This window comes from Micromonospora sp. BS32, from assembly GCF_059089345.1.
On sequence record NZ_JBSSHR010000011.1, the window covers coordinates 112,767 to 219,857 of the forward strand.

82 protein-coding genes, 1 tRNA gene and 2 pseudogenes (1 of these 85 cut by a window edge) are annotated in these 107,091 nt (G+C 68.8%); 42 read left to right on the forward strand and 43 right to left on the reverse strand.

Going from position 1 to position 107,091, the window contains the following annotated elements; all coding sequences use genetic code 11:
• The 6 genes from AC5RWQ_RS18145 to AC5RWQ_RS18170 all read right to left on the reverse strand — a co-directional run.
• On the reverse strand, nt 1–56 hold the 5' portion of the coding sequence (locus AC5RWQ_RS18145) for a hypothetical protein (RefSeq protein ID WP_494283880.1). The gene continues 496 nt to the left of window position 1, outside the view; only the first 56 of its 552 coding nucleotides appear in the window; it begins with the start codon at nt 54–56; its stop codon lies beyond the left edge, outside the window.
• Nucleotides 57–898: 842 nt separating this feature from the next.
• On the reverse strand, nt 899–3,277 hold the full coding sequence (locus AC5RWQ_RS18150; RefSeq protein WP_494283881.1) for a transglutaminase TgpA family protein: 2,379 nt from the start codon (nt 3,275–3,277) through the stop codon (nt 899–901).
• Nucleotides 3,253–4,401: a DUF58 domain-containing protein gene (locus AC5RWQ_RS18155; RefSeq protein WP_494283882.1), complete on the reverse strand. Its 1,149-nt coding sequence runs from the start codon at nt 4,399–4,401 to the stop codon at nt 3,253–3,255. The genes AC5RWQ_RS18150 and AC5RWQ_RS18155 overlap by 25 nt, the downstream gene beginning before the upstream one ends.
• An 11-nt stretch (nt 4,402–4,412) precedes the next feature.
• Nucleotides 4,413–5,411: an AAA family ATPase gene (locus AC5RWQ_RS18160; protein WP_494283883.1), complete on the reverse strand. Its 999-nt coding sequence runs from the start codon at nt 5,409–5,411 to the stop codon at nt 4,413–4,415.
• Between the two features lie 30 nt (nt 5,412–5,441).
• Nucleotides 5,442–8,078 (reverse strand): fibronectin type III domain-containing protein, encoded by a 2,637-nt coding sequence (locus AC5RWQ_RS18165; RefSeq protein WP_494283884.1) that lies wholly within the window; start codon nt 8,076–8,078, stop codon nt 5,442–5,444.
• Between the two features lie 153 nt (nt 8,079–8,231).
• Nucleotides 8,232–10,568: a fibronectin type III domain-containing protein gene (locus AC5RWQ_RS18170; RefSeq protein WP_494283885.1), complete on the reverse strand. Its 2,337-nt coding sequence runs from the start codon at nt 10,566–10,568 to the stop codon at nt 8,232–8,234.
• A gap of 229 nt (nt 10,569–10,797) precedes the next feature.
• Between AC5RWQ_RS18170 and AC5RWQ_RS18175 the strand changes: the two genes are divergently transcribed.
• Nucleotides 10,798–10,881, forward strand: a tRNA-Leu gene (locus tag AC5RWQ_RS18175).
• Here the strand turns inward: AC5RWQ_RS18175 and AC5RWQ_RS18180 are convergent.
• Together AC5RWQ_RS18180 and AC5RWQ_RS18185 are read right to left on the reverse strand one after the other, a co-directional pair.
• Nucleotides 10,863–12,545: a recombinase family protein gene (locus AC5RWQ_RS18180; RefSeq protein ID WP_494283886.1), complete on the reverse strand. Its 1,683-nt coding sequence runs from the start codon at nt 12,543–12,545 to the stop codon at nt 10,863–10,865. The two genes, AC5RWQ_RS18175 and AC5RWQ_RS18180, sit on opposite strands and share 19 nt — an antisense overlap.
• A complete protein-coding gene (locus tag AC5RWQ_RS18185) occupies nt 12,542–12,814 on the reverse strand; it encodes a hypothetical protein (protein WP_494283887.1) in 273 nt (90 codons plus the stop codon). The genes AC5RWQ_RS18180 and AC5RWQ_RS18185 overlap by 4 nt, the downstream gene beginning before the upstream one ends.
• A gap of 618 nt (nt 12,815–13,432) precedes the next feature.
• Between AC5RWQ_RS18185 and AC5RWQ_RS18190 the strand changes: the two genes are divergently transcribed.
• A complete protein-coding gene (locus AC5RWQ_RS18190) occupies nt 13,433–14,761 on the forward strand; it encodes a low temperature requirement protein A (protein WP_494283888.1) in 1,329 nt (442 codons plus the stop codon).
• Between the two features lie 379 nt (nt 14,762–15,140).
• Here AC5RWQ_RS18190 and AC5RWQ_RS18195 read toward each other — a convergent pair whose 3' ends face one another.
• The 5 genes and pseudogenes from AC5RWQ_RS18195 to AC5RWQ_RS18215 form a co-directional block, all read right to left on the reverse strand.
• Entirely contained in the window at nt 15,141–16,373 is a 1,233-nt protein-coding gene (locus tag AC5RWQ_RS18195) for a phosphotransferase (protein WP_494283889.1), read from the reverse strand.
• A 736-nt stretch (nt 16,374–17,109) separates the two neighbouring features.
• Nucleotides 17,110–17,331 (reverse strand): hypothetical protein, encoded by a 222-nt coding sequence (locus AC5RWQ_RS18200; protein ID WP_494283890.1) that lies wholly within the window; start codon nt 17,329–17,331, stop codon nt 17,110–17,112.
• Between the two features lie 322 nt (nt 17,332–17,653).
• Nucleotides 17,654–18,075, reverse strand: a pseudogene (locus AC5RWQ_RS18205) (transposase family protein); the annotation flags it as partial.
• A gap of 2 nt (nt 18,076–18,077) precedes the next feature.
• Nucleotides 18,078–18,893, reverse strand: a complete 816-nt coding sequence (locus tag AC5RWQ_RS18210; RefSeq protein WP_494283891.1) for an AbiTii domain-containing protein — start codon at nt 18,891–18,893, stop codon at nt 18,078–18,080.
• A gap of 58 nt (nt 18,894–18,951) precedes the next feature.
• On the reverse strand, nt 18,952–19,752 hold the full coding sequence (locus AC5RWQ_RS18215) for an AbiTii domain-containing protein (protein WP_494283892.1): 801 nt from the start codon (nt 19,750–19,752) through the stop codon (nt 18,952–18,954).
• Between the two features lie 288 nt (nt 19,753–20,040).
• Here AC5RWQ_RS18215 and AC5RWQ_RS18220 point away from each other — a divergent pair, with 288 nt between their 5' ends.
• The 4 genes from AC5RWQ_RS18220 (at nt 20,041) to AC5RWQ_RS18235 (ending at nt 25,428) form a co-directional block, all read left to right on the forward strand.
• Nucleotides 20,041–20,604, forward strand: a complete 564-nt coding sequence (locus AC5RWQ_RS18220) for a hypothetical protein (RefSeq protein WP_494283893.1) — start codon at nt 20,041–20,043, stop codon at nt 20,602–20,604.
• A gap of 78 nt (nt 20,605–20,682) precedes the next feature.
• Entirely contained in the window at nt 20,683–23,112 is a 2,430-nt protein-coding gene (locus tag AC5RWQ_RS18225; protein WP_494283894.1) for an McrB family protein, read from the forward strand.
• Nucleotides 23,090–24,304 carry an McrC family protein gene (locus tag AC5RWQ_RS18230; RefSeq protein ID WP_494283895.1) on the forward strand — a complete coding sequence of 405 codons (1,215 nt, stop codon included), beginning with the start codon at nt 23,090–23,092 and terminating at the stop codon, nt 24,302–24,304. The genes AC5RWQ_RS18225 and AC5RWQ_RS18230 overlap by 23 nt, the downstream gene beginning before the upstream one ends.
• A 131-nt stretch (nt 24,305–24,435) precedes the next feature.
• Nucleotides 24,436–25,428 (forward strand): DUF6615 family protein, encoded by a 993-nt coding sequence (locus AC5RWQ_RS18235; protein ID WP_494283896.1) that lies wholly within the window; start codon nt 24,436–24,438, stop codon nt 25,426–25,428.
• 147 nt (nt 25,429–25,575) lie between these two features.
• On the opposite strand, the gene AC5RWQ_RS18240 is transcribed toward AC5RWQ_RS18235, so the two are convergent.
• Nucleotides 25,576–26,154, reverse strand: a complete 579-nt coding sequence (locus AC5RWQ_RS18240) for a flavoprotein (protein WP_494283897.1) — start codon at nt 26,152–26,154, stop codon at nt 25,576–25,578.
• Nucleotides 26,151–27,497: a hypothetical protein gene (locus tag AC5RWQ_RS18245; RefSeq protein WP_494283898.1), complete on the reverse strand. Its 1,347-nt coding sequence runs from the start codon at nt 27,495–27,497 to the stop codon at nt 26,151–26,153. The genes AC5RWQ_RS18240 and AC5RWQ_RS18245 overlap by 4 nt, the downstream gene beginning before the upstream one ends.
• A gap of 597 nt (nt 27,498–28,094) precedes the next feature.
• Here AC5RWQ_RS18245 and AC5RWQ_RS18250 point away from each other — a divergent pair.
• From AC5RWQ_RS18250 to AC5RWQ_RS18280, 7 genes are all read left to right on the forward strand, one after another.
• Nucleotides 28,095–28,304 (forward strand): hypothetical protein, encoded by a 210-nt coding sequence (locus AC5RWQ_RS18250; protein WP_494283899.1) that lies wholly within the window; start codon nt 28,095–28,097, stop codon nt 28,302–28,304.
• 210 nt (nt 28,305–28,514) lie between these two features.
• Complete coding sequence (locus tag AC5RWQ_RS18255; protein ID WP_494283963.1) at nt 28,515–29,657, forward strand: CgeB family protein; 1,143 nt, start codon at nt 28,515–28,517, stop codon at nt 29,655–29,657.
• On the forward strand, nt 29,557–30,579 hold the full coding sequence (locus tag AC5RWQ_RS18260; protein ID WP_494283900.1) for a thymidylate synthase: 1,023 nt from the start codon (nt 29,557–29,559) through the stop codon (nt 30,577–30,579). Before AC5RWQ_RS18255 ends, AC5RWQ_RS18260 begins: the two co-directional genes overlap by 101 nt.
• On the forward strand, nt 30,576–31,100 hold the full coding sequence (locus tag AC5RWQ_RS18265; RefSeq protein WP_494283901.1) for a nucleoside-diphosphate kinase: 525 nt from the start codon (nt 30,576–30,578) through the stop codon (nt 31,098–31,100). The genes AC5RWQ_RS18260 and AC5RWQ_RS18265 overlap by 4 nt, the downstream gene beginning before the upstream one ends.
• A complete protein-coding gene (locus AC5RWQ_RS18270) occupies nt 31,097–32,344 on the forward strand; it encodes a hypothetical protein (RefSeq protein ID WP_494283902.1) in 1,248 nt (415 codons plus the stop codon). The genes AC5RWQ_RS18265 and AC5RWQ_RS18270 overlap by 4 nt, the downstream gene beginning before the upstream one ends.
• A 20-nt stretch (nt 32,345–32,364) precedes the next feature.
• Nucleotides 32,365–33,018: a 3'-5' exonuclease gene (locus AC5RWQ_RS18275; protein WP_494283903.1), complete on the forward strand. Its 654-nt coding sequence runs from the start codon at nt 32,365–32,367 to the stop codon at nt 33,016–33,018.
• 696 nt (nt 33,019–33,714) lie between these two features.
• Nucleotides 33,715–34,605: an IS5 family transposase gene (locus AC5RWQ_RS18280; RefSeq protein WP_494283904.1), complete on the forward strand. Its 891-nt coding sequence runs from the start codon at nt 33,715–33,717 to the stop codon at nt 34,603–34,605.
• A 310-nt stretch (nt 34,606–34,915) separates the two neighbouring features.
• Here the strand turns inward: AC5RWQ_RS18280 and AC5RWQ_RS18285 are convergent, their stop codons facing one another.
• From AC5RWQ_RS18285 to AC5RWQ_RS18305, 5 genes are all read right to left on the reverse strand, one after another.
• A complete protein-coding gene (locus AC5RWQ_RS18285; protein WP_494283905.1) occupies nt 34,916–35,662 on the reverse strand; it encodes a hypothetical protein in 747 nt (248 codons plus the stop codon).
• A gap of 20 nt (nt 35,663–35,682) precedes the next feature.
• Entirely contained in the window at nt 35,683–36,579 is an 897-nt protein-coding gene (locus AC5RWQ_RS18290; protein ID WP_494283906.1) for an MBL fold metallo-hydrolase, read from the reverse strand.
• Between the two features lie 182 nt (nt 36,580–36,761).
• Nucleotides 36,762–39,341: a pPIWI_RE module domain-containing protein gene (locus AC5RWQ_RS18295; RefSeq protein ID WP_494283907.1), complete on the reverse strand. Its 2,580-nt coding sequence runs from the start codon at nt 39,339–39,341 to the stop codon at nt 36,762–36,764.
• Complete coding sequence (locus tag AC5RWQ_RS18300) at nt 39,342–42,686, reverse strand: pPIWI_RE_Z domain-containing protein (protein WP_494283908.1); 3,345 nt, start codon at nt 42,684–42,686, stop codon at nt 39,342–39,344.
• Nucleotides 42,683–43,795 carry a pPIWI_RE_Y domain-containing protein gene (locus AC5RWQ_RS18305; protein ID WP_494283909.1) on the reverse strand — a complete coding sequence of 371 codons (1,113 nt, stop codon included), beginning with the start codon at nt 43,793–43,795 and terminating at the stop codon, nt 42,683–42,685. The genes AC5RWQ_RS18300 and AC5RWQ_RS18305 overlap by 4 nt, the downstream gene beginning before the upstream one ends.
• Before the next feature lie 225 nt (nt 43,796–44,020).
• Between AC5RWQ_RS18305 and AC5RWQ_RS18310 the strand changes: the two genes are divergently transcribed.
• From AC5RWQ_RS18310 to AC5RWQ_RS18335, 6 genes are all read left to right on the forward strand, one after another.
• Nucleotides 44,021–45,910 carry a hypothetical protein gene (locus AC5RWQ_RS18310; protein WP_494283910.1) on the forward strand — a complete coding sequence of 630 codons (1,890 nt, stop codon included), beginning with the start codon at nt 44,021–44,023 and terminating at the stop codon, nt 45,908–45,910.
• A gap of 43 nt (nt 45,911–45,953) precedes the next feature.
• On the forward strand, nt 45,954–47,537 hold the full coding sequence (locus AC5RWQ_RS18315) for a class I SAM-dependent DNA methyltransferase (RefSeq protein ID WP_494283964.1): 1,584 nt from the start codon (nt 45,954–45,956) through the stop codon (nt 47,535–47,537).
• Nucleotides 47,530–48,768: a restriction endonuclease subunit S gene (locus AC5RWQ_RS18320; protein WP_494283911.1), complete on the forward strand. Its 1,239-nt coding sequence runs from the start codon at nt 47,530–47,532 to the stop codon at nt 48,766–48,768. The genes AC5RWQ_RS18315 and AC5RWQ_RS18320 overlap by 8 nt, the downstream gene beginning before the upstream one ends.
• The gene (locus AC5RWQ_RS18325; protein WP_494283912.1) at nt 48,769–51,966 is read left to right on the forward strand and encodes a type I restriction endonuclease subunit R; all 3,198 of its coding nucleotides are present in this window, start codon (nt 48,769–48,771) and stop codon (nt 51,964–51,966) included. It abuts the gene before it with no gap.
• Nucleotides 51,967–52,761: 795 nt separating this feature from the next.
• On the forward strand, nt 52,762–54,648 hold the full coding sequence (locus AC5RWQ_RS18330) for a hypothetical protein (protein WP_494283913.1): 1,887 nt from the start codon (nt 52,762–52,764) through the stop codon (nt 54,646–54,648).
• Nucleotides 54,649–55,649: 1,001 nt separating this feature from the next.
• Nucleotides 55,650–56,195, forward strand: a complete 546-nt coding sequence (locus AC5RWQ_RS18335; protein ID WP_494283914.1) for a hypothetical protein — start codon at nt 55,650–55,652, stop codon at nt 56,193–56,195.
• Between the two features lie 147 nt (nt 56,196–56,342).
• Here AC5RWQ_RS18335 and AC5RWQ_RS18340 read toward each other — a convergent pair whose 3' ends face one another.
• Both AC5RWQ_RS18340 and AC5RWQ_RS18345 read right to left on the reverse strand, forming a co-directional pair.
• Nucleotides 56,343–56,891 carry a hypothetical protein gene (locus tag AC5RWQ_RS18340; RefSeq protein WP_494283915.1) on the reverse strand — a complete coding sequence of 183 codons (549 nt, stop codon included), beginning with the start codon at nt 56,889–56,891 and terminating at the stop codon, nt 56,343–56,345.
• A gap of 140 nt (nt 56,892–57,031) precedes the next feature.
• On the reverse strand, nt 57,032–57,607 hold the full coding sequence (locus AC5RWQ_RS18345) for a hypothetical protein (RefSeq protein ID WP_494283916.1): 576 nt from the start codon (nt 57,605–57,607) through the stop codon (nt 57,032–57,034).
• Nucleotides 57,608–58,142: 535 nt separating this feature from the next.
• Here AC5RWQ_RS18345 and AC5RWQ_RS18350 point away from each other — a divergent pair.
• Complete coding sequence (locus AC5RWQ_RS18350; protein ID WP_494283917.1) at nt 58,143–62,120, forward strand: Ig-like domain repeat protein; 3,978 nt, start codon at nt 58,143–58,145, stop codon at nt 62,118–62,120.
• A gap of 242 nt (nt 62,121–62,362) precedes the next feature.
• Here the strand turns inward: AC5RWQ_RS18350 and AC5RWQ_RS18355 are convergent, their stop codons facing one another.
• Nucleotides 62,363–62,668: a CPCC family cysteine-rich protein gene (locus AC5RWQ_RS18355; RefSeq protein ID WP_494283918.1), complete on the reverse strand. Its 306-nt coding sequence runs from the start codon at nt 62,666–62,668 to the stop codon at nt 62,363–62,365.
• A 114-nt stretch (nt 62,669–62,782) separates the two neighbouring features.
• Here AC5RWQ_RS18355 and AC5RWQ_RS18360 point away from each other — a divergent pair, with 114 nt between their 5' ends.
• Nucleotides 62,783–64,384 carry a HEAT repeat domain-containing protein gene (locus tag AC5RWQ_RS18360; protein ID WP_494283919.1) on the forward strand — a complete coding sequence of 534 codons (1,602 nt, stop codon included), beginning with the start codon at nt 62,783–62,785 and terminating at the stop codon, nt 64,382–64,384.
• Between the two features lie 396 nt (nt 64,385–64,780).
• Nucleotides 64,781–65,248 (forward strand): hypothetical protein, encoded by a 468-nt coding sequence (locus AC5RWQ_RS18365; protein WP_494283920.1) that lies wholly within the window; start codon nt 64,781–64,783, stop codon nt 65,246–65,248.
• Between the two features lie 47 nt (nt 65,249–65,295).
• Here AC5RWQ_RS18365 and AC5RWQ_RS18370 read toward each other — a convergent pair whose 3' ends face one another.
• Both AC5RWQ_RS18370 and AC5RWQ_RS18375 read right to left on the reverse strand, forming a co-directional pair.
• A complete protein-coding gene (locus AC5RWQ_RS18370; RefSeq protein ID WP_494283921.1) occupies nt 65,296–65,493 on the reverse strand; it encodes a hypothetical protein in 198 nt (65 codons plus the stop codon).
• 401 nt (nt 65,494–65,894) lie between these two features.
• Entirely contained in the window at nt 65,895–66,866 is a 972-nt protein-coding gene (locus AC5RWQ_RS18375; RefSeq protein ID WP_494283922.1) for an ATP-dependent DNA ligase, read from the reverse strand.
• A 313-nt stretch (nt 66,867–67,179) separates the two neighbouring features.
• On the opposite strand from AC5RWQ_RS18375, the gene AC5RWQ_RS18380 reads away from it, so the two are divergent.
• Nucleotides 67,180–67,797, forward strand: coding sequence for an HNH endonuclease family protein (locus tag AC5RWQ_RS18380; RefSeq protein ID WP_494283965.1), 618 nt, complete (start codon nt 67,180–67,182; stop codon nt 67,795–67,797).
• A gap of 63 nt (nt 67,798–67,860) precedes the next feature.
• Here AC5RWQ_RS18380 and AC5RWQ_RS18385 read toward each other — a convergent pair whose 3' ends face one another.
• The 4 genes from AC5RWQ_RS18385 to AC5RWQ_RS18400 all read right to left on the reverse strand — a co-directional run bounded on the left by AC5RWQ_RS18385 (nt 67,861) and on the right by AC5RWQ_RS18400 (nt 70,061).
• Nucleotides 67,861–68,112 carry a hypothetical protein gene (locus AC5RWQ_RS18385; protein WP_494283923.1) on the reverse strand — a complete coding sequence of 84 codons (252 nt, stop codon included), beginning with the start codon at nt 68,110–68,112 and terminating at the stop codon, nt 67,861–67,863.
• Between the two features lie 120 nt (nt 68,113–68,232).
• Entirely contained in the window at nt 68,233–68,505 is a 273-nt protein-coding gene (locus tag AC5RWQ_RS18390) for a DUF6745 domain-containing protein (protein ID WP_494283924.1), read from the reverse strand.
• A gap of 238 nt (nt 68,506–68,743) precedes the next feature.
• The gene (locus AC5RWQ_RS18395; protein WP_494283904.1) at nt 68,744–69,634 is read right to left on the reverse strand and encodes an IS5 family transposase; all 891 of its coding nucleotides are present in this window, start codon (nt 69,632–69,634) and stop codon (nt 68,744–68,746) included.
• Entirely contained in the window at nt 69,612–70,061 is a 450-nt protein-coding gene (locus AC5RWQ_RS18400; protein ID WP_494283925.1) for a hypothetical protein, read from the reverse strand. The genes AC5RWQ_RS18395 and AC5RWQ_RS18400 overlap by 23 nt, the downstream gene beginning before the upstream one ends.
• Before the next feature lie 248 nt (nt 70,062–70,309).
• On the opposite strand from AC5RWQ_RS18400, the gene AC5RWQ_RS18405 reads away from it, so the two are divergent.
• Complete coding sequence (locus tag AC5RWQ_RS18405) at nt 70,310–70,585, forward strand: bacteriocin immunity protein (RefSeq protein ID WP_494283926.1); 276 nt, start codon at nt 70,310–70,312, stop codon at nt 70,583–70,585.
• Nucleotides 70,586–70,920: 335 nt separating this feature from the next.
• Here the strand turns inward: AC5RWQ_RS18405 and lepB are convergent, their stop codons facing one another.
• Both lepB and AC5RWQ_RS18415 read right to left on the reverse strand, forming a co-directional pair.
• Complete coding sequence (gene lepB / locus AC5RWQ_RS18410) at nt 70,921–71,421, reverse strand: signal peptidase I (protein WP_494283966.1); 501 nt, start codon at nt 71,419–71,421, stop codon at nt 70,921–70,923.
• Nucleotides 71,422–71,607: 186 nt separating this feature from the next.
• Nucleotides 71,608–71,787: pseudogene (locus AC5RWQ_RS18415) on the reverse strand (IS110 family transposase); the annotation flags it as partial.
• Between the two features lie 219 nt (nt 71,788–72,006).
• On the opposite strand from AC5RWQ_RS18415, the gene AC5RWQ_RS18420 reads away from it, so the two are divergent.
• Entirely contained in the window at nt 72,007–74,493 is a 2,487-nt protein-coding gene (locus tag AC5RWQ_RS18420) for a tetratricopeptide repeat protein (RefSeq protein ID WP_494283927.1), read from the forward strand.
• On the opposite strand, the gene AC5RWQ_RS18425 is transcribed toward AC5RWQ_RS18420, so the two are convergent.
• On the reverse strand, nt 74,476–75,084 hold the full coding sequence (locus AC5RWQ_RS18425) for a helix-turn-helix domain-containing protein (protein WP_494283928.1): 609 nt from the start codon (nt 75,082–75,084) through the stop codon (nt 74,476–74,478). The genes AC5RWQ_RS18420 and AC5RWQ_RS18425 overlap by 18 nt on opposite strands.
• 460 nt (nt 75,085–75,544) lie before the next feature.
• Here AC5RWQ_RS18425 and AC5RWQ_RS18430 point away from each other — a divergent pair, with 460 nt between their 5' ends.
• Complete coding sequence (locus AC5RWQ_RS18430) at nt 75,545–75,835, forward strand: hypothetical protein (RefSeq protein ID WP_494283929.1); 291 nt, start codon at nt 75,545–75,547, stop codon at nt 75,833–75,835.
• A gap of 533 nt (nt 75,836–76,368) precedes the next feature.
• Nucleotides 76,369–76,749, forward strand: coding sequence for a hypothetical protein (locus AC5RWQ_RS18435; RefSeq protein WP_494283930.1), 381 nt, complete (start codon nt 76,369–76,371; stop codon nt 76,747–76,749).
• A gap of 321 nt (nt 76,750–77,070) precedes the next feature.
• On the opposite strand, the gene AC5RWQ_RS18440 is transcribed toward AC5RWQ_RS18435, so the two are convergent.
• From AC5RWQ_RS18440 to AC5RWQ_RS18450, 3 genes are all read right to left on the reverse strand, one after another.
• Nucleotides 77,071–77,706 (reverse strand): SMI1/KNR4 family protein, encoded by a 636-nt coding sequence (locus AC5RWQ_RS18440; protein WP_494283931.1) that lies wholly within the window; start codon nt 77,704–77,706, stop codon nt 77,071–77,073.
• A 201-nt stretch (nt 77,707–77,907) separates the two neighbouring features.
• A complete protein-coding gene (locus tag AC5RWQ_RS18445; RefSeq protein ID WP_494283932.1) occupies nt 77,908–78,375 on the reverse strand; it encodes a hypothetical protein in 468 nt (155 codons plus the stop codon).
• A gap of 204 nt (nt 78,376–78,579) precedes the next feature.
• Nucleotides 78,580–78,879, reverse strand: coding sequence for a hypothetical protein (locus tag AC5RWQ_RS18450; RefSeq protein ID WP_494283933.1), 300 nt, complete (start codon nt 78,877–78,879; stop codon nt 78,580–78,582).
• Between the two features lie 467 nt (nt 78,880–79,346).
• Here AC5RWQ_RS18450 and AC5RWQ_RS18455 point away from each other — a divergent pair, with 467 nt between their 5' ends.
• The 4 genes from AC5RWQ_RS18455 (at nt 79,347) to AC5RWQ_RS18470 (ending at nt 87,563) form a co-directional block, all read left to right on the forward strand.
• The gene (locus AC5RWQ_RS18455) at nt 79,347–81,143 is read left to right on the forward strand and encodes an Hsp70 family protein (RefSeq protein ID WP_494283934.1); all 1,797 of its coding nucleotides are present in this window, start codon (nt 79,347–79,349) and stop codon (nt 81,141–81,143) included.
• A 91-nt stretch (nt 81,144–81,234) separates the two neighbouring features.
• Nucleotides 81,235–83,184, forward strand: coding sequence for an AfsR/SARP family transcriptional regulator (locus AC5RWQ_RS18460; RefSeq protein WP_494283935.1), 1,950 nt, complete (start codon nt 81,235–81,237; stop codon nt 83,182–83,184).
• A gap of 207 nt (nt 83,185–83,391) precedes the next feature.
• On the forward strand, nt 83,392–86,448 hold the full coding sequence (locus AC5RWQ_RS18465) for an AfsR/SARP family transcriptional regulator (protein WP_494283936.1): 3,057 nt from the start codon (nt 83,392–83,394) through the stop codon (nt 86,446–86,448).
• Nucleotides 86,445–87,563: a DUF2637 domain-containing protein gene (locus AC5RWQ_RS18470; protein ID WP_494283937.1), complete on the forward strand. Its 1,119-nt coding sequence runs from the start codon at nt 86,445–86,447 to the stop codon at nt 87,561–87,563. Before AC5RWQ_RS18465 ends, AC5RWQ_RS18470 begins: the two co-directional genes overlap by 4 nt.
• A 330-nt stretch (nt 87,564–87,893) precedes the next feature.
• On the opposite strand, the gene AC5RWQ_RS18475 is transcribed toward AC5RWQ_RS18470, so the two are convergent.
• Both AC5RWQ_RS18475 and AC5RWQ_RS18480 read right to left on the reverse strand, forming a co-directional pair.
• Nucleotides 87,894–88,634, reverse strand: a complete 741-nt coding sequence (locus AC5RWQ_RS18475; protein ID WP_494283938.1) for a methyltransferase domain-containing protein — start codon at nt 88,632–88,634, stop codon at nt 87,894–87,896.
• Nucleotides 88,635–89,201 (reverse strand): MarR family winged helix-turn-helix transcriptional regulator, encoded by a 567-nt coding sequence (locus AC5RWQ_RS18480; protein ID WP_494283939.1) that lies wholly within the window; start codon nt 89,199–89,201, stop codon nt 88,635–88,637.
• 20 nt (nt 89,202–89,221) lie between these two features.
• Between AC5RWQ_RS18480 and AC5RWQ_RS18485 the strand changes: the two genes are divergently transcribed.
• The 6 genes from AC5RWQ_RS18485 to AC5RWQ_RS18510 all read left to right on the forward strand — a co-directional run bounded on the left by AC5RWQ_RS18485 (nt 89,222) and on the right by AC5RWQ_RS18510 (nt 96,026).
• Entirely contained in the window at nt 89,222–90,496 is a 1,275-nt protein-coding gene (locus tag AC5RWQ_RS18485; RefSeq protein ID WP_494283940.1) for a glycosyltransferase, read from the forward strand.
• Nucleotides 90,497–90,814: 318 nt separating this feature from the next.
• The gene (locus tag AC5RWQ_RS18490; RefSeq protein ID WP_494283941.1) at nt 90,815–91,432 is read left to right on the forward strand and encodes a DinB family protein; all 618 of its coding nucleotides are present in this window, start codon (nt 90,815–90,817) and stop codon (nt 91,430–91,432) included.
• 196 nt (nt 91,433–91,628) lie between these two features.
• Nucleotides 91,629–92,108, forward strand: a complete 480-nt coding sequence (locus tag AC5RWQ_RS18495) for a GNAT family N-acetyltransferase (protein WP_494283942.1) — start codon at nt 91,629–91,631, stop codon at nt 92,106–92,108.
• Nucleotides 92,109–92,281: 173 nt separating this feature from the next.
• Nucleotides 92,282–92,854, forward strand: a complete 573-nt coding sequence (locus AC5RWQ_RS18500; protein ID WP_494283943.1) for a DinB family protein — start codon at nt 92,282–92,284, stop codon at nt 92,852–92,854.
• 175 nt (nt 92,855–93,029) lie between these two features.
• Entirely contained in the window at nt 93,030–93,416 is a 387-nt protein-coding gene (locus AC5RWQ_RS18505) for a hypothetical protein (RefSeq protein ID WP_494283944.1), read from the forward strand.
• 789 nt (nt 93,417–94,205) lie between these two features.
• Nucleotides 94,206–96,026 carry a hypothetical protein gene (locus AC5RWQ_RS18510; protein ID WP_494283945.1) on the forward strand — a complete coding sequence of 607 codons (1,821 nt, stop codon included), beginning with the start codon at nt 94,206–94,208 and terminating at the stop codon, nt 96,024–96,026.
• 784 nt (nt 96,027–96,810) lie between these two features.
• Here the strand turns inward: AC5RWQ_RS18510 and AC5RWQ_RS18515 are convergent.
• The 5 genes from AC5RWQ_RS18515 to AC5RWQ_RS18535 all read right to left on the reverse strand — a co-directional run bounded on the left by AC5RWQ_RS18515 (nt 96,811) and on the right by AC5RWQ_RS18535 (nt 99,841).
• Nucleotides 96,811–97,176, reverse strand: coding sequence for a hypothetical protein (locus tag AC5RWQ_RS18515; RefSeq protein WP_494283946.1), 366 nt, complete (start codon nt 97,174–97,176; stop codon nt 96,811–96,813).
• Nucleotides 97,177–97,813: 637 nt separating this feature from the next.
• On the reverse strand, nt 97,814–98,062 hold the full coding sequence (locus AC5RWQ_RS18520; RefSeq protein ID WP_494283947.1) for a hypothetical protein: 249 nt from the start codon (nt 98,060–98,062) through the stop codon (nt 97,814–97,816).
• A gap of 99 nt (nt 98,063–98,161) precedes the next feature.
• Nucleotides 98,162–98,761 (reverse strand): site-specific integrase, encoded by a 600-nt coding sequence (locus AC5RWQ_RS18525; RefSeq protein ID WP_494283948.1) that lies wholly within the window; start codon nt 98,759–98,761, stop codon nt 98,162–98,164.
• A gap of 200 nt (nt 98,762–98,961) precedes the next feature.
• The gene (locus AC5RWQ_RS18530; RefSeq protein WP_494283949.1) at nt 98,962–99,534 is read right to left on the reverse strand and encodes a GNAT family N-acetyltransferase; all 573 of its coding nucleotides are present in this window, start codon (nt 99,532–99,534) and stop codon (nt 98,962–98,964) included.
• Between the two features lie 142 nt (nt 99,535–99,676).
• Nucleotides 99,677–99,841, reverse strand: coding sequence for a hypothetical protein (locus AC5RWQ_RS18535; RefSeq protein ID WP_494283950.1), 165 nt, complete (start codon nt 99,839–99,841; stop codon nt 99,677–99,679).
• Between the two features lie 684 nt (nt 99,842–100,525).
• Between AC5RWQ_RS18535 and AC5RWQ_RS18540 the strand changes: the two genes are divergently transcribed.
• The 5 genes from AC5RWQ_RS18540 (at nt 100,526) to AC5RWQ_RS18560 (ending at nt 105,368) form a co-directional block, all read left to right on the forward strand.
• Nucleotides 100,526–101,287: an ABC transporter permease gene (locus AC5RWQ_RS18540; RefSeq protein WP_494283951.1), complete on the forward strand. Its 762-nt coding sequence runs from the start codon at nt 100,526–100,528 to the stop codon at nt 101,285–101,287.
• Nucleotides 101,284–102,525, forward strand: coding sequence for a betaine/proline/choline family ABC transporter ATP-binding protein (locus tag AC5RWQ_RS18545; RefSeq protein WP_494283952.1), 1,242 nt, complete (start codon nt 101,284–101,286; stop codon nt 102,523–102,525). Before AC5RWQ_RS18540 ends, AC5RWQ_RS18545 begins: the two co-directional genes overlap by 4 nt.
• A complete protein-coding gene (locus tag AC5RWQ_RS18550) occupies nt 102,522–103,307 on the forward strand; it encodes an ABC transporter permease (RefSeq protein WP_242624374.1) in 786 nt (261 codons plus the stop codon). Before AC5RWQ_RS18545 ends, AC5RWQ_RS18550 begins: the two co-directional genes overlap by 4 nt.
• Nucleotides 103,308–103,365: 58 nt before the next feature.
• A complete protein-coding gene (locus tag AC5RWQ_RS18555; RefSeq protein WP_494283953.1) occupies nt 103,366–104,343 on the forward strand; it encodes a glycine betaine ABC transporter substrate-binding protein in 978 nt (325 codons plus the stop codon).
• A 314-nt stretch (nt 104,344–104,657) separates the two neighbouring features.
• Nucleotides 104,658–105,368 carry an SAM-dependent methyltransferase gene (locus tag AC5RWQ_RS18560; RefSeq protein ID WP_494283954.1) on the forward strand — a complete coding sequence of 237 codons (711 nt, stop codon included), beginning with the start codon at nt 104,658–104,660 and terminating at the stop codon, nt 105,366–105,368.
• A gap of 165 nt (nt 105,369–105,533) precedes the next feature.
• On the opposite strand, the gene AC5RWQ_RS18565 is transcribed toward AC5RWQ_RS18560, so the two are convergent.
• The gene (locus tag AC5RWQ_RS18565; RefSeq protein ID WP_494283955.1) at nt 105,534–106,910 is read right to left on the reverse strand and encodes a serine hydrolase domain-containing protein; all 1,377 of its coding nucleotides are present in this window, start codon (nt 106,908–106,910) and stop codon (nt 105,534–105,536) included.
• Nucleotides 106,911–107,091: the final 181 nt, after the last annotated feature.

Below are 107,091 nucleotides of genomic sequence, written 5' to 3' on the forward strand. Positions count from 1 at the left end.
GCACTAGGAGCCGACAGCGTGGTCAGCGCGGTGGTCAGCGCCAGGATCGTTGCCATGCCTAACTTGCGAAGCACAAATTCCTCCCATGGAAGTTGCTCGTTCCCCGACTGCATGAACATACATCAATGTCATCGCGGGTACTGCCCCGCTCACCGTGCGTGGTGAATCCGGCGTAGCGTCAAAGTCGGTGGGCCGCTGGGAGCGGGTGGCCTCAGCTCATTCCCCTCGACGCTGCGCGTCCAGGCTGACTAGCGTGGGCGGGTAGTCGATCACTACGGGGCACGATGACCGACGAATCCGCGCCCCTTGGACGGCCGCGAACTGTGGACGGCACGATCGCGGGCTTGCAGGACCAGATTGACCAGCTCACATCCACCCTGGAGTACCACCAACGGTTGTTCGAGCGGCTGCGCGCCAAGGGGTACTGGCAGCGAGTGAGCCCGACGACGAGCGGGCGTCATGACCGCGCCCGAGCAGCCCGGCGACCTGGTCCCGGCTGAGACCGCCGAGCGCGTCGACGCGGCCCGTGACCTGGCGCTGCGGACGGCGTCGCTGCACGCTCAGGTCGCGCCCGGGCCCTGGCGTGACCTCCGCGGAGCGGGACCGGCTGCTGGCCGGGAAGGAGGTCGCGGCCCGCTTCTACCGGGCGCAGCTCGACGGGCCTGACGGTGCGGGGCCACGCCGGTGGCTGGCCGAGCAAGGCGTGCCGACCGACGGCCGGTGGGTGCTCGGGTATGCGCCGGGCCGGCCGACGGAGCTGGTCAACGAGCTGCGTCGGGCCGGCTCCACCGGCACCGAGATCCTGGCCTCGGGGTTGGCCTCGACCGGCCGGGGTGGGCTGCTGGTCGACCGCTTTCAGGGCCGGGTGACGGTCGGGGTGCGCGAGCAGGGGCGGGGGTCAGGGGCCCCAGCGGAGGGGGGCGGGGTGGACCGACCAAAGGAGGCGGCGCCAGGCCGGGCGGCTGGCACGCAGCGCCGCGGCGTAGTCGCGGGCGATCGCCGTCGCGTGATCGGCCTGCCCAGCGTCCACTGTGGCGGGAGCGAAGGCCGCCTGATTGAGCAGCGTCGCCAGTTCGTCTAGGTCTTCGCCCGCCGCGCCGCCCCCGGTCGGGCCGCTTCCGGGCGCGCCGCTGTCGGCTGCGCTGCTTCCGGCCGTGCTCGCGTCGGTGGCGGTGCGGGCCTCGGCGAGCGCGCGGCGGGCCCGGGCGGCGACCTCGGTGGCGGACAGGTCCCGGCCAACCGGACGGCCGGCCAGCCGTAGCGCGTCGGTGACGTGCCGCCAGGCGCCGGCGACCCGCGCGGCCGGGTCGCCCCGCTCCAGGCGGTCCCGGGTCTGCGCCCGGCGCAGCCCGGCCAGCGCCGCCAGCGCCGCCCCGACCACCAGCAGCAGACCGCCGCTCCCGCCGCCGACCAGCACCGCCGTCGGCACGCCACGGTCCCCGCCGGCCGGGCGGGGCGCCGCCACCGCCGGCGGGGTGGCGGTCGGCGCGAGGGTCGGCTCCGGCACCTCCGACGGCGGCGGGTCCTCCGGCGCCGGCCGGAAGTCCTCCTCCACCGGCCGGGGGTCCTGGTCCGGTCGGGGCAGCGGGTCGAACGGCACCCAGCCGACGCCGGAGAAGAGCACCTCCGGCCAGGCGTACGCGTCGGCGGCCCGGACCGGCCCGTCGCCCCGCGACTCGAAGCCCACCACCACCCGGGTGGGCAGCCCGGTCAGCCGGCCCAGCACCGCGAACGCCGCCGCGAACTGCTCGGACGTGCCGCGCTGACCACCACCATCGCGCGGGCCGAAGAGGAAGAAGCTCAGATTCGGGTACGCGTGTCCGCTCGGCGCGTCCGCCACCACCCGGTAGTGCTCGGCGAGGAACTGCTCGATCGCCGCCGCCCGGGCGTACGGCGCGCCGTTCTCCTCGGCCAGCTGGGTGGCGAGCCGGCGTAGCTGCTCCGGTGCCCCGTCGGCGACCTGCAGCACCCGGGCCACCTCGTCCCCGGCCGGTACGTCGGCGGTGGCGATCAGGTTCGCGGCGGGGCGTTCCCGCAGCGAGGTGACCGTGTACCGCAGCCCCGGGGTCAGTCCCTCGGGTCGGATCAGCGTCCCGGTCGCCGGGTCGTACGCCACCCGGGCGCCGCTGACCTCGCGGGGAGTGGCCACCGCCGGGAGCAGCCGCCCGGTCAGGTCGGCCACGGTGATCTCCTGCCGGACGGTGTCCACCGCGCCGCTGCCGGGTGGTGCCGCCGGCAGGATCCGTCCGGCGTTGCGGTAGGTCGCCCCGACCCGCCAGGTCACCCCGTCGTAGTCGCTGAGCACGGCCAGCCGGATCCGGGTCTCCCGCCCGCCCGGGCCGCCGGCGGCCGCCGTCGAGACGTCGAGCAGCTTCTGGTCCGGGTTCAGCGCCCAGCCGGAGATGCGGATCAGCGGGTTCTCGTCCAGCGACTCCACCCGGGGCGGCTGCACGTAGCGGCGCGGGTCGACCGGCCGCTCGTTCACAAGGGCAGCCAGCGCCGGGCCGAGCAGCGCGGCCAGCCCCACCACCACGGCCACGCCCAGCGCGGAGGTCACCATCAGCCGGGCCTGGACGGCCGCCCGGACCGTCGGGGCGAGCCCGGCCGCCGGGTCGGCGCCGCCGGCGGCGACCCGACCGGCGGGGGCCGCGAGGCCCAGCGCCGCCGCGGCGGCGAACGCCACCGACGGCCAGATCGCCGGGTCGGCGTTCGGCCCCACCACGTAGAGGGCACCGGCGTAGAGCAGCGCCGGCGGCAGGAAGCCGAGCAGCACCCGCCCCGCGCGCACCGCCACCTCGGTGCCGGCGAGCCCGGCCAGCCAGGCCGCCACCAGCGGCACCAGCACCGTGTCGGGGGCCGGCTCGACCGGGATCATCGCGGTGAGCAGCCGGGGGATGCCGTTGCGGGCGGCGTCGCCGGCCACCTCGGCGAAGCCGCCCGGCACCGCGCCGTGCGCGGCGGCCAGCCGCAGCGACCACGCCGTCCAGCCGGCCATCGCCAGCACCGACACCGGCGCCACCAGCCAGGAGGGCAGCCGCCGGGCCACCACGCCCACCAGCACCGAGCCGACCGCCGCGCCCAGCATCAGCCGGGTCAGCAGGTCACCGGCGTACACCCGGCCGAGGACCACGCCGGCCAGCCCGATCATCACGACCAGCGCCACCGGCACCGGCACCGCGCGCAGCGCCCGCGCCGTCGCGCCGCCACCCGGCGGCGCGGTTACCGGCGTGACCGCCTCGCGGGGCGCGGTGGTCACCACCGGCGCACCCCGTCCCACTCGGCGGCGAACGCCGCGCCGTCGGCCGCGTCCAGCACCACCAGGCCGGCCGCGTCGGCCGGCGTCGGCCCGTCCGCCCCGAACACCCCCACCACCACCGACGGGTACGGCCCGCGCAGCGCGCCCAGCTGCCCCAGGTCGTCCCGACCCCCCGGCCCGGTCAGGAAGACCAGCGTGTCGCCGAGCCGGTCCTGGCGCAGCCGTGCCGCGGTGGCGCGCAGCGTCGCCCCGTCCGCCCCTGTCAGCTCCACGGCGGTCAACCGGTCCAACGGCGGATCGGCGGCCCGGTCGTCGGCCGGGTCCACCAGCACCAGCACCACGGGCAGGTCCTCCCGGACGGCGGCGGTGACCACCGAGGCCGCCGCCTCGCAGGCGGACTCGAACGACTCGGCCACCCCGTCGACCCGACCCGGGTGGGCGACGGCCCGGTTGTCCAGCAGCACCACGATCCGGGGCAGGCTGGTGTCCACGTTCTCCCGCACCATCAGCTCGCCGACCCGGGCGCTGGTGCGCCAGTGCACCCGGCGCAGCTCGTCGCCGACCACGTACTCGCGCAGCGAGTCGAAGGTGATCGAGCCATGCGGCACGCTGTCCACCCGGCCGTCGAGGCTGCGCCCCGCGCCGGTGGGCACCGCGCGCAGCGGGTGGATCCGTGGGTGCACCCAGACCGGCACGCTGTCCCCGTACGGCCGGGAGAGCTCCACCAGGCCCAGCGGGTCCCGGCGGGTGACCCGCAGCGGACCCACCGGCACCACGCCCCGCCGGTGGGTCGGCACGTCGTACGCGACGGTGGTGTCCCGTCCGGGGCGCAGCCGTAGCACCGGCACCGGCACCGTCGCGGCGCCGCACCGGTCCTCGGCGAGCAGGTTCGCCGCCCGCCACCGGCCGGCGTTGCGCACGCTCACCGACATCCGGGTTGGCTCGCCGCGCGCCACCCGGTCCGGGTCGGCCCGCCGGTCCACCGCCAGCCGGGGTCGCCACGCCGCCGTCGCCACCGCGTGGCCGACGGCGACCGCGGCCGCCCCGCCGAGCAGGGTCAGCTCGGGGTACGCGAAGCGGAAACCCGTGCCGAGCAGCGTCCCGGCGGCGGCGAGCAGCCCGACACCCCGGGCGGTGATCCCCATCGGCGCGGCCGTCAGGAGTGCGCCGGGGCCGGCTGGCCCGACGGCAGCGGCACCGGCACCGACGCGATGGCCTGGCGCAGCACCTCGGCGGCGGTCACCCCGCGCACCTGGGCGTCCGGGGTGAGTAGCAGCCGGTGCGCGAAGACCGGCCCGGCGAGTGTCTTCAGGTCCTCCGGCATGATCCAGCCCCGGCCGTCGATCAGCGCGTACGCGCACGCCGCCCGGGTCAGCGCGATCACCCCGCGCGGGCTCACCCCGACCCGGACCTGTGGGTGGTTGCGGGTGGCGGCGGCCAGCCGGACCGCGTACGTGTAGAGCGGTTCGGCGATGTGCACGCGGCGGGCCATCCGCACCATCTCCCCGACGGTGGCCGTGTCGGTGACGGCGCTGAGCGCCTCGGGGGAGCGGGCCGTGGCGCCGCGCAGCACCTCCACCTCGACCGCCTCGTCGGGGTAGCCGACGGAGAGCTTCACCAGGAACCGGTCCAGCTGCGCCTCCGGCAGGCGGTAGGTGCCGTCCATCTCCACCGGGTTCTGGGTGGCCACCACCAGGAACGGCTGCGGCACCGGGTGCCGGACGCCGTCCACCGTGACGGTGTGTTCCTCCATCACCTCCAGCAGCGCCGACTGGGTCTTCGGCGAGGCCCGGTTGATCTCGTCGGCGATGACGATGTTGGCGAAGACCGGGCCGGGGTGGAACTCGAAGGCCCGGGTGGCCTGGTTGAAGATGGTCACCCCGCTCACGTCGGAGGGGAGCAGGTCCGGGGTGAACTGGATGCGCCGCCACTGCCCCTTGACGGTCGCGGCGATCGCCCGGGCCAGCGTGGTCTTGCCGACTCCCGGGACGTCCTCCAGCAGCACGTGCCCCTGCGCGAAGAGCGCCGTCAACGCCAGCCGGACCACCTCGGGTTTGCCCAGCACGACCGCGTTGACGTTCTCCGCCAGCCGGGCGGCGAGGGCGGCGAAGCCCTGCACCTCCGGCTGGGTGAGCGGTTCCTGGGGGCTGTTCACGGTGGTGCTCCTCGACTGAAGGTGGCGCGCTCAGCAGGTGGGCAGCAGGTTGATGTCGTCGCCGCCCTCGAGGTTGAGCCACGCCCAGGGGATGTAGTTCCGCCCGCTGTAGTCCACCTGCACCCACCACGTGCTCTGCTTCTGGTTGTTGTAGATCCAGGAGTCGACGTTCTCGCCCTGCTTGCGGCAGTACGTCCGCAGCCGGGTGCCGGGCTTGGCCCACCCGACCTGCTTGGCGTTGTCCTGCCGGGTCACTGAGAACACCTCGTTGCCGTTGCGGCCGTCGACCTCGGCGTTGCAGTACGTCCGCTGGTCGCCGTCCGGGCCGTTGTTGCAGGTGGCGATGCCGTACAGCGGGTCGGTGGACTGGGCCCGGGTGGCGGTGCCGCTGCCCGCGGCGTTGGTCGCCGTCACCGTCACCGTGTACGCGGTGCCCGGGGTCAGCCCGGTCACCCGGAGGCTGTCGCAGCCACCGTTGGCGGTCTTCCCGCCGGTGCTGGCCGCGCAGGTCGCCTGGCCGCCGCCGGCGTCCACCGTGACGGCCACCGTCACCGACGTCGCGTCCGCCGACGATCCGGTCACCGTCACCCGGGGCGCGGCGACCGTACGGGCGGTGGCGCTGGCCTCCGGCCCGGGGCCGGCCTCGTTGACCGCCTTGACCTTGACCAGCACATTCTGGCCGTCGCCCAGCTTGTCCACGGTGGCCTGCGTGTCGGTCACCTCAATGATCCGCCCGCCCACGTCGACCAGGTACTTGCTGATCGGGCGGCCGTTCTCCACCGGCGGGGACCACCGCAACGCGACCGTCCCCGGCTGGTCGGCGACGGTGCTGGCCGTCAGGTCGACCGGCTCCCCGGGGGCGGCGAACGGCACCACCGTGTTGCTGACCGGCGACGCCGCCGAGCCGGCGCCCTTGTCGTTGACCGCGATCACGGTGAACGCGTACTGGGTGCCGTACTCCAACTCGCCGGCCGGCACCACCAGCTCCGTCCCGGTCGACTCGCCGGCCGGGGCGTTGGCGCCGGCCGAGGTCGCGGTGACCGCGTACTTGGCGATGGTGTTGCCCTGGCCGTTGGCGGCCGGCCAGCTGACCCGGACGGTGCCGTCGGGCCGGGCCTCGGCGGTGACCGCGGTCGGCGGGTCGGGCACCGCCGCGGTCGGTGTGACCGGGTTGCTGGTGCGCGCCGGGCCGGCGCCCTTGGCGTTCACCGCCCGCACCGAGAAGCGGTACGTCTCGCCGTTGGTCAGGCCGGTGACCTCCACGGCCCGCTGGTTGGCGCCCACCTCGTGGCGCTGGCCGGCGCCCTCCACCACGTACCGGATGATCTCGGCGCCGTTCGCGGCGGCCGGCTTCCAGGTGACCCGGGCCTGCGCGTTGCCGGCGGCGGCGGTGACCTGGCGGGGCGCGCTCGGCTTGCCCACCCGGGGCTTGCGCGGCGGGGGCGGCGGCGGGGGGAGGGCCGGCGGCGGATCGCCGCCGAGCACGTCGTTGGCGTACTTGTTGACCTCGCGCACGTGGTGCCGGTCGTCGACCACCCGGGCGGTGGCGGAGCCCGGCGCGTTGATGAAGAGGTGGTTCTCCCGCACCTCCAGCTCCAGCGGCCCGGTCAGGCCCCGACCCTTGATCGTCTCGACGAGCTGACCGCGGCCGTCGAACGACCAGATGGTGCCGCTCGCCTCGTCGGCGCAGTAGAACCGGCCCGCCCAGGCCACCGCCGGGTCGAGCCGGTCGCCGCTTCCGGGGACCGTGAACCGGACCACCTCGGCGCCGTCGCCGACCACGTGTACCCGCCGCTCGCCGGCGACCGTCACCGGTACGACCGGACCGCTGGTGCGGGCCGGCAGAGCGCCGGCCGCGGTCGTGTCCAGCGGGGTGCGACCGGTCCGGCCGGCGCGCACGGTGACCAGCGAGGCGGAGGTGCGGTCGAGCACCGCCACCCCGTCGTCCAGGGTGGAGACCACCAGCTCGTGGCTCGGTTCCGCCACCGTGTACGTCTCGACCTGCTTCGGGCTCAGCCCACCCCCGGGCGGCGCCGCCGACCCGGGCGTGGCGGGCAGTTCCGCGGCGGTGATCGCGGAGACGGTGCCCTCGCCGGGCACCGCGATCCAGAGCCGGCCCTTGCCGTCGAAGGCGCCGCCGGTGATGCCCGGCGGGTAGCGCACCGGCTCGCCGACCGGCGCCAGCGAACGCGGGTCGAGCTGACGGACCACGCCCTGCACCGCGTCCACCACGAACGCCGCGTCCTCGTGCAGCGCCACGTTGACCCCCAGCCCGGGGGTGGTCCGGGTGGTGGCGGTGATCTGGAGGGTGGCCAGGTCCAGCGAGCTGACCTGGCCGGTGTTGAGGTCCCGCAGGATCAGCAGCCGGTCGGTCTGGGTGACCTGCATCGGGTGCCGCCGGGCGGCCGGCACCTCCATCCGGGTGTCGACCCGGGCGGTGACCCCGTTGACCCGGGCCAGTTCGCTGCGCGCGGCGCTCCACAGCCAGCTGCTGGCGTCGTAGTTGGCGACCGCGTTGTCCGCGGCGCCCAGCCCGAGGACGGTGAGCCCCATGGCGGCCAGCAGGGCGGTCACCGTGCCGATGGTGACCAGCCCGCCCCGCATCCGGCGTGAGCGGCGGGGCGGTGCGCTGGTGTCGGTACTCACGGCGTCGTCGATGCTGGCCACAGCCGGCTGCCTCCCCGTCCGGTCCTCCCAGGTGGCGCGCCGCGTCCGGACGACCCTCCCCTGAGCCGTGGCACATCATATGGGCCGGCCCGGGGTGAGGGAACCCGCACCGTCTCCCTGTGGACACCCAGCGTGTGCGAGGTGGACGGTCGGTCAGCCCGGTGAGGTGGGCCGGGTCCGCACCGTGCAGACCTGACCGGAGGTGGCGAAGCTGTCCGTGGAGTAGACCGCCAGCACCGTGAAGCAGTAGTCCACCTTGGCGTTGAGACCGTTCACCGTGTAGCTGGTCTGTCCAGGATCGACGGTGGCCATCACGCCCAGCGCCTGCCCGGACCGCCCCCCGGCCACCATGAACGGCACCGCCCCGCCGGTCGGGTCCGACCAGCTGATCGTGATCGCGGTGTCGTCGTCGCGCAGCCGCAGGTCGGCGGGCGGGGGGCCGGTCGCCTTCGCCAGGCCTGGGGAAGCCGTCGCCGGTGCCGCCGGCGCGGACGCCGGCTCGTCCCGGTCCAGCGCCACCGCGCCGACCACGCCCGCGACGGCCAGTACCACCACCCCGGCCGCGACGGCCGCGACCGTCCGGCCGCGTCCGCGCGGTGCCGATTCCGTCGGGAACGCCGGCGGCGTCGGGTACGCCGGCTCCGCCAGGGGGTACGCCGCCCGCTCGGCCACCGCCGGCACGTCCACGACCGGGCGCTCCGGCACGTCGTACGCCACCAGGGGCGGGTCGACGGCGGGCGACGCATCCCTGGGCGTGGTCGGATCGGCGGCGGGCACCTCGTCGCGCGGCGACGAGGTCAGCGGCTGGGGCGGGGCGGCGCTGCTCCACGGCGGAGCAGTCAAACCCCACGGCGGGCTGGCGGCCGGCGGGGCGCTGGCGGGCGTCGCGCGGACCGGCTGGACGGGTCGCGTCGGCATGGCGGCGGCCGGCGGGTGGCTGACCGGGTACGCCGCCGTCGGGGGCGGACCGACCGGACGGGCGGGCACGGCCGGGCCACCGGCGGCCGGCGGTCCGGTGATCGGCGGTCCGGTGATCAGCGGGGCGCTGATGGGTGGGGCGCTGATTGGTGGGGCGCTGATGGGTGGGGCGCTGAGCGGTGGGGCGCTGATCGGGTGTGCGGCGGCCGGCGGCGCGCTTACGGGGAATCCGGCGGCGGGTGGCCCGCTGACCGGCAGCCCGCCGCCGGCCGGCCCGGACACCGGCGGCGCACTGACGGGTGGCTCACCGACCCGGGTCACCGGGGACAGCTCGGTGGGCGGGGGACCCACCGGGGACCCACTGACCGGGGCGGTCCGCGGGGGTGTGGCCGCGGCCCGCTCACGCTCCTCCTCGAGCAGCGGCCCGATCTGCTGAACCTGGATGGTCGGGCGGTCCCAGCCGCTGCGTGCCGCCGCTGGCACGCGCCGAGCGGGGCGGGTCGGCTCTACGGCGCGCGTCTGCGGCGGCGCGGGTGGTGCCTGCTCTACGGCCTGCTCGGCCGCCGGTGCCGGGGACGGCGGGACCGGGGGTGGCGGGACCGGGGGTGGCGCCGTGGGCCGCAGGTGGGGCGGGGCCCAGGGCGACGTGGTGGCGGAGCCGCCGGCGTCCGGGCGGGACGAGACCGGCGGAAGCGGGCCGGCCGGGGCCGGCCCCTGAGCCGCGAGCGGGCCCGGCGGCGCCGAGCGGGGCGCGGGTACCTGTGGCGCAGGCGGCAGCGGCGCCTGCCGGGTCGCCTCGGACCACGCGGGAGGGGGCGGAGCCCAGGGGGACGGGGACACCGGAGGCTGCTGCGTCCATCCGGAGACCTGCGGCGGGGCGGCCGGAGGGAGCGGCGTCGGAGCTGGCGGCGCCGGGGGTACGACGGCCTGGGGTGCCGGGGGTGCTGACGTCTGCCGGGGCGGTGTCGGGATGTGCGGTGCGGGTGGTGCCGACATCTGTCGCGGTTGCGGCGGGATGTGCGGTGCCGGTGGGACGGAAGCCTGGCGGGGCGCCTGCGGCGCTGCGGGCACCGACATCGGGCGGGGCGGCGGTAGCTGCGTCGGAGGCCCCGGCGGGGCGGTGGGGCGGAGCGGGGTGGGCTGGCCGTCCGCCCCGAGGAACTGCCGGGCGGCGCGTACCGCGGGGTGGTGCTCGCCGAGCACCGCCGGCCCCACGGTCGCGACGCGGGTGTAGTTGCGGCGGGCCTCGTGGCGGTTGCCCAGTTCCTCAGCGACCGAGGCCAGCTCGAGGGAGACGGCCAGCATCAGCGGGTCGGCGGCGCCCCAGCGGCGCTCGCCCGCGGCGTACGCCTCCTCGAGCACCCGCCGGGCCGCGGCTGGGTCGTCCGCCTCCCGGTGTAGCCGGGCCAGCAGGTGCGCGGTTCCGAGCAGCTCCGGATGGTCCTCGCCGTATGCGGGGCGGGCCGAGGCGATCGTGTCGGCGAGCAGGCGTCGGGCGGCCGTAAGGTCGCCGGCCGCGCGCAGGGCGAGCGCCCGGTGCTGGACGGCGGCGAGGGGAGAGGGCTGCGACACGTGAGCCATGCTGCCGCGAGTCGTGCCCGGACGCTACCCGCCGACTGGCCCGCTTCCGCCGTCTCGGCGACAACGGCGCTGACCTGCGATTATCTGACCCCTCGGGCAGGCGAGTACGGCGATTAGCAAGATCCACCTGGGCCGTGTACAGTAATGCCCCGTGCGGCCCGCCAGGGCGGCTGACCGGTGAGAGAGTCGCCGGAGCCGACAGGGTAGGCTGAACGAGCAGGTCCGGGTGGCGGAATGGCAGACGCGCTAGCTTGAGGTGCTAGTGCCCGTATAGGGCGTGGGGGTTCAAGTCCCCCCTCGGACACAAACCATAACCCCACGGTGCGCGCTGAGATCCACTGCAGCGCGCACCGTTTGCGTTTTCGGCTGGTAGGTAAGCCGGAGGCCGAGTTGCCGGTAGATCTCGGCCTTGTCGGCCGGGTCGGCGTCGCGGAGCACGGTGACGATGTCGCCGAGTGCCTGCACCAAGTTGGCGATGTCTGTCCGGCTCATCCGGCGTGGCTCCGTGGATTGTGTCGCGTGGAGATCGGCTTCGGCTCGTGCCCGTTCGGCCTGCGTCTGGGCTATCCAGTCGGTGACTACCGCCGGGTCCGCTCCGGCGTCGAGGGCCGCCCGGTACCGCCCGAGCTTCGCGTCGCACTCGGCGATGGTGGCGTGAGCTGCGGCAGTGATCGGGGAGGGTTGATCCATCGGCTGGGCGTCGGTCATCGCGGTGATCGTCTGTTCGAGGCGGTCCGGGGTGAACGCGGAGGCGAGCCACGTGTCGAGGGGGTCGGTGAGGGCGTCCTCGCGGAGGTAGACGTTTCGGGGGTGCTCGACCTCGTTGGCGAGGGCGTACTCCTGGGGGAAGCGGCAGCGGTAGTAGGCGTCGCCGTGGTTGTACTGGCCTTGCATGCGGCGCTGACAGGCGGCGCAGTAGATCAGGCCGCGGAAGACGTACGGGTTGCGGGTGCGTCGGTGGCGTTGCTGAGGGGCAAGGCCTTGTCCGCGCCGGATGAGCAGGGCCTGGGCTTGCTCGAAGGTCGCGTCGTCGATGAGCCGTGGGTGGGTGATCTCCTTGGAGACCACCCACTTGTCTCGGGTGTTCCAGCGCATGACGCCGGTGTGGCCCAACGCGACGTCGTCGACGTCGAGGAGGACCTCATCGGTGCGTTGTTTGTTCCACACCTGCCGGCCGGTGTAGCGGGGGTTGGTGAGGATCACGCGGACGGCGCTCTTGGACCAGGCCACACCGCTGCGGTGCGGGTTGCGCGTGCGGTCGTGTGCCGAGGGGCAGGGCACGTGGTTGGCCGTTAGCCCTTCGGCGATGGCGAAGATTCCGTAGCCGGCGAGGAACTCGTCGAAGATTCGGCGGACGATCGGTGCAGTCTGGGCGTCTGGGGTGAGCCCGCGGAGCCATTTGCTGTCGGCTGCCTTTGCCGGGTTGGGGTGAGGGCCGAGATCGCGGAGCGTGTAGCCGTATGGGGGACGACCGCCGAGGTACCTGCCTTCGAGGAGGGTCTGGGCGGCCATGGCGGTGCGGACGCGCAGCTTGATCCGGTTGCGTTCGCCCTTGCTCATGCCGCCGAAGACGGACATGACTAGTTCGTGGGCCTCGTTGTCGGGGTCGATGGGACCGCCGATTTCGGGCACCCAGAGTTCGACGCCGTAGTGAGCGAACAGCGGCACGGTGAGGCCGAACTGGTTTCCGTAGAAGGCCCGGTGGGGCTCGCCGACGACGACAGCGGAGAACCCGCGCCGCGGGTGGCGAAGCGCCGCGAGCAGCTGACTCGCCTGAGGGCGGCGTTGCCACGGCAGGGAGCGGCTCTGGCCGACGTCGAAGTACTCGGTGATGACGCTGCCGCCATGGGGCTGAATGAGCGTGGTCGCCCGGGTGAGCTGCCAGCTCCGGGACGATTCGGGGTCCTGGTTGTCCTCGGTCGACACACGGCCGTAGAAGGCAAAGGGTTTCGGTCGAGAGGTGGTCATCGGAACTCCTGGTTCGAGTCGTCGGTGCGGTGGTCGCTGACCCGTCTGAGCAGCTTCAGTAGGGCGGCAGCCGCACCGGGGTGCAGCTCGGGTGGCTGGCCGGGAGCCGCCACCCTGGTAACCCCGGTCGCTGCACGGCCGTCGACGTTGTCGACCGTCCATGAACGGTTCTCTTCGCTGGGCTGGTCAAGTCGCTCGTCCTGTGCAAGGGACGTTGTGGGATCGGGCTCTTCGCGTTGCTGATGTACGTGATCGGACGGCAGGGTCATGCGCCTCCGTCCGGCGGTTGGCCCGGCCGAGACACGCGCCGGTGAGCGTGCATCGTTTGCGCCTTGGCCTCCGCTACCTCATGTAGGAGGTCGGGTTGGAGGGAGAAGCTAGTACCGGCGCCATGGGCGGTCTGGGTGGTGGTGCGATAGCGCGATGCGTCGGCGACTCGCGTCGTGGCGAATGGGTGGGTCGTCATGGGAGAGGTCCTCCGAGAGTCGGTTGCGTGCCGGTTACTCCGGCGGGCATGAAGAAGCGGCCGGTGCCGTCGGGCACCGGCCGCTCGTTGAGCAGGGTGGGCGTTAAAGCTCTGCGGTTGTCATGTCCCTTGGCAGCCTCGGGATGGGCCGGCGCTGCTTGATGGCGGAGCTTTGCCGCTGCGCGTCCGGGTCAACTAGTACGGCAGCCGCCCTTTGAGATGCTGCTGGTGGAGCGGGGTGGACGCGAGGCGGCTACCGCGCTACCGCGACCCGCCCTCGTTGATGTGACCGAAGGTCGACCGGTACGTCGGCTCCCCGGCCGGGAGCCAAAGTACCGGCGTTTACCGGAGGATCGACGGGGTAGCCGGCGTCCACGAGTTGGACTGGCTGAGGAGCCACGAGTGAGCGGACCTACCCGTCGTGGCTGAACCTGACCGCGCCGGTTCGGGTGGTCGAGGCCCACGACCCGGCATCCGCCCCGTCACCGAGCGGACCCACGTCACTACGGTCGAGCTCTTCTTCGACCTGGTGTTCGTGGTCGCCTTCCTTCAGGTCACCACCCGGATGTCCGACGAGGCCAGCCTGCTCAACGTGCTGCAGGGAATTTTGCTGCTCACCGTGCTCTGGTGGTCCTGGTCGCTGTTCGCCTGGCTGGGCAACCGGGCAAACGCCAACTACGGCCTGTCTCGTCTGGTACTGCTGACCGCGACGCCGATCATGTTCGTGCTCTCGGTCTCCATTCCCGAAGCCTTCACCGACCGGCCCGGCGGGGTGTACATGCCGCTCGTTTTCGTCGCCGGGTTCGTCCTGGTGCGGGCCATCTACCTGGCGCTGCGGATCTACGCTTCGCCCGGGCTGCGCCGCCGGGACCTCGCGGCGCTCACCGTGCCGATGCTCGTCGCCGTCGGGCTGCTGACCGCCGCGGCCGCACTGCCCCTGACCGGCCTCGACACCGGCCGCGTAGGGATCGGGCAGGTGACGCTCTGGGCGGTCGCGGCCGTCGTGGACTACGCCTTCGGGATGGCCCTGCCCATCGGCGACCGGCGGATCTTCTCCGTCCGGCACTGGACGGAACGGCACAACCTCATCGTCATCGTGGCGATCGGCGAGGTGTTGGTGGCGATCGGGCTGGCCGGAGCCCACCTGCCCGGCACGCTGGGGCTGCTCATTGCGTCGGCGCTCGCCGTCGTCGTCGCCGGCTCGCTCGAGTGGATCTACTTCGACCTGTCGGCACTCGCCGGCGAGAGCGCGCTGTACGCGGCGGATCCGGCCCGGCGGGCGGGGCTCGGACGGGACGGGTACAGCTACCTCCACCTTCCGATGATCACGGGAGTCATTCTGCTGGCGCTCGGCCTGAAGCACGTGCCCTCTCTCGTCGGCGACGAGGCGGCGTACCGGCGCGGCGACCCGCTCGACGACCTCGGCCGGTACGGGATGTACGGCGGCGTAGCCCTGTTCCTGCTCGCCCACGCCGCGTTCCAGTGGCGGCTGAGCCCCCGGATCGGCACCATCATCTGGCCACGGCTCACCGCGGCGGCCGTGCTGCTGGCGACGATCCCCGTCAGCACGCGGATCTCCGCTCTACGGGCCTTGATGTGGCTGGCCGTCGTCTGCCTCGTCACGGCGGTGACGGAGTTCATCGTCAGCCGCCCGCAACGGCGGCGGCTGCGGAGCACGCTCCTCGAGGAGGCGGAGGCGGCCCGGCCACCGGCGGACGACGCCGACCAGGCTGGGTCGGCGCCGTTCTGAGCAACATACAGACGATCACGCGGTGGCCGCGCCACGTCTACCAGCCCCACCAGCGGCATCTCAAACGGGGCTGCCGTACTAGTAACGCTCTGGAGAGCACTCTTTTCACACCGAAGAGGTCACTGGTTCGATCCCAGTATCGTCCACCATGAATATCTCCAGGTAGGAAGCCCGTCGCCGGTTCGGCCGGTAACGGGCTTCCGCGCTGTCGCCCCTTAAATTGGGAGCAGATTGGGAGCAGGGCGGTCGGCTCTGGTGTCCGACCGCCGTGGACCGCCCGGCGGCGGTACTGGGTTACCGCTACAGACCGGGCCGGCCGGCTGATCGAGGGCCTCGACGTACCGCTACCGGCACCCGAGTGACGAGAGGGCCGCCCCCGCTATGGCTCACGGCCTGACTGATGGCCGTCGGTCCGGTGGGCCGCCCACTCGCCGGTCCACATCGCGAGGTCGTGTACCCAGCTCTCGGTGCTCTGCCGGGACTTGGCCGACCACTTCGATGCGTTCCTTGACGCGAAGTCGTCCAACACTGTGCGGTCGGTCGCGGTCCATGCGGGAAACTGCGCCAGCCACTCTTCTGCCTGTTCGGCGCTGTGGCCGCTGCCGATCAGCCACTGGACGAGCAACGCGAGTTCGACCCACGGAGCGGCCCTGGTTGCCCACGCCCAATCGACGATCCGTAGGCCGTGCGTGGTCACGATCAAGTTGGCCGGGTTGAGGTCGGAGTGGATGAGTGTCTCGCCGTCCATCGCCGGGTGCGCGAACCCGAGCCGGGTTGCCGGGGTGAACCAGGGCTCGCGCGGCGCGGGAGTCTCCTGAAGTTCCTTCAGCGTGACTGCGAGCAGATCGAGATCCGCACTGCCGGGTGGCAGGTCGGGGTGGGGGCCGGCGAGATGCTCGGTCCCCACCACCAGCCAGCCATCGGACTCGAAGTGCCACAGGACTGCGGGCGCGTGCCGGTCGATGGCCCGGGTTGCCGCCAACTCGTAGCGCAGTGACCGAACGCTCAACTCTCCAGAGGCCGCCTTGACGAAGACCTGTCCGGCTGGCCCGGTGACCGTCGAGGCGATCTCCGCATGGTTGCCACTCGAAGCCGGGGTGGCGTCGAAGGCCCCGCCGGCCCGTTCGGCGATCCCTGTCGTGACACTCTCCGGCAGAGCGGTCCAGTCGCTACGCATTGGTTCTCTTCTTTGCTGCTTGCCGGGCTGAGGCGGGTTCGGCGGACAGCAGGACTCAGCCTCACGACCCCAGAATTCCATGTCGACCTTGTAGCCGGTGTCGTGCAACGCCGCAAGCGTGTAGGTGATGGCGGTGCCGTCCTGCATGGCCTCGGTCAGGATCGGCCGGTGGTGCACGTAGTGGCCCGCGATCTCCTTGCAGGCGGCGGTGTAGGGCTCACGGATCTGAAGGGCGGCGTGCCAGACAGCGTCGACCGGCCGGGTCGGCACGACCCGGTAGGACTCGCCGGCCGGCAGGAGCATCCCGAAGTCGGGCTTGTCCACGCGGTCGGCGTACGCCTTTAGGAACACGAGGAACTGCCCGACCGCACGCTCGGCGTAGGTCTGGGTCACCTCCTGCCTGGCAGCGAAGTAGCGGGCGATCTTGTCGAACACCTCGGCTGAGACGAGGGTACGAGGGTCTGCGGCGATCGTCCTGACCGGCCTGTCTGCGGTGATACTCAAGGCTCCTCCTTCATCCCGTGCGGGTCAGCGAGGAAGGCGCGCGTCATCGCGTCACCTTCCAAGCAAAGCTGCGTCCGTGCATGTCTTGCCGTAGAGCGAACCCGGGGCGGTTCAGATCTCAACGGCTGGTGTCACGGGCGGGTGAGTCGGTGGTCGAGGGCGGTGTGGCGGCGGCCGGCGCTGACGGTGCGGACGGCGGCCGCGAGGGCTCGGCGAGAGCCGCGTAGCTCCGTGCCATCACGTGCGTCCGGCGGGTCAGCTGACCAAGGGCCTGATTCAGCCGCAAAAGGCAGCCCGCAGAGCACAAGGTCGTGCGCTGCGGGCTGGGTAACTCTCGCGTAGCCCGCCGTCCATCTGGTCCCGCTCGGCGGGCGACGCACCTTTCGAATCGCGTGGCAGCGCCGCTCGCCCTTCACGGTCTTTCGATTCAGGCGATGGTCAGCAGTGTGGCAGCGACGGCTGTGGGCGCTGGGGGCTGTTCTCGACCCGGAACGCTTGGATCCAGCGGGGGTTGGCCAGGAGCTGCTGCCCTACTGGCTTGACTCGAAGGTGTCCCGCCGTCTCACGGTGCTCAACGCGCATTCCCAGCACGCCGGGCTCGAGCACGACGGCCGCAGCCACGACTTCGACTTCCATGTGCCCACCTCACCGGTCCGCACCGTCGCGGTCAGTAGTTAGCCAGCTCAACCGACAGCACCCGACGCATCGCGGCGACGACCTGCCGCGGGTCGAACCGTTCACCGGCGAGTCGCTCCGCGCGGGCCACGGCGGTGAAGATACCGTCGGGATCAGCGTCGCGCAGCACCGCTACCAGCCAGCCCTCCAGATCAACCACGTCGCTGGGCAGCTCAAGGGCGGCAGCTGTCGGCACGGGCTGTACCGGCTCCACGGGGAGAGGCTCCCCGGCGGAGGCGTAGCGGCCGGGAGGCAAACAGACCCGGTACGGGTGGACGCAAACCGCGGTTCCGGACGGGGCAACGCGCCAGCCGACATCCTTGCTGTAGGCGAACTCGGGGCCGGGTCGGTCGACAACGTCGAACTGGCCCGGCCCAAGTTCCTGAGCCGGGCACACCGCGCAGGTCTGCTCACACCACTCCTGTCGCGGACCCGTCACATCATCGATGTTACGACAACCGGGAGGTATCCGGGTATGACGGTCTTGTCCCATCCGCGCCTTCAGCTCGTCGACCGGGCACTGCGGGATGCGCAACGCTTGCCAGGCGGTGGTCCCGGGTGGGGATCAGGGTGCCGTCGACGATGGCGATCTGCTCGACTGGGCGCCGGCGGACCGGGGCCAGGGCCAGCAGCGGCCCAAGGTTGTCGATGACGCGGTGCGCGGCGGAGTGCGACACCCCGCACAGCGGATTGATCTGCCGCACGTCAGGTTCGTGCGCCAGTACGCGGCGACCAGCAGAACCCGGTCGGACAGGGTCAGGGCCCACTGCCGGCCCGGCCTGCCGTCGGCGATGGCGTCCCCGCCACGCTCGGCGACCAGACGGACCAGCCGCCGGAACTGGGCGGGCTGCAGGCCGGTGAACGGGAAGATCCACTCCGACCGGGCCGAGTTGATCACCTGCCCCCAGCCATCCTTGATGATCGTCCTCAACAGACAGACACCAGGATTACCAGACATCCTTAGGTGAGGTAAAGCGTGATCACCGCGATGAGGACCGTAAGGACCACGCTGGCGATGGTCCAGTAGGTCTGTCTCTTGGTCCACCGCAACGCCTGGCCGGCGATGCCATTGTCACTTGGGGCGGCAGTGGTGGTTGTGCTGCTGGCGTTGCCGTGCTGGGCCTGGTTGGTGGTGACGTTGATCTGGTGGTGCTCGCCGCCGTTCACGACCACGTTGACGGCCTGGTCCGCCGCCTTCGCTAGCGGCTCATCCGACTCGGGGGCGAGATCGCGGATCTCGTGCAGGATGTAGATCGCCTTCGTCCGCACCCGGTCGAGAAGGCCGCGGAGCCCGGCGACATTGATCTGATACCGGACCTGGGTGTACCGGGCTCCCTGGCGCAGGACGGTCGTCGTCAGGTGCGCTGCCAGCCGGTCGGAGTCGGGGAACGACAGGGCAAGGAACCCTTCGCTGCGCTCGGCCTGTTCGGCGAGCGATGCGACATCCGCGACGCCATCGGTCATGGGGTACCCGCCGGCGAGGATCATGTCCCGGAACGGGTCAGGCAGTTTCGGGGCAGGGATCGGCTGATTGCGCAGGTCGTGGCCAGCCATGCTGGTGATGTCGCCGACGATGCTGACCGGAACGCGACGGTAGTCCGGCACGTCGTCGACGCCTCGGTAGCCCTCCAGCTCCCGGATGGCCCAGTCGCGCAGGACGTCCGAGCGCAGAGCCAGGCCGAGGGCGACGCACTTGCGCAGACAGTCCGGCAGGGGAACATCGGAGAGCAGGTCTCGCTCGATCTCGTCGAGCCGCTGCCGGCTGCCCTGGGCCATCCGGGCATCGTGCCACCCGTGCATCTTTGACGGCGTGTCGGGGCGGGCTCGGCGGCGTTCACCAGAGCCAGAGCTGCCCCACCACGGCCACCGCTGCGGCCAGGAGCAGCGCGCCGAGGCCGAGCCGGCCGAGCAGCCGCCGCCACGGCCCGGCCATGGTCACGGTCGGAGCATCTGGTGCCGCCGTGGTCCCTGCGTCCCCGGTGCCGCTCTGGTTGGTGATTACGTTGATGGTATGTCGCCGGCCGCCGTAGACGATCACGTTGACGGCCTGGTCGGCGACCTCGCCGACGCCAGCGGTGAGCGCGCCGGTTGCCGGCGTGCCGGAGCGCACCTCGGCGAGCACGGACACTGCGGTGGTGCGGATCTCGTCGAGCACGCCACGGAACACGCTGGTTGCCACGCCCCAGTAGATCCGCTCGTAGTAGATGTTCTCGTTGCTCATCATGCGGCCGACGTCCGCGCCCATCGGCAGAGACATCCGGACGGTGTCGTCGCCGCGGCGTTCGGCTTCACGGGCGTTCTCTTCCAGCATGGTCACACCACTGGTGAGGTCCAAGCTGTCCTTGACGTCGTCGCGGATCAGCGCCGGCAGCGCCGTCCACGGGATCGCCATGCCCGAGATGCGGTGCCGGAACGTCTGGGCGTCGCCCAGCAAGATCGGGCTGACGGTGCGGTAGGAGGGAATCTCGTCGCCCTCCCGATAGCCCATCAACTCCTTCATCGCCCAGTCCCGCAGCCGGACCGAACGCAGGTCGCCGCCGAGCGAGACGCACTGACGCAGACAGTCGCGCAGGGGCTTGTTGCCCAGCAGGTCCCGTTCGATCTTCGTCAGTCGGCCCTGCACCGTCTTCGCCACGTGGACATGGTGCCACCTATCGACACCGCAACCCCAGGTGGTGAGCCGACGACGGGCCCGGCCGCCGGATACCTCAGCGCATAGTGCCGATTATGTGAGCCGAGCTGTAGCGGCTGCCGGTCCTGGAAGGTGAGACTCCAGTCCCACTGGCGGCGCCAGGACCAGCGCCTCCTGAGTGGTGACCTCTTCGACGCACCCCAAGAGCCAATCTGAGCGTTGCTTCCCAGGCGAACCGTGTCCGGCTTTCGGGCAGTCGCTCCACACGTCGCCGCCGCGGCTGATGCCCCCATGGCGACCCTGCAGCGTAGCGTCCATGTCGTGCCCCCGGACGAAGAGTGGCTAAGGGTCTCGCTGGGAAGAGCGATCCTCACGGCCTGTGCGGACGATGAGGTGCTGCTGCACCGCGATGCAAGTGAGCGGTCGATGATGTTTCGCGTCGGGCGCTACCTTGCGCCTGAAGTCGAAGAGGGCTGGCCCGGCAGACTGTGGGTCGATCTTGAATACAACCGGTTGGCAGGGGCAGAGAAGATCGCGAAGTCGGTGACCGGGTTGCTCGAGCCCAGCTCGGACAACAAGATGGAACGGGCGGCAGCCAGGAAGCGTTCGGTGCTGCCCGATCTCATCGTCCACGACCGCACTGGAAGGACGAGGGCTCATAACATCCTTGTCGTAGAGGCGAAAAAGCACCCAGCGAGTCAGAAGGCGGTCCATTTTGATCTAGAAAAGCTGCATGCGTACAAGCAGCAGCTGGATTACCAGCACGCCGTCTACGTGGAGCTCAACAAGGACCGACCACGCTGGCAGTGGATAGACATCCACAACGAGATGGTAATCATTCCCTCTCTGGCCTAGACGCCGACCGGTCGGCGCCTGCAAGTTCTGGTTCCATCGCTGCTTGCCACCCGGCCGATCTTCCGATCGGATAGGCCCATGCCAGTGACCCGCGTTCCCTATCCATCGGCTCAGCCCGTCTACTCCGCCGTCGCGCGCTGGCGGGATCGCTGTCTGCTGGACGAGCGTTCGCTGTTCGCTGATCGAGCCGGGTCCAGCTTGGCGGACGCCCGAGTACTGATCCGGGACTTCGTTGAGCAGCCGGATGAAGGCAAGGACGACTTTCTCACAAAGTTGCAGGGGCAGATCGGCGGGTCGCCGGCCACCGCAGTGCAGTTGGCGGCCGAACTGCTCTTCGTGCACCTTCTCATCGCCCGCGCCGACGCGGTGAGCGGATACCGCAAGCGGGAGATTGTGCAACGCGTCCTAGGGTTCGCCGCGGATACCGCCCCCCTGCCGAGCGACCTTGCGTCTGCCTTGGACGCTGGACTCGTGCGACCCGGACAGGCGTTCAACTCATGGCGCTGGCGCCAGTTTGGCTACCTGATCGAAGCGTTCGCCACCCTCAAAGAGCTTTCCCTCGGTGACCGGCGATTGGTGCTGACCGACCCGGAGCGGTTCGTGGCCGCCCTCGACCAGATCGATGACCAAGGCGCCCTGATTCAGCGCCATGCGCTGGAACACCTGCTGTTCCCGGACGTGTTCCCTCCGGTGGTCAGCCGTGGCCATCGTGCCGACATCCTCCATCAGTGGCCTGCGCTGGCCGGGCCGGCGGACGCACCCGAGCCGGTACGCATGGCGCGCCTGGTAGCGGGTCTACAACCGAACATCACCTGGGACGGTGCCGAGTGCGTCAACCTCTACCGCAGCCCTTATGTGTGGCAGTGGTCGGAGCCAACGCAACTGTGGAAGACGCTCATGCGGTGGGCGGAACGGCTGCGCCAGCACGTGGATCTAGACGACATGGAGCGCCCGCAAAAGATCGCCACGGCCGAACGCACCGACCAGGCGGCAGATGCCCTGCGGGACGGCTCACCGCACTGGCCCGACCTGCTGCGCACTGCTCTCACTAAGGACACTAACCTGGTGGCCCGGCAAGTGCACCAGCCGTTCACCCGGTGGGTAGCGGCCGAGCCCGAACAGGCCGCCCAAGCGCTGCGCGAGCTTTGGCGGGAGCCAAGCCCCTCGGCCATCGACCGGTTCCTCGCCCTGGTCCCGGACACGGCCGCACACGGCACCGGAATCCGGTTGAGCATCGCCTCGTTCCTGCTCGGCTCGACTGACCCCAAGGTCTTTCCGCAATGGCGGGCCGCGACGGTGGATACCGCCTACCGTCTCGCCGGCTTCGCCAAGCCGCAACCTACGGCGAGTGAGGGAGAGCGTTACGAGGTCTTCCTCAACTTCCTGGATCAGGTCAGGGACATCGCGCGCCGGGGCGGGCTGGCGCTGCGGGACCGGCTGGACGCGGAGGGCCTGGTGTGGGCCCTGGTCAACTACGCGCCCAATGACGAGTGGACTACCGGCGAGCAGGAGGCTCTGACCGCCTGGCGCAGCGGCAAGGGGACGCCGCCCCCGCCAGAGTCGAGCACCATCGAAGAGACCGGGCATACGACAGACGCCGGGACCGGAGCCACGGTCGCCGGCCCAGCAATCGCCACCGCCGAGCACAACCCGACCGACTTGGCTGACCTCGCCCACGACCTGCACCTAGACGAGCCGTTCCTCGATGAAGTGGTTCAACTTCTTCGCGACAAGGGACAAATGATTTTCTACGGCCCGCCGGGCACCGGTAAGACCTTCATCGCGCGGCGGCTTGCCGCTTGGCTGGCTGGCGACCCAGCCCGGGTCCGACTGGTCCAGTTCCACCCCTCATACGCCTACGAGGACTTCGTCGAAGGGCTACGCCCCCGCCCGGACCAACCCGGCTTTCACCTCGTCGACGGCCCGCTGGTCGAGATGGCCCGCGCCGCGGCCCGCGACCGCAACCATGACTACGTACTGATCATCGATGAGCTCAACCGGGGGAACATCGCTCGCGTGTTCGGTGAGCTGTACTTCCTGCTCGAGTATCGGGACCAACCGGCCCGCCTGCTGTACTCCCACGATGACTTCCGGCTGCCGCCCAACCTGCACATCATCGGCACCATGAACAGCGCCGACCGATCTATCGCCCTGCTGGACACCGCCCTGCGCCGCCGGTTCTATTTCGTGCCCTTCCGTGCCGACCAGCCACCAACGTCCCAGGTACTGGCCAGCTATCTGACCCGCAACCACCCCCACCTAACCTGGCTTGCATCTGCCGTCGACCGCGCCAACCAGTTGCTCAACGACCCGGCGGCGGCCATCGGGCCCAGCCATTTCATCCGCGACGACCTAGACGAGACCTGGATTCGCCGGGCCTGGGAACACTCCGTTCTGCCCACCCTCGAGGACCACTTCTATGGCCAAGAGCACCGGCTCGCCGAGTTCGACTTGGACCTGCTGCGAACGGAGGTGAACGCCCCCAGTGAGGACCCTCCGGCTTCGTGAGTGGACCACCACTCACGCCCTAGCCCTGACCGCACCCGAGCGCGACACCCTTCGCACAGTCCTGCGCGCCACTATTCAACCCACAGCAGGCAGCACCGACCGCTACGACGTCACCCCGGGTAACACGATCGGCGCCCTTCTGGTCGGGGAGACCAGCCTTCTGGTCGAACCGAAGATCCCGATCTCCCGGGTGCTGTTCCTGCTCGGCTACGCCGCCGACCCCGTCGCCTGGCGCCACGACGATGCCACTCTTGGCGTTGCAAGCGATCTGGTCACCGGAGTCGTCGGCCTATTCACCACACTCTGCGACCGGGCACTACGGCGAGGCATGCTCACCGGCTACCACGGTGTCGAGGCCGACCTGCCCACCGTCCGCGGCCGCATCAACTTAGCCCACCAGCTCCGCGCTCGCCCCGGCCTGGACCTGCCGCTGGCCGTCCGATTCGACGAGCACGACGAGGACATTACCGAGAACCAACTGCTGCTCGCGGCCGCGCTCAAACTCCGTAACCTGCCCCTACGCGGCGACGCCATCCGACGCTCGCTGCACCGACTCATCGACAGCCTGCAGAACGTCACCGCCCTGACCTATCGCCCGACCGCTATACCCGCTGTTACCTGGACCCGGCTGAACCTTCACTACCGGCCCGCCGTAGAACTTGCCCGGCTGTTGCTGCGCATGCACAGCCCCGATCTCGCCTCCGGATCCACCGAGACCCCCGGCCTGACCATCGACATGGCCGTGGTGTTCGAGACATTCGTCCGCGCCGCCCTGCGAGACGCCCTCCGTGCCAGCCCCGACCAATTTCCCTCGGGCGACAACTGCCCACCCCTGGCACTGGACGCGCGACGCCGCGTCCGGCTCAAGCCTGACCTCAGCTACTGGCCACGCGGCCAGTGCGCCTTCATCGGCGACGTCAAGTACAAACGGGACACTGGACCCGGGCAAAGCAGCGACCTGTACCAGCTCCTCGCCTACGCCACGGCCACCCAACTCTCAGCGGCCACCCTCATCTACGCGGATGGGCCACCCGAGCCCCACATCCATCAGATCCCCGCCGCCAAGGTGCACCTCTACGTCCAACATCTCGACCTCACCAAGCCACCGAAAGGCCTACTCCAACAGATAGAACATCTGAGTCTGCTCGTCTCGGCCGCAGGAGAAGGGATCCAGACTCCGACTGGCGGATGAGGGTTGAGAGAACCGCTCAACGAGGCGGGACTCGATTGCAGGCAGACTCGGTTCTGCCCTGCAGATGCCGTCCTCGAAGGCCATTGTCCTCCGTCGGCTCCCCCTGACACGATGTACGTGTGGTGTTAAGTGTGGGCGCGCTGCGCCGTGACATGAACGACCTCGCCGTTGAGACGTGGCGCAAGATCGAGACTGGCGACGCGCAAGGCCTGACCTTCGGGGAAAACTCGTTGACCGACCACAATCTCTGGACGCTCGCCCAAAAGCATCCAGGCCTGAACGTGCATCGCTTCAGCCAGAATCGAGAAAAGGAGACGGGTGCGGACTGGGAGTGGTGGATCGGTTCTATGGCGCAAGGATGGCTCTGCTTGCGCGTCCAAGCCAAGCGAGCCTATAGGCGCACCTATCCGGAGTTAGATCACGCCGGTAACGGTGACGACGATTACCAGTATGACACGCTCATCAATTCATGCAACGTGATGACGGGAGAGTATCCGCTCCATGTGTTCTATAATGGTTGGAAGCGGAAATACTTCGGACACGACAGTGGCTGGGCGGCTCCCGCCAAGTGGCGAGCATGTTCGGGCAACGCCGAACCGGGGAAGTGTTGGCACGCTCACCCCGTCCACTACGGTTGCGCGGTTGCATCGTCGTTCGCCGTGAAGGCGGTACATGACCTACACTGCTCCAATCGTCGCATGGTGACAGCGCACCTCTCGTGGGCGTTGCCGTGGTCATACCTTTTCGGGCGCTCCTGCTTGGGGAGACGTGTACGCACGGACGCAGCGGAGCCCAAAGTGGCTACGGCTACACCGGAGTGGCTTGATTGGGTACAGGCAAACCTCGATTCACTCGTCGGCGAATTGCCCGCAGATGCCGATGTGCGACCTCGCCTTCCTGGCTCGAGACAGACCGACGATCGGCGCCAACGCCGCGCCGAGCAACTCCCGGCGTATGCTAATGCCGTTCGTCGAGGTACCGCTCAAGACTCGATACAAGAGATTTCCTTCTTGAGCCCCGCCGCCTCCTGCGTGATAGTGCTCGACCTTGACGCCGAGGAACGAGGCGAGGGTGACGTCCAGACAGGGGATTTCTTGGACTACGAAGCCTGGAAGGCTCGATAAGGCGATTAGGGATGACACCCAGTCGGCGGACAGCTATCGTGGGTGCGCGAGCGTAAGGGAATTCTTGCGGGGATGAGCGAGAACGCTAAACGCAAGCCTGCCCTTCGCATCAAGCCAAGCGAAGACCCTTGACCTACGCGAGCGCAGTCAGCAACGCGGGGTCTCAGTCCTGCTCGATCTCTCGCCGGCCAACCCGGTCGCCGCTTCGAACGCCGTCGTCCAGGGGAAGGCATTCTGGCGACTGTTGCCGCTGCCGGGTGGGTGTGGCTCCCATCCGTCGTCGGCCCCGAGAAGAATCCGGACGTGCTCATCGCGAAGGTTCGCCACGGCACGTTGGAAGGGTGTGCGGGTGGCCAGGGCGGCGTTGACGAACGGGACGACCACGGTGGGCACCCGCCGGCCGATTAGCTCGGCGACTGCGGTCATCGCATAGTTGTCAGCGATGCCAAGGGCGATCTTGTTGACGGAGTTGTAGGTGGCGGGGGCGATGATGAGCGCGTCCGCGGCGGGGAGAGATCGGCTGGTGCCGGGGGAGGACCGGTAGGTGGACCGGACCGGGTGCCCGGTCAGCCGTTCTATCGTTTCGGCGTCGACGAAGTCGAGGGCGCTGGGGGTGGCGGTGACCGCCGTTGTCCACGACTGGCGCGCCGCGGTGGTGACCAGTTGTGTCACGTCTGCGGCGGGGCCCGCAGCGCAGACGACGATTTGCAGGTGTCCGCTGGTCATACGCGGATCCCGGCGTGCTGGGCGAAGTCGAGGGCAGCACTGCGAACGCGCCCCCGGGTGAGGACTGCCAGGTCGCTGGCGATGCGCTGCACCGCTGGTCGCCACCGGATCTCCTCTGGTGCCACCTCGTACGCGTTGCGTAGCGCGTTCAGGCCGTGCTCGTAGCGTCCCCATTGCGTGTAGGCGCGGGCCACGTCGACGAACAGGGAGGCTCTGCGTTCAGCGAGGTCGATCTTGTCCAGCTGCACCTGGCGGGCGAGGGTGATGGCGGTGCCGGCGTCGCCCAGGGCCAGCGCGATGTTGACGCGGTGCAGCAGGACGTTGGTGGCACCGAAGCCCGTCCACCGGTCGTTGCCGTCGTAGCCGAGTCGATCGGCGGCATGGGAAGCCTCATCGAGCATGGCCTGCGCGTTGTCTCTGTTGTCGTCGCGGGCGGCGGCGATAGCACCGCGAAGCAGCAGTGCGCCGTACACGGCGACCGCGTCGGTCGACGCGAGTCCGCTGCCGCGTCGGAGGTGCTCGGCCGCGTCTTCGGCAAGCTGTCGCCCCTGGGTACCGTGGCCGGTGCTCATGAGGGCGTGGGCCATGATCCGGGCACTTGCAGCCATCGCCAGCGGGTCCTGACTGCTCTCAGCGGCACGGGCGCTGCGTTCGGCGGCGACCAAGGCCATGCCTTTGTCGCCGACCTTGAGCAGCACGCTGCCGACGACGTGGTAGAGGTCGCTGGCCAGGGCGTCGACCTGCGTCCGCTGCTCACCCTCGGCCTCCGCACGAGTGGGTTCCAAGGCGGGTAGCAGGGCCACAAGCCTGGCGAGAACCTGCTCGTAACGGCACGCCTGATACTGGGTTTTCGCGGCGGCTACCTCCCGAGCGAGTTGCCGGATCGGTAAGGCAATTGGCTCGGGGTTGCAAGGTCGTGGTGCGACCAGTGCGTCGAGCAGAGCCGCGACGTTCGGCAGGGTGATGCCGCTGATCGTCACGCCGGTCAGGAGATCTCTGCGCCGCACGTCGCCATCCGAGTCGAAGTCGTGAATGCCGCCTTCGCCAGTATGGGTCTGCGTGTCCCTGACGGGCAGCGTCGCGGGACCCGCAAGTGCACCACTGGTACCTTCCCTCACCAGTGCTTCGAAGCGCTCGCGGACGTCCGAGGTGGCCCGCGCCAGGACCGTGTCGAGAGCGGCCTGCATGTCGGCCCTCAGATGGACCTTGTTGCCTTGGCTGCTCCACTTGGCCACCGTTCGCCGTGCCGCGCCCAGGTGCTCGGCGAAGCCGGTAACGCTCATCCGCAACGCCTGACGCAGCGCGTTTGCCTCCCGGCCGGTCCAGGTCGTCACCGCGGCCATCGCACGTCCTCTCGATGCGGACAGTCGTCCGGACGATCGTATCGGCACTTGGCGTGCTGGCAGGTGCACCGTGAGTGCACCGCGAGGACATCCCCAATGCTGCGCTCACCGAGCGAACCTGACTGGGCTGGTGCGCCACTCTCGGCGAGTACGCGGCCGGCGCGCAATCGCAGCCTCACGCCAGGGAGCTCGGGATGAATAACGGAAGCGCCGGGAGTCAAGAGCTGGCCTTGGCGCTTCGCCCGGTGCCGTCCCAGCCCGCTCCCTTACGCGTGCGAATGATGCCCCGCCTGCATACCGCCAGGAGGGCTGCGTGGGTGGGTGATTGGCGGTCTGCTCCCGGCCGCTGTGGTGCGGCGGTGGGCTCGCCCTTCCCCCGGCGAGCCCGCCGCTCACCGTCTCTGATGGAGGTGCCGGCATGACGGTGTATGTCTCGCGTAGCGCGATGGCCGAGCGATCCCGGCTCCCTGAGCCTGCCTCAGGGTTCTTGCCGAAGCAGGTGGGGCCATTGGTGGAGCCGACCCACTTCTACCCGAGGGTCGGGCCGCTGATGACCCTTGGGCAGCGCACCCTCTACCGGGTGCCGGGGCGGTCCGGATGAGCGGCGTCCTCGTCCACGTCATCACCGCCGCCGCCACGGCCACGGCTAACTCGATCGCCCTCCTGCACCGGACGCCCGACGGCCGCCCGCACGCCAGGGTGTGCATCTCCTGCACCTCACCCGGGACCTGCGAGGAGAACGAATGGGCCGAGAGCTACCTCGCCCAGGTCGTCGCAGACGCCGCCGCCCGACAGCCGGTGTCATGACCCCGGCGCTGGCCTGTCACTGCAGCAGTCGACTGCGCGGGTGGTCCTGCTGGCTCGCCTCGTGGCCACCTATCACTGGCCGAACGCCCGCGGTCAGTGCCCACGCTGCGGCGTGGCCAACTGCCTCCCACTGCGCATCGCCCGAGACGTGCTGCAACGGCGATCCCGGCCGCCGGCGCCAATCCTGATGGGAGACCCTCGGTGAGGCGACTGGAGATTGGCTACAGCTGCTGGGGGTTCCTCGGTCCCGGCGTCGTCGACACCCCCGACGGCTCGCGCTCGTACCGGGCTCCTCTGATAGACGCGCTGGAGACCGCGGGCCACCTCGTGACGCTGCTTCAGGCCAACCGGGACCTCGACGAGGCCGGACTCGACCTGCGCGACGCATACGACTTCAACAGCGGCCTGCCCGACCTCGACGTCGTGATGTTTGAGTGGCGGTGGCCGCTGCCCGGCCGCAACACCACGGCCTGCGGTAGCCCCGGTCACCACTGCGACCTGCACCGACAGACCGAGCTGATCGAGCACTACACCCTGGCCGGCGTACCCACCATCATCTGGGACCTGGACCGACGGCTGCCCGCCGACGATCCGCTGCGCGCGTTGCCCAACGTGCGGGTGTGCGAGTTCGCCACCCGACCCACACCGGGCGCGACCACCACTTTCTGCCCGGTGCCCGACTCCCGGCTCGACGCGGCCGACGCCTACGAGCTGGCGCAGCTTCACCGGCCCACGTCGCTGGTGTACGTCGGGAACCAGTACGACCGCGACGAGCACTTCGACCGGTACTTCGCCGGCCCGGCCGCGCAAGTCGGCCATCGTGTCGCGGGGAAGTGGACTCGCACCCAGGCGTGGCCGCACGTCAACTTCACCGGCCGGTGCGCGTTCACCGAGGTCGACCGGCTCCACCGCGGCGCCCTGGCCACCGTGATGCTGCTGCCCGACCGGTACGCCGCCGTAGGCCACATCACGCAGCGGCTGTTCGAGGCGGTCCTCGCCGGCTGCGTGCCGCTCATGCCCGCCGACGTGGTCGACGGGCACCGCTTCGTCCCCGACGAGCTCATCGTCGTCGACGGCACAGATGTCGTCGAGCGGGTCGAGTACCTCCAGTGCATTGCCGGGACCATCACCCACGCCGGGCTGATCTACCAGTGCCTGCGCTACCTCGACCAGATGCGGCTGTCCCGCCAGGCAGCCGTCTTCCAGCAGGTCATGACCGACCTGATGTCCACCCCGAGTGAGGGAGACGCCCATGGTCCTCGGACCCGAGTTCGGCAGCTTCCAGCCGGCGTACCTGGCCGTGCTACGGGAGATCGCCACCAGGCACCGTTTCGACACCTGCGGGCGAGGTAAGGACGCCCTGGAGATCATCAATACCAGCTTCACCATCACCGACCCCGTCGACCGGATCGTCTACCTCGCCGCCCGCAAGGCCAACGTCGTGTTCAATCACGCCGAGGCCCTGTGGTACCTGACCGGCCGCGACGACGTCGAGATGATCTCGTACTACGCGCCGCAGCTGCGGAATCTGTCCGCTGACGGCGCCCGGCTCACCGGCACCGCCTACGGGCCCCGCCTGTTCCGGCCCGGCCAGCCCGACGCGCACAGCCAGTTCCAGCGGGTGGAGCGGCTACTCGCCGACGACCCCGACACCAAGCGCGCCGCCATGGTGATCATGCGCCCCGATGAGCTGGTCGACCCCGTCAACCCGGACGTGGCCTGCACCCTCGGCCTGCAATTCCTCCTGCGCAACGGACAGCTGCACATGTCGGCCTACATGCGCGGCAACGACGCCGTCATCGGCCTGCTGGGCGACACGTTCGCGTTCACCTTCATCCAGGAGTTCACCGCCCGCCGCCTCGGCGTCGGCGTCGGCACGTACGCCCACCACGTCGGCTCGATGCACATCAACAAGCTGGACGTGGACAAGGTCGACGCCATGCTGGCCGAGGCGACCGGACCGCTGCCGAACCGCCGCTTCCCGGTCGACCAGATGCCCGCCACGAGATGGGAGACCATCCGGGAGGTCGCCGCATGGGAGCAGGTGCTGCGCGACGACCGCGACCAGCTCCCCCCCGGCCGGCTGACCACCGTGCGCGTCGACCCGTACTGGCGGCGGGTACTGGCGCTGTTCGAGTGCTACCGGCAGATCGTGCACAACCCCGGCAAGCCCGTCGGCCGGGACATCCTCGCCGAGCTGCACCCCGGGCATTGGTGGCTGGTGGCCAACCGGTGGCCCGAGCGGGTGCCCGCCTTCCCAGGGAGCCGGGCATGACCGACGACACCGCCGCCGTCGACTGGTTCCGCTGGACCGTCATCCTGCTCAAGCCGGACTGCGTCCGCCGCGGCCTCGTCAGCGAGGTCCTGCAGTGGATGCGAGGTCTCGTGACCATCGTCGACTCCCACACGGTGATCCCCACCGAAGACCAGGTGTTCGCCCACTACGACGACATGCTGCCCCTGTCCGAGCAGCTCGGCCGCGACGTGCCGGCAGAGCTGCGGCGCATCTTCATCGGCAACCGGGTCGTCGTCGCCCTCGGCTACGGCGAGAACGCCGCCGAGCGGGTACGCGCCGTCGTCGGCGTGACCGACCCGGCCAGCGCCCCCAGCACCACCGTCCGGGGCCGCTACGCCAAGGACACCCTCGACAAGGCGGTGGCCGAAGGCCGCCTGGTCGACAACCTCATCCACACCTCCGACCACAGCGGCGTGGTCGAACGGGACTTCGGCATCTGGTACGGACCCCAGCGCACGCACCTGCTGCGCCCACCCGCCGCCCGAGGAGACGCCCGATGACCCAGGTCCCCGTCCAAATCAGCTCTGGCCCCCGCCAGCTGAACCTCATGCCCGCCGCTGAGCAGGCCCGCCTCGACCCCTACATGCACCTGATCGTCGGCTACCGCAAGTCCGGGCTGTCGCTCAACCACATCGTCGGCTGCCCGCTCGACTGCGGGTACTGCGTCCGCCACTTCTGGGGCAACTTCGACCACAAGACTCCGACCCTGCTGGTGCCCACGCAGGAGGCCATCGAGCTGCTGATCGGGCACGAGGCCTTCCGGCCGCACGTCACCCCGATCCAGCTGTTCAACAAGGCCACCGACCCGTTCCTGCCCGGCGTGAAGCCCCACCTGTTCCAGGTTCTACGCGCCCTCGACGAGCGCGGGTACACCAACCAGATCCTCATCATCACCAGGTTCAAGGTCACCGGCCAAGACATGGAGAACCTGGAGTCGCTGCGCCACCTGAAGGTGACCCTGCTCTTCACCTACTCCGGCATCCAGGACGACCGGGTCGAGCCGATCACGAAGAGCGCCATCACGATCAACTCGATCTACACCGCGGTCGCCCACAAGAAGCGCACCGGCGTGGTGCTGTACTGGCGGCCCATCGTCCCCGGCTGGAACACCACCCCCGAAACCATCGACCACGTCTTGGAGGTCGCCGGCGACGTCGACGCCGCCGTGTTCACCGGCTACTACCACAAGCCGGAGAACGCCGCCTACCTACGCCAGCTCGGCGTAGACGTGCCGTACGGCGACGACTTCGCCCGCCGCAAGACCCTCCCGCGCGAGATCGACGAGCTGATCGTCGGCGCGTGGAAGGCATCCGGGATCAAGACGCCCCTGTTCCGCAAGACCAGCTGCGGCGTCTCCTACGCCCACGGCGTGGCTGACTACAACGGCCACTGGGGCGTGAACGAGCTGTGCAACATCTGCCCCGCCAAACAGAAGCAGCTCTGCATCGACGACTACCGCGACCCCACCGAGCAGGAGGTCAAGGACGTACTCGACACGCTCGGGTACGACAGCCCCATCCTCGTCGAACCCGGCCACGTGTGGACCCACGGCCTCGGCGAGCAGAAGCGGTACGCCGTCCAGCACCACCTGCGCCACCAGATCTGGGAGGCGAACCAGCCGCATTTCCCCGGCGCGCACGGCCGCCAGCTCCTCGGCCACGAGGTCGATCCGCGCCAGGTGGAAAGGTTCGCCGCGGTCCGGGCGGAACTCGTCGAAGCCGTGAAGTATGGAGACGACGACTAGCCCAGCACGGGGGAGAAGGCATGAGCGGCAGCCCGAGCGACCCCTGGACCACCGCCAGCCTGGTCGTCATCGACCTGGAGGGCACCGGTGCCCAGGACCGAGACGACGAAGCGATCCTCGAGATCGCGCTCGTTCCGCTCGTCGCCGGGCTGCCGGACATGCCCACCAGCTACACCACCCTGATCAACCCCGGCAGGCCCATCGGCCGCCGCTCGTGGCTCTCACCCGGGCTCACCGACGCCACGCTGCGCTGCGCCCCCGACCTCGCCGACATCGAGCTGCACCTCGCCGACCGGATCAACGGCCGCTACCTCGTCGGCCACAACGTCTCCGTCGACTGGCGGCTCCTGCACCGCCAGCTCCCGGCGCTCCGGCCGGCCGGCCTCATCGACACCCTGCGCCTCGCGAAGGCACTCACAACCGGCCGCTCCCGCGCCCTGACCGCGCTCATCCACGAGCTGGGGCTCACCGGCCGGGTCAACGAGGCCGCACCCGACTCGCAGCCACACCGCGCGCTGTGGGACACCACCGCGACGGCGCTACTGCTGCCTGAGCTCGTCACCCGCCGCTGGCCCACCGCGCCCACGCTCGGAGAACTGCTCGCCGAAGCCGCTCTCCCCCTTAACGCCGAAAAGCAGCCCACCGCCACAGCACCCCAGCCGGCCCTCTTCTGAACCCTGCGCCGCGCGGCGCCCGCCCCGCTGCTCGGACTGACCGCATTGGGCAGGCCGGCGATCGGCGCTGCGTGCGCCTGGTTCCTCCCGCTGGGCTGGACGCTGGCCGCAGTGGTGTTACCTTTTGTCCAGACTCGGCGGCCGGCAGATCGCCACGTGGCGGCGCCAAGCCCGGGGCAAGGGTTAAACGGCGTTGGACGGGTTCGCCATCACCTCCGGCGACCGCTTCTCCGCTGAGACCTATCGAAAGATCGCCGGAAGCACCGTTAGCGAGATAGTCCCCAGTAGCGTGACAATCATCGGCCAGGCGCGAACCCGTTCTCCAGGTAGACCCCACTGCAATGGCGTTGCGCTGACATCGCCTCGACGATGCGCCGCGCCCGTCGAGGGATCAGCACCCGCCCAAGAGCCGCAGGATCGAAGAACTCGATCCGCAGTGGACAAAGCTAAGCTTTCAAGGTCTGTAGCGCCTCGCAACCGAGGCTCACGGCGTAACCGTACGGCGGGGCGCGATCCGTACGAACGGATGTGCCAGCGCACGCCCGGTCGGCGTCGTCCTCGTTGATCCTGCGGCCGGTTGACCTCGCTGGGGCCGCCACCGGCCGTTGGGTCAGGGTGACGGGAAGATAACGGCGATGTTGTCGGCGGTGACGAGTTTCCCGTGTGACGGCCTGAGTGCGTGTTTGAGAAGGTCGGATGTGGACGGTGCGGCGGCGTGACGATGGCCGCCGGAGGCGGGAGGGTGTCCGGGTGTCGTCGCCTCGTCGTGGTTACCCGTCGGACCTGACCGATGCCCAGTGGGCGTTGATCGAAGGGTTGTTGCCGGAGCCCAGCACGGATGGGCGGCGGGAGAAGCATCCTCGTCGGGAGATCGTCAACGCGATCTTGTATGTGGTCCGCTCGGGGTGTCCGTGGCGGTATCTGCCGGCGGATCTGCCGCCGTGGCAGACGGTGTACTGGTACTTCGTGCGCTGGGAAGACGCCGGTGTGACCGAGAACCTGCTGGCCACGCTGCGGGTCAAGGCGCGGGTGCAGGACGGGCGGAATCCGGAGCCGTCGGCGGGGATCATCGACTCGCAGTCGGTGAAGGGCGCCGACACCGTTGGGCGGCAGACGCGTGGCTACGACGCGGGTAAGAAGGTCAACGGCAGGAAGCGGTTCATCATTACCGATACCACCGGGCTGTTGGTCACCGTGGCGGTGATGGCCGCGTCGTGGCAGGACCGCGACGGCGCGAAGAGCGCCCTGCTCGGCGCTTATCTGGCCACCCCGATCCGGCACGTCTTCGCCGACCAGGGCTTCGCGGGCCGTCTCGTCGACTGGACCCGTGACACCTTGAAGATCACGCTGGAGATCGTGCGGAAGCCCGCTGAACAGCGGGGCTTCGCCGTACATCCGCGCAGGTGGGTCGTGGAGCGGACCCTGGCATGGCTCACCGCCTGCCGCCGGCTGGCCCGCGACTACGAACGCCACCCTGAAATCTCCGAAGGCATCGTCAGGTGGGCCGCCATCGCCGGCATGACCCGCCGCATCACCCGCGGCCGACCAGCCCGACGGCAGGCGAAGCGCACCTTCATCTGGACCTGATCAAGTCCCTCTCAAACACGCTCTTAGAGGTTGCTCTGGTGTCGGCCGCGCGGTCGACCGGCTGCCCTTGCACGGCCCCAGGCCGCAAGCGGAGCAGTTCTTCCTAAGGCGGATGTACTTTGCTACGCGGCTCCGACTTTCGATGGCCATGCGAATATCCATCAATGGCTACCGACCCAGTTCCACACGCATCCATAAACAGCATGGCCACGCGAAGGTGAATGGCCACGAACATCCGAATGACGAATCTGCTCATACTTGGGCGGCGACATGTGAACTTGCAATCCCGAAGGTGGATGCAGCTAGGCGATCAGGTGGGGTCGGGCTGAGTCTGCTGCGGCTCCGTGCCTAGTGTTTCCAGCGACAGGAACAACTGACCCGCATACTTCTCTGCTGCGCGCCGGACTGCGGCCTGGGTGCACAATCGCCACCACCCAACAGCCGCTAGAACGTCGAAGCTGATCAGGCCTGTCTGCTGCTTCCAACCTAGCGGTACCAGTGATATCCAGGCGAGCGCCATCATTACCAGGGCTGCCAGCAGGCAAATCAAAATGGCTGGCATGCGACAGGCGTAAGCGTTGCGACGGAATCCGTATGCGATGTTTTCCTCGAACACCAAGGGGAAGCGCGACCTGTCCCGGGTCCTTTCTCGTAACGCGGCCGTAGCGGTGGCATAGAGCTCGTCGGCGTCTGCTGGATCAGCGGCTTCGGTCGTCTCGTCAGGCAGCGCGATACCGAGATGCGCGGCCACCAGCTGATGCCGGCGAGCCACGGCCGACTTCGTCGAAGACGCCCGCCATCGCAGCATGTTCTCTGATGGCCGGGCACCCCAGGCGCGGAACAGCTGCGGCTCGACTCGAAGTCCTCGATCACGGACGACCTGCGAGGCAGCGAACGGCAGGCAGAACGCGGCAAGCCCAGCTACTTTCGTCCATACCGTCACAGCGGCGGGTATGGCCGTCAGAGCGAGGACGAAAACCGGCAGGACCATCAGTGCGGCGGGCAAGAGCCGCGCGTTCCGATTGTATCGATCGGTAATCTGCTGCAGCAGACCCATGGCGTCGACCTCCGATGGTGTCAGCGCGTGTGGCACTCAAGAGTGCCAATGTAGTACAGCCCATGGCTGTGGTCGTGGCCCTCGTCATGGAGGAAGTTGACGCTGTAGGCGTTATCGCTGACATAGATGTGCACTTTGCTGGTATCTGTTTCGAACAGGATATCGCCGCAGGAGTTCTGGGTGATGGTGTTGTAGCCGTTGTAATAGTCCAAGTATTCTGACGGTGCCTCGCCGACTACCACTAGCCCTGGATCCATTTCTTCCAGCCACCCCCTCGGCACCTTGCCTGACGTGCGGCCGTGATGTGGGGCGAACAGGATGTCCACCTTGGGAATGGCCACCTTGCTCTCGATCTTTTCCATGAAGTCAGTCTCGAGGTCGCCCATCCACAACATCCGGGGGCCGTCGTCAACTGAGTACTGCAAGATGCAGGAGATATTGTTTGGCGACATGCCGGCGGCAGCATCAGCCAAGGCGCTCTGGAAATCGGGGTCCGAAGTGGTTGGCCACAGCACGTTGAGCCCGGCCGAGCCGCGCTCCTCGTTGCTCTGATTCATCCAACGGCGCGTACAGCCCTTGTAGAGATAGAAGGCTTTCTTGGGGTCGTCCCGCAGACTGCAGTAGTGTTTGAAGTCGTCGGTCGGGTCGTCCTTGGTCGCTTCGTTCTTGACGCAGTAGAAGTTCCTGATACCGATGTGGTCATCGAGTTCGGCCAGGCCGCCGATGTGGTCTTGGTCGGGATGGGTCGAGATGAAACGGAGACACCCCTTATCTTTTGACTGTGTCGCAATCTCCGTCAAGATGCTGCCGGCCCGCTCTGGCGGCAGTGAGCAGTCGATGATGGTGAAGTTGTCGCTGCCGTGGCGGATGTAGTACATATCGCCGTTGCCGATGGCGAAGGACTTGATGGTGGGCATCTCTATGCGCCTCCTACGGTTTTGCAGGTGGGTGCCGGTCTGGGCTGCGCTGGCTGGCAGTATGATTCGCTTGGCTCATTCCCTGAGCAGCCATTCGGGGGTTATCGATGGGCTGTCAGAGGTGCCGTGTTATGCGACGGCGCGAAATGGGGCTGGCCGTCTTCACCGACTCCGAAGAACACCTACTCCTCTGCGGGGACCTCCCGAGCATCGAGCTCCGCGATCTTGGTTGGCAGGAGGTATTCCTCGATCTGCTCCGCGAGGTGAAGCGGCCACGGCAGGACGGTGGTGCCCCGTACGTACGGTGCTGCATCCCGCAGCTCGTGCGCCAGCGCTGCCCAGTGCTCGGGCTGGTCGCCATCCTGAATTCCCGCGACAAGCAGCTCGATGAACTGCGGGTTCCACACCTGGGCCTTCGGCTTCGGGGCAGTGAGCTTGCCGTTGTGCTCGCCGGGGATCAGCTTCGACACGCCCTTCAACGCCCCGGAGTGGGTACTGGGCTTGCCCGTCGTGCTGCCGTACACCCGAGGGACCAGGAAGCGCCACAAGCCCTTGGGCTGGCCCGTGTCGTCATCGCTCACGCCGTAGCACTCCGGCGTCTCTCCGCCTTCAGCGGTGCGAACGCGTACATGGCGCAGGCCGGACAGCTTGCTGATCGGCTGGGGCTCACCGGCACCGAAGCCGAGGCTGTCGAGCTGGATGCGGCCGTTGGTAAGGGTGTTCCAGACGCCGCGCAAGTTCTGTGCGTGGGTGAGCAGCAGGGTGTTCGGGAAGGCGTTGCTGGCCTCATCGATGACATCCTTGGCGAACCGGACCACGTCCTCGGGGCCGCACTTGAGGTCCACGTTGACGTACTGCTTGCCGATTTCCACGAGCCCGGTGTGCAGAGGCTGCCAGGGCACCTTGGGGGCGTGGACCTGTACATGCTGACCGGTGGGGTCGACGAGCACGGCGACGGGTACCTGCCGCGCGAGCCCCCAGACGCGTCCCTTGTTCTGGCGAATCATCCAGATGGCCAGGAGGGCAGGCTGCCGGAGAAGCGTGTCTCGCGCCGGTTCAGGCAGCGGCTCGGGGCGTACGCCGAGCTGCCGGAACAAATCATCGACGGCCGCAGCGAACCGCTCTCGGTTCGGATCGGAGGGCTCCCTGCCTTCGCGTGCACGAGGAGGACGCTTCGGCTCGGCAACCGGGGTGACGAACTGGCTGAGCCGTCCCGTCCGCAGCAGGCCATGCCGGATGGCGAACTTGGGATCGTCGCCCCGTCGCTGGCCCTGATAGGCGTCGGGGTGGGCGATCTCGACCAGGGCGATTGTCGGGTGGGCCGCATGGCCGAGCGCGTCGGCGATGTGCTCGATGCGGGCCTCCACCGCGGCCTGGGGCCGTCGTCCGACCCGGTCAAGGTCGGCGCGGATCGTTGGTGCCGCCAGCCGCCGAATCCCGACGGTTACCGCACCAAGGTCGGTGTGAACCCCGGCCTCGTCAAGCTGGTCGGCACAGGGCATCGGGACACCGAGACGGACGGCGAGCCGGTCCAGGGCGTACTGCGTGGCGGCCTCGGTATCGGTGAGCAGCTCGATGTCCAGGCGCGGCCCGACGATCTCACCGAGATTGGTCGCCGACACATGGCTGTCGTTAATGCCAGCGAGCCCTTTGTACACGGTGCACTTTTCGCGGGGCAGAGGCGCGGCCGGACGAAGGCGCGGGCTGAGCTCGCCGGTGACCCAGTCCATCAGCGGCTGGCGATCGGCGACCGACAGCCCGGCGCTGACCTTCTCGGCCGAGAGCATGCCGGTGCTGTAGACCAGCGCAGCTGCGTCGCCGTGGCGCTGCAGGTAGTCGAGTGGCTTGTCGACGAGCTGCTGTGGGTCGGGCAGGCGGTCGAGGCAGCCGACCTCCTTAAGTACCCTCGCGAGGGCGTCATTCCAGCGCGGCCCGTAGCTGCTGGTGCCGTCCCTCTCCGTCACCTTGACCTGCTTGATCCGCGCCGTGCCGAAGTGACGGGAGTTTTCCAGGCCGGCCAGGTACGGCACGGTCGGCGCCAGGTACACCGAGTGGCCGTGGTCGAAGGCGAGCTTGCCCCGCACGGGCATCCAGCGCCGCACGCCGTACGACAGATAGACCAGTAGCTCACTACTGGTGGGCAGGGTCTGTGCGGTAATGCCGATCTTGACCGAGAACGGGGTCTGGTCTTCGATCCGCTCCGGAGGCCAGGACATGACCTCGGCGCCGTTGGCGCTCGGGCAGCGCAGGAAACGCAACTCGTTATGCGGGCCAGTCGCGTCCGGGCGGGACAACGTCGCCGCGATCTCCATCGGGAGCAGGCGCATGGCTCGCTGCCGTTCTTCCGGCGCAGTCAGGTTGAGGTGAACCGGCGACCAGATGAGAGGGCTGGCGTGCAGCTGGGACAGGGTCAGGGAGATCTGCTCTGGAGTGCCCTTCTGCGCGCGTACCCACGCTGCGACCAGGTTGAAGATGGCTGCCGGGTTCACCTCGCGGTATGCGAGCAGCCAGTCCTGGTCGTCGTCGCCACGTCCGGCGGACGGAAGCGTGACGACGCAGTCGGGGACGAGGGCGGTGATCGCGTCGTTGAGCGATGCGATCGGGATGCTGGCGACATCGCCGCCGCGCTGCGCCTGTGCGAGCCGGCGCAGCGGCTCCTTCCAGCGGCCAGGGAACCGCATGAGGTGGTAAGTGCGCTCGATCGGGGCTGCGGGATCGAGGCGCAAGACGGTGACAGCGAGGTTGTCGTAGCGGGGTGCCATTCAGCGGTCTCCCATGTTGGTGAGTGCGCGGTACAGGGGCTGGTAGAGCGCCTGGACTAGGTACCGATCGGTGTTGGCGCCGGTGGGTTCGAAGTACGGGGTGAGCACCTCGCGCATGCCGTGCAGCAGGCTGGTGCTGGCATCGTCGAGGTCGGTGTCGGTGTCGCTCCTGCGGGCGGTGACCGGTGCGAAGGCGGCGTCGCAGAAGTAGACCTTCGCGGCTTGCCCGCCGCGCAGAAGCCGGCCGACGACCTGCCAGATGGTCACGAGCTGAGTCCAGGCCACGCGTCCGCGTTCGTCCGTGCCAAGCTGGCTGTAGGCCACCAAGGCGTGCAGCAGTCGGCGCCACTGGCGCTGCGCGGCCCGACGTCGCTGGTTGCCGGCATTGACGAGCCGTTCGTGCGTCGGGCAGTCGTCGCCGAACGGATGCGGGCGTAATTGTTCGAGGGCGTACTGGTTGATCCTCTGGGTGACGTAGCTGAGATCTTTCGGCCGCGGGTGGGGACGTACCAGGAAGAACGCGGCGCCGATGGCGGCGACTCCCTCGGTGTTGAGGATGTTGTGCCCCCGCTCGACGGCCAGGATTGGTGCGACCAGTAGCCACGCATCGTCCGTGCCGAAGTCCGCGACATCGCTGCGGCGGAGCAGGTGGGAGTCGTCCCAGCCGGTCTCCAGCTCGTCGTCGCCAATGAGGCAGCGCACCTGCCCCTGCCAGGAGGACTTTCGCCGAAGCAGTTCGTCGGTGACAGTCCGGGCCTCGGCGTAGCTGCCGACCAGCAGCATGATCTTCTGCCGCCCGGGCGGCAAAGTGACTCGCTCCCGCTCCAGGCGGTTCGGTCGGCCCGGACCGGCGCCCGGCCGGGTCAGGGCCGCGACCATCTGCCGTAGAGCGCTGGCGCGCTCTGCCCCGTAACGGCCGGACACCCATATAGGCGTACTTCGTTCGCCATCGTGCTGGAAGTCCAGCGCAAAGGTCGTCTCTGAGATGGTGGCGAGCTTCTGCGGTGACGGGCGCAGAATCGCCTTGACCGGCACGTCGATGTGGTAGCGAGGCGAGGTGCCCGCCCAGCTGGTCCCGGACAACAGGAGCACGTTCGGACCCGGCCCGTCGGCGGGGAACAGGTCTGGCAGCCCGACCAGCAGGGCCCGCCCCACCCCCGTGTAGCGGAAGAAGCGGAACTCGCCCAACCGACCATCACGGCGGTCGGTCTCGTTCTCGACGTACTGGAATCCCAGCACGTTGCCCATCGGGGATTCGGGCACCGCGACGGCGAGGTCGCTGGGCGGTCGGCGAACCTCAGCCGGCAGCGTGTCGAACATGTCCAGCTCGGCCGCGACCTCCGGCCAGATGGCGAGCATCACGTTGAGCCGGTGCGCCATCACCGCCACGGCGATCGCCAGTTCCAGACGCCATACGTTGCGGTCGAGCTCCGCGGGCGCGATCTTCCTACCCTCGACCAGCTCCCGGTCGCTCAGCCCGGTCAGCCACTGCCGGACGCTGTCCTCCCGCACCTCCTCCTCGGTGTCAGACAGCTGTGCCTCCGCCAGGGTGGACAGCCCCTGGGCCACCTCCCCGAACGCGCTGGTCGGGTCGTCGATGAACGCATTGAACTGCTCGCGTAGCAACTTGTAGAGCTCATCGTCGTCCCAGCCGGGGGCGGGCCTGCGGCCACTCGCGCCGGTGTAACCGGCCCAGTCCTGAGCAAGGCTGTCGAAGAGCGCCCATGCGGTGAAGTAATCAGGGTCGAGCCAGTTCAGTACCGGCTTGCCGGCCCGGACCCGGTCCCGCTGTAGCAACTGGTAGATGACGTCGGCGGCGGTGCGGGCGTGGTTCAGCGCCATGGTGAACCGGCGGATCTGCCGCGAGCTGACGGGAGCGCGGCCCGTCGCCCGTAGCTTCTCCTGCACCCGTGCCCCGATCTCGTCGATCCACGCTTCCTGGCTGGGGCCAAGCAGCACCTGGGCGCTGGCAAACATCTCGTCAAGGTTCGCCTGTACCTGGTCGGCCTCGTCGACGAGGATCAGGTCGCTTCGCCGCCAAGCCGCCTCCAGGTACCGCATCTGCTCCTTGCTCAGCGGGCCCGGTACGGGGGTGTGCACCAGACTCCACGGAGTCGCGATCCACACGTTCGCCGTGGTCAACTGGCGCGCAGACTCATGCCGCTGGCAGCGGTACCACATTGGGCAGGTGCGCCGGGGCCGCTCCCGCCAGCCATCCACCGGGGCATCCGGGTCGGTCTCGATTAGGTGCTGACAGGGTGCCTCGCGCACCTCGAGCGGGGTGGCGGCGCTCCGGACCGCATCGAGCGGGCATGCCGTGCTGACCAGTTCGAATCCGTACGGTTCGGCGGGCAGCAGCCGGCCAGGCGCCGGCGGCTGGAGCCGATGCAGTCGCTCCGCGTGCCGGGTGCGGTTCTGCCCCATGATCGGTGCGGCGAGCACGCTGCCGTACCAGGACAATTCGTGCGCTGTTCGCAGCGCTGCAGAGTTGTCGCCGACCACGATCGTCACCCGAAGGTCATGCTGTGCCGCCCAGACCGCCAGAATCATGACGAGGGTGCTCTTGCCGACGCTGACCAGACCAACCAGGTGCAGGATCCGGTCGATGCGAAGGACCGTGGCGTCGCTAAAGGTGTCGTCGACCAGCCTGACCTGCAGCGTGACGTCCCGCAGGCGCTCTTCCCACCGATGAGGGGTACGCGCGGCCCGCAGGTCGGCAGCGTCCATGCCGCTGGCGGTTTCCAGCAGCTCCTGCCAGGCGACCTCGATCGGTGCCCGCACCCGCACCGCCAAGTCATGCAGATCAGGAGCTGCCGGAGCTGGAAGGTCTTCGGGAACGGTCACGCCGAGACCACGAGCGGTGGAGCTCATCCGGTACCGGCCGGGTGTAGCGAGCCGCACCGCAGTGGTGGCGAAGGGCAGGGGTTCAGTCAGCAACTGCTCGAACCAGCCCCATCGATCGGCCACCACACTGCACTGCCGGCGTACCGGTCGGCCGAGCGGGTCCAGGCAGTAGCCCCGCACCTCCTCGGGGACCGACAAGTAGGCTCGCAGCGCTTCGTCCCAACCGTAGGGGCGCTGGCTGCGCCACAGCAGTGACCGCGCGTTGGCGAGTCGGACCGCCGCGTCGGCCGGCGGGTTCGGCACCGCGTCCCACAGCGCCCGGTAGCCGTCGAGTAACGCGGGCACGCCGCTGGCGGCTTGGTCGGGGGCGACTGTTTCCAGTAGGTATAGGCAAAGCTCGGTATCCATGAGCCGCGATGGCGGAGGCTGGTCTCCCGTAGGGGTGTAGTGGCCGTTGAGGGCGCGGGTGAAGCGGTCTCGTACTGCCTTGGTCTGTCTCATACCCCCGCCTCAACCCGTCGGCTCACGTCACTGAGGAACTCCGCCTCAGAGACCGCCACGATCCGCTGTCCCGGCCGTACCCGGGGGCACGCCTTCCGCAGCCGCGCCACGTACCGCGGGTGCGCCTTTATCTGCTCCCGGCCGATGACGACGTAGGCCCTCTCCGCCTCCGGCGACACGGTGAACAACCGCTCCCGCAGGCGCCGGGCCAGCCGTACCGGGTTGCGCCAGGCCTTGATGTCGGCGACCCAAGGTCGCTCCTCGAAGACCGATATGTCGCAGGCGTCGAAGTCCGGCCACAACGCGACCGGCACGCCGAGCTTCCCGATCGCGTCGGCGATGCGCAGCTCCGCACGACCCGGTGCGGTGATGAAAGTGCGCAGCTCACGCCGCAACCACCACACACCCTCGCTGGCCGGGTGCTCCGCCCCGGCCGTTCCGGGTGCCGGGCAGGACTCGTCCTCGCAGACCCAGGTCCGGTCGTCATCCAGTGGCAGCCGAAGACCGCCGCATCCGCCACAGGTCCGGATAACTCCGTCCGCCATCGCTTCCGGCGGCGCCTCTAGGTACGCCTGCCGCACCTCGTTCGCCAGCAGCGCCAGGTCAGGATCCGCCAGCCGAGCATCGAGTTCCATCGCCGCGAGCGCCGGCTGCCGAATCAGGAGCTCACGGAACACGACGTAAGACTGCGGTGCGTTGGCGGCCCGGGCCTTGTCCATCACCGCCCGCATGAGCGTGTTCTCGCGGATCTCGCCTTCGACGTCCCCACGGAGGCTGCCCAACTCTTCGCAGGCAGCCGTCGGACGTCCATAGATCAGCAGCGACTCGTCTGGGTCGACGTCAGCGTCGGCGAGGTCGATCTTCCAGTCGCCGAACGGCTCCTGCGCAAGCTGGAGTAGTTCCACCACGCTGGCCGGCGCGGGCGCGCCCTGATGCCAGGCGAGCAAGGTCAGCCGGTCCAGCGCGAGCTGCAGGTTCGCCGGGTACGGCAGCTTGAACGCGTCCCCCGATGCGGTTCGCTGGGCGTACTCGAGGATCCCGCTGGCGAGCTGCGCAACCACAATCTGCGGGTCGGGCAGCCACGACGGTGTGGCGGGCGAATCGATCATGCATGCACCTTCTGTCTGAGGAGGACGTGGGCCAAGGCATCTGCACCAAATCCGACTCGACTGGATGCGCAACCCTTCGGCCACGGAGCGCAGTATCGAGAGTTGCTGACGGCTGAGATCAGCGCTAGCACCAACGCTGATAAGCGGGTTTATCGGAGTGGTGGGTGCTGCGAGACAATGCGAGAGGGTTACGGTTTGGGGACTCACGGGTAGAGCGAGGTGTGAATGACTGAGGCGGGGCCGACGCTGACCTTGCGTGATGTCGCTCAGCTCGCTGGCGTACAGCGTTCCGTGGTCAGCATGTGGCGGCGCCGACCCCAGGTCCGCGGCCGCCACATTCCCTTCCCCGACCCGGTGACACCAGCCGGCCCCGTGGAACGGTTCGCAAGAGACGAGGTCGTCGACTGGCTGACGCGTACCGGCCGAGGCAACAACCCGGAGCACCGCCTGGACGCGCCGGCGCTGAGCATCCCGGCGGACGCGTCACTGGAAGATCTCGTGACCCTGCTCTGCCTCCACGCCGACGGCGACAGCGACGTCGCCGACCTGACTCCTGCCGAGCGGGAGAGGCTGGCGCAGCTCAGCGACCCCCGGGACGAGTTCCTCCTGACCGAGGTACGGCGGCTGGCGGCCACCGACGAGATGTTGCGGTTCGTTGACGATCTGGTTGAGGCATCCTTCGGTTTGCCGGAGGCGCTCGCCCGACTCGACGACGGGCCTGCGGGCCGGGCGCTCGGCCGGCGGGACCTAACGGTGGAGGCGATGGCGCTCGTCGGCGCCATCGTGCGGGCCGGGATCCTGCACCTCGATCCGGACGGCGTCCCCATCGCCTTCGCCGACGGTCCGTCGAGCCTTGCCCTGGCGATCGCCTCCGGAAACCGTCTGCTGATCAGCGGTAATGGTGCGGCCGAACGGGCGTTGCGTCGCCGTGCGTTCCTCAACGAGCTTGAGGTCGTGAATCCTGCCGAGGGACCACTGCTGCGCGTACTGACCGTGCTCGACCTGGAGGGTGAGGCGGCCCTGGAACGGGTCGACGATCTGCTGCTCGATCTCGGCCCGAACGAGGTGGGAGTGGTGGTCGGGCCGGCCGGAACGCTGTGTGAGCGGCTGCGCGGAGACGCCGAACGGTTTCGCGCCAAGATGTTGCGGCTGGGTCACCTGGTCGCTGCGGTCCGTCTGCCGCGCGGGATGTGGCGGCGGGCGCACCGCCAAGCGCTCGGCTTGTGGATCTGTGCGGGCGGCCTTACAGCGAACCGACCGATGGTCGGGGACCTGAGCGCGTATCCGTCAGCGGACCTATCGATGGAGGACCTCGCCGCCGATGTCTCGGCCGCGCTATCCGGCGACAACAGCCGCGCGTTCCGCTACCTCCGAGTCACGGACCTGCCTGTCATCCTGACCGGTTCGCCGATCGTGCCGGCAGGCGTGCGGGCAGCCCGCTTGAGCACGTCGTCCGACAACCACCTCAGTCGAGCCCAAGCCGCGGCGCTGGTCGTCGCCGAGCCATTGCCACCGCTGGACGTTCTGCTAACCGCCGCTCCGGGCGCGATCCTCTTGCGGCAACGGTCCCTCGGCGAGCTACATGAGGCTGGCGTCCTGCTGATGCGGCGTGGTTGCCGTATCGATCCCCAGCACGCGGTGCCGGACGGCTCGATCCTGGTTCTCAGCGCTGACGGCTCAGCCGACGGTGTCGCTCTGGATCCGTTCGACGCCGCGCGCTTCTACCCGCGAGCCCACCGCACCGAACCAGGTGATGTGGTGTTTATCGAAGGCTCTCGGCCGCGCGCACGGGTCGACGAACACGGCAACTCACTGGTGGCGTCCCCATCGCGGCTCCTGCGGTTACGCCCGACCGCAAGGATCGGTCCGCACACCCTCGCCGCCATCATCAACCACCAGTCTGCGACCAGCGAGTGGCGGACGTGGAGCATCCCAGTTCTCGATCCCGAGTCAGGAGCGGCGCTGGAGAGCGCGCTGGTCGAGGCTAGCGCCTACGACGCAGCCCTACGCCAGCGGCAGGACGCCCTGCATGATCTGATCACCGCTCTGATCGACGGCGTGGCCGCGGGCGTGGTCAGCGTTGTTTCCCGCAGCAACACCGAGGAAGGACAATAGAATGCCACCGCCCAAGAGGCAGGAACCGTCGGCACCGTCGACCATGAAGGAGTTGAAGGACACTCTGTGGAAGGCTGCCGATCGGCTCCGCGGGTCGCTGTCTGCCAGCCAGTACAAGGACGTCATCCTCGGCCTGGTCTTCCTCAAGTATGTCTCCGACGCCTACGACGAGCGCCGCGAGCAGATCCGCGCCGAGCTGACCGCCGAGGGCATGGACGACAGCCAGATCGAGGAACTCATCGACGACCCGGAGGAGTACCAGGGGTACGGAGTGTTCGTCGTCCCACCCGCTGCGCGCTGGTCGTACCTGGCGGAGAACGCCAAGGGCAAGCCAGCGGTGGGCGACGAGCCAGCCAAGACGATCGGTCAGCTCATCGACGAGGCGATGAGCGCGGTCATGGCCGCCAACCCCGCCTTGGGCGGCACCCTGCCCCGCCTCTACAACAAGGACAACATCGACCAGCGCCGCCTCGGTGAGCTCATCGACCTGTTCAACAGCGCCAAGTTCAGCCGGCAGGGTGAGCACCGCGCGCGGGACCTCATGGGCGAGGTGTACGAGTACTTCCTCGGCAACTTCGCCCGCGCCGAGGGGAAGCGTGGCGGCGAGTTCTTCACCCCACCCAGCGTGGTCAAGGTGATCGTCGAGGTGCTGGAGCCGTCTCGGGGGCGCGTCTACGACCCGTGCTGCGGGTCGGGCGGCATGTTCGTCCAGACGGAGAAGTTCATCTACGAGCACGATGGCGACCCGAAGGACGTCGCCATCTACGGGCAGGAAAGCATCGAGGAGACCTGGCGGATGGCGAAGATGAACCTCGCCATCCACGGCATCGACAACTCCGGCCTCGGGGCGCGGTGGGGCGATACCTTCGCCCGCGACCAGCACGCGGACATCCAGATGGACTACGTGATGGCCAACCCACCGTTCAACATCAAGCACTGGACCAGGCGAGAGGACGACCCCCGCTGGGTGTACGGAGTGCCACCGGCCAACAACGCCAACTACGCCTGGATCCAGCACATCATCTCCAAGCTCAAGCCAGATGGCAGCGCTGGCGTGGTGATGGCGAACGGATCCATGTCGTCAAACTCGAACGGCGAGGGCCAGATTCGTGCCCGGATCGTCGAGGCTGACTTGGTGTCGTGCATGGTGGCGCTGCCGACGCAGCTCTTCCGCAGCACGGGCATCCCGGTCTGTCTCTGGTTCTTCTCGAAGGATAAGAAGGCCGGCAAGAACGGCCGCGTGGACCGACCCGGCGAGGTGCTATTCATCGACGCCCGCGAGCTGGGCTACATGGTCGACCGAGCAGAACGGGCGCTGTCGAACGACGATGTCGCAAAGATTGCCGACACATACCACGCCTGGCGGGGGACGGATTCCGCCGCTCGCAAGAAGCTGACCTACCAGGACATCCCCGGCTTCTGCAAGTCCATCAAGTTGGCCGAGATCAAGGAGGCCGGCTACACCCTCACGCCTAGTCCGTACGTCGGCACGGCGGCAGCGGCAGACGACGGCGAGCCACTGGACGAGAAGGTCGAGCGGCTTTCGCGGGAGTTGCTAGCAGCCTTCGACGAGACGGCTCGGCTGGAAAAGGTCGTACGTCAGCAAATGGAGCGCGTCAGTGGCTAAGACGGCAACAATCAAACAGCTTAGTGATCTCGGCGTACTTGCATTCGGAGATGGCTACCGCACGAAGCGCTCGGAACATGGCCAGCCGGGTTATCGAATCCTCCGAGTTGCCGATGTGCTGGATAACGCCGTAGCCCAGGACGGCGATGACTATGTACGCAAGAGTTTCCGGTCCGCTATTGGCCCGAAGCTAAGCCAGCCGGGTGACGTTTTGTTGACGACGAAGGGAACTGTTGGCCGAGTCGCGATATATCCCGACTCGGCCGAGCAGGTCGTTTACAGTCCTCAACTTTGCTATTTCAGGGTTCTAGATCCGAGTGTTATCTCAGCCCGCTACCTGTCGTACTGGTTCAAGTCCGAGGACTTTCGCCGGCAAGCCGCCTACCGGGCGAACAATACCGACATGGCAGCCTACATAAATCTCCGAGACATTGGATCGCTGGAGATCCAATGCCCGGCTATCGAAGAGCAGCGAGCAATTGCGGAGGTTCTCGGGGCGATCGACGACAAAATCGCGGCCAATGACCATGCCGTAAGGATCGCTCAAAACTTGCTCAATGCGCGCTTCGTGAAGGTCTCTACCCTGTGCGTTAGTAAGCGGGTGTCTCTCGGTGAACTAGCCGACTGTCGAGCGATTGAGTTTAGCGACGGGTATCGCACGAAGCGGTCGGAGCACGGGACTTCCGGGATCCGAATCCTTCGGGCAGGTGACGTGCGTGGTTGCCGCATCTTCCCTGACGGGCCGGATTTTGTGTCGAAAGAGTACCGAGCGCGCATCGGCGCAAAGGCCTCCAGGGCTGGTGACATTGTACTGACCACGAAAGGGTCAGTCGGCAGAGTGGCAATCGTCCCAGCCTACATGGAGGCGGTCGTCTACAGTCCGCAGATGTGCTACTTCCGAGTCCTCGATAAAAGTGCTGTCGACTCCGGCTATGTGGCGGCGTGGTTCAGTTCACGCGATCTGACTGACCAGCTCACCGCGGTAATGCACAAGAGCGACATGGCGCCGTACGTCAACCTTCAAGATGTCCGATCACTTCGCATCCCTCTTCCCGAGCTGTCAATCCAGCGCGCCGAAGGCTTGTTTCAGCATTCGGTGACTAATTGCATGCATGCCTTGTTTCATGAGAACGACAAACTCGAGCGCGTTCGCAATGAGCTGTTGCCGTTGCTCATGTCGGGCCGGATTCGGGTGCGGGATGCCGAGAAGGTTGTGGAGGAGGTGGTCTGAGTGGAGGCGCAGTCGGGGGTCAGTGAGGCCCAATGGGAGGCGATTGCGTTGGAGTCGCTGGCCGAGCAGGAGTGGCAGCCGCTGTCGGGCACCGCGATCGCGCCGGGTACGGAAGGCGGCCGTACCTCGTGGGCAGACATCGTGCTCCCCAGCCGCACCTTCGCGAAGATGCGTGAGCTGAACCCGCACGTCCCGGGCGACTACCTGGCTCAGGCTCTGGCGGAGATCATTGAGCCGACGTCTCAGGACGCGATCACCGAGAACTACCGGCTGCACCAGATCCTGACCAAGGGCTACCGGGGCATAAGCTACACCGACTCAGACGGCGTGGAGCAGACCCCGACCATCCGGTTGATCAGTCACCGACCGTGGGAGAACGAGTTCCTGGCCGTCAACCAGGTGACTGTCCGCTCGGCCGAGGTGGACCGCCGATTCGATATCGTGCTCTACCTCAACGGCCTGCCTGTGGCGATTGTCGAACTGAAGCGGGCCGCGGCCACGAAGGGGGATCTTCCCGGCGCGCATGCCCAGCTCGACACGTACCTGCGTGAGTTCCCGATGGCGCTCAGGTTCGGGGTGGTAACCGTGATAAGCGACGGAATCACGGCCCGCTACGGCACCTCGTTCACCCCGCTGAACCACTACTCGCCCTGGAACGTTAACGACGACGGCAAGCCGGTCCGGTTCGGCGAGGCGGTGGACGACAGCCACCTGGGCACCGAGTTGGAGTTCCTCATCGACGGGGTGTTCAACCCTGAGCGATTCCTCCAGCTCCAGCGAAACTTCACCGCGTTCGACGGCGGTGCCGACGGGTACGCGAAGCGGATCGCCAAGCCTCACCAGTACTTCGCCGTCACCAAAGCCGTCGGCACGACCATCGTAGCGGTGAACGGTGACGGCCGGGCCGGCGTGGTATGGCATACGCAAGGCTCCGGCAAGTCCATGGAAATGGAGCTATACGTCCACCTGGCCGGCCAGCGCCCCGAACTGCGCAACCCCACCTTCGTCGTGGTCACCGACCGCAAGGAACTCGACGGCCAGCTGTTCGAAGGATTTGCCCGGTCACTGCTGCTGGCCGAACAGCCGGTGGCAGTGACCAGCCGTGCCCAGCTGCGCGACGAGCTGACCGACCGCACCACCGGCGGCATCCTTTTCACAACGTTGCAGAAGTTCGGCCGTACCAAGGAGGAGCGTGAGGCCGGCGCAGACCACCCACTGCTGTCCGAGCGGCGCAACATCATCGTCATCGCGGACGAGGCGCACCGCAGCCACTACGACGACCTCGACGGGTACGCCCGGCACATCCGCGACGCCCTGCCGAACGCCTCGTTCATCGCCTTCACAGGTACGCCGATTCATGGCGAGAAAGACACGGAGGAGGTGTTCGGTAGAACCATCGACACATACGACCTCACGCGGGCGGTGAGGGACGGCGCGACGGTGCCAGTGTTCTTCGAACCACGCCTGATCAAGGTCGGCCTAACGAGCGGCGTCACCGACGAGGACCTGGACCGGGCCGCCGACGAGGCCACCATCGGACTCGACGAGGTGGAGCGCGCCCGGATCGAGAAGTCCGTCGCCGTCATCAACGCCGTGTACGGCGCCCCGGACCGCCTCCGGGCCCTTGCCGCCGACCTGGTGGAGCACTGGGAGAACCGGTCAGCGCAGCTGGTCAAGTTCATTGGTACCCCCGGCAAGGCACTCATTGTCGGCGGCACCCGCGAGATCTGCGCCAACCTCTACGAGGAGATCATCAAGCTGCGGCCCGACTGGCACAGCGATGCCCTCGATCAGGGAAAGATCAAAGTTGTCTACTCCGGGACCGCCCAGGACAAGCCTCCGGTCTCCCAGCACGTGCGCCGGTCTGCCGAGAACAAGACCATCCAGCAACGGCTGCGCGACCCCGACGACGACCTGCAACTCGTCATCGTCAAGGACATGATGCTCACCGGCTTCGACGCGCCGCCGCTGCATACGCTCTACCTTGACCGGCCGCTGAAGGGCGCCCTGCTCATGCAGACACTGGCCCGCGTCAACCGAACCTTCCGCGGCAAGCCCGACGGCCTGCTCGTCGCCTATGCACCGCTGATCGACAACCTCGCCAAGGCGCTCGCCGAGTACACCGAAGACGACCAGGCTGCCAAGCCCGTCGGCAAGAACGTCGACGAGGCCGTTGACCTGGCGGTCGCACTCTTGGCCGCACTCGACCAACTGTGTGCCGGCTTCGACTGGCGGTCCCGCCTCGACGGCGGGCCAAGGAGCTGGATCCAGGCCGCAGTGGGCCTCACCAACTACCTGCGTTCCCCGCAGACCCCAGGTAACCAGGCCGCAGAGGGCGAGGAAAGCCTTGGCGAGCGCTACCGCAAGCTGTCCAACCAGCTCGCCCGCGCCTGGGCACTGTCCTCCGGCAGCGACACCTTCGACGACCTGCGGCGTCGAGACGCCCGGTTCTACGAAGAGGTCCGGGTGTGGATGGGCAAGTTCGACGCCCAGGAACGCCAGGCCGCAGGCAAGCCGGTACCGGAAGAGATTCAGCGGATGCTGTCGGCGCTGGTGGCATCGTCGACCGCTTCCGGTGAAATCATCGACATCTACGAGGCCGCCGGTATCCCCAGACCCTCCCTCGCCGACCTCGGTACCGAGTTCCAAGCCAAGGCGAAGGCAGCGAGCAACCCGCACCTGGCGATCGAGGCGTTGCGAGCGCTGCTCGTTGAGGAGTCCACCAGAGTGACACGGCACAACCTGGTCCGCCAGCGTGCCTTCTCGGAGCGGATCGCCGAGCTGATGCACAAGTACACCAACAAGCAGCTCACCTCCGCCGAGGTCATCGCCGAGCTGGTCGAATTCGCCAAGGAGGTAGCCGCCGAACGCAACCGAGGGGCGCACTTCACCCCGCCGTTTACCGACGACGAGCTGGCGTTCTACGACGCGGTCAGCGCCAACGAGTCCGCGGTGCAGATGCAGGGCGAGGACGTGCTGGCGCAAATCGCCCGCGACCTAGTCCGCATCATGCAGCGCGACGTGAAGACCGACTGGACCGTACGCGACGACGTGCGCGCCAAGCTGCGGTCTTCGATCAAGCGGCTGCTGGTGCGGTACAAGTACCCGCCGGACAAGCAGCCCGAAGCGATCCGGCTGGTCATCGAGCAGATGGAGGCGATGGCACCGCATTACGCTTCGCAATCAGCCGCCCTCTGACTATCGTCCCTGCCGCTTTGTCTGGGATCTCATGCTGGTGCCAGAGAAAACCAATCGCCGGGGGAGCGGACTGGAGGCCGCTGTATCGATGGATGGCCCCTCCTTGACTGAATGGGCGGTTCGTGCAAGCAAATTAATCGGGCAGAATCCAGGGATCACGGTAAACGTGGGGCGAAATCGCTACGCCAGGAAGTTCTTCAACACCTGGTGCTACTCACCGAGGGCCCTTGCTGTGATCAAGGGGGCCCTTAACGAGAAGCCTGCGGAGAGGTGGTGGCAACAGTATCGACCGAGGAGGAGCTGACTGCATATCTTGGTCACACATTGATTCCTGTGGACCGAGACAACACAGGCTCGGCCCTTCGCCTGCGAGTTAGTGGTCTAGTAATGTCTAACGGGAGATGCCTTCCCCCGATGGGTCGACGGTGTTAACCGTCGGTGGAAAGTGACATTGCGGACGAAGGGGATGTAGTCGACCGCTACTGTAGTAAGGGCGGCCCGCGGCCTACGAGGCTCAGGGAATCCGTCGATGCGGCATATGCTGCTGAGCGGGACCGGATGGAACGGGTTCTTGGCGGATGGACTGTGGGAGTGGAGCGAAGCGTTCCGGGGTTGACGGAAGCTTCGTGCCCTCACGAGATGGACTCATGGCACGAGCAGCAGGAGGCGCGGAGCCAAGTGGCGTACGGTGGATTTGAGTCCTCGCTAAGCAGGCACTTAGAACTCGCAGGCCTTACCAGCGTGCGCCGGCATCTAGTGCAGGCCGTACTGCGTGCAGCCAATAGCAAATCCTTCGTGAGCCGCCATGCCTCGACGTATCCGTCCTTGGCGAGCGAGGTGAGCAAGGCCTGGGTCGTGCTCGACCGACACGCCCGCTCAGGTCAGCCGAAGTCGGGGCTCTTACTGCGCGTCTGCGACTCGGCGTTACAGGCGGTGACGGCCTCGCAGAAGTTGCTTCCAGGTGATCCGGTGCTATGCGACCTCGCTCAAACCCTCGTGCGGGTACCGGCCGAGTACGGTGGGGACCCGGCGGCTCTCGCTACTGAGCTGGCAGCGGTGTCGGGCAAGCTCGAAGGCATCTTCCCGATGCTGCTGGACCGCGCATGGAATGCGGCCACACCGGAAGGCGTAGATCGCCTCGCTCTGGAGGTCGTTGGTCGGGCATCGCTCGACGGCCGGGACTACGCAGACCTGCGGGACGACATGTTCCGAGCGCTTACCTCTCGAGCGCTGGACTCCCGTGTGCTTTACCGGGTGATCGTGCCTAACGAGGCGGACTTCAACGTTGCGTGCATTGTGCGAGGGGCATCCTCGCTCTCGGCACTGGAATCTCTGCTGCCGACTGCGCAACAGTCCGACTTGCGAACAGCCTCTGAGCAACGGTTCCGAGGATGGGGCGACGGCAGTTCCAAGCTTTACCGGTTCGTTGAAGCCGCACGTGCAGAGCAGGCAGGGCGGGACAGCCGGCCCGCCTGTCTGGTCTCCCTGTCAGTTCGGGCACGTGACCGAGGGACTGCCATTCAGATAGGCCGGCGAGAGATTAGTGAATTGTTAGATCAGTACGTCGCTGGTCATCGGATCGCGGACCTGCGACTGTCCCCGGCTTCGCTGGGCGCTCGCGCCGGGAGCAAGTACACCGCCGTATTCCACGCTGTCGGTCCAAGCGTGGCGGCTGCATACCCATTGACCAAGGCCTGGCCCGATCAACTGCGAGAGGCGCTGCGCATGAGTCACCTCGCCGCGACGACGGATGCCCCCATGTCTCGCGTCTCCTTGGCATGGACTGCGATGGAATCGTGCGGCGTCACTGCGAGTAATCGGCGGGATGTCGAGGCCCTGGCCGAGGCGATGGCATTGCAGTCGCTGCGGCAGCAAATGGTGGAGAGCTACCACAACACGCGCCAGGCCGCTGCCGCGATGCTGGCCGTCGCGGCGGAAGACGCGGCTGCGGCCACCCGCCTTGAGCTGCAGGCTACCCGTGCAGCCCGGAACGTGCCGCTCGGCTCCCGGCACCGTATGTCTCTAGAGGACCGCGCTGCGGCCGCTGCGAAATCAGCGCACATCGCCCGCCAGCGTCTTGAGTCGTTGCGGCGAGACCTGGAATGTGCGTTGTCCGATCTGCATGGCTACGTCGCCACAGATACCCGTGGTCATCTCATGGATGTCAACCACTGGCTTGATGTCCTTCAGCCATCGCAGGCACGCGATAGTGAGGAGCTCCGTAACGCCCGAGATGCGTTGGCGAGGTTAGGCAGTAACCTTCCGGGACTAGCAACTGTTGAGTTGGCGCAGTGGCGCGACCGACTGGCCACGCCGCCACGTCTTGCTGACCTACTCGATGAGTGGACCGACCGATATCTCCGCGTTTTGGACTGGGTCTACGCCGTCCGCAACATGTCTGTTCACTCAGGTGCCTTCACTGTTCCAGGGGATCTGGCTACCGCCCACGGCGCAGCCGCACTGGCCGATCTTCTGCTGGAGTTCCTTGGGAACTGGTACGAGGTTTCGCGCGGAGCTGGTCTGGCTGATCGACAAGCAATGTCGGCCAAGCAGGTTATTGAGTGCCTAGCCGATCGCAAGGGAACGATCGCGACGGCGTTGCGCGCTCAGCCCGATTCGTACCGGCTTAACCTCTCGCACCTCACGAGCCCGACCTCTGATGGTTGGGACAGAAGCGGATGAAGGTGGGGGGTGTCCTGCCGATTGGACGAAACGTCGGTGAGACGCGCCGGGATTCGAACCCGGATTTCCCCCGAGTGGACCGGTGCGGTTGCGAGCCGCTGACGTCTTGCACGCCGATCCGGCAGACAGTATAGCGGGCAAGGTGCAGCAGTGGGACTGACCGCATCGGTTGTGGGCTTGACCGTGGTAGGTGTACCAGCACGCAGGCGGCACAGGTTCGGAACAAACCAGCCGTTGCCATCACCGGAACATCGACTATCCGAATGGGGTGCTCCGCGGGTGCTCGCGCGCCATGGACGGGCAGGCCGTCGTTGGGACCCGATGGACGGGTGAGCGGGCAAATTGTGGACCAACCGGGCGGTCCGCGCGGACTGGCCGCGGGTACTTGGACCAACCAGCACCCCCATGGCCAACTCCTAATCCGGGGGTTCGGGATCCGAGTCCCTGACGGCGCCAACGAGCAAGGTTCTGGCTGCACCTGGCACTCGGACCGGGCGAGGGTCGCAAGTCACCATCAAGGCCTCCGGCGCCGGCGGCGAGACCCGGTTGCGCCCGGCCCTCCGACCAGGCGGCGATCGCGACATCGGGTCGGTCGACATGTTGATCTGGCACCTGTCGGCCTGCGCCCGGCGCTCCAAGGGGCAGCGAGTTGGAGCCGGGGCGGCTTATCGGGCCCTCGCGGTGCAAGCGCCCCAACCGACTCGTCGGTGCCGACACCATAGTGACTCTTATGTACGTCGCTACTCGGCCTACCTCCCTCGGCATTTTGACCGCTCCCTATGCAATCGGGAAGGACCGGACACACCCGCATCGCGCGCTGCTGTGCCAGGGGCAACGCCTGTACATCCATGGCGTCCTGCTCGGCGCCTCGCCGGACGGCAACACCATCGCCGTCGCCAGCGACGGCACCATAGGGGCCCATTTCCGAATGCGATGACCGCTCTCAAGGTCCGCCTGGCTGCCCCGACCCGGCTGTCTGCGATGATGGCATCATAAGGCCGATGCGACATTCACCTTCCCGGCTGCTGCTCGCGGCGTTCATGCTTTCGACGTTTGTGCTGTCCGCGTTGAGTGCTTGCGGCGACCAGGCCGGGCATAGTTCGAGGCCGTCTGTCGGGCCCACGCCTCCAACGGTTGAGGTGGTGAAGCCGCCCGCTCGCATGCCGGCAACTCGGTCGGCTCAAGCCACGACTGCGCCCCCCGAGCTGCACTTCAGCAAGTCGATGGTGCGCAGCAACGAGGTCAACAAGCAGAACAAGGGTGGGCAAGCGAACGTCGAGTTTGTCGCTGGCAGCAACGACCTGAAGACGCTAGAGCGCGTCGGCCGCGAGTGCGTCGAGGTCTTCCTGCGGGAACAGAAGGCGGCGTTCTGCAAGGTCTTCGGCACGGAGGCTGACTACAAGGCTCGCGACCTGCGTAAGGCGGGAGACTCCAACTGCTGGGCCTGGTACGTAGGGGTGCCGCTGGCAGGTGGCGAGGCAATGGTCACCGAGGGAAGCGATATCGGCTACGTCGCCGAGCGCTGTCCCGGCAAGCTGTATCGCTGATCGGCAGGGCGCCGGCTGTCGGAAGCGACTGCCAGAGTGCGGGTAGCGGCTCCCGCCAGCCGTTGACGGTGGCTTTCGCCCAACGGTCGCGGCCCGGCTGGAGCCTCGCCATCTGGTAGGGCTCTGGCCGGGCCGCGCGGGGATAGGTCAGTTGCCGCGCACCTTCTTGAGGGCGCGTTCGGTCAGAACGAGCGCGAGATCGACCGCATCGCCGTCGTTCAGGGGGCAGTTCACCGCGTACTTCTGGGTCTGCGCGACGTTGCGGAGTTTGATCCGGTCGTCGTCCAGGTCGTTGACATCCTCGGGGCGCAGGCGCAGCGTGAGGCCTCCGTTGCCCGGCTTGACGTAGACGACGGCCCCGTACTTTTTCGGTCCCTGGTCGCGGACCATGATGTAGTCCGTGTAGCCGTCGTGGGTGCGGTCGGACTCCCCGATCGCGACCACGGTCTTGAGTTCCAAGGCGCGGTCGAGGAACGTCAGCACCCTGTTAGCCGTGCCGCCGTCCTTCGCGCGGGTGTACACGAACTGCTTGATAAAGAACGCTTCCTCGTCGTCGGAGTCGAGCGCCGAGGTGCTGCGAGTCGGGAGTGCCTCCTTCTCCGGAGCTGCAGTCTCGTCGTCGTCTGCTGGGGGCACCTGGTTGGTTCGGGTCTGGTACTCGATGATCTCGTCGACTGTGCCTTCGATGATCTTCACGGCTCTCCACTCTCGCGTAGCGGCGATGCCAACAGTCTACTTTGGCGTGAGCCGGTATGTAAACACGTAAGCAAGCTTGCAAACGCATATATCGGCCAGCAGTGGCTGAGATAGCTGCGATAGTGTGCAGCTTTCGCCACTCAAACGCTGTCGACTGTGGAGGCGGGCTGAAGGCTCGTCCTGCGGGTGCCGCCTACCGGGAGCCGGGGCAGGCGTCGTGCGGCGGGCGTGCAGAGGGCGACGAGGAGGCGGTCCACGGGCGACCAGCGGTCGGCTGCGGGTTGCCACGCCTGCGCGTGACCTTCGCTGACGAAGGTGACGAAGACGGTGAGCTGGGCGCCGTTGCGGTCGGGCAATTCGAGGGCGGCGTTCGGTGAGTCGAGTGTCGGGGCGTGGAGGGCTGCCGCGACGTCGGGTGGGATGGTCGACCACTCGTCGGGGCCGACGTGCCGCTCGTCGGGGTCGACGTGCCGCTCGTCGGGGTCGAGCACGGCGAGGCTGAGCCCGTCCCACCTGCGGCATCGATCGAAGCGATTGATCATGGCGGTTCGGCCGGTGGTGGTGTTGGTGTTGTCCCAAACGACGACTTCAAGGTGGTCGCTGGTGAGGGGGCGCGGGTAGGCGCGGTTGGTGACATTGGACAGGCGCTCCGGCGTCGGGCGACCGCCTGCGCCTCGACGGCGGACCGGCGCAGCGCCCCGCTGCCAACCGAGCATTGGGGGAGGGTGTGCCCGGCCGCTGACGGCGGCCGGCCGGATGTCTTCATGCTACTGGGGAGGCCGACGGAAGGTTCGGCCCGGTGACGTCGGGCGAGGGCAGCGGTCGCCCATGCTGGCCCCGGACGGCGTGCGATCCGTCCGGCGCGGCGGCCGGTGAACGAGGCAGCAGCGACCGATCTCTTGCGGACGGCTACCCCTCCCACCGGCAGCCACTCAACGATGGGCCGAGGCTGCCTGCGGTATGGGCCGTGCCGAGACGGGTCCACCCCTGACCGGTTGATTCCTGCTGGTCCGATCGCCGGCCGGGTCGCCCGGACCGGTTGGCTGCGGTGCCCGAGCGATCGATCATGCTGTCCGGTATCCAACACTTGATGAGCGCGGCCGGAGCCGGTCCGAGAGCCTGCATGAACGGCGTCCGCAGTGAGAGGGACGCCGGTGGCCAGCGATCCCGTTCGACTGCGGTGGAGGTCCGGTGGTGGAAATCCTCAGGCGGGACCGGTCCGGATCACGAGTGCAACGCCACAATCGCGGAGTGGGGCGCGCGGCTCGGCGGTGGGCGGCCGGAGTCACCGTCCTGCTGACGGTCGTACCCCTGCTGCCAGCGCAGGCCGCGGCGGCGGCGCCGGTTGGGGCGGCGCGGGCCCTGGCCGGGTCGGCTCCCGCGACGGTGGCGGTAGAGCTGTCCGCCGCGCCGGTCGCCGAGGGTGCCCCGCTGACCGCGACCGTTACGGTGACTGGCGCGCACCCGTCGGACGTGCCCTCGGGCACCGTGCAGTTCACCGTGGACGGGGCGACGTACCAGGCGCCGGTCGAGCTGACCGGCGGCAAGGGGACCACATCAGTATCCGGCCTGGCGGTCGGCGCGCACGCGGTCGGCGCGCGGTACTCGGGCGACGGCACGTTCGCCGCCGCCGACGCGGGACCGGGGGCGACCGAGGTGGTGGTGCCGGCGGGCACGACTCGGTTCGTGGGGCTCCAGCCGGCCCGGATCCTTGACACCAGGCCCGACCGGTTGAGCGGCTACACGGGCGGCAAGCCCGCCGCCGGGGCGACGGTCACCCTTCAGGTCACCGGGCGCGGGGGCGTACCGGCGACGGGCGCGACCGCAGTGGCGCTGAACGTGACGGCGGTCGACCCCGCGGCCGCTGGCTACGTCACCGTCTGGCCAGCGAACCAGCCCCGGCCGATGGCCTCCAACCTGAACATCGAGACCGCCGGCCAAGTCATCCCGAACCTGGTCGTGGTCCCGCTCTCCGGGACCGGCCGGGTCAACCTGTACACGATGTCCAGCCTGCACCTCGTCGCGGACGTGGCCGGGTATTTCACCGGCGCGCTGACCGCCACGGCGGGCCGGCTCGTCCCGCTGAGCCCGGCCCGGCTGCTCGACACCCGCAGCGGGATCGGTTACTCGGGGTCGAAGCCGGCCGCCGGGACCACGGTGACGCTGAAGGTGGCGGACCGGGGTGGAGTACCGGCCGGGGGCGCCGGCGGTGTGGTGCTCAACGTGACCGCAACGAACTCCGCGCCCGGCTACGTGACGGTCTGGCCTGGCGACCGGACCCGCCCGGTCGCCTCGAATCTCAACATCTCCCGGGCGGACGGGACGATCTCGAACGCGGTGTGGGTGCCGCTGTCCCCGGACGGCACGGTGAAGCTGTATGTGGCGCAGTCCACTCACCTCGTCGCCGACGTGGCCGGGTGGTTCACCGGGCCGGCCGCGGCGGACAGCACGGCGGGGCTGTTCGTGCCGACCCGGCCGACCCGGGTGCTGGAGACGCGGCCCGGCCGGCAGATCGGCTACTCCGGAGGCAAGCCGGTGGCGGGCGCCACGGTGTCGGTGCGGATCGCTGGCCGCGACCCGGTACCGGCGACCGGCGCCGCCGCCGTGGTGGCGAACGTGACCGCCACCGAGACGGCGAGCGGCGGCTACATCACCGCGTACCCGGCCGGCAGCGCCCGGCCGGTGGCGTCGAGCCTGAACCTGGAGCGGGCCGGGCAGACCCGCCCCAACCTGGTCACCACCCGGCTCGCCGACGGTTCGTTCAACCTCTACACCACCTGCGCGACGCACCTGCTGGTGGACGTCGCGGGGTACTTCACGCCGGAGCTGAACCCGGCCGAGCCGGTCAGGCAGCGCGAGAGTTACCAGCCGGCGAGCGGTACGACGGTCCTGGAGCCGGCGAGCGTGTCGGCGGTGAGTGGTGACGCGGCCAGCGGGTACACGCTGACCCTCGCCCTGGGCGCGCCGCGGCCCGGGCCGGGTGCTGGGGTTGTGGTCAAGGGCGGCGGCGCGGCGTACCCGGAGGGCCTGGCCGGGACCGTCGGCACGGTCACGTCCGACGCGGGCGGCACGACGACTGTCACCGTGGCGCCGGCGCCGCTCGACCGGCTGTTCGCCAACCTGGACATCGGCTACGACGGCCCGGTCGACATGATGCCGCAGGACGCGAACGCGTCAGGCCCGCGGCAGGGTGCCCGTGGACAGCTCGGCGCCGTCACCGGGTCCACCAGCATCGACCACTCGATCATCAAGTTCGGGCCGGAGGCGTTCCGGTGCACGGTGGCGGATGGGGTGGAGGTTTCGGGCGCGCTGGTGCGCTTCGAGAACACGCGGGTGCACTTCGAGCAGCGGACCGGGCTGTTCACCACGCCGTTCCTGAGCTTCTGGCTACAGACGGAGCCGGTCGTCGAGTTCTCCGCAGCGGTGCAGGGCAAGGTCACCTGCGCGCTCACCGACGCGTTCCGCCGGGACCACAAGCTGACCTGGGTGCTGCCGACGCAGATCCCGGTGACCGTCGACCTGGGGCCGGCCTTCCAATTCGAGGCGACCGTCGCCGGCAAGGTCACCTTCACCCAGCACTTCTACCGGATGGTCGGCGTAAGCACGAACCCTGACCTGTCCATCCGGGTGTACAACGCGGGCTCGCAGGCGGGCGAGGGCGTCTCGATCACCGGTGAACTATCGGCGTCGCTCCTGATCGGCGCGGACGTCTCGGTGAAGGTGCTGGGCGTCGCCGGGCTCGGCGTGACCCTGGGGCCGAAGTTCACCGCCTCGGTCGACACGAAGCGGTGCGTCGCCCTGACCGTCGGCATCCATGCCGACTTCGACGTGCGCTTCAACGCGTGGATCAAGGAGTTCAGGTATACGTTCCTTAGCTTCGACCTGGGCCCGTGGCCCATGTACTACCGGTGCCCGGACGCGGGTGGCGGTACGGGCCCGGGGGGCGGCCCACTCACCGTGCACACCACCGCACTGCCCGACGGCACGGTTAGCCAGCCGTACCGGGCGTCGCTGTCCGCGTACGGGGGAACGGCACCGTACGCCTGGCAGGTGACCGGCTTGCCGCCAGGCATCACGGCCAGTGCGGGGGGCTACCTCGGTGGCACGCCCACCGCGGTGGGCAGCGCCTCGATCAGCGTTACGGTGACCGACGCGAAGGGCAAACGCGCGAGCGGCCAGATCGCGCTGCGAATCGCGAACCCGACGGCAGCCGGGCCGGAGCTGATCTCGGTCGCCCGCGCCGGCGGCTCGTCGAATGGTTACACGTACGTCGTGACGACCGGCGCGGACGCGAGGTACGTCTACTTCCAGTCCGACGCGACCGACCTGACCGCCGGAGCCAGCGGCCGGGACATCTCGGTCTACGTGCGCGACCGGACCGCCGGCACCACCCGCCGGATCGACCTGCCGGGCGATCCCGGCCCGGTGAACAAGCTGCTCGCCACCTCGTCCAACGGCCGGTTCGCACTGGTGGCGCGCGGCGGCGAGCCCGCATTCTGGCGCTACGACGTGCAGGCCGGCACGGCGATGCCCCTGTCGTACGGCAACTGGTCGGGCTCAGACAGCTACTCCATCTCCGACGACGGTGACCTGGTCAACTTCGGCGGTGTGGTGCTGTACCGGATCAGCGACGGCACGCAGACGGTGATGACCTGTCCGGATGGGCGAAACCTGTTCTTCGGCCCTTCGTTCGTCCGGTTCGCCGATAACGGGGCGGCCGTCTACTTCACGGCGGACGACTGCGGCCAGAGCCAGAACAGCGCGTTCCGCTTCGACCTGACAACCGGAACGACCACCGAGTTCCTCGCGGGAAAGTGCTGGTGGAACAGCGGCAACATCTGCGTGGAACAGGTCGTGCCGAGCGCCTCCGACGCGCACACCGCAACCGTCAAGCTGACCCCGGCCGGCATCGACGCCGCCTACACGCTGCTGCTCGACCGTGTGGAGATCCCGTCGATCAAGGGCGATCAGATCAGTGTCTGCGGGGTGGCCGACGACGGCCCGACGGTGGTCTTCAACGGCCCGTCCAATCTGCTGGCCGGCGGGAGCCCCGAGGGCGGGGACGTCTTCGCCTACCGCGCGACGACCGGTGAGATCACCCGGGTCTCACCGGTCGCGACCGGATACGGTGAGGGTTCCTCGGCGTGCTCGAACCGGGGGTTCGCCGCCGAGACGGGGCAGGTCGTCTATGTGCACCAGGACCAGGCTTACCTGAACCGGGTTCCGTAGCGGCACGCGGTCCGCCGGGTCCGGGGGTAGCTTCACGGCATCGTGCAGGGCCGGCCGGCCGATCGACGACAGCTTCACCTCTCGCAGTAATCGAGGGCGTCAACCGATGCGACCAACGAAGATCAGATGTGTGGTCACCGTTGTATCGCATCTCGGGCGTGCTGGAGACGTCGCCGGGGAGGTGTTCAGGCCGGACTACACCGTCCGGCTGCAGGAGGCGAGGCGCCGGCTGCGGGCGTGGGCTAAAAAGGGACAGGACAGCGCAGGTGATCATCGCCGGACACGCATTCAGGCAGAACCTCATCCGGTTCGTCGGGCAGCGGGGGTTGGACGTGCCGGAGCAGCCGTTGCTCGCATGCGCCGATCCGCGCGACGTTTGCCTGCGCATCGATCGGCGATGGCTTGTTCGCGCCACCAGGCCAGCCCGGCCAGCGCAACTGGATGGGGTCGTCTTCCCAGAAGCAGACCGGGCAGCTCTCGTATGAGCCCGGCGGATCGCTGAAGGTCAGATGGCCAGCAGCACGGGCAGGGGAAGAAGCGGTACACAACGCAGATCATGCCGCCGGTGCCCAGCGGCGTGCAGCCTCTTGTCGTTGTGGCCGTCCACCGGGCAGTCCGAATATTCCATCGGGGAGTGATCACCGTTGTAGCACCATGTCGGGGTGAACTGGCTCAAGCAATGCCCCCGACGCAGGCCACCGCGGGACGTGGACCCTGAAGCACGGCTGGCTGCCGTCAGTGTTGCGGCGGACGAGGCAGCCACCCGGGGTTGGACTTCCCTGGATCGTCTGGTCGATGTGCTGGCCGACGTCGATGCCACCGACGGCGATGGCCTGGGCCGTGTGGCGCTGGAGTTCCTCGGCGGGCGCCCGAAGGTGGTCGCCCGGTTGGACGAGCATGCCCGCCGGGTGCTGTGGTACTCGTCTTTCCACTCGCCAGTCCTCAACCAGCTGGCCACGCGCCTCCACGAGGGCTCAGCCGGCCCAATTGCTCTCGCACTGGCCAGCACGCACGGCGACGGGCGGGTTCGTGAGACGTCGGTCGCGGCCATGCTCGTGCGGCCGTGTCCAGAGCTGATGCCGTTCCTCGTGCTACGCGCCAGTGACTGGGTCCCCCAAGTACGGGACCGGGCGCGGGCCGGTCTGGCGCTGCTGCTCGCCGGTGACCCCGGCACGTATCTGCCCGCGGCCCTGCCCACCATTCTGCTGCTCGAGCTACGGCAGCGCGGTGGCTTCGCCTACACGCAGGCGCTGGCCGCCCTACTGACCGCGTCCGCCCACATACGGCAGACTCTGGCTTGCTCGCACGACCGAGGGCAGCGGCGATTCGTGTTCGACATCGCGTTGACGCAGGGCTGGCTTAACCTCAACGACCTCGTCGTCACCGCCGAGACAGAGCAGGATGTGCGGATCCGGGCCCGGGCCGCCGAGGCGGCCTGCCGGGAGGCGGTATGGACCCGCCGGGTGGCGATCCTCCAGCGTCTGGCCCATAGCCGACGCGGTGACGTGCGGGCGATCGCGCTGACCGGCCTGGTTCGCATCGGCCACGACGCCGACGTAGCTGGCCACCTCGACGACGACGCCCCGCTGGTACGCGCGGTAGCCCGAGACGCCGCCCGGCGCCTCAACGCCGATCCGGCGGCGTACTATCGCGCCGCGGTCACCGCGCCGACACCACCGGCCGGCGCTATCGCAGGGCTAGCGGAAACCGGATCGGACTCCGACGCCCTGCGGCTAAGGCCATTGCTGGGGCACGCGTCCGCGACGGTCCGCGCCCAGGCGGTACGGGCCCTGCGCCAGATCGACGCCGTCGACGCCAATCAGATGCTTCCGCTGCTACGCGACCCATCACCGGCCGTCGTACGCGAGACGACCACCGCCCTGCGTCCGCCTTACGGCACGGTACCGCCCAGCATGGCGTGGGAGCTGCTGGCCGACGCGCGGGTCGAACTGCGCCGGGCCGGCTACCGCCTCCTGCTTCACCAGGCCACCGCCGTCCGCCTGCGCGCAGCACTGATCCTGGCCGTAGACCCCGACCCGGGACTGGCCCGGCGCGGCCGGGCCGACGTCACCGGCCTCACGCGTCACCACACCCAGGCAGCGTGGCGTCTGACACCGTCGCCCGCGTTGCTCGTCACCGCCGCCGAGCACGCCGAACTAATCGAACTTGCTCAGCGGGCGGCACAAGCCTTGGGCGCCAACACCACGGGGCTTCTCACGGGCTGGCTTGCCAGCATCACTCGAACGGCTCGCTCAGCTTCGTGAACGACGATCTCGGCGTGGCCGGTCAACAACGGCTCATGCGGGCGGATCTCCCTCACGGTCTCGCCCTTGCGTCGCCCGCTCCGATCTTGCTAGCTCGTGGGCTGTGGCCGCTAGCTTGATCTTTAACCCTCCGGCGTGGGCGGGGCCGGCCGGACGTCTTCGGTTTCGTATTCGCCGTGTCACCTTGCAGTGCTGGTAGCGCCGGAAGCGGTGTGGGCATCGTCTGGGGTGGGGTGGCTGTTGCAGCGGTCGACGCCGTATCGGGTCTGGCCGGGAGGGTGTCGCTGTGCTGGCCGGGGCCGGTTGCCCTCCCACCCGCCCAGAGTCGCCAGCTGCGAGGCGCGACAGGTGATCCCGTCAGGTATTGAGGCCGATCGCGGCAGTACCGTGCGCGCCATGATCCGCAAAGCCATGATCGTTCTGCCTCTTCTCGTTCTTCCTACCACCGCTTGCGCGGGCAACACCGATACGCCAGACGCCTCGGCGTCCTCGACATCCGCGGCTCCTTCCGCGACCGCATCGCCCAGTGCCGCCGCCAGCCCGACCGCCCAGGCGCCTGCCGGGCAGGAGGAGCTTCGCCAAGCGGTGGTGGAGTACTCGGACGCCTTCCTCGACGCGAAGCCCACGGTCGCGTACGACCTGTTCTCGGCCAGGTGCAAGGATCGCGTGACCCTCAGCGAGTTCACCGGCATGCTGACGGCGGCCAAGCAGATGTACGGCAAGGCGATGCCGCTGAAGAGTTTCGACGCGCAGATTTCGGGAGACCTGGCGCGAGTGACCTACACGTACGACGTGCCTGCGCTGAACCAGACCAAGGAGCCGTGGGTGCGGGAAGACGGCAAGTGGAAGCAGGACGACTGCTAGATGTAGAACCCGCGCCGAGAGCTCTACTGGTGCCACAGCTTCACGGGCTACTCGCAGCGGTCTTCGGAGCCTCGCCCGTATGGCTCGCAGCAGTCCGGGCGGTGGTGGTACACCCGCAGGTCCCGTCCATGCTTGTGTTCTACCGCGGACGTGATCTCGTATAGGCAGGCCCGCCACAGGACGGTTTCTCCGCCTCCGGGGACGACGTGGCCGTCACCTGGCCCGCCGCGCAGCAGTACGTCCACCTGCTTGACGGTATGTGGTTTCCGGGCAGGGAGTGTGCGGTACGAACGCTGCGCCTCCGACCGCCGCAAGGCTGCTCGGCAGATCCGGCTGCTGCCGGGTTGAGGATGCAAGCCGGTCCCCGTGCCGTTTGACTGGCGCGGGGACCGGCTGGTCGGTGGCCTGCGGCTGGGGCTGCTCCACCTGCGTGTGGCCGTGGCCAGCAGCCGGGCGGCGGCCTCGCCGACCAGTCCATCTTCATCGTCGAGCCCGCTGCCGCGCCATGGGGAGGCCGCGAGCTGTGGACGACGTCGAGGGCTGTGGATAACGCCCTGATCATGCTCTGGATGTGCTAGACGTCGGCGCGAGGTGTTCTGTGAGTCGCGGACCGGGCGCCTTGGCTGGATAGCGGTGTCGGTGGGCGTCAGGGTTGGCGGTCGAGCGGTGGTACGTCGGCCAGGGGCAGGTCGAGGCGCGGGCGTCGGTAGCGGACGAGGTGGCGCCATCGGTGGTGCTCGTAGGCGGTGTCGACCTCGATCTCCGCGGCGACCGCGGGGACGACCGGGGTGTAGGGGAGGGGTTGCGGCCGGTCGAGCTGCCCCGTCCAGGAGGCGGGCAGCGGCTGCGGCCAGGGGTGAGCGGGCCTGCCTGCTGCCGCGATGTGAGGGATGAGCAGGCCGGCCAGCTCTTCGCGCTGAGCAGGCCGCAGAGCGTGGGTGCGGCCGGTATATCGGAGCCGTCCGTTCTCGTCGAGGCGGCCCAGCAGCAGGGACTCCGGGCTGCTGAGACTGGGGGCGACGCCGCCGATGACGGCTTCGGTGGTGCGGTAGGCGCGGTACTTCTGCCAGCCTCGCTTGCCGGGCTCGTAGCGGCTGTCGAGCCGCTTGATCAACAGTCCTTCGATGCCGGCGGCGGTCCAGGTCCGCAGCCACTCGCGGGCCTGACTGACGTCAGTGCTGTGCGGTGACAGGGTGACCTGAGCTGGTGCGCCGGCGAGCAGCGACGTCAGCAGGGCACGTCTCTCGGTGAGCGGCTTGTCCAGCAGCGGCAGGCCGGGCGCGACGCTCAGGAGATCGAAGACCACGTAGTGGGCCGGGTGGCGCCTGGCCAGGGCGTCGCGCTGGGCCCCCGCGGTGACCCGCCGCTGCAACAGGGAAAAGTCGGTCCGTTCGCCTTCCCAGACCACGAGCTCCCCGTCGAGCACCACGCCCGGCGCCACCGCCCGGCCGACGGCCTCGAGGACGTCCGGGAAGTAGGCACCCAGGCTGCGGCCGGCCCGGGACTGCAAATAGACCCCGTCATGCTGGCGAAATGCGAGGGCCCGCCACCCGTCCCACTTCGGCTCGTAGGACAGGCCCTGCCCTTCCGGCACCGTCTCGACGGCTTTCGCCAGCATCGGCGCGACCGGTGGCCGCACCATCCCACCCGTGGCGGCGCCGGCACGCCGGCGGCCAGGGCTCACCGCGAGGCACGCCTTCGACGAACCCGAATCACCCTCACCCCCCGCTTCTCATGGTCGGATCGCACGACGGGCGGGCGCAGGAATATGTCGAATGCTGAATGGCCGTACGACAGCTCTTTACAGGCATGCCGTTCGATCGACATGATCGTTGGTAAGGGTTGCCGTTCACCCCCCAACCAGGAGGCCCGCCATGCCGACCGCCCCTTCCCCTTCCCGCTTGCCCCGCACAAGGCGGCACGCCACCGCGATCGCCGTTGCTGCTCTGGTGGGCGCCATCCTGGCGGGCCTGAACCCGCAGCCAGCGGCGGCCACGCCTCCCGGCATTCCGTCGAAGACGACGGCCCAATCGCAGCTCAACGCCCTGACGGTGGCGGCGCAGGGCTCGACGAGCGGCTACTCGCGGGACCTGTTCCCGCACTGGATCACCATCAGCGGCACCTGCAACACCCGCGAGCAGGTCCTCAAGCGCGACGGCACCTCCGTCGTGGTCGACAGCTCCTGCGCGGCAATCTCCGGACGCTGGTACAGCCCATACGACGGCGCCACCTGGTACGCCGCCTCCGACGTTGACATCGACCACGTCGTGCCCCTGGCCGAGGCGTGGCGCTCCGGCGCCAGCTCGTGGACGACCAGCCGGCGGCAGAGCTTCGCCAACGACCTGACCCACCCGCAGCTGATCGCGGTGACCGACAACGTCAACCAGGCCAAGGGCGACCAAGACCCCTCCACCTGGCAGCCGCCGCTGTCGTCGTACCGGTGCACCTACAGCAAGATGTGGATCACCGTGAAGTACAGCTGGAGCCTGACCCTGCAGTCGTCGGAGAAGTCCGCGCTGCAGGGCATGCTCAACACCTGCAGCGCCTGACCCCCGCAGGTCCGGCCGGCGGCGCCGCCCCTCGGACGCGACCGCCGGCCGGACCCGCAGCCGTCACTGGGGCGGCGACGAGATGGCGTCGCCGGATTGCTTGCGCCAACGACCGCCGGTGTCGGCGGCGAGGAGACGCTGGATCATGGCGAGTGCGTCGGGTTCGGTGTCGAACTCCCACCGCAGCACCCGGCCCGTCTCGGCGTCGCCCGCGCGGGCAACGACCTTCCACCGAATTTCGCGGGTCAACCACACATCCCGGCGGCCCATACGCCCCCAGATGCCATTCCACCAGCGCCCCACCGCATCCTCCACCCGATGATCGTACAAGCGTTCGAATCCCGGTGTCAGGTGAGCTGGCAGCGAGGTCGGCAACCGACGCCCTGGCACCTGCTTAGCTGGCCCCCGGTCTGGTTGGCGTGCCGTGGGCGCTTCCTAGGTGACGGCTTGCCGGGCATTGGCGGGCGGACAACCACGGCCGTCGGGGTGCCTGGTGTTCGGTCGCTCGCTCATCACGGCAACGTCGGCGAAGGGCCACCAGGGCCCGGACATCAGCGCGGCCTCCCTGCAGCCCTCCCAGGCGGAATCCGGGGTGGCGTCGAACACCGCCCGATATGTGTCGATGGCAGCGAGAACGACGAAGTCGGGGTGGAAGTGCCACGCGGGGTCGAAGAACCGGTCATCGAGATCCGGCAGGCAGTACTGCATGACGGCGCGTGCCTCGTCATTTTGGTCAACACTGGTGTGGTGGTCGTACCAGTACCAGACGGGGTGGAGGCCGTAGTCGCGGGCTACCCGGCCGAGCCCGTCCCAGCGCGGCCGCAGGACCCGGTCGTAGGTTTCCCGGACGGCGTGGAGTACCGGTTGCAGGGCGGCCCGCTCGGCTGCCAGGACTGGTGAGCAGCGGTAGGGGTTTTCTCTGAGAGCGTGTTTGAGAGGGACTTGATCAGGTCCAGATGAAGGTGCGCTTCGCCTGCCGTCGGGCTGGTCGGCCGCGGGTGATGCGGCGGGTCATGCCGGCGATGGCGGCCCACCTGACGATGCCTTCGGAGATTTCAGGGTGGCGTTCGTAGTCGCGGGCCAGCCGGCGGCAGGCGGTGAGCCATGCCAGGGTCCGCTCCACGACCCACCTGCGCGGATGTACGGCGAAGCCCCGCTGTTCAGCGGGCTTCCGCACGATCTCCAGCGTGATCTTCAAGGTGTCACGGGTCCAGTCGACGAGACGGCCCGCGAAGCCCTGGTCGGCGAAGACGTGCCGGATCGGGGTGGCCAGATAAGCGCCGAGCAGGGCGCTCTTCGCGCCGTCGCGGTCCTGCCACGACGCGGCCATCACCGCCACGGTGACCAACAGCCCGGTGGTATCGGTAATGATGAACCGCTTCCTGCCGTTGACCTTCTTACCCGCGTCGTAGCCACGCGTCTGCCGCCCAACGGTGTCGGCGCCCTTCACCGACTGCGAGTCGATGATCCCCGCCGACGGCTCCGGATTCCGCCCGTCCTGCACCCGCGCCTTGACCCGCAGCGTGGCCAGCAGGTTCTCGGTCACACCGGCGTCTTCCCAGCGCACGAAGTACCAGTACACCGTCTGCCACGGCGGCAGATCCGCCGGCAGATACCGCCACGGACACCCCGAGCGGACCACATACAAGATCGCGTTGACGATCTCCCGACGAGGATGCTTCTCCCGCCGCCCATCCGTGCTGGGCTCCGGCAACAACCCTTCGATCAACGCCCACTGGGCATCGGTCAGGTCCGACGGGTAACCACGACGAGGCGACGACACCCGGACACCCTCCCGCCTCCGGCGGCCATCGTCACGCCGCCGCACCGTCCACATCCGACCTTCTCAAACACGCACTGAGGTCGTAGCGTTCGTCCATGCCGTCGTAGCGTTGCTCGCCGTAGTAGCCCTTGTCCTCGAAGAAGGAGTGGAAGTGGCCATGTGCGGTGAGCTGTTCGAGGTCGGATGCCTCCTTCCACAGCGGCGCCCGCGCCGCCGAGAGGGCCGTGTTGAGGACGTCGCGCCGCACCTGGCGGACCAGCGGAGTGTGACCGCCGTCGAGGTGTTGCCGGAGTTGCTCGATGGCGTCGGGGAGTGACGCGCACCAAACGAAGCGGGACGGTGCCGTGAGGCCGGCGGCGCGGTAGGCCGCCAGGGCGGCGGCTTCGGCGCGGTCGCGATCGGCGGGAGCGGTCGCTAGAGCAGCCGCAGTCCACGTGGCGACGACGGCATCGGCGGCCGCTGGCGTATGGGCTTGTTCCACGGTTCCATCCAATCCAGACCGGTCAAGACAGCCAAGGTGGTAAAGCGACCAGTGGCGACAGGCACAGCCCACGCGGCTGAGGAGCGCCGGCGACGCTCACAGGGCAAGCTGACAGTGCGGGTTCGATTCCCGTCACCCGCTCCAACGTGAACCCAGGTCAGGACGCGAGTTCCAGCCAGGGCCTCCGACGTTTCGCAGGCTGCGCCCGTTGCCGGTGCCATTAACGTGCCATTAGCCTCCGGTCGGAGGTGAGGAAGCTGGCAGCGAAGCTGACCCGAGACGAGGCGATTGTCCTCGTGGAGCGGATCATGAGGGGCGACTACGCGGACGGCGCTGAGGTGGGCGGGTGGCTGGATCAACTTGACCGAGACCTCGTCTGCCCGGACGGCAGCGTCTCCAGCCTGATCTTCTGGACTAACCCCGAGTTGACGGCCGCTGAGGTGGTTGACCGAGCCTTGGCCTACCAGCCAATCGAGATGCGGTCCACGCCATGGACGGAGCCGGCGCCAGAGGCACGGGTGTGAGCGAGCGCGCCGAGTTCAGCGCAGGGGCCACCGGTACAGCAGCGGCCGCCGTGGTCGAGCGGATGCCGCCACGACGGCTGCCAGAGTTGGTGGTGAAGGTTGATGCCGCCATACATGCGCCCGTCGACTCCGCACACCGCTGCAGCGACGGTATGGACGCCGCTCACACCGTCGGTGTTCGCATCCACGATCTGGCGGACGTACTCAATCAGCTCACGGTCGTCGTCGGTCAGGCCACGCATCGAGGTCCGCAACGGCTGAGGCCACCGACGCGGACCACGAAGAGATACCGATCATGTCAAGCATCTGGTTGAAACCGCCCAGGGCCTGCGTGCTCAGAGCTTGACGACGCCGATCACATTTTCCACCGGCACCGTGCCGTTCTGCGATGAGTCGTTGGCCACGCCTCGGTAGTCGCCGAGGAGGTAGAGCTCTCCCGCCGGCACTGTGATGGGCTCGAACGTCGCCGGGGGCTCGAATTTCGATGCCTTGTTGACGTAGGGCTCGTCCTGCGCGGTGCCGTTACGGATGATCCTGTCCTGAGCGTCGCAGGAGGCGATGGTGTCGCCGGGCACCGCCACCACTCGTAAAATCCGTGGGCGTCCATCGGAATTCCAGCCGTAGCTGTCCGGTGGATCGAACATGACGACGTCGCCCGTGCTCGGCTGGTATTCGCCCGGCTTCACTATCTCGGCGGTGACGGTCGAGCCTTCCGTGATGGTTGGCTCCATCGTGGGGGAGTTGACCTGGTAGCGCTCGTCCCGGGCGTCATCGCCGGGGAACGTGCAGGCTGTCAGGGAAACAATGAGTCCGATCAGGACGACAGTCTTCCGCACGTCCGGATCATGCCAGCTTGCCTCACGGCATGCCGGCCCCGAAGCTGCCGGGACGGTCCCACGCCCGATCGGCCGGCCCCGCTTGTCCGAGCGCGGCTGCGCCAGATCAGCCGGAGCACGACAGGCCAGCTGCTGGGCAGTGGCGTCGCTGTGTGTGTCTAGATATCCCACGTCGCTACCGTGTCGAGCGGCTGCTGACAGTTCCGTCTTAGGGGCGGGCCAGGCGATTGCCTCGTTGTAGGGCTGCTGGTGGCGTAGGCAGCCGTGGAGGATGCCGACGAGCCGATTGGCCAGAGCGTGAAGTGCCTGGTGGTGGGTGTTGCCGCGGGCGCGGTGGGCGTCGTAGTAGGCCCGGGCGCCTGGTGATCGCGCAGCAGGGACCACACGATCTTGCCGGTGGCCGGGCGGATGGTTCCCTAGTGGGCGGGCGCGCCCGCCACGATGCGCGGGCCCCGGCCCCCGCTGGCACCATGCCGCCCGATTCCTTCGGATCCTGCAAGAGGTGCGGCAGCGCCGTGCTGCCGTCCTGCACGGCGACAAGGTTCCACTCTATGCACTCACTTTGCGGGGCGGCATGATGACGGAATGAGACGGCGGTGGGTCCTGTACGGACTCGTATCGGCAACCTTGCTGTCGGCCCTGGTGGGGCTCGGGTTCCGCCTCGAGTGGTGGAAGGTCTTCGCCGACCCCGAGAAGGGCGCATGGCCCTGGGTCGAGGCCGCGAGCTGGATCGTCAGCATGATCACCGGCACTTTGTCGGTGGTCGGCGCCCGCGCCGAGCGGGCGGCCGCCGCGCCCGCTGCCGTCGTGGCGGGGCCGGGGCGGGACAATTCCCTGCTGGACCGGGACACCGAGTACGACCGTCTGCATGGGCTGCTGAGCCAGGACCAGCCCCCGGGCGTGGTGCTGGTGACCGGGCTGGCCGGCTTCGGCAAGACCATGCTCGTGAACACCGTGCTCAAGGACCTGCAGGCGCAGGGCGTTGCCCTGACGGTGCGCCAGCACACAGTCACGGCCGGGATCCGGTTCGACGTCCGGACGCTGATCGGCGACATCGAAGGCAGGGACCGGCCCGCCGAGCTTCACCCGGGTGAGACCCGGCTGGCCCGCCTACGGCTCGCGTTACGGTCGGCGGGGCTGACCCGCATGGTGGTCGTTATCGAGGGCGCGGAGCATTTGGCCGTCCCCGGCGACGCCAGGCGCGTCGACCTGCAGACGGACGAGGCGTTGGAGGCCATCTACCGGCACACGGATCCGCACCGCGCGACGGTCGTCCTCGTCAGCCGGGACATCTTGGAGTCTCCCGCCCGGCGGCTGTGGGCGCAGGAGTCGCCAATCCCCATCGGCAAGCTACCGATGCCTTACTTCAAGACCTTCCTGGAGAATTGCGACTCCCATCTCCTGAGCAAGCTTTCCGAGCCTCGCCGCGAGATGCTGTACGACCGGCTCTCCGGCAATCCGAGGAACGTGCAGCTGATGCTCGCCATCGTGGAGCTCTCCCAGCACGGGCTCGGCATGGACGACCTGCTGGACACAGTCGTCAGGCTCGATCCCCAGGACATGCCGCGACGGCTCGCTGAGATCCTGGTCGAGAACCTCAACGACCTCCATCGCGATGTGATCCAGGCCGTGGCCGCCTTCGGGACACCGATCGACGCCCCGGCCCTCGCTGCGGTGATCGGCCAACCGGCCACCCCGTCGAACGTCATCGCGACCCTGCAGCTGTTCATGAGGCGCGAGCTGGTCCGCATGGTTGACGACAAGTACGCCCTGACACTCATCGATGCCGACTGGTTCATGCCGAAGGACCGGCCCTCGCTACTGCGCCGCGTCGCGGGGGAACTGAAGCGACGGCGGGTGGCCAACCCGCGCTCCCTCACCGACCTGCAAGGCCACTTCGCATACGTCGACGTTCTGCTGGCCGCCCGGCGCTATCCGGTGGCCTTCTCGGCGATGGAACCGACGACCGACGTCCTCAAGCGATGGAACTGCGGCCACCTTCTACTCGCCCAGCGGGAAAAGGTGCGCGGCAAGCTCGACATTTCCGGCCTGGAGATGCTGAACGACAACGAGCTGGGTGACGCATACGCGACCCTCGGGGACTTCGACAAGGCTAACGCCGCCTACGGGCGGGCGTTGGACGAGGCGAACAGGCTCGACAACCCCGAGATACGCGCCGCAGTCCGCTACAACTTCGGGACGTACTACTGGCAGTCCGGGCGCGCCGACCTGGCCTACAACTACTACGAAGAGGCCCGTCAGGAGGCGGAGCAGCATCACCTTCCGACGGTCCTGATGGCCGCGCTGCAAGGACTGGCCGAGTGCCACCGGCGCTGGGGCGAGTACGACCTCGCCTTCGCCCGCGCGGACCGAGTGCTCGCCGAGACTGCGCCGGTCGACCTTCTGTTGCGCGTCGCTCGATGGCGCGTCGAGACGGGTAGCACCGAGCTGGCGGGCGAACTCATCCGGCGTGCCCGAGCGGCTTCACGCGACAGCGAGTGGCACTTGGCCGCCTGCCACGACACCTACGCGGACCTGCTGCTCGCCGAGGGTGATCTCGCCGGAGCCTCCGCCGTTGCGGCCGACGCGTTGGAACAGGCGGTGCAGGCCCACAATCCCGTCGCGGTCCTCCAGGCACGCACCACCCTATGCTGGGCCGCCCTCTACTCCGGCGATCTGGACAAGGCGAGGCAGCACATCGAGGATGCCGAACACTACCGAACGCCCGGCAACGCCCTCGTCGTGCTCGCCCTGAACGCGCTCGTGCATCAGAAGACGGACTCCAGCAAGGCGGCGAAGCTGTTCGAAAAGCTGGCGGACGAGGCCCGGGATCGGATCAAGGACGAGAAGGATCGCGGCGCCCGCGACATGCTGGGGTTCGCCATTTGCGGGCTAACGTCTGAGCCGGACGCCGCGATCGGATACTTCGACACCTCCGAGAGCGGCGCCTCGATTCTGCGGGCGCGGCGGGACCTCCTGGTGAAGCGGCTCGACGAGTACACCCGTCCGGCCGGGCGCCTCAGGCCGGTGCTTGACGCCCTTGCCGACACCCGGTCACGAACCGCGGATTGACGCCGGGAGCCAGCCCAGCTCCTGCGCCCGCAGCACCGCCTGCATCCGGTTCCCCACGCCCATGTCCCGGTAGAGCTGCTTGAGGATGCGGAACATCGCCCGCTCGGAGTAGCCGGCCGCCTCGGCCAGCTCCGCCACCGTGGACCCGGCGGCAAGCCGGCGCAACCACGACAGCCGCTCCTCGGAGAGCATCCGCGGCTCGGCCTGCGGCGCGCCGGTCAGCGCGGCGAGCACCTCGGCGGGCAGGACCGCCTGGCCGTCCGCGGTGGCCTCCACCGTCCGTCGCAGCGCCGCCGGGCCCGAGGCGCGGGCCAGCACCGACCTCGCGCCCAGGTGGACCGCCCGGACCGCGGCGGGGTGCAAATCCTGCAGCACCGCGACCACGCTCGCGGCCGGCTCGTCCCGCAGGCGCACCAGCAGCTCCCAGTCCGGCCCGTCGAGCAGCGTCAGCAGGACGACGACCGGTCGGCGGGAAGCCGCCCACGCGAGCACGTCCTCCGGCGCCTCCACCTGATGGCCGACGGCGGACAGCACCATCGCCGCGCCCTGTCGGAACAGGGGAAGCGGATCGAGGACGGCGACATGCAGCACCGGCAGAGGCTAGACACCCGCGGCCGCAGTAGACAGTTCGACGCGCCCGAACGGCAGGGCGACGCCATCCGGGCGTCGTCACCCTGCCACAAGAGGTCATGGACCCGTATCGGAGGCCGTCCGTAACTTTCGAGGTGGGGACGGCTCACCGGGGAGGCGCCGATGGTTTCCGGACGACATCGTCAAACCGCGGCACATCGGCATCGCAATCGCGGAGCTGACCCCGAACAAGCCGCCCGCGGGGACTGACCGACCACCTCTACGGCCTCGTCGAGGCGTGCGCCGCCGACCGAAAGCTCGACGCCGTGGAGATCAACGAGTGCCTCACCAAGGGCCCCTGCAGAAAGAAGGCGCGCAAGAAAGTGTCCCTCGAGATGGTCCTCTTCGTCCTCGCACAGCGGAAAGGGCCGAGCGTCACGCGCCGGACCCATCCGGGGCGGGGCTGACCAGGGAGGTTCCGATGGTTCCCGACGACATCGTCAAGCCGCCGCACATCAGCAGCGCGATCGCCCGGCTGACGCCGCAGGTCCGGCCCGCGGCCCTCAGCGACAAGATCTACGTCCTCATCATGCAGTGCGCGGCCGAGGATCCGAGTTACGACGCCGTGGAGATCCACGAGTGCCTCACCGCAGGACGATGCAGCGCGAAGACCGTACAAGGTCATGAATTGATCTCGCTGCCCATGGTCCTCTACGTCCTCGCCCAGCAGGCGAATGCCAGAGCGTCCTACCGCCCCGGCCGCGGCTGGTGATGACGTCGTTCAGCCCGGCACCGTCTGCGGCCGGCTAATCGGCACCCCACTGTGCACGCCCGCCCGGCAGTCCACCTCGGCGCGCTGCGTGCCGAAGCGCACCCACCACCCGCCAATCCGTGTCGCCGACCAGGAACACATCCTGTGGCACCCATGGGGCACTGGCGACGGCGAAGTTTCACCGTCGCGGTCGGGGACCTGTCGACCTTCGCCAGCCCTGATCACCTGGCCGCCTACGCAGGTCCGGCGCCGGTGGCCGTGACTCGGGCAAGCGCGTCGCCAACCTGCGCCGGCCGCAGCGTTGGAACCGGCGGCTGCGCCACGTGTTCTACATGTCCTAGCTCAGCACAGTGCGGATGATCGGCCCGAACCGGGACTACTACCAGCGCAAAAGCGTCGAGGGACGCAAGCACCAGCAGGCGTTGATTGCCCTCGCCCGTCGCCGCGTCGATGTGCTGTGGGCCCTGCTCCGCGACAACCGGTGCTTCCAACTCCAACCACCAGCACCATCAACACCGGGCTAGGAGTCGGAGATGATCGACGGCATGGACTTCGAGGAGTTCGACCAGCATGTTCAATCACTACGAACCCGGGCGGCCCGGTCCGGCTTCGAGGCAATCGAAGATTTCAAGGTGATCGAAGGGCTGACCGCGTCGGCTGAGGAGATCGCGGAGGCGGAGCGAGCGCTAGGCGCGATCCTGCCTGCATCGCAGATCAGTTGGCGGATGGCTGTCGCGCATCAGTCGACGGAGGACAGCTACTGGCGGTGTTCGTTGCCGAATTCCGCTCTATCAGATCAAGGCGGCCCGCGAGCGGGCCGCGCCGGCCCGGCCCCGGCCTGCTGGCGACCTCCGGCCGGCATCGGCCGGGCCGGCCGGCCACACTGGCGGGCGAACCAAGGGCATGAGGGCTGAGGCGGGACGATCGCCATCGGGGTAGCTCCGCGTCGGGGTTGGGGCGATCGCTGCCGCGCAGCAGAGCTGCTTGCCCCCGGACTCTCGTGGGCACTGCCTGCGGTTCAAGGCGACGACGACCAGGGCGTGAGCCATCCCCCGGGTGCCCGATCCTCTACGCCACCCGTCCGGCGTCAAGGGCGCTGCGCGTCGGCACGCCGATGGCCTACGGCCACCCTTGACCCGATCGGGCGCCGCAGTCGTTGGCACCTATCCGGGGGACGGGGGCAGCGTGGCGGCAGTCGCGGTATGGGGACCTCGGACCCAGGTCGCGCGGCACGGTTATGGCCGGTTCCAGCCTTGGAACATGTCTGCGTACGGGTCGGGCTCGGCGGTAATGGGATCAAGGCCGGCTAGAAAGCGCCGGTCCTGTTCACGCCAGTGCACGAAAGGCTGGATGCGGCCCCACAGGGACACATCGCTGAGCGGGCACCCATCAAACTCCGCGAGCAACAGCCGCCGGACAAACTCCACCATCCCGCATTCAAACAGCGCCAAGCTCGGCTCGCCCCACGCGTGGTGGCGCCGGTACACCACGACTGGCCACTGGTCGGGATCCGAGCCGGCCATCAGCCATCCCAGTAGGTCACCGTTGCTGCAGCCGACGCCCCAGGCCAGCACGGCATCCGCGCCAAGTTTGATCCCTGCCACCCCGCCCTCCACTTCCCACTGGTAGCGCAAGTTCGGAGTCTCGCCAGCGATCGTCCCACCGCTCCATACCGAGTCGACGGGCAGCGGTAACAGGATGCTTAGTTCGCCGCCAATGCTGCCGCCACCGTAGACCGCCATGAGGGCGCGATAGTCGGCCGGCAGACGGACGCTCAACTGTGCCTCGGCGGCATCCCAGTCCACCTCTTCGTCGGTGCCATGGGTCGGCGGCATGATCCGGACAAGCCCATCCACCTGAGCAGCAGTCAAGACGTCTACCCCTCTTCACGGTGCCGCAATACTAATGATCAGACTGACAGTGTTCCTCGCCGTGCCATCCACGTGCCAGTAGCCGGTAGCCCGGACGGTCACCAGCGGGCACGATCGGTCACGCACCTCCTGCTTTGACCTGGCCCACCGGTGCCTTGTCGGCCGTGATCTTCGTCCTTCCAAACTGACGCTCACGCCGGGTTACCTGTAGGGGTCGTAGTGGACGGTGCGGGACCAACGCCGCCAGAAGGGTAGCGGCAGGCAGCCGGCCGGCGCTTCGCCTCCGATCTCGGTCTCCACTGATCCATCGGCGAGCGTGACCGAGACGGCCGAGCGGCCCGGAGCAAACACCTCCCGGACCCTGCCGGCGATCACTGAGCGAGCGATGTCTTCGAGCAGGGCGACGTCTTCAGGGCCGGCTTCCAGTTCCCATCGGCCGCCGTAGTCACCGACCCCCAAGATGAGTTCATCGGAGAAGTCCGTCCATCCGAAGGCACGAGCATCGGGGTTACTTGGTGTGACGCTCACCGATATCCCGCCCTCGATGCTGTCGACGTCCACAGTCGCCACCCCTGTCAACTCCTGTGCCAACTGCCTCGCGATTTTCAGAGTTGGTGTCCGAGCCGGCTGGTCGGTGTTGGGTTCGTCTTGGCCGTGCTCATCCGTCACGCGGTCAGTCTGCCAAGCATCAGGGGTAGGGCGGACGCTGCGGTCACCTCTGCCCGTCTCCTGACCGTGAGCGGTCCGCATCTGGTCCGCAAGAGGTCGGCGAACGGCGGGGGAGTGGTGTGAGATGTCGAGAGTCATTTCTGCTGCCGGGCACGCACGTGCCCAGGTCGACGGGGCGAGCAACTTGATCTCGTAATGCGTAGCTCACACCATCCGCAAGTCGATGGCGCCCTCGGGCCGTATGAACGTCTCCGTGAACCTCCACGAGCGCTCGCTGTATGCGGCTTCCAAGGTGACCGTCTCGGTGCCGTCCAAGGTCACCTCGACCGGCAAGCTGCTCTGCCAATTCACACGCACCCGTATCACATGTCGGCCAGGCTCTACATCGAAGCTCTGCCCGGCTCCACGCTTGAGGCGTGCCATGACCTGACCGTCGACTTCGATTTTCAAGCGGCTCAGAATCCCGCCAGCGCCCGCGGCGCGACGAACCGTAATGATCGGCATGAGGTGTCCTCCCCTTCCCGCGGCCCGTGATGTATCGAAGCACCTCAACGCCATGCACGCCACACAGTGACAGCAACAGCCCCGTATGCGGGAGTACGGCCCGTTCGAGGACGTTCCGGCGGTCGGTCTCCGGTACCGCCCGGCAGGACCTGCGGACTGGCCAGCGCATTCGCCTCGACCGCCACGGGCCCGTCGACACTGCGATCGGTGGCGGCGAACAGTGCCCAGGCGGCTGAGCTCGCCAGGGAACGCTCACTGAGTTTCGATCCCGCCTTCTGTCGCTGCCTTCGCGTGAGAGGTGAGGGAATGGAAGCGCAGCTCGGGCGAGCTGGCTTCCTGCTAGGGGCTGGTGTCTGTGAGTGATTCGAGGGTGACGTGAAGGTGATCCTCATGTTTGACTGGGATCTATGCGACCGGGGGAGGCGCGGTTAGCGATCGACTGTGGGTCTGCCACCACGACCGCGGTGGTGGCCTGGCCGGACGGTTGGTGGGTTCCGCTGCTGTTCGACGGGGAACCCGTACTGCCCAGCGCGGTGTTCCTGTCCGATGACGGGACCGTGCTGACCGGGCAGGGGGCCTGGCAGGCGGCTGCGACCGAACCGCAGCGCTTCATCCCGGCCCCTCGGCGGTCCGCGGATCGGATGCTCACGGTCGCCGACGCTGACATCGACGCGCTGGATCTGGTTGCGGCGACCCTGCGCCGTGTTGCCGGTGAGGCGCAGCAGGCGGTGGGCGCGCCGGTGGAGGATGTGCGGTTGGTGGTGCCCGCGGGGTGGGGGCCCAAGAGGCGCACGTGGTTACGGCATGCCGCTCACCGGGCCGGTCTGCCGCAGCCTCGCCTGGTGGAAGCGCCGGTAGCGGTGGCCGATCATCTGTTGTCGTCCGGCGTGCAGCTTGCGGAGGGGTCGTTCCTCGTCGTCTGTGACGTCGGTGGGGGAGCGGAGGTCAGCGTTCTGCATCGCGGCCCGGCCGGGTTTGAGGTCCTGGCGACCCTCGCGGACCCGGACGCTGGCGGCATCGCCATCGACCAGGTCCTGTCGAGCATGTTGGTCGGCGCGGCGCCCGGTTCGGGTGGCGAACAGGGCGAGAGGTGGGCGCTGACCGCCAGTGTGCAGGCGGCAAAGCACGCCCTGAGCCGTTACACCGCCGTCACCGTGCCACTGCCGAGCGGCCCGGCGGCGGTGGTGAACGTTGCGTTGCTCGAGGAAGCGGCGCAACCCGTGCTGGATCGGGTTGCTGCGTTGACGGTGGAAGCAATCGCCGCAGCGGAAGTGGACCGGGCACGTGTCGCGGGTCTGTACTGCGTCGGGGGCGTGGCCCACATGCCGCTGCTGGAGAAGACCCTCACCGAGGCGACCGGCATGCCGCCGGTCGTGGTCGACGATCCTGGCCTCGCCGCGGTGCATGGCGCCGCTGACGCCGGCTGCGCCCAGGCCGACCGCGGTGCCGAAGTCGAAGAGCCGCATCCGTTGCCGCCAGTGCGCAGGGCAGTCGCGATCGCGCTGCCGGGCTTCGCGTCACTGGGCCTGGTTTCCCAGTTCCTCCTCACCCCCGTGTGGAGCGGCGCGATCCTTCGTCCCATGGCCCGGATGAACTGGGGTGAACTCGCAATGGCCGCGGTGTTCGCCCTGATCGCCTGCCTGGGCGCCGGCACGGTCATCGCCTCGGCCATCGCCGCCCGCGACACCACCGAATCCAGCGCACCCGGTGTGCAGACCGGCACCGGCATCCTCGCCGCCGCGTCCCTTGGCAGCGCGATCGCCGGCATGTACGCGGTCGTTGGCAGCCTCTACATCGGCACCGCGGTCGGGCCGTTCCTACGCTGGGCGCTGCTGCCGATCGCGGCGATCATCATGGTGGCGGCGGCGATGGCGTTGGTCGCCGCCCGACAATGGCGCACACCCCGCGGCGGCTGGTCACAACTGCTCGCCTTCCCCACCAGCTCGGTGGTGACCGCTGCCGCCGGCATGCTGTGCATCCAGTACTCCCTGACCGCCGACCGCTGGCCCAACATGATCCTGCTCATCGACATCACCGGCCGCGTCGGCGGGCTCCTCCTCGGCGTCGGCACGATCATGGCAGTGGTGCGGCAACCGATCCTGCGGCTGATCCTGGGCGCACCCATGGCGGTCATCACCGCCGCGCTGGTCAACTGGCAGGCCTCAGGGATCCTCGGCGTCATCTACGCGATCGCGGTCGCCGTGTGGTGGATCCGCCAGCTGTGGACCCGGATCCTGCGCCCCCACCCGCACCCCGTCCCATGAGCCCACCCATCACCGCCCACCCCCTCCCAGCCGACGGCACCGGCGTCGTTTGGTCGCGCCGGTGAGGTGGCCACAGCGCGTAGCAGGCCTGGTGGCGCTGCTGCTCCTTCTGATCGGCCCGCCGCTGCTGCTGGTCAGGATCGTCGGCTGGCCCATCCGTGGCGTGCCCACCGCCGCCCAGTTTCAGCAGTGGGTGGCGCAGCCGCTGACGCACGGCACCCTGACCGTCGGGTTGACCCTGCTGGCATGGCTGATCTGGCTGTTCGTCGCCTACACCGCCATCGTGGCCGCCGCCCGGCGGGTGCGCTCCGGCGCGCGGTGGTTACGCCGTCTCCCGCTGCCCACGCCGCTGCAGGCCACCGCCACCGGTGTCGCCGGCGCCGCCGTCTTCGGCACCGGCCACGCCGCCCTGCCGGCGCCACCCGAACCTGCTACACCGGTCACCGCCACCACCCTCGACCGCCCAGCCGCCGGCCCCGACCTCAGCGCTGCTCCCGCGACCGATGCGGGGGAGGGGGTCACGATCCCAGGAGGGTGGCTGCCCCGTGACACGGCCGAACAGGCAGCGGCCGCGTCGGTGCTGGTGTGGCTACGCCGCCGCCGCGACTACCAGCCCCACACAAGACTGCAGCAGGATGACCTGCTGCCGCTGCCACCCACCGTCGCCGCCGTCCGCGCCGCCATCGACACCCTCCACACCCCCGAAGCCGACACGCGTCCACACCCCGATCAGGCCGCGCCGGCCGGCCCGCTCACCGTGCTGCCACCGACTGTCGCATTCACCGGGCCCGGCGCCCTGCACGCCGGCAGGGGCGTACTCGTCACCGCGCTCCTCACCGCCCTGCGCCACCCCTCGACCGCGACCGCAGTCGTCATCACCCGCACCGCACTGAGCATGCTCCTCGGCCCAGCCGCCCCCGCCACGCTCCGCACCGGGCTTGCCGGATTGACGGTGACCGCCAGCATCGACGAAGCGCTGACGCTGGTCGACGGCGCCCGGCAGAGGTCGCTGCTGATCACCGACACCGTGTCCCCGTCGACCGCCGCCCGGTTAACCGCTGCGCCCAATACGCCCATGGTCACTGTCGTGGTTCTCGGAACCTCGCAGGTAGGGGCCGAGTGGCACGTCGACGTCGACGGCCACACCCGCAACGCCGGCCGAGCGCAGCCGGACGGGCCGCGACTATGCGTCCTGGACCAGGTCGCCGCCACCGACCTGCTCACCGTCCTCACCCACACCCAGCCTCCGCCATCTCCGCCAGCCGACAAGAAGGCCGTCCCCCGCCCGCGGCCCCCCGCCGAAGCGGTGACCGTCCATGCCACCGCCACGCCAGCCCAGACGGCCCCACTACCTGCGGAACTGCGGGTTCTCGGCAAACCCCGCCTCCTCGTCGACGGACAACCCGTCGCGATCCGCCGCAGCGCCGCCTGGCAAGCTCTCATCCTGCTCGCCGTCCATCCCCACGGCCTGCAAACCCGGCAGCTGACCGATGCCATCTGGCCCGGCGTACCCGCCCACACCGTCACCGGCCGCCTCTACACCACCATCAGCGAACTACGCCGGACCATCGGACCCGGCACCGCGGTCATCGAGCACGCCGACGACCGCTACCGCCTCGACCCGGACCAGGTCGCCGTCGACTTGTGGCAGCTGCACGCCGCAGCCCATCGCGCCGCCACCGCCCTCACCGACCACACCTGCGCCTGGCACACGGTCATCGACAGCTACACCGGAGACCTCGCTGCTGGTCACACCTGGGCATGGATCGACCCGCCACGCGAAGCCACCCGCCGGCTGGTCATCGACGCCCACTCTGCTGCGGCCGCCGCCTCTGACCCGCACCGCGCCGTCGAGTTGCTGCAAGCCGCGCTGCGCGTCGACCCCTTCAACGCGCACCTGCACCGCCGCGCCACCGACGCCCTCACCACCGTCGGTGACCACACCGGCGCAGCCGCACTCCGGCACACCTACACCGACCGCCTCGCCCGCGCCGGACTCCCACCCGAGTCCCTCGACCACCCGGTGTCCACTACACCCTGACGCGCCCGCAACATCGCCGAGCAGGCGCTGCGCTCATCCACCTCAACGGGATAGACACCGCGGCGTGCGTCGGCGACCTGGGCGTGTAAGCCCGTGTGAGGTCGTGTGAGGGCCTGTCAGCCGCCCACCACTGCCCGCTCCTCCCGGCCACTCCTAGCGTCGATCACGAAACGGCCGATCCAACCGAGTGGGGAGAGGACACAACCAATGAGCTCCAAGACGGGCGTTCTGGCCACCACCACGGCCACGGTCCTCGTCGCCGCCGGCTACACCGCCTTCCTGCGCACGGACGTATGGCCGACGCCAGAGATCCCGTCCGCCCCGCACATGCGTGCCTGGGTGGCGCAGCCCCTGACCGAGGGATTCATCGTCCTCCTGGCACAGGCCGGTGCCGGCGTCCTCGCCGTCTACCTGCTGACCGCAATGATCGCCCGAATGGCCGCGCGGCTCACACGCGCCGCCCGCTGGCTACCCGAGCTGCACCTACCCGGACCTTTGCAAGGCCTGGCCGCCGCGCTGCTCGGCGCCACGGCGATCACCGCCGCCGCAAGCGCCACCCCGGCCACCGCAGCCACCGACACAGCCGCCGACACCGAGGGGCACCACACCGGAGATGGCGCATCCACCGCGCCAGAAACTGCCCCTCACACCCAGCAACAGACATCAACGGCGGACGAAGGCACCACTACGGCCACCCTCACCTACACCGTGCGGCGAGGCGACACCCTCTCCTCGATCGCCGCACAACGGCTCGGCGACGACCGCCGCTGGCCCGCCATATACGACCTCAACCGCGGCACCCACTTCCCCCACGTCGGTGGCACGCTGCGCGACCCCAACGTCATCTACCCCGGCTGGACACTCGACCTGCCCGCCAACGCCACTCGACCACAGCACCGCACCTCGCCGCCACCACCGCTGCCGCGACAGCCCGAAACCAAAACGCCGCAACCGGCGCCCACCACCGCGCCGCCTGCCACCCCGCCACCCACCACCGGCGGACCCGCCCCCTCCGCCTCGGCAGTACCGCGTACCCCCGCACCAGCGACGTCTACCTGCACCGACGACGCCCATGACGACGCGGGCCATGCGCAGGATTCCGATCCGGAAACCGCGCCCGCACCGCGCGGCATCACCCTGCCCAGCGGCAGCTGGATCGACCTCGGCCTGGCCTTGGCTATCGCCGCCGCCGTCGCGCTCGTCTGGGCGCACCGCCAACACCGCTACGTCCCTCGCACCCCGGCGACGGCCCCCCGCCTGAACGAACCAGATCTGACCCCTATGCCCCGCGTGGTCGGGCAAATCCGCCGCGGCCTGCGGCGCGCCGCCGCTGGCCGCCCCGACCCACATCAGCCCGCAACACCCGCCGACGTCGAGCACAACACCGACCAGCGCAGCCTCGACAACGACGACCAGCCCCAGCCGGACAACGACGGGCAGGTGAGCGCGACACCGAACGCGAACGGCCAGAACGCGGCAACCGGCCGCGGCATCCGCGTCGCCACCGGCGACGCGGACATGGGTGACCCGCTGCCGATGGTGCCGGCGTGGGACAACCCGGCGCTGTGGCCTCCGGCGGGGCTGGGACTGACCGGGCCCGGCGCGCAAGCCGCCGCCCGAGGACTCCTCACCGCCGCCCTCGCGGCTGGCGGTGTAACACATCCCGAGGCGCGCACCGCAGTGCTCATCCCCTCGACGACCGCGGCGACGCTACTCGGCGACGCGCCGGTACCCCGCACGCCCCGGCTGACCGTCACCGCCGACCTCGAAGAAGCCCTCGACCTCCTCGAAGCGCACACGCTGCACCGCACCCGCCTGGCCCACCAGCACGACGTCGACACCATGGCCGAGCTGCGCCGCGCCGACCCCCACGCCGAACCCCTCCCACCGATCCTGCTGATCACCGACACCACCAGCCGTGACACACGCACCCGTCTCACCGCCCTGCTCGCCCAAGGCCAACACCTGGACATCCACGGCGTCCTGCTCGGCGACTGGCCCGACGGCACCACCGTCACCGTCGCCGCCGACGGCACCAGCACCCCGACCGATGGTGCAGAAGCCCGCCACGGCAACCATCCGGCCGACATCGGCCGCCTCGCCGTCCTCGATCCCGCCGAGACCACCGACCTGCTCGTCACGCTCGCCGAGTCCCACACCGGGCAGCCGCCGGCCCACCCACCTACCGAACCCGCCCTCCGCGCACCGACCGAGCCAACCGACGAACCCGCCGACAGCCCTCCGTCTCCCTCCATGCCCGCCGACCGGGGCGCGCTGGACGCGGAGGCCGAGGATGACAGCGAGGCCAACGGCCCACGCGGCAACACCGCGGCACCCACGCACGACGTCCACAGCCCTCCCGCCGATGTTGCCGCACCGACGCCGGACGCCGCGCAACGGCCAGCGGAAGCAGCCACAGCCATCGGTGAATCCGGCTCCCCAGACCAGAGAGCCGACGCGCAGGACCACCACCTCGCCCCCCGCCCTTTGCGGGTACGGGTGCTGGGCACACCCGGCGTCGTCGACGGCGACCCGCACCGCGCCCCGCGCGCCAAGTCCCTGGAGCTCCTGGTGTACCTGGCGGTGCACGACGGGGCAGCCTCGACGGAAGCGATCCTCGACGACCTGCTGCCCGACGCTCCCGTGAGCAAGGCCGCCGGACGGCTCTACACCTACGTCTCCGGGCTGCGCGCCATCCTGCGCCACAACGGCGGCCCCGGCAGCTACGTCACCCACCCCGACCACCGCTACCTGCTCCACCCCGACCTGCTGGAGGTGGACCTGTGGCAGATGCGGGCGGCCATCCGCGAGGCCGGGCAGGCCACCGACCCGCAGGCCCGCATCGCCGCGCTCCGCCGCGCCGTCAACGCCTACACCGGACCCCTCGCGCAGGATTGCGACTACGAATGGGTCGAGTCCTACCGCGAAGCGATCCGCCAGGAAGCCCTCGACGCCCACCTCGCCCTCGCCGACGCCCTGGCCGGCGAACCCGCGCAACAAGTCGCCGTGCTCGACGCGGCCATCGCCCACCACCCCCACCACGAAGCCCTCTACCAACAGGCGATGCGCGCCCGCGCCGAGCTGGGGCACCTCGACGCCATCCGCGCCCTGCTCCGCCGGCTGACCCGCGCCCTCAGCGCGATCGACGCCACCCCCGACAATGACACCCTCGCCCTGGCCGACCGGCTCATCGCCCAAGCCACACGCACTGCGCGACCCAGCCCGAAGCCCGCGCCCCGCACCAACGACGAGACCCCCACATGAGCACCACGACGGCACCTGTGACCACCGCCGCGGTGACGGAGACGGACCGGCGCCACCTACGGCGCCTGCGCTGGGCGGTACGCGGCGTGCTCGCCCTCGGCGTCGCCGCGTCGATCGCCGCGAACGTCCTCCACGCCCGACCCAACCCGATCAGCCAGGTCATCTCCGCATGGCCGCCGCTGGCGCTCATGCTCACCGTCGAACTGATCTCCCGCGTACCCACCCACCAGCGGGTGCTCTCGGTGCTGCGGCTGGCCGCCGCCGCCCCGATCGCCGCGATCGCGGCCTGGGTGAGCTACTGGCACATGGCCGGCGTCGCCGCCCGATACGGCGAAACCGAAGCCGCCGCCGCCTACCTGCTGCCGCTGTCCGTCGACGGACTCGTCGTGGTCGCCAGCGTCAGTCTCGTCGAGATTACCGGCCGCCTCCGCGCCGCCACGTCACTCTCCCACGGTGAGAGGCCCTCACCTGCCGCCGACCTCGCGCCGACCGGACCGAACGATAACCGGGCCGATCAGTGCCCCGCAGCCGGAACCACACCATCGGCGGTGCGTCCGCCCGGCGCGCCACGATCGACTGCCACGACGCTGGCATCAGTCGAAGGGTCGCAGTCCGTAACCGCCGCAGCGAGCCAGCCCCGCGTCGGCAGCTCGCCGTCAACTACCTCCAACCGCCACCAACCACCGTCCAGCGACCCCGCCCGTCGCGATAATGACGAGCCGCGCACGCGGACCGCACGAACGACCGAGGCCAACGCGCGGCACGCCAGCGGCCGGGGCGCCATCGGCCACCCCCCAGCCATCGCCGACCGCTCTCCGCGAGATCCCCATTCCACTTCGGCACGAGCGCGTAGCCCGATTGACCAGACACCCCCGCAGGAGCTGCCTGATCACTCTGCCCACGCGCAGCCCGACCGCATAGACGCAGAACAGGACGTCGTGCCGTCCGGTACAGGCGCTGCCGTGGCGTACTGGCACCGCCGTGACCCCAGCCTGCACCCCGCGCAGATCGCCGCGAGGATCGGCAGGTCGGAACGCACTGTCCGCCGCCACTGGCCACCGCCAGCCGGAGCTGCGATGGCCAGGGATCACCTCAACGACAAACTCCGCCGCTGACGTTTCGCCTGCTGACCGCCGCAACGAGACGAAACGCGTCGTGGGCGCGGACTACTGGGTCCGAGGTGGGCCAGGCGTTGGCGCACCAGCAAGTGCAGAGCCGACCACGGCTGGAGGCGCACCTCCAACCCAGGTCCGGCCTCCTTGGCGAGCGGCCACCTCGGCGGGATGCCGCGCCTCCCTCCCCTGGCGACAGCCCAGGTCGGCATACCTCCGTGACGGACGCTGCTGACCCAGCGCGCCCTGAGCTTCCGCTCATGCCGATGAGCGCGTGTTGGTGGGCACGAGCTGACGTGCTTGCTGTGGTTGGAGCCCGTTGCCTCCCGCCGCCTACTGTTCGGCGACGAGCAGCCGGTATCCGGCGTCGAAATCCTGGCGTTGCAAGAGGTCCTTGTGGCCCTTGTGCCAACGACCGGACTCCAGATCCGCAGCGAGCCGGTCGAGGCCAGGCCGCAGCACCTCATCGCCGGTCTGGGCTAGCATGGACATGCCGGCGCGTACGACGGGATCGAGGTAAGCCTCGGGTCGGCGCCAGAAGGCCGCACCGAACCCGTCGCTGCAGTCATGGGGTACCGGCACCGGTTCGATCCGAGCCCCGCCGAGTAACGCGGCGAGGCGATCGACCGGCACGGCCCGGGCGTCGTCGAAGGCAGCCGCGTCGGGTAGATATTCGCTCAACAGCCAGAAATCCCGGATGACGCGTTGGTCCCAGGTGAGGACCACGATGCGTCGCCGGGCAATTCGGCGTAGTTCGGCGACTCCGGCCTCGAGGTCGGTCCAGTGATGCACGGTCAGCAGGGCCATAGCAGCGTCTGCGGCGCCGTCAGCAACGGGCAGCGCCTCTGCGCGTGCCTGTGCAACCGGCGCCGAGCCGGCGGGCCGCTGGCTGATCATCACCGGGCTGGGTTCGACGGCAAGCACGGTTTGCGGCGGTTCGTAGGACCCCGCGCCGGCACCGACATTGATCACCGACCGAGCGTCACCGAGCGCCGTGCTGATGAGTGCGCCTATCCGCGGGTCGGGTCGTCGAGTCGTCGTGTAGGTCGTACCGATCGCGTCATAGATGATCACTTACCGCCTCCCCAGCGGGCCCGAACCCGGTCGATGCGCCGGCAGAGGGCGAACGCGCGCACGCGGCGCCAATGTCAGGGGAGGGGTGGGTGTCGCCTGGCCGGCTTGCGGATCGACCGAGGAGAGGATCCGTTCGGCCAGCGCGACGAACGTAGTCAGCTCTGCGTCGGACAGCGCGGTGAACCAGCCGGCGACCGCGGCCTGGTCGCCGTCGTCGCGCGACAGCCAGTAGGCGCGACTCGCGTCGGTCACTGACAGCAGCTTGCGCCGGCCGTCGGCGGGATCGTCGTGTATCGCCAGCATGCCTTTGCGCTGCAGTGCCTGCACGAGTTGGGCCACGTTCTGGTGGGTGGTGCCCAGGCCAGCGGCGGCCTGCTTCAACGACGGTGTGCCCAGTGCCGCCACCAGTGTCAGCAGAGCCGCCTGCTGGGTGGTGAGGCCGTCGGTTCGTAGCCGGTCGTCCATCAGGTAGCGCAGCCGCTGGGCTAGGAACAGTGTGGTCCGGAACGCCCGTACGGGCAGCGTCAGCTCGCCGTGGAGGAAAGGGGGCTTGTCGGTCGGAGACATGAGCAATATATTACCTATCCATGGCGGCAGAACACCACATCGTCCTGGTGCCGCACTGCGGCTACCTCTCCGAGACCTCCCGCATGCTCGAGATCCACCGAGCACTCGCGCAGCGCGGCGCGAGCGTACGCATGGCCACCCACGGCGGCACCTACGAGACCCTCCTACGCGCGGCCGGCATCGACTACGACATCATCGGCTCCCACATGACCGACGCCCGCTCAGCACAGATCGTCGCGTCCGCAACCGGACTCGGCGACGTGCGCCAGAGCCTGTACGACGATGCCGAGCTGCTCACCTACGTGCAGGCCGAAGCGGCGTACTTCCGCCAGCACCGCACCCGCACCGTCGTCACCGGATACACCCTGACCACCATGCTGTCGACCCGCCTGGCCCGCGCCACCCTGGTGTCCGAGCACAACGGCTGCTGGGTGCCGCCGGTTTTCGACCGCGGGATGATGCCCGCCCCGAGCATCCGCCGGGCCCGATACCTGCCTGAGCCGGTCGGGCGGCTGCTCGCCAACTCCGTGCTCCCCCGCACCCGCTTCTACTGCGGCGGCTTCAACCGGCTGGCAGCCCGGCTCGGCGTCCAGGGCGTGCCCAGCCTCGCTGCGTTGGTACTGGGCGATCTCGCGCTGGTGCCGGAGATCCCTGAGGTGCTGGGCATCCCGGCAGACGAACTGGAAGCCTGGCACCCAGCGGGGCGCCGGCAGTACCGGCCCGGCACACGGCTGCGCTACAGCGGCCCGCTCTTCGCCCACCTCGACGTGCCGCTGCCCGACCACGTCGCGGCGTTCCTCGACCAGCCCGGCCCGATCATCTACGTCGCCATCACGTCCAGCACATCCCGCCTGGTACGGCGAGTAGTGCAGGCACTGCGGCCACTCGGAGCCCGGGTGCTCGTCGCCGGCACCGTACACGAACTCGGCGACCTCGCCGACGAACGGACCTGCGTCGGCGGCGTTCTCCCCAGCCACCTGGTCATGCCCCGGGTCGCGCTCGCCGTCACCGCCGGAGGGCAGGGCAGCATGCAGACCGCTATGGCCGCGGGCACCCCGGTGCTCGGCATACCCATGCATCCGGAGCAGGATCTCAACGTCGCGCTCCTGCACCGGCTGCACGCCGCACTTCCGGTCACGCCCCGCCACGCCGGCACCGCCCGGCTCACCCAGGCAGCGACCCGAATGCTCGCCGACCCGCGCTTCACGACCGAAGCCCAGCGCATCCGCGACCTCTACGCGGCAGTCGACGGGCCAGCCAACGCCGCCGAAGCGATCATCGAGGTGACCGGTTAACCGGGTGGGGTGCCCCTGTCGGTCAGACAGTGGCACCCGCCCAAACCGCCTGACGACAGGCCGCCAACCAGGTGAGCAGCGCCCGGCCATGGCCAGCACACCCACGCGGTGCAGCGCCTCCCATCCTCATTTGCCGCGATCCGCGCGCTACGCGGCGTGACGACCGCCACGGACCTTGGCGAACTGATCTGCCGAGAGTTGCGCGCACGCGGCGACCATGCCGGGGCCCAGTCACTCGCTCGCCTGCGGGCTTCACGAGGTCATGGACCCCATCGAGGCCCTACGAGCGGCTCGTAACAAGCGTGGCAGGATGCCTGTATGGTCACCGCGCCCAAGGACGTGCTGAAGAACTACCTCCAAGGGGCTCGGGATGCGCTGCTTTGGAAGCTGGAGGGCCTCTCCGAGCGTGACCAGCGGTTGCCTCGTACGCCGACCGGCACCAACCTGCTGGGCCTTGTCAAGCACGCGTTGAACACCGAGGCGATCTACTTCGGTCCCACCTTCGGCCGCGAATGGCCCACACCGGACGAGCTCGTGTCCCCTGACGACCCCGACCCGATGGCCGGCTGGTACGCCACCGAGACCGAGACCGCTGCGGGGATCATCGACCTCTACCGTCGCGTGCAGGCATTCGCCGACGAGACCATCGACATCCTGCCGCTGGATGCGATCGGGCACGTTGCCCACTGGGGCGGCGAGGCGGTCACGCTTCACGAGATCATGGTCCACAAGACCGTCGACCTGCAGCGCCACGCCGGCCACGCCGACATCCTCCGCGAGCAGCTCGACGGCTCCGTTGGCCTACTGCCGCGCCACAGCAACATCCCTGACGCCACCGACTGGCCGACTTACACCCAGCGGCTGATGGCGATCGCCGATCGATTCGACGGACACGGAAAGGACGTCCCCACAGACGGGGGTCTAGTGCACGGCTGACCAGCACCCGCCTTTGCGATCAAGGCACTCCGAGCCTCCCGCAGTTAGCTAACGTCCGGATCTGCCGCAGACCGGGCGTCACGTTGCGTGACGAGGCGCGGTGAGATCGTGCCGAGATGAGTGCATGCAGCCGATGTGCTGCTCGCGCGAGACAACGGGGGCAGCCGTCCACCGATCGGTGTGGGACCATCACGCTGTGCCTGAGTTGATCGTACGGGACATGACGAGGAACGAGTTTGAAGAGTGGCGTGACCAGACCATCCGATCATTCGCGGATGAGCAGGTAACAGCCGGTAACTGGCCCGCGGCCGAGGCCATCGAGTTGGCCACCAAGGCAAACGACGCCCTGTTGCCGGATGGCTTTGCGACTGCCGGAATGCTGTTCTTGAGGGCCGCGCTTCCCGACGGCACATGTGTTGGCGTGTCGTGGCTGGGCTTGACGCACCCGCGCGGTGCGCCCGACTGCGCGTTCATCTACGACATCGAGATCAATGAGGCGTACCGCGGAGCCGGCTACGGACGCGCGCTCCTAGCTGCTGCCGAGGATGCCGTGCGCTCCCGTGGCCTGGGTCGCCTAGAGCTCAACGTCTTCGGCGACAACGCCCGCGCGATCCGGCTGTATGAGACTTCCGGCTACCGCGTCGTGACACAACAGATGCGTAAATCGCTCAATTGACCAAGAGCCAGATTGTTTCCCGCCGCCGGTGCACTGATCTGCCGCAATCCGCTCGTCGCGGCTGTCCGCGGCTGGTCCGGAGCGGGAAAGTGCCGCCCTTGTAGGTTGCTTCGGGGCCTGACGGTGTCGTCGTAGGTTTGATCGGGTCGCCTGTCAATCTCTACTGTCGCACCGTGGATGTGGACTGGAACGCAGAGCTGGTCGACCAACTTGAGTGGCACTGGCAGCATCAGCTTCGGCCACGGCTGGACGGGCTGACCGATGACGAGTACTTCTGGCAGCCGGTCCCGGGCTCCTGGACCCTCAGCCGGCGCGGCCAGAGTTCTGCGCCGACGTCGATCGGCGCAGGCGAATTCACCTTGGACTACGCCAGCCCGCCACACGACCGCGCGCCGGTCACCACGATCGCCTGGCGGCTGGCGCACCTCATCGACGTGTTCGGGCCACCGACCGCACCCCACTTCGATGGCTCGCTTGCTGGTCACCGGGCCGTCGCCTACCCGGGCACCGCCGAGGCAGCACTGCGCCAGCTCGACGACGGGCACGATGCGTGGATCCGCGATGTCCGCCACCTCGGCGCAGCCGGATTAGCTCAGCCGCAAGGCGCCATCTCACCGCCGGAGTACGCGGATGCACCGATGGCGAAGCTCATCCTGCACGTACACCGCGAGGTCATTCACCACGGCGCCGAGATATCCCTGCTGCGGGACCTCCATCTATGGAAAGGCAGCCGAGGTCACCTATGACGTCCCGGTAGTCGTTCCGATCTGGTGCACGCTCATGCCGCCGACCGCGCGTCACCTTGGGTAAGCGACCGCGGCGCCGAGGCCATTCGGTCGTGCCGACGTGAGTGCACTCGACGGCCGCCTGGCCTCTAGCCGGTTGATCGCTCCGGCTCACCGATGAGCAAAGATGCGGCCTATGAGCCATGAGCATCAGGTCTTCCGCAACCCACCGCCGGCAACACCGGGCGAGGTGCGTGCGGCGCTCGATCGCGGCGAGCGTTCCAGCGCCCTGGACGCCATGGTCGGCGCCGCTCTGTATGGCGGTGGGGACTGGAAGGAACTGCAGGAACTCTATCTTGGTTTACTCGATCACGAGGATCGCCAGGTGAGGCTACTTGCCGCGACTTGCCTGGGGCATCTGGCGAGGGTCTATCGCCGACTAGACGAAGACCGGGTGGTTCCCGAACTACGCCGCGTTGGGTCGACCAGTGCGTTGGGCGACATTGAGATCTACCTCCATCCGCGCCGTGCACGTTGGCGCGGGCGCGTGTGGAAAGCCGTCCGTCCTTGGACCTGGATCTAAGTCCGGTGCCCGGGTTGCGCCTACCGGCTTGCCGGCATCCTCTTCTGCCGCGATGAGGTTGGTCATGCCAATGACAGGAGGTCGCATCCGTCGAGGCTAGGGGACAATCGGGCCGTGACGGTCCGCTCGCATTGGAGTCTCACTCCCCGCCAGAGCGTCGAGGCAGAGTGCACTCGCCGGGGACGTCACGCGGTGGTAGCGAACGACGCCGATACCGATGCTGCCCTGATCGTGGCATTGGGCGGTCCACACGCGCGACGGCTCCTTGCTGGTCATCTGGCCACCGAGCAGCGGTACTGGCTGAGGGTGTGGGCAGTCCGGGGTCTGTTGTGGGCGTGGGACGACAACGCCCTGGACGGGGTGCGCGTGGCACTGAGAGATCCGGCGTGGCGGGTGCGGGAGATGGCGGCGAAGGTTGTGGCTCGACACCTCCTCGGCGATCTGCTTCCGGCCGTGGCCGAGCTCCGAGACGATCCGCTACCGAGGGTTCGCGCGGCCGCTACCCGGGCGGTCGCCGCGCTCACCAGTGCTGGTGCCTGAGTCGGGAATCGGCGCCACGATCATGCCGCCGCCAACATCCGCAACTGCCGCGGACCGCGCGTCACGGAGCGCAGCCGGCTGTCCAAGGGTGGCGGTGCACGGACGTGCCGAGGAGCCGGCGCGAGGCGCGTTGGCCCCTGACAGCGCCGCCCTGGAATGGAGTCGCGGTCTGGGCACAGCACCATCGTGCCGGTGCGTGGTCGACGTCGAACCATCGTGGCGGCGATTGCGTCACGATAGGGTGCTGTCGTGCGAGCGCCGGATGACCTTGACGCCGTCGAGTGGGCAGCGCTGACGCACGCATACGGCGGGGCCGGGGACGTGCCGGCGCTGGTGCGCGCCCTGTACGACCCCCACGACGTCGGCGACGCGCTGTACGACCTGCATGGCAACGTCTGGCACCAGGGCAGCGTGTTCCCGGCCACGGTGGTAGCGGTACCGTTCCTCACGCACGCGGCGGTGCATGGAGCCGACGCCGCCGGCGTGCTCGAGCTGCTCGCCGACATCGCCGACCATCCGGCTGCGGACCTGGCGATCCCGGTGGTGGCGGCGGTGGTCGACGCGGTTGCGGCCGCGGCCGTGGAGCTGCTGCCCGCCTCGCGGCACCCCGACGCGCAGGTGCGTGCCGCGTACGCCCGGCTAGTGGGGGCGATCCGGGTGCCGCTGCCCGAGGCAGTGGTCGCCGAGCTGGCCGCGGTCGAGGCTGGGGACCCCGATGTGGAGGTGCGGGCCGACGCGTTGGCGGCACTTGCGGTACACCATCCGGATCCCGCAGCGCGGGAACAGGTCCTGCTCACGGACAAGCGCACCGGCAGACTTGGCGGGCTGCGGCTGACCGCCGCTGTGCTGTCGATGCGCCGCGCCGGTCCGCCGTATCCGCCGCAGGCCGTCGAGGTCGTCGCGGCCAACGGGGACCGGCCGCGCAACGAGGAGCAGGCCAACCGGATCGCGGAGCTGCTGGTCGAGGAGCCGGACACCGGGTTTGCGGTGGCGGCGCGATGGATCGACGCCGGCGACCACGACGGCAACGGCGCCGCGCTGGCCGCGCAACTACACCGGGCGTGGCGTGATCGTGAGCGGGTGACGGCGGAGCTGCTCACCCGCGCGCTGCCGCGCCAGGGCGACGCCAACGGGCTGCGGCTGCGGCTCATCGACCTGGAGCTCGCCGTGGCCCGGCTGCCGCGCCTGCCGGCCGTCACGCGCCGGGCCTTGACTGCGGCAGCCGGGCACGCCGACCCGCGGGTGTCCCGCACGGCGCTGCGCTGTCTGGCCCGGTGGGGCGTGCTGCCGCCGGACGCCGGGCCGCTGCCGGCCGGCGTGCTGGCCGTCCTGCCCGCCAAGGACCGCGCCGTGGAGGCGATCCGCGCCGCCCTCGCCACCACCGAGGGCAACGACGCGATCGCACTGGTCGGGGCGCTCGGCCCCGCCGTCGCTGCGCAGCTGCTGCGGGAGCTCGTCGCGCTCGCCGCCCGTGACACCGCCGCCATCGTGGTCGCCCGCCTGCTTGGCGCCGTCCCGGAGGCGGCCGGCGACCCGCAGGTCACCGCCGCGCTCGCCGCAGCGATGCGCGCTCAGGATGAGATGCAGCGGGCGGCCGCCGCCGCATCGTGGCTGGTCCTTGGCCACCCGCCGGCCGGCGCGCTCGACGTGCTGCGCGAACTGCTCACGACGGGTCGGATGCCGGCGTGGTACCTCACCGAGGCCGCCCGCGCCGCGAGCGCCGCGGAGCCGTTGTCGGATCTGGTGACTCCGATGCTCGACAGCGCCGATGCCTGGGTGCGGGTCCGCGCCGCCGTCGCCCACGGCCGCATCACCGGCGACACCGAGACCGCCGCGGCCGCCCTGGCGGGTGCGCTGGGTGCGCCCGGCAGTCCGGCCCTGCCGGTGCACGTGGTCGCGGTCGAGGCCCTCGCCGACCTCGACGCGGTGCCGGCGCCAGCGGCCCACCGCCTCCGCGAGTTCCGCGACTCGGCCAGGCGGCTCGTCGGCACGGACGCCTGGCCGGGCGACATCCCGCACCCGGACGAGCGGCTCCGTGACGCCGCCCGGCGCGCGCTGCGCCAACGCTGAAGCGCGAGGCGATTGACGCTGCTGCTGCGGAGGCGTACGAACGTCGCACCGGGACGCGGCCGCGTTCTAGGAAGCACTGGAGGCGCTACCTGCCGAAGGCTTGGAACGAGGAACCGTCGCCACCTGCCGTGCCATGGCCGGGAGGGTTTGGAAGCCTTCAAGACGCCGAGCGGATTCCAGTTGAGTTTCCCCAGCTGCATGCCTTGTTCAATTCGGCGACGCGGTGACGGCACACGTCAGGCGCTGAGGCTGCGGCCACAGGTGTGAGATCGGTCCGCCGGAAACAGCCGAGCGGAACGCGGGCCGCTGCCGCATCGTTTTCGGTCGTCGTCAACCCAACCACCACATTGGCCACTGTTTGATCAGCTGCGCACATCTGCCGCGATCCGCGCTCGGATGCCGCGAATCAGTTGGCGGACGACTGTCGCGCATCAGTCGACGGAGGACACCGTCTGCATTTCGACACTGCCGAATTGCGCTCTATGAGATCAAGGCGGCCCGCAAGCGGGCCGCGCCGGCCCGGCCCCGGCCTGCTGGCGACCTCCGGCCGGCATCGGCCGGGCCAGCCGGCCAACTGCGGGACGACCAGGACTCTTAAGACCTCGGGGCTCCGCCCCGAACCCCGACCCTCCTCAGAGATCAGCCGCGGATCTCCTCGCCGGGCACCACAAGGGCTACCAGCCTCCCCGGACGGGGCCAAGGTCGTTCGGACGTAGGGCGCTCCACCTTGTCCCCGTCCGGGGAGGCTGGACGGTCTACAACTGCCCGACGAGGAGATCCGCTCTCATTGATCAAGGAACATGGAGTAGCTGATGTAGCAGCCGATGGCGACAAACCCGAGGAGCCAGCCGGTGAGTGCAGCCGTTGTCCCAATGGCCCAGGCCGCTTGAAGCTCGGTCCGGGCCACCGTGAACCAAAGCTTGACTGCCGAGGCGGGGAGTGCCACGGCAAGGAACAAAGGGCCGACCATGATTGCCAGGCGAAGCAAGAGGTCGTGCGGAATGCATTGGATACCTTCGCATTGGCCGTCGGTGGGAAGCAGCGTCCACAACAGGGCGGGCCCGGCGATGAGCAGGCCATGGCAGGCCATCATGAAGGCCAGGCTCTGCCAGACCATGGTCCGCTTGGGTGGGGGTGCAATCGGGTTCACGGTGGTGAGCGTATGGCCGCAGCCGTTGAGTGCATATCCGTCGAAGTACTCAGCCGAGCGCCACCGGTCGACAGGCTCCGTGGACGGCATGGATGAGGCCCGTAGGCGGCCGACCCAATGCGATCTGCGAGTTCCTGAGCCTGGCCATGACCGCTGCGAGGCCGGTGGTTGTCGGCGCCAGCGATGAAGGCAGCGTGGTCTCAGTCCTCGGTGGGAGCCACGGCTGGGAGCCACTGGGGCGAACGACGCCGGACGAGCCCGGACCGATGGAGTTGCCGAGCGTGCGGCGACCAGCGCGACGCGAACTCTGCCAAACGCTTGCGAAGTGCTCTTGGAGATCTACGGATCAGAAGGTTAGGGGTTCGAGTCCCTTCGGGCGCACAGCAGGTCAAGGGTCGGTTTCCCATCACGGGAGACCGGCCCTTGATTTTTCTGACCCCCACGGCTGACCCCACCGGGTCCACCACGACACCACGGGCGGCGGCGAGCGCCAACTCCGTCAACGCCTCAGCCCGCGACGACTTGGGCGAGTGTCTCAAGGCGTGGTCATGAAGGTCGATCAGCAACCCGAACGGGTTGATCTTCTCGGCTTCGGAGAACCGAACCACTGGCCCGGCGTCGAGAGTGTGGTCGTCGGTCATCGCTTCCTCCCGTCCGGAAGGAGCACGTTCAGAATCGAGATCGTCCGTACGAAGGTCACGTACGCGGCGGCCTCGGTAGTGATGGGATCGGTCAACGTGTCGAGTAGGTGGGCGACGATCTCGATCACCATGCGAGAGCGGGCCGCCTGCGCCGCGGGTGCCGTCAATCCCTCATCAAGGAACTCCTGGACAAGATCGGCACCCGCCAACCGCTCGATGTCCGACGGCCGGAAGTCCCGCTTCATCGGGCTGACCTGCTCAAACGCAGCGGCAAGGGGTCACCGGCGATGGTCGCCGGTTGGTTCGCATGGTGGTACCTCCGGCCCACCACGCAAAAGCCCTGCTCAGCCCTGCTGCCGGCGATCCGAACGAACCGCGTCAAGGTCGGGTCCGACGCCGTCAGTCCGCACTGAGTCCGCAGCGGCACGACTCGCCGCCCGGTCCAGGCGGTCCGCCACCTGGTCCAGGTCGTCCTCGAACAGGTCCGCGTACACGTCCAGCGTCATCGCCGCCGAGGCGTGCCCGAGCATGCGCTGCACCGCCTTCACGTTGGCGCCCTCCGCTACGGCGAGACTGGCCGCAGTGTGCCGCAGCTCGTGCGGCGTCAGCCCGGCGAGGCCGATCGACGCCGCAGCCCGATCGAAGACCCGGCGGCGGAAGTTGTTGTTCCGCAGCACCTCGCCGGCCCGGGACGTGAACACCAGCTCGTCACGGGCGCGGCCGGCGATCTGCGCGGCCATCGGCTCGACCAGAAACCGGGGGAGCGGCACTGAGCGGCGATGGTGTGACTTCGGCGTGCCGAACGCCGCCCGCCCGTTGACCTCGGTTACCGACTCCGCCACCAGCAGGCGACGCTTCACCAGGTCCAGCCGTCGCACGCGAAGCGCAGCCAGTTCGCCCCAACGCAGTCCGGTGTAGGCCAGCACGCGGATGAAGCGGATCACCTCGCCGGGCACCACAAGGGCTACCAGCCTTCCCGGACGGGGCCAAGGTCGTTCGGACGTAGGGCGCTCCACCTTGTCCCCGTCCGGGGAGGCTGGACGGTCTACCACTGCCCGACGAGGAGATCCGCCAGCCCGCTACCAGGGGATAGGCCAACGGCAAGCGTGGTGGCAAACGCAGCCGCCGAAAAGATTCGCCGAACTCAGCGAATCGACTGCCGCATGACCCAGGTAGGCAGGGGCTCCGCAAAGGCGTGCACCATTTCCCAGCCAGCGCGACGGTACACCTCGACGTTGTCGGGGTTGCTGGTCTCCAGGATCGCCGGCAGGCCGTCTGCGGCGGCCCGGTCCAGTCCCACCTTCATGACAGCGTGGCCCCACCTGCGGCCGGCGTTGTCAGGGTGCGTACCCAATACCCCGAGGTACCAGAAGGGGGCAGCCGGCAGTGCGGCGTGCACCGCCTCGTCGTAGGCGCGGGCGCGGTTCAATGCGTCGGCGGGAAGTTGGGCGGCAAGATTGTCGTCTGGCCACTCGTCCTCGGCTGCGGGGGGTTCCCAGATTGCGACCGACGCGCCGCGCTCGATCGTCCAGATCGTTCCCTTATGCACTCGCTTGTCGAAGAGGTGCCCGAAGAAGGCGGCGGCGTACTGCGGGTAGGTCGCCTCGTCGGGGAACAAGTACCGCAGGACGGGGTCCTTGGTGAATGCGGTGACCAGCGAGGTGATGACGTGTCCACGGTCTTCCGGCGTGGCGACGGTGATCTCAGGTGCTGTCACAGCGTGAAACCTATCTCAGGCCGTCGTGCAGCCAAGACCACCCGCCGTGCCCCCCGCTGCCCGACAACACCGGACAGGTTGACCAGGTCCTCAGCCACCCAGCCAGCCATCCGCGACCTTCTTCTAACCCCGAGGCCGTAGCTCAGTCGAGCAGTCCCGGAACCCGCTCCTGAATCTGGGCTATCACCCGCGACAGCCCGGCGTTCAAGTCGTCGCCGTCCCACCGCACGAAGTCCCCAGCCATCGGGCTGCCTGACACCAGCACCGTCCAGCGGCCCCGTTGGCGTTCGCCGTCCATCTTGACCATGGCGACCAGGCCACGATCCCCGAGCTGGACCAGTAACTCCGCCAGGCACTCATCCCACCCCACGGCCGGCTATTCGATCACGAACGCTCAGGGACGCGCAGTCCGCATCTGGTCCGCAAGAGGTCGGCGGATCGCGGGGGAGTGGTGTGAGATGTCGAGAGGTGTTTCCGCTGCTAGACCGCCAGATGCCCAGGCAGGCGGGACGGGCATCTTGATCTCATAATCCCTCGGTCGCGGGTTCGAGTCCCGCCCGCCCCACTTTGATCCTTCGTGTGAACGCCATGGAGCCACGCCCCGGGTCGCCGAGCTGATGGCGGTCACCTGGCCGCCGCCCACATCGTTGTCTCGCTGTCGCAGCATCGGACCCATTTCAGGCTCCGGTCCCGGGCCGACCGAACTGACGAGGAGCCCATGGCGTACCGTGGCACCCCCATGATCGCCTTGTACAGAAGTTTCTGTCCGGAAGGAGGAGATGGCCGAGGTGGTGGCGCGCCGACTCCGTGTCGCTCGGCGTGCCCGGCAGAACTTCCCTGCTGATTTCTCCAACCGACTCCACGTCCCACACGGAGGGCCTTTGCCGAACGCCTACGCCCGAAATGTGATGGCCAACCGGCCATGGCAGGTCCAGCACCGTCGCGGCTATCTCTGGCCGGGGGCCTGCCAGCCGCCGAGAGGACGTGTCAGATGACCTTCTTCGAATACCTGGAAAGCCGCCGCGACCTGCTGATCGCCCAGACCATCGAGCACGCCACGATCGTGTTGATGGCGATAGCACTGGCGACGCTCATCGGCATGTCCATCGCCGTCCTCACCTACCGCCACCGGCGCGCCCGGGGAATCGCCGTCGCGGTTGCCGCCGCTGTGCTGACCATCCCCTCCTTCGCGCTGCTCGGCCTGCTGATCACGCCGCTGGGCTTGGGGTACCTCCCCGCGTTGGTCGCGCTGACCCTGTATGCCCTGTTGCCGATCATCCGTAACACGGTGGTGGGACTGACCGAGATCGACCCCGCGCTGACCGAGGCCGCCCGCGGCATCGGGATGAGCCGGATACGGTCGCTGTGCACGGTCGAGATACCGCTGGCCTGGCCGGTTATCCTGGCCGGTATCCGGGTCTCCACCCAGATGACCATGGGCATCGCGGCGATCGCCGCGTACGTCGGCGGGCCGGGCCTGGGCAACCAGATCTTCTCGGGCCTGGCCAACCTCGGCGGCGTGAATTCGCTGAACCAGGCCCTGATCGGCACGCTCGGCGTGGTCGTCCTCGCCCTCGTCGTGGACATCTGCCTGGGATTGCTCGGTGTGCTGACCCGGGCCGGCCGGGATACCCGGCGGCCCCGATCAAGGTCAACCGCGCCGTCCCGCTCCGAGCAACCAGATTCCGTCATGGCGCTCGCCGGCTCGCCGGCCCTCGCGGCCCCGTCCACCGCCCAGGAAGGTCAACGATGACCGCTGACGTGATGATCGACCTGCAACAGGCCAGCAAGCTCTACCGGGGACAGAAGACCCCTGCGGTCGAGGACGTTTCGATGACCATCCGGCGCGGCGAGATCGTCGTGCTGGTCGGCCCTTCCGGCTGCGGCAAGACCACCACCATGAAGATGATCAATAGGTTGATCGAGCCCACCTCCGGGCGGATCATGGTGGAGGGATCCGACGTCACCTCGCTCAACCCGACCGAGCTGCGTCGGCGCATCGGCTACGTCATCCAGCAGGTGGGGCTCTTCCCACACATGAACGTGGCGACCAATGTCGGGTTGGTGCCGAAGATGCTCGGTTGGGATCGCAAGCGGATCGACGCCCGGGTCGACGAGCTGCTGCACCTGGTCGGGCTGGAACCCGGCCAGTACCGGCACCGCCTGCCACGTCAACTCTCCGGCGGCCAGCAACAGCGCGTCGGGGTTGTCCGGGCGCTGGCTGCCGACCCCCCGGTGATGCTGATGGACGAGCCGTTCGGCGCCACCGATCCGTTGACCCGGGACCGGCTGCAGAACGAGTTCCTCCGGCTGCAGGAGAAGCTGCAGAAGACGATTGTCTTCGTCACCCACGACTTCGACGAGGCGATCAAGATGGGCAGCCGCATCGCGGTGCTCGGTGACCGGTCGAGCATCCGGCAGTTCGACACCCCGGAGCGGCTCCTGAGTAACCCTGCGGACAAGACGGTGGCCCAGTTCATCGGTGCCGGCGCCTCACTCAAGCAGCTCAACCTGCGCCGGGTCGACGAGGTCGACTGGGACGAGGCCGAGTTGGTCCGGCTGGACGACTCGCCGACGTCGGCGCTGCGCCGGCTGGACGAGACCGGCGAGTGGGCCGTACTGAGCGTCGACAGCGAGCGGCGCCCCGTGCACTGGGTCACCGCCCGGGACCTGGATCCGCATCAGGACAACCTGCACGGGATCGGCGGACCGGCCACCGTGGTGGAACCTCGTGCCACGCTGCATGACGCGCTCGACGCGATGCTCAGCAGCAGCAGCGGTGCTGCGGTGGTGGTCGACGACGCCGGCCGGTACCGCGGCACGGTGACCATCGACCGGCTGATGCGAGCGATCGGTGAGATGCGCGAGACCGAGCGGCGCCGCGATCGGCCGGTGGCGGAGGCGCCGGAGACAGCGGACGGGCCGAAAGCCGCGGCGGTGCCCGTGCAGCGCCGTGGCGCCCGGTCGACGGCGGATCGGGAGACGCCGTGAGCGTCGGCACGCTCGGCTCCGGTCAGCTCGCGGACGCCGCCCCACCCTCGCGGTGGCGGGGTCTGTTGCGCCGGCACGCGACCATGCCGCTGGTGCTCGCGGCGGCGCTGCTCGCCACGTACCTCTGGGTGAGCTCGCTTGCCCTGGACGACATCGAGCGACGCTCGCTCAACGCCGGGCAGCTGTTCCGGGTGACCGGCCAGCACGTCTCGATCTCCGCGATGACCACCCTGCTGGTGGTGGTGATTGCGGTCAGCGCCGGCGTTCTGCTCACCCGCCCGGCGCTGCGCTGGCTGGCGCCGTTCGTCACCGCTCTGGCCAACGTCGGTCAGGCGATGCCGGCCATCGGGCTGCTGGTACTGCTCAGCATCTGGTTGGGCATCGGCGCCGGCACTGCGCTGATCGGGCTGGTGGCCTATGCGGTGTTGCCTGTGCTGCGTAACACGATCGTCGGGATCAACCAGGTCGACCGGCATCTGATCGAGGCAGGTCGGGGCATCGGCATGTCCCCGCTCGCGGTGCTGCTGCGGGTCGAGCTGCCGCTGGCGGTGCCGGTGATTCTCGCCGGCGTGCGCACCGCGCTCGTTCTCGCGGTCGGGGTCGCCACGCTCGCCACCTTCATCGACGCGGGCGGACTCGGCGGACTGATCGTGACCGGGATCAAGCTTCAGCGTGATCCCGTCCTAATCACCGGCGCGGTACTCACCGCCGCTCTCGCCCTGACGCTGGACTGGCTCGGCGGTGTGATCGCCGATCTGCTCCGCCCGCCCGGGCTCGATTGATCCATAGGTTCACGTCCCCTTTCCACAACCGACGCCCCGTGCGTCGTGGAGGTCGTCAATGCGTACACCCCTTTCCCGGCTGGCTGCCGGCACCGCACTCATCGCCATGGCACTGACCGGTTGCTCGGTCACCACCGAGGACTCCGGTGGAAAGGTGGCGGTCGGGGCCGGGTCGATCAAGCAGGATGACGCGCTCGCCGGCCAGACGATCGTGGTCGGCTCCAAGGACTTCACCGAGAACATCGTCTTCGGCCACATCACCATGCTGGCGCTGAAGGCGGCGGGCGCGAACGTGACCGACAAGACCAACATCAAGGGGTCGGTCAACGTCCGCAAGGGTCTGCTCGCTGGTGACGTCGACGTGTACTGGGAGTACACCGGCACCACCTGGATCACCTACCTGAACCACACCGACCCGATCGCGGACTCGAAGCAGCAGTACGACGCGGTGGTCAAGGAGGACAAGGAGAAGAACCAGGTCGTCTGGGGTGCCATCGCGCCAGCCAACAACACCTACGCGATGGCGGTGCGTGCGGAGAAGGCCAAGGAGTGGAACCTCCGCACCCTGTCCGACCTCGCCGCGTTCGCCAAGAGCAACCCGGCCGACGCGACCTTCTGCCTGGAGAGCGAGTTCGCCGGACGGAACGACGGGTGGCCCGGCATGACCAAGATGTACGGCATGAACCTGCCGAAGTCCAACATTAGGAGCGTCGACACCGGAGTCGTCTACACCGAGACGAAGAAGGGCGAGTCCTGCAACTTCGGTGAGGTGTTCACCACCGACGGCCGGATCAGCAACCTCGACCTGGTGGTGCTGGAGGACGACAAGAGGTTCTTCCCGATCTACAACCCGGCGCTGACGGTCAACGGCGCAACTGCCGCCAAGTATCCGAGCCTGACCAAGATCCTTGAACCGATCACCGCCAAGCTCGACGACGACACCATCCGCAAGCTCAACGAGCGCGTCGACGTCAAGGGCGAGCCGGTAGCGCAGGTCGCCGCGGACTGGTTGAAGGAAGAGGGCTTCATCGCCTGACTTCCCGCGCCGAACGTGAGCGGCTCCCCGGGCCCGGGGAGCCGCTCACGTTCGTACCTGTCCAGGTCGATGGTGAGCCGCAACTCAGTTGCGTGCCGCATCACGCCGCAGCTCGAGTCCTTGGCGGCGTTCGATGCGCTTCGATGAATCTCATTGGATACCACCTCGGGCCAGTGCCTTGGTCAGAGGTAGCGGAAGGGCCTCACCGGCGTAGTTGAGCTGGTTCGCATGGTGATGCCTCCGGCCCACCACGGAAAACCCCTGGTCATTCATGGTGACGGCCGCTTGGACGAATCTGTCTGTACCGTGTGCCGGTGACCAACCAAGATCTCAAGCCGTACTTGGCCGCTGCCGCGGCCAACCTCACTTACAATGCGCCGCTGAGCGAGGAGCGGGTAGCGGACCTGATCCGGAGGCTGGCCCCCACCGGGGTGGGCTGGCGAGCCTTGGACCTGGGCTGCGGCAACGGCGAATTGCTCCTGCGGCTGTGTGAGACCCACGGTATCGCTGGTGACGGGGTGGAGCGCGACGCCGGCGACGGTGAACGGGCCCGGCTGCACGCGACGGAGCGGGGAATCTCCGATCGGGTCACGTTCCACAGCACGGATGCCGCCACGTGGGACCGGCCCGCCGACCTCGTCGTTAACGTCGGGGCCGGCTACGTCTGGGGCGACGCCGCGCAAGCCCTCACCGCGTTGCACCGTCTCACCGTGCCCGGCGGCAAACTGCTGTTCGCTGACGGCTTCTACCAGGCCAGCCCCAGCGATCAGGTCCGCGAGACCTTCGGTGACCTCCCCGACCTGGCAGCCCTAGCCCAGTTCGCCGCGGACGCCGGGTTCCGACCCCTGCATGTTGCCGTATCTACCCTCGCCGAGTGGGACGACTTCGAGTCCGACTGGCAAGCGGGCATCGAACGCCTCGGCACGCCAGACGCACGCGCGTTCGCTGACCAGCGGCGCGACGGATACCTCAACGGCTACCGCGAGATCGTCGGCTTCGGATGGCTGATCCTGACACCGGCCTGATCACCAGCCTGCTTCGCACAACCGACCAGCCCAAACAAAGGATTCAATCGAGGGTCGACTTTACATGATCACGATCAGGCTGACCGATCCGAGGGCCTGCGCGGACTGGCCATGACATGGCGCTGCGAGACGTCCGCTTCTGTCGAGATCAGTGCGTTCGTCAGGTCACCCGACCCGCCAACCGGCCGGGTCGACACCGCCGGGCACCACCGCCGCCGGGTCGTAGGGCTGCCGGGTGAAGACGAAGGTGCCGAGATCAAGGTGGCTCACCGCGCCCGCGGCGTCGCGTTCCACCCGCAGCCGCTCGCCGGCGAAGTAGCCGTTGGTCCCCTCCCACCCGCCGTCGCCCGTGGGGCGCAGCCGGGTGCCGCGCCCGCCCCCGGACAACGGGATCAACTCCACGAAGCCATCGGCCAGCGGGCGCAGCACGTAGGGGGCCGGCCCCCAGTACCACAGGCCGGCGAGGTCCAGTAGCTGCGGGTCGACTGAGGGCAGCGGGCGCCACGGCGCCGGGATCCGCGGCTCCCGCTCGGCGACAGTCTGAAGCAGATCAGCGGCGAGAGCGCCGGCGGCGAGGCCGGCGGTCACGTTACCCATCACGACGGCGCCCAGACCGTCATCGGTGCTGACCCACACGGTGGCGACAAAGCCCGGCATCGAGCCGGTGTGGCCGGCCAACAGTCGGCTATCCCGGCGCAGCAGCTGCATGCCGAGCCCGTATCCGCTGTCGCAGCCCGTCGCTTCCGGGGGACTCGTCGGGGCGCGCATCTCCGCGACGGTGTCCGGGTGCAGCACTCGCTCATCGCCGTCAATGAGGAAGGCGGCGAACCTGGCCAGGTCCGTCGCGGTCGACCACAGCTGCCCAGCGGGCGCCATTCGGCCGGTGTCCACGGCGGGCTCCGGCAGCAGCACGTCGGCCCAGGGATGGACCGCCCAGCCCGTGGCGTGCGGCGCGACCGGCAGCAGGGTGGTACGGGTCATCCCGAGCGGCTCCAGCACCTCGCGCCGCAGCACCTCGCCCCACGCCTCGCCGCGAACCCGCTCCACCAGCGCGCCGAGCAGCGCGTAACCGGGGTTGGAGTAGTGGTGGCGCTGTCCGGCCGGATGCACCTGCGCATCGCTGCCGAGCACGTCGGCCAGGTCGGGTCGCAGCGCGCCCGGGGTTCGTTCCCACCACGGGCCGGGCGCCTCAGCGACCAGTCCGGCGGTGTGCGCCAGCAGGGCACCGACCGTGGCCTGACCCGCCACCGTGCCGGGCAGGTGCTCGGCCAGCGGGTCGGTAAGGGCGAGTCGCCCCTCGTCGCGCAGGCGCAGCACCAGCACCGCCACGAACGTTTTGGTGATCGAGCCGATCCGGTACTGGATGTTGCCGTCCGGCACGCTACCGTCCACGCTTCCCCACCCGTCCACCCATGCAGGGCGGCCATCGCGCACCACGGCGGCGACGACAGAAGGCGCCCGCCCCTGTACCTGACCAGTGGCCAGCCGGTGGACCAGCGCACGACGGGTATCGGGTAGCAGGTCCGTCTGGATCGGCGACATGCGGGCAAACCTACCGGGTGGCCGCACGGCCCGTAGCGGTCCCAGGCGTCCGGATCTGGCACCCCTCTGTGTCAAGAGGCCGTGGCGAGGGTTGTTCTAGGCTGGGGTGTGGCGGGTCCGGGAAGTGACTTTTCCGAAGTGTCGATCTCGGGGTTCAGGTCGGCCGCGCTGGATTGCAGAG

Coding starts and splice junctions, on each gene's coding strand:
- AC5RWQ_RS18465 (WP_494283936.1), top strand. CDS start 83,392: ATGAGCTCCAAGACGGGCGTTCTGGCCACCACCACGGCCACGGTCCTC.
- AC5RWQ_RS18180 (WP_494283886.1), bottom strand. CDS start 12,545: ATGACCACCTCTCGACCGAAACCCTTTGCCTTCTACGGCCGTGTGTCG.
- AC5RWQ_RS18555 (WP_494283953.1), top strand. CDS start 103,366: ATGCGTACACCCCTTTCCCGGCTGGCTGCCGGCACCGCACTCATCGCC.
- AC5RWQ_RS18315 (WP_494283964.1), top strand. CDS start 45,954: ATGAAGGAGTTGAAGGACACTCTGTGGAAGGCTGCCGATCGGCTCCGC.
- AC5RWQ_RS18480 (WP_494283939.1), bottom strand. CDS start 89,201: ATGTCTCCGACCGACAAGCCCCCTTTCCTCCACGGCGAGCTGACGCTG.
- AC5RWQ_RS18155 (WP_494283882.1), bottom strand. CDS start 4,401: ATGGGGATCACCGCCCGGGGTGTCGGGCTGCTCGCCGCCGCCGGGACG.
- AC5RWQ_RS18420 (WP_494283927.1), top strand. CDS start 72,007: ATGAGACGGCGGTGGGTCCTGTACGGACTCGTATCGGCAACCTTGCTG.
- AC5RWQ_RS18185 (WP_494283887.1), bottom strand. CDS start 12,814: ATGACCCTGCCGTCCGATCACGTACATCAGCAACGCGAAGAGCCCGAT.
- AC5RWQ_RS18265 (WP_494283901.1), top strand. CDS start 30,576: ATGACCGACGACACCGCCGCCGTCGACTGGTTCCGCTGGACCGTCATC.
- AC5RWQ_RS18470 (WP_494283937.1), top strand. CDS start 86,445: ATGAGCACCACGACGGCACCTGTGACCACCGCCGCGGTGACGGAGACG.
- AC5RWQ_RS18395 (WP_494283904.1), bottom strand. CDS start 69,634: ATGTGGACGGTGCGGCGGCGTGACGATGGCCGCCGGAGGCGGGAGGGT.
- AC5RWQ_RS18295 (WP_494283907.1), bottom strand. CDS start 39,341: ATGGCACCCCGCTACGACAACCTCGCTGTCACCGTCTTGCGCCTCGAT.
- AC5RWQ_RS18485 (WP_494283940.1), top strand. CDS start 89,222: ATGGCGGCAGAACACCACATCGTCCTGGTGCCGCACTGCGGCTACCTC.
- AC5RWQ_RS18240 (WP_494283897.1), bottom strand. CDS start 26,154: ATGACCAGCGGACACCTGCAAATCGTCGTCTGCGCTGCGGGCCCCGCC.
- AC5RWQ_RS18345 (WP_494283916.1), bottom strand. CDS start 57,607: ATGCTCGGTTGGCAGCGGGGCGCTGCGCCGGTCCGCCGTCGAGGCGCA.
- AC5RWQ_RS18270 (WP_494283902.1), top strand. CDS start 31,097: ATGACCCAGGTCCCCGTCCAAATCAGCTCTGGCCCCCGCCAGCTGAAC.
- AC5RWQ_RS18390 (WP_494283924.1), bottom strand. CDS start 68,505: ATGCAGTACTGCCTGCCGGATCTCGATGACCGGTTCTTCGACCCCGCG.
- AC5RWQ_RS18520 (WP_494283947.1), bottom strand. CDS start 98,062: ATGAAGCGGGACTTCCGGCCGTCGGACATCGAGCGGTTGGCGGGTGCC.
- AC5RWQ_RS18250 (WP_494283899.1), top strand. CDS start 28,095: ATGAGCGGCGTCCTCGTCCACGTCATCACCGCCGCCGCCACGGCCACG.
- AC5RWQ_RS18245 (WP_494283898.1), bottom strand. CDS start 27,497: ATGGCCGCGGTGACGACCTGGACCGGCCGGGAGGCAAACGCGCTGCGT.
- AC5RWQ_RS18225 (WP_494283894.1), top strand. CDS start 20,683: ATGCCAGTGACCCGCGTTCCCTATCCATCGGCTCAGCCCGTCTACTCC.
- AC5RWQ_RS18290 (WP_494283906.1), bottom strand. CDS start 36,579: ATGCCCACCATCAAGTCCTTCGCCATCGGCAACGGCGATATGTACTAC.
- AC5RWQ_RS18545 (WP_494283952.1), top strand. CDS start 101,284: ATGACCGCTGACGTGATGATCGACCTGCAACAGGCCAGCAAGCTCTAC.
- AC5RWQ_RS18430 (WP_494283929.1), top strand. CDS start 75,545: ATGGTTCCCGACGACATCGTCAAGCCGCCGCACATCAGCAGCGCGATC.
- AC5RWQ_RS18490 (WP_494283941.1), top strand. CDS start 90,815: ATGGTCACCGCGCCCAAGGACGTGCTGAAGAACTACCTCCAAGGGGCT.
- AC5RWQ_RS18565 (WP_494283955.1), bottom strand. CDS start 106,910: ATGTCGCCGATCCAGACGGACCTGCTACCCGATACCCGTCGTGCGCTG.
- AC5RWQ_RS18540 (WP_494283951.1), top strand. CDS start 100,526: ATGACCTTCTTCGAATACCTGGAAAGCCGCCGCGACCTGCTGATCGCC.
- AC5RWQ_RS18305 (WP_494283909.1), bottom strand. CDS start 43,795: ATGATCGATTCGCCCGCCACACCGTCGTGGCTGCCCGACCCGCAGATT.
- AC5RWQ_RS18365 (WP_494283920.1), top strand. CDS start 64,781: ATGATCCGCAAAGCCATGATCGTTCTGCCTCTTCTCGTTCTTCCTACC.
- AC5RWQ_RS18275 (WP_494283903.1), top strand. CDS start 32,365: ATGAGCGGCAGCCCGAGCGACCCCTGGACCACCGCCAGCCTGGTCGTC.
- AC5RWQ_RS18335 (WP_494283914.1), top strand. CDS start 55,650: ATGCGACATTCACCTTCCCGGCTGCTGCTCGCGGCGTTCATGCTTTCG.
- AC5RWQ_RS18435 (WP_494283930.1), top strand. CDS start 76,369: ATGATCGACGGCATGGACTTCGAGGAGTTCGACCAGCATGTTCAATCA.
- AC5RWQ_RS18220 (WP_494283893.1), top strand. CDS start 20,041: ATGGCGACCCTGCAGCGTAGCGTCCATGTCGTGCCCCCGGACGAAGAG.
- AC5RWQ_RS18210 (WP_494283891.1), bottom strand. CDS start 18,893: ATGGCCCAGGGCAGCCGGCAGCGGCTCGACGAGATCGAGCGAGACCTG.
- AC5RWQ_RS18375 (WP_494283922.1), bottom strand. CDS start 66,866: ATGCTGGCGAAAGCCGTCGAGACGGTGCCGGAAGGGCAGGGCCTGTCC.
- AC5RWQ_RS18450 (WP_494283933.1), bottom strand. CDS start 78,879: ATGCCGATCATTACGGTTCGTCGCGCCGCGGGCGCTGGCGGGATTCTG.
- AC5RWQ_RS18285 (WP_494283905.1), bottom strand. CDS start 35,662: ATGGGTCTGCTGCAGCAGATTACCGATCGATACAATCGGAACGCGCGG.
- AC5RWQ_RS18505 (WP_494283944.1), top strand. CDS start 93,030: ATGAGCCATGAGCATCAGGTCTTCCGCAACCCACCGCCGGCAACACCG.
- AC5RWQ_RS18310 (WP_494283910.1), top strand. CDS start 44,021: ATGACTGAGGCGGGGCCGACGCTGACCTTGCGTGATGTCGCTCAGCTC.
- AC5RWQ_RS18535 (WP_494283950.1), bottom strand. CDS start 99,841: ATGGTCAAGATGGACGGCGAACGCCAACGGGGCCGCTGGACGGTGCTG.
- AC5RWQ_RS18260 (WP_494283900.1), top strand. CDS start 29,557: ATGGTCCTCGGACCCGAGTTCGGCAGCTTCCAGCCGGCGTACCTGGCC.
- AC5RWQ_RS18300 (WP_494283908.1), bottom strand. CDS start 42,686: ATGAGACAGACCAAGGCAGTACGAGACCGCTTCACCCGCGCCCTCAAC.
- AC5RWQ_RS18280 (WP_494283904.1), top strand. CDS start 33,715: ATGTGGACGGTGCGGCGGCGTGACGATGGCCGCCGGAGGCGGGAGGGT.